General features: G+C 64.8%; 102 protein-coding genes, 1 tRNA gene and 3 pseudogenes (2 of these 106 cut by a window edge). 57 read left to right on the top strand and 49 right to left on the bottom strand.

Translation table 11 applies throughout. The annotated features are described in order from the left end of the window. Positions 1 to 940: the 5' portion of a glutamine-hydrolyzing GMP synthase gene (gene guaA, locus CFP68_RS01570; protein WP_099823741.1), read on the bottom strand. 635 nt of this gene lie to the left of the window's left edge; 940 of the gene's 1575 nt are visible here — the first part of the coding sequence; it begins with the start codon at positions 938 to 940; its stop codon lies beyond the left edge, outside the window. 190 nt (positions 941 to 1130) lie between these two features. On the opposite strand from guaA, the gene CFP68_RS01565 reads away from it, so the two are divergent. Further along, positions 1131 to 2675, top strand: a complete 1545-nt coding sequence (locus CFP68_RS01565) for a trimethylamine methyltransferase family protein (protein WP_099823739.1) — start codon at positions 1131 to 1133, stop codon at positions 2673 to 2675. A 128-nt stretch (positions 2676 to 2803) separates the two neighbouring features. Here CFP68_RS01565 and mepK read toward each other — a convergent pair whose 3' ends face one another. Beyond that, positions 2804 to 3373 (bottom strand): peptidoglycan L,D-endopeptidase MepK, encoded by a 570-nt coding sequence (mepK, locus tag CFP68_RS01560; protein WP_099823737.1) that lies wholly within the window; start codon positions 3371 to 3373, stop codon positions 2804 to 2806. Between the two features lie 390 nt (positions 3374 to 3763). Here mepK and CFP68_RS01555 point away from each other — a divergent pair, with 390 nt between their 5' ends. The 4 genes from CFP68_RS01555 to CFP68_RS01540 are packed head-to-tail and all read left to right on the top strand — an operon-like array spanning position 3764 to position 7956. After that, the gene (locus CFP68_RS01555; RefSeq protein WP_241523906.1) at positions 3764 to 5317 is read left to right on the top strand and encodes a L,D-transpeptidase family protein; all 1554 of its coding nucleotides are present in this window, start codon (positions 3764 to 3766) and stop codon (positions 5315 to 5317) included. Between the two features lie 32 nt (positions 5318 to 5349). Continuing rightward, positions 5350 to 6444, top strand: a complete 1095-nt coding sequence (lpxD, locus tag CFP68_RS01550; RefSeq protein ID WP_099823733.1) for a UDP-3-O-(3-hydroxymyristoyl)glucosamine N-acyltransferase — start codon at positions 5350 to 5352, stop codon at positions 6442 to 6444. Positions 6445 to 6478: 34 nt separating this feature from the next. Continuing rightward, positions 6479 to 6745, top strand: a complete 267-nt coding sequence (locus CFP68_RS01545; RefSeq protein WP_099823731.1) for an acyl carrier protein — start codon at positions 6479 to 6481, stop codon at positions 6743 to 6745. Beyond that, positions 6745 to 7956, top strand: a complete 1212-nt coding sequence (locus CFP68_RS01540; RefSeq protein WP_099823729.1) for a beta-ketoacyl-[acyl-carrier-protein] synthase family protein — start codon at positions 6745 to 6747, stop codon at positions 7954 to 7956. Before CFP68_RS01545 ends, CFP68_RS01540 begins: the two co-directional genes overlap by 1 nt. Positions 7957 to 8005: 49 nt before the next feature. Here CFP68_RS01540 and CFP68_RS01535 read toward each other — a convergent pair whose 3' ends face one another. Further along, positions 8006 to 8671 (bottom strand): invasion associated locus B family protein, encoded by a 666-nt coding sequence (locus tag CFP68_RS01535; protein ID WP_099823728.1) that lies wholly within the window; start codon positions 8669 to 8671, stop codon positions 8006 to 8008. A 402-nt stretch (positions 8672 to 9073) separates the two neighbouring features. On the opposite strand from CFP68_RS01535, the gene CFP68_RS01530 reads away from it, so the two are divergent. Both CFP68_RS01530 and CFP68_RS01525 read left to right on the top strand, forming a co-directional pair. Further along, entirely contained in the window at positions 9074 to 10588 is a 1515-nt protein-coding gene (locus tag CFP68_RS01530) for a helicase HerA-like domain-containing protein (RefSeq protein ID WP_099823726.1), read from the top strand. Positions 10589 to 10684: 96 nt separating this feature from the next. Continuing rightward, the gene (locus CFP68_RS01525; RefSeq protein WP_158234111.1) at positions 10685 to 11467 is read left to right on the top strand and encodes an NAD(P)-binding domain-containing protein; all 783 of its coding nucleotides are present in this window, start codon (positions 10685 to 10687) and stop codon (positions 11465 to 11467) included. Between the two features lie 195 nt (positions 11468 to 11662). Here the strand turns inward: CFP68_RS01525 and CFP68_RS01520 are convergent. Continuing rightward, positions 11663 to 12417: pseudogene (locus CFP68_RS01520) on the bottom strand (IS5 family transposase). A 641-nt stretch (positions 12418 to 13058) separates the two neighbouring features. Continuing rightward, positions 13059 to 14330, bottom strand: a pseudogene (locus tag CFP68_RS01510) (IS110 family RNA-guided transposase). Positions 14331 to 14451: 121 nt separating this feature from the next. Between CFP68_RS01510 and CFP68_RS01505 the strand changes: the two are divergent. After that, positions 14452 to 14742, top strand: a pseudogene (locus CFP68_RS01505) (integrase core domain-containing protein); the annotation flags it as partial. 149 nt (positions 14743 to 14891) lie between these two features. On the opposite strand, the gene CFP68_RS18040 reads toward CFP68_RS01505, so the two are convergent. Next, positions 14892 to 14975, bottom strand: a tRNA-Tyr gene (locus CFP68_RS18040). Between the two features lie 134 nt (positions 14976 to 15109). Between CFP68_RS18040 and rlmB the strand changes: the two genes are divergently transcribed. Together rlmB and CFP68_RS01495 are read left to right on the top strand one after the other, a co-directional pair. Next, positions 15110 to 15889, top strand: coding sequence for a 23S rRNA (guanosine(2251)-2'-O)-methyltransferase RlmB (gene rlmB / locus CFP68_RS01500; RefSeq protein ID WP_099824183.1), 780 nt, complete (start codon positions 15110 to 15112; stop codon positions 15887 to 15889). A 175-nt stretch (positions 15890 to 16064) separates the two neighbouring features. Further along, positions 16065 to 16532, top strand: coding sequence for a CoA-binding protein (locus CFP68_RS01495; protein WP_099823722.1), 468 nt, complete (start codon positions 16065 to 16067; stop codon positions 16530 to 16532). 27 nt (positions 16533 to 16559) lie between these two features. Here CFP68_RS01495 and CFP68_RS01490 read toward each other — a convergent pair whose 3' ends face one another. After that, positions 16560 to 17027, bottom strand: coding sequence for a host attachment family protein (locus CFP68_RS01490; RefSeq protein WP_099823720.1), 468 nt, complete (start codon positions 17025 to 17027; stop codon positions 16560 to 16562). Next, on the bottom strand, positions 17024 to 17260 hold the full coding sequence (locus CFP68_RS01485) for a hypothetical protein (protein WP_099823718.1): 237 nt from the start codon (positions 17258 to 17260) through the stop codon (positions 17024 to 17026). The genes CFP68_RS01490 and CFP68_RS01485 overlap by 4 nt, the downstream gene beginning before the upstream one ends. Before the next feature lie 110 nt (positions 17261 to 17370). On the opposite strand from CFP68_RS01485, the gene CFP68_RS01480 reads away from it, so the two are divergent. After that, on the top strand, positions 17371 to 18246 hold the full coding sequence (locus CFP68_RS01480) for a cation diffusion facilitator family transporter (protein ID WP_099823715.1): 876 nt from the start codon (positions 17371 to 17373) through the stop codon (positions 18244 to 18246). Between the two features lie 6 nt (positions 18247 to 18252). On the opposite strand, the gene CFP68_RS01475 is transcribed toward CFP68_RS01480, so the two are convergent. The 5 genes from CFP68_RS01475 to miaA all read right to left on the bottom strand — a co-directional run bounded on the left by CFP68_RS01475 (position 18253) and on the right by miaA (position 24166). After that, a complete protein-coding gene (locus CFP68_RS01475) occupies positions 18253 to 18810 on the bottom strand; it encodes a CvpA family protein (RefSeq protein WP_099823713.1) in 558 nt (185 codons plus the stop codon). Positions 18811 to 18956: 146 nt separating this feature from the next. Next, positions 18957 to 20318, bottom strand: a complete 1362-nt coding sequence (radA, locus tag CFP68_RS01470) for a DNA repair protein RadA (protein WP_099823711.1) — start codon at positions 20316 to 20318, stop codon at positions 18957 to 18959. A gap of 162 nt (positions 20319 to 20480) precedes the next feature. Beyond that, a complete protein-coding gene (locus CFP68_RS01465) occupies positions 20481 to 22139 on the bottom strand; it encodes an ABC transporter substrate-binding protein (protein ID WP_099824180.1) in 1659 nt (552 codons plus the stop codon). 152 nt (positions 22140 to 22291) lie between these two features. Next, a complete protein-coding gene (locus CFP68_RS01460) occupies positions 22292 to 23125 on the bottom strand; it encodes a helix-turn-helix transcriptional regulator (protein WP_099823709.1) in 834 nt (277 codons plus the stop codon). A 144-nt stretch (positions 23126 to 23269) separates the two neighbouring features. Continuing rightward, positions 23270 to 24166 carry a tRNA (adenosine(37)-N6)-dimethylallyltransferase MiaA gene (gene miaA / locus CFP68_RS01455; RefSeq protein WP_241523904.1) on the bottom strand — a complete coding sequence of 299 codons (897 nt, stop codon included), beginning with the start codon at positions 24164 to 24166 and terminating at the stop codon, positions 23270 to 23272. Positions 24167 to 24268: 102 nt separating this feature from the next. Here miaA and pyrH point away from each other — a divergent pair, with 102 nt between their 5' ends. The 13 genes from pyrH to CFP68_RS01395 all read left to right on the top strand — a co-directional run bounded on the left by pyrH (position 24269) and on the right by CFP68_RS01395 (position 36535). Continuing rightward, a complete protein-coding gene (pyrH, locus tag CFP68_RS01450) occupies positions 24269 to 25009 on the top strand; it encodes a UMP kinase (protein WP_099823707.1) in 741 nt (246 codons plus the stop codon). Between the two features lie 88 nt (positions 25010 to 25097). Next, positions 25098 to 25664 carry a ribosome recycling factor gene (gene frr / locus CFP68_RS01445; RefSeq protein WP_099823705.1) on the top strand — a complete coding sequence of 189 codons (567 nt, stop codon included), beginning with the start codon at positions 25098 to 25100 and terminating at the stop codon, positions 25662 to 25664. Positions 25665 to 25724: 60 nt separating this feature from the next. Next, on the top strand, positions 25725 to 26456 hold the full coding sequence (gene uppS, locus CFP68_RS01440) for a polyprenyl diphosphate synthase (protein ID WP_099823703.1): 732 nt from the start codon (positions 25725 to 25727) through the stop codon (positions 26454 to 26456). Further along, positions 26453 to 27244: a phosphatidate cytidylyltransferase gene (locus tag CFP68_RS01435; protein WP_099823701.1), complete on the top strand. Its 792-nt coding sequence runs from the start codon at positions 26453 to 26455 to the stop codon at positions 27242 to 27244. Before uppS ends, CFP68_RS01435 begins: the two co-directional genes overlap by 4 nt. Next, entirely contained in the window at positions 27241 to 28413 is a 1173-nt protein-coding gene (gene dxr, locus CFP68_RS01430) for a 1-deoxy-D-xylulose-5-phosphate reductoisomerase (protein WP_241523903.1), read from the top strand. Before CFP68_RS01435 ends, dxr begins: the two co-directional genes overlap by 4 nt. A 54-nt stretch (positions 28414 to 28467) precedes the next feature. Further along, complete coding sequence (gene rseP / locus CFP68_RS01425; protein WP_099823699.1) at positions 28468 to 29814, top strand: RIP metalloprotease RseP; 1347 nt, start codon at positions 28468 to 28470, stop codon at positions 29812 to 29814. 85 nt (positions 29815 to 29899) lie between these two features. After that, positions 29900 to 30025 carry a hypothetical protein gene (locus CFP68_RS18565; RefSeq protein WP_277621450.1) on the top strand — a complete coding sequence of 42 codons (126 nt, stop codon included), beginning with the start codon at positions 29900 to 29902 and terminating at the stop codon, positions 30023 to 30025. 132 nt (positions 30026 to 30157) lie between these two features. After that, positions 30158 to 32503 carry an outer membrane protein assembly factor BamA gene (gene bamA / locus CFP68_RS01420; RefSeq protein ID WP_099823697.1) on the top strand — a complete coding sequence of 782 codons (2346 nt, stop codon included), beginning with the start codon at positions 30158 to 30160 and terminating at the stop codon, positions 32501 to 32503. Position 32504: 1 nt separating this feature from the next. Further along, positions 32505 to 33107 carry an OmpH/Skp family outer membrane protein gene (locus CFP68_RS01415; RefSeq protein WP_099823695.1) on the top strand — a complete coding sequence of 201 codons (603 nt, stop codon included), beginning with the start codon at positions 32505 to 32507 and terminating at the stop codon, positions 33105 to 33107. 65 nt (positions 33108 to 33172) lie between these two features. Next, complete coding sequence (gene fabZ, locus CFP68_RS01410; RefSeq protein WP_099823693.1) at positions 33173 to 33643, top strand: 3-hydroxyacyl-ACP dehydratase FabZ; 471 nt, start codon at positions 33173 to 33175, stop codon at positions 33641 to 33643. Further along, on the top strand, positions 33643 to 34440 hold the full coding sequence (gene lpxA, locus CFP68_RS01405; protein WP_099823691.1) for an acyl-ACP--UDP-N-acetylglucosamine O-acyltransferase: 798 nt from the start codon (positions 33643 to 33645) through the stop codon (positions 34438 to 34440). Before fabZ ends, lpxA begins: the two co-directional genes overlap by 1 nt. After that, the gene (locus CFP68_RS01400; RefSeq protein WP_099823689.1) at positions 34437 to 35372 is read left to right on the top strand and encodes an LpxI family protein; all 936 of its coding nucleotides are present in this window, start codon (positions 34437 to 34439) and stop codon (positions 35370 to 35372) included. The genes lpxA and CFP68_RS01400 overlap by 4 nt, the downstream gene beginning before the upstream one ends. After that, positions 35369 to 36535, top strand: coding sequence for a lipid-A-disaccharide synthase (locus CFP68_RS01395; RefSeq protein WP_241523925.1), 1167 nt, complete (start codon positions 35369 to 35371; stop codon positions 36533 to 36535). Before CFP68_RS01400 ends, CFP68_RS01395 begins: the two co-directional genes overlap by 4 nt. Before the next feature lie 101 nt (positions 36536 to 36636). On the opposite strand, the gene mnmA is transcribed toward CFP68_RS01395, so the two are convergent. Beyond that, positions 36637 to 37779, bottom strand: a complete 1143-nt coding sequence (mnmA, locus tag CFP68_RS01390; RefSeq protein ID WP_099824174.1) for a tRNA 2-thiouridine(34) synthase MnmA — start codon at positions 37777 to 37779, stop codon at positions 36637 to 36639. Positions 37780 to 37914: 135 nt separating this feature from the next. Between mnmA and sciP the strand changes: the two genes are divergently transcribed. The 6 genes from sciP (at position 37915) to CFP68_RS01355 (ending at position 46977) form a co-directional block, all read left to right on the top strand. Further along, positions 37915 to 38193, top strand: a complete 279-nt coding sequence (gene sciP, locus CFP68_RS01385) for a CtrA inhibitor SciP (RefSeq protein WP_099823685.1) — start codon at positions 37915 to 37917, stop codon at positions 38191 to 38193. A gap of 89 nt (positions 38194 to 38282) precedes the next feature. Continuing rightward, a complete protein-coding gene (gene ctrA, locus CFP68_RS01380) occupies positions 38283 to 38996 on the top strand; it encodes a response regulator transcription factor CtrA (RefSeq protein ID WP_099823683.1) in 714 nt (237 codons plus the stop codon). A gap of 245 nt (positions 38997 to 39241) precedes the next feature. Further along, on the top strand, positions 39242 to 41356 hold the full coding sequence (gene ligA, locus CFP68_RS01375; RefSeq protein ID WP_099823681.1) for an NAD-dependent DNA ligase LigA: 2115 nt from the start codon (positions 39242 to 39244) through the stop codon (positions 41354 to 41356). Beyond that, complete coding sequence (recG, locus tag CFP68_RS01370; RefSeq protein WP_099823679.1) at positions 41353 to 43443, top strand: ATP-dependent DNA helicase RecG; 2091 nt, start codon at positions 41353 to 41355, stop codon at positions 43441 to 43443. The genes ligA and recG overlap by 4 nt, the downstream gene beginning before the upstream one ends. 720 nt (positions 43444 to 44163) lie before the next feature. After that, positions 44164 to 44586 carry a hypothetical protein gene (locus tag CFP68_RS01360; RefSeq protein WP_099823676.1) on the top strand — a complete coding sequence of 141 codons (423 nt, stop codon included), beginning with the start codon at positions 44164 to 44166 and terminating at the stop codon, positions 44584 to 44586. Positions 44587 to 44664: 78 nt separating this feature from the next. Continuing rightward, on the top strand, positions 44665 to 46977 hold the full coding sequence (locus tag CFP68_RS01355; RefSeq protein WP_099823674.1) for a VWA domain-containing protein: 2313 nt from the start codon (positions 44665 to 44667) through the stop codon (positions 46975 to 46977). 135 nt (positions 46978 to 47112) lie between these two features. On the opposite strand, the gene CFP68_RS01350 is transcribed toward CFP68_RS01355, so the two are convergent. After that, positions 47113 to 47562 carry an iron-sulfur cluster assembly scaffold protein gene (locus CFP68_RS01350; protein WP_099823672.1) on the bottom strand — a complete coding sequence of 150 codons (450 nt, stop codon included), beginning with the start codon at positions 47560 to 47562 and terminating at the stop codon, positions 47113 to 47115. A 71-nt stretch (positions 47563 to 47633) separates the two neighbouring features. Here CFP68_RS01350 and hisI point away from each other — a divergent pair, with 71 nt between their 5' ends. Beyond that, positions 47634 to 47993, top strand: coding sequence for a phosphoribosyl-AMP cyclohydrolase (gene hisI, locus CFP68_RS01345; RefSeq protein WP_099823669.1), 360 nt, complete (start codon positions 47634 to 47636; stop codon positions 47991 to 47993). Positions 47994 to 48021: 28 nt separating this feature from the next. Here hisI and gluQRS read toward each other — a convergent pair whose 3' ends face one another. The 5 genes from gluQRS to speD all read right to left on the bottom strand — a co-directional run bounded on the left by gluQRS (position 48022) and on the right by speD (position 54830). Continuing rightward, the gene (gene gluQRS / locus CFP68_RS01340; protein ID WP_099823667.1) at positions 48022 to 48960 is read right to left on the bottom strand and encodes a tRNA glutamyl-Q(34) synthetase GluQRS; all 939 of its coding nucleotides are present in this window, start codon (positions 48958 to 48960) and stop codon (positions 48022 to 48024) included. Beyond that, complete coding sequence (trmFO, locus tag CFP68_RS01335; protein WP_099823665.1) at positions 48927 to 50282, bottom strand: methylenetetrahydrofolate--tRNA-(uracil(54)-C(5))-methyltransferase (FADH(2)-oxidizing) TrmFO; 1356 nt, start codon at positions 50280 to 50282, stop codon at positions 48927 to 48929. The genes gluQRS and trmFO overlap by 34 nt, the downstream gene beginning before the upstream one ends. Before the next feature lie 102 nt (positions 50283 to 50384). After that, positions 50385 to 53132: a DNA gyrase subunit A gene (gene gyrA, locus CFP68_RS01330; protein WP_099823662.1), complete on the bottom strand. Its 2748-nt coding sequence runs from the start codon at positions 53130 to 53132 to the stop codon at positions 50385 to 50387. A 168-nt stretch (positions 53133 to 53300) separates the two neighbouring features. After that, on the bottom strand, positions 53301 to 54155 hold the full coding sequence (gene speE, locus CFP68_RS01325) for a polyamine aminopropyltransferase (protein ID WP_099823659.1): 855 nt from the start codon (positions 54153 to 54155) through the stop codon (positions 53301 to 53303). Positions 54156 to 54317: 162 nt separating this feature from the next. After that, positions 54318 to 54830, bottom strand: a complete 513-nt coding sequence (speD, locus tag CFP68_RS01320) for an adenosylmethionine decarboxylase (protein WP_099823657.1) — start codon at positions 54828 to 54830, stop codon at positions 54318 to 54320. Positions 54831 to 55184: 354 nt separating this feature from the next. Here speD and rplM point away from each other — a divergent pair, with 354 nt between their 5' ends. The 4 genes from rplM to CFP68_RS01300 all read left to right on the top strand — a co-directional run bounded on the left by rplM (position 55185) and on the right by CFP68_RS01300 (position 59042). Further along, the gene (gene rplM / locus CFP68_RS01315; RefSeq protein WP_099823655.1) at positions 55185 to 55646 is read left to right on the top strand and encodes a 50S ribosomal protein L13; all 462 of its coding nucleotides are present in this window, start codon (positions 55185 to 55187) and stop codon (positions 55644 to 55646) included. Positions 55647 to 55648: 2 nt separating this feature from the next. Further along, positions 55649 to 56155 (top strand): 30S ribosomal protein S9, encoded by a 507-nt coding sequence (gene rpsI / locus CFP68_RS01310; RefSeq protein ID WP_099823653.1) that lies wholly within the window; start codon positions 55649 to 55651, stop codon positions 56153 to 56155. A gap of 77 nt (positions 56156 to 56232) precedes the next feature. After that, complete coding sequence (locus tag CFP68_RS01305) at positions 56233 to 58158, top strand: acyltransferase family protein (protein ID WP_099823651.1); 1926 nt, start codon at positions 56233 to 56235, stop codon at positions 58156 to 58158. Continuing rightward, complete coding sequence (locus CFP68_RS01300; protein WP_099823649.1) at positions 58155 to 59042, top strand: DMT family transporter; 888 nt, start codon at positions 58155 to 58157, stop codon at positions 59040 to 59042. Before CFP68_RS01305 ends, CFP68_RS01300 begins: the two co-directional genes overlap by 4 nt. A 93-nt stretch (positions 59043 to 59135) precedes the next feature. Here the strand turns inward: CFP68_RS01300 and CFP68_RS01295 are convergent, their stop codons facing one another. The 14 genes from CFP68_RS01295 to CFP68_RS01230 all read right to left on the bottom strand — a co-directional run bounded on the left by CFP68_RS01295 (position 59136) and on the right by CFP68_RS01230 (position 71762). After that, positions 59136 to 59876 carry a heparan-alpha-glucosaminide N-acetyltransferase gene (locus tag CFP68_RS01295; protein ID WP_099823646.1) on the bottom strand — a complete coding sequence of 247 codons (741 nt, stop codon included), beginning with the start codon at positions 59874 to 59876 and terminating at the stop codon, positions 59136 to 59138. Positions 59877 to 59878: 2 nt separating this feature from the next. Further along, positions 59879 to 60973, bottom strand: a complete 1095-nt coding sequence (locus CFP68_RS01290) for an ABC transporter ATP-binding protein (RefSeq protein ID WP_241523902.1) — start codon at positions 60971 to 60973, stop codon at positions 59879 to 59881. Beyond that, entirely contained in the window at positions 60970 to 61776 is an 807-nt protein-coding gene (locus CFP68_RS01285; protein ID WP_099824170.1) for an ABC transporter permease, read from the bottom strand. The genes CFP68_RS01290 and CFP68_RS01285 overlap by 4 nt, the downstream gene beginning before the upstream one ends. Further along, positions 61773 to 62648: an ABC transporter permease gene (locus tag CFP68_RS01280; protein WP_099823644.1), complete on the bottom strand. Its 876-nt coding sequence runs from the start codon at positions 62646 to 62648 to the stop codon at positions 61773 to 61775. The genes CFP68_RS01285 and CFP68_RS01280 overlap by 4 nt, the downstream gene beginning before the upstream one ends. A gap of 117 nt (positions 62649 to 62765) precedes the next feature. Next, complete coding sequence (locus CFP68_RS01275; protein ID WP_099823642.1) at positions 62766 to 63383, bottom strand: TetR/AcrR family transcriptional regulator; 618 nt, start codon at positions 63381 to 63383, stop codon at positions 62766 to 62768. Continuing rightward, a complete protein-coding gene (gene ppk2 / locus CFP68_RS01270; protein ID WP_099823639.1) occupies positions 63380 to 64255 on the bottom strand; it encodes a polyphosphate kinase 2 in 876 nt (291 codons plus the stop codon). The genes CFP68_RS01275 and ppk2 overlap by 4 nt, the downstream gene beginning before the upstream one ends. A 47-nt stretch (positions 64256 to 64302) precedes the next feature. Then, entirely contained in the window at positions 64303 to 65271 is a 969-nt protein-coding gene (locus tag CFP68_RS01265; RefSeq protein ID WP_099823637.1) for an alpha/beta fold hydrolase, read from the bottom strand. Beyond that, entirely contained in the window at positions 65261 to 66178 is a 918-nt protein-coding gene (gene metA, locus CFP68_RS01260; protein WP_099823635.1) for a homoserine O-acetyltransferase MetA, read from the bottom strand. The genes CFP68_RS01265 and metA overlap by 11 nt, the downstream gene beginning before the upstream one ends. Before the next feature lie 77 nt (positions 66179 to 66255). Continuing rightward, positions 66256 to 67125 carry an ATPase gene (locus tag CFP68_RS01255; RefSeq protein ID WP_099823633.1) on the bottom strand — a complete coding sequence of 290 codons (870 nt, stop codon included), beginning with the start codon at positions 67123 to 67125 and terminating at the stop codon, positions 66256 to 66258. 52 nt (positions 67126 to 67177) lie between these two features. Next, positions 67178 to 68095, bottom strand: coding sequence for a DMT family transporter (locus CFP68_RS01250; protein ID WP_099823630.1), 918 nt, complete (start codon positions 68093 to 68095; stop codon positions 67178 to 67180). Between the two features lie 125 nt (positions 68096 to 68220). Then, complete coding sequence (locus CFP68_RS01245) at positions 68221 to 69357, bottom strand: hypothetical protein (protein WP_099823628.1); 1137 nt, start codon at positions 69355 to 69357, stop codon at positions 68221 to 68223. 111 nt (positions 69358 to 69468) lie between these two features. Next, entirely contained in the window at positions 69469 to 70311 is an 843-nt protein-coding gene (locus CFP68_RS01240; RefSeq protein WP_241523924.1) for a DMT family transporter, read from the bottom strand. Between the two features lie 412 nt (positions 70312 to 70723). Further along, complete coding sequence (locus tag CFP68_RS01235; protein WP_099823624.1) at positions 70724 to 71056, bottom strand: carboxymuconolactone decarboxylase family protein; 333 nt, start codon at positions 71054 to 71056, stop codon at positions 70724 to 70726. Between the two features lie 10 nt (positions 71057 to 71066). Then, complete coding sequence (locus CFP68_RS01230) at positions 71067 to 71762, bottom strand: helix-turn-helix domain-containing protein (RefSeq protein WP_099823622.1); 696 nt, start codon at positions 71760 to 71762, stop codon at positions 71067 to 71069. 259 nt (positions 71763 to 72021) lie between these two features. Here CFP68_RS01230 and CFP68_RS18560 point away from each other — a divergent pair, with 259 nt between their 5' ends. The 10 genes from CFP68_RS18560 to CFP68_RS01180 are packed head-to-tail and all read left to right on the top strand — an operon-like array spanning position 72022 to position 85308. Beyond that, a complete protein-coding gene (locus tag CFP68_RS18560; protein ID WP_099823620.1) occupies positions 72022 to 74754 on the top strand; it encodes a nitrate/nitrite transporter in 2733 nt (910 codons plus the stop codon). 13 nt (positions 74755 to 74767) lie between these two features. After that, positions 74768 to 78508: a nitrate reductase subunit alpha gene (locus CFP68_RS01220; protein ID WP_099824169.1), complete on the top strand. Its 3741-nt coding sequence runs from the start codon at positions 74768 to 74770 to the stop codon at positions 78506 to 78508. Beyond that, positions 78505 to 80028: a nitrate reductase subunit beta gene (gene narH, locus CFP68_RS01215; RefSeq protein ID WP_099823618.1), complete on the top strand. Its 1524-nt coding sequence runs from the start codon at positions 78505 to 78507 to the stop codon at positions 80026 to 80028. The genes CFP68_RS01220 and narH overlap by 4 nt, the downstream gene beginning before the upstream one ends. A gap of 1 nt (position 80029) precedes the next feature. Next, positions 80030 to 80734, top strand: coding sequence for a nitrate reductase molybdenum cofactor assembly chaperone (narJ, locus tag CFP68_RS01210; RefSeq protein WP_099823615.1), 705 nt, complete (start codon positions 80030 to 80032; stop codon positions 80732 to 80734). Positions 80735 to 80746: 12 nt separating this feature from the next. Beyond that, a complete protein-coding gene (gene narI / locus CFP68_RS01205; protein ID WP_099823613.1) occupies positions 80747 to 81499 on the top strand; it encodes a respiratory nitrate reductase subunit gamma in 753 nt (250 codons plus the stop codon). A 5-nt stretch (positions 81500 to 81504) separates the two neighbouring features. Beyond that, the gene (locus CFP68_RS01200; protein WP_099823611.1) at positions 81505 to 82302 is read left to right on the top strand and encodes a peptidylprolyl isomerase; all 798 of its coding nucleotides are present in this window, start codon (positions 81505 to 81507) and stop codon (positions 82300 to 82302) included. A 16-nt stretch (positions 82303 to 82318) separates the two neighbouring features. Further along, entirely contained in the window at positions 82319 to 82879 is a 561-nt protein-coding gene (locus tag CFP68_RS01195) for a hemerythrin domain-containing protein (protein WP_099823609.1), read from the top strand. Positions 82880 to 82881: 2 nt separating this feature from the next. After that, positions 82882 to 83499, top strand: a complete 618-nt coding sequence (locus CFP68_RS01190; RefSeq protein WP_099823606.1) for a carbonic anhydrase — start codon at positions 82882 to 82884, stop codon at positions 83497 to 83499. After that, on the top strand, positions 83496 to 84773 hold the full coding sequence (locus tag CFP68_RS01185; protein WP_099823604.1) for a molybdopterin molybdotransferase MoeA: 1278 nt from the start codon (positions 83496 to 83498) through the stop codon (positions 84771 to 84773). The genes CFP68_RS01190 and CFP68_RS01185 overlap by 4 nt, the downstream gene beginning before the upstream one ends. 16 nt (positions 84774 to 84789) lie before the next feature. Then, positions 84790 to 85308 carry a DUF2478 domain-containing protein gene (locus CFP68_RS01180; protein WP_099823602.1) on the top strand — a complete coding sequence of 173 codons (519 nt, stop codon included), beginning with the start codon at positions 84790 to 84792 and terminating at the stop codon, positions 85306 to 85308. A 46-nt stretch (positions 85309 to 85354) separates the two neighbouring features. On the opposite strand, the gene CFP68_RS01175 is transcribed toward CFP68_RS01180, so the two are convergent. The 6 genes from CFP68_RS01175 to CFP68_RS01150 form a co-directional block, all read right to left on the bottom strand. Further along, a complete protein-coding gene (locus CFP68_RS01175) occupies positions 85355 to 85984 on the bottom strand; it encodes a TetR/AcrR family transcriptional regulator (RefSeq protein ID WP_099823601.1) in 630 nt (209 codons plus the stop codon). 33 nt (positions 85985 to 86017) lie between these two features. Beyond that, on the bottom strand, positions 86018 to 89140 hold the full coding sequence (locus tag CFP68_RS01170; RefSeq protein WP_099823598.1) for an efflux RND transporter permease subunit: 3123 nt from the start codon (positions 89138 to 89140) through the stop codon (positions 86018 to 86020). Next, the gene (locus tag CFP68_RS01165) at positions 89137 to 90441 is read right to left on the bottom strand and encodes an efflux RND transporter periplasmic adaptor subunit (RefSeq protein ID WP_099823596.1); all 1305 of its coding nucleotides are present in this window, start codon (positions 90439 to 90441) and stop codon (positions 89137 to 89139) included. Before CFP68_RS01165 ends, CFP68_RS01170 begins: the two co-directional genes overlap by 4 nt. A gap of 308 nt (positions 90442 to 90749) precedes the next feature. After that, a complete protein-coding gene (lipA, locus tag CFP68_RS01160; protein WP_099823594.1) occupies positions 90750 to 91709 on the bottom strand; it encodes a lipoyl synthase in 960 nt (319 codons plus the stop codon). 109 nt (positions 91710 to 91818) lie between these two features. Continuing rightward, entirely contained in the window at positions 91819 to 92658 is an 840-nt protein-coding gene (locus tag CFP68_RS01155) for an inositol monophosphatase family protein (protein ID WP_099823591.1), read from the bottom strand. A 64-nt stretch (positions 92659 to 92722) separates the two neighbouring features. Further along, the gene (locus CFP68_RS01150; RefSeq protein ID WP_099823589.1) at positions 92723 to 93748 is read right to left on the bottom strand and encodes a DUF6456 domain-containing protein; all 1026 of its coding nucleotides are present in this window, start codon (positions 93746 to 93748) and stop codon (positions 92723 to 92725) included. 267 nt (positions 93749 to 94015) lie between these two features. Between CFP68_RS01150 and CFP68_RS01145 the strand changes: the two genes are divergently transcribed. Next, the gene (locus CFP68_RS01145) at positions 94016 to 94354 is read left to right on the top strand and encodes a DUF6477 family protein (RefSeq protein ID WP_099823587.1); all 339 of its coding nucleotides are present in this window, start codon (positions 94016 to 94018) and stop codon (positions 94352 to 94354) included. 35 nt (positions 94355 to 94389) lie between these two features. Here the strand turns inward: CFP68_RS01145 and CFP68_RS01140 are convergent, their stop codons facing one another. The 3 genes from CFP68_RS01140 to hpt all read right to left on the bottom strand — a co-directional run bounded on the left by CFP68_RS01140 (position 94390) and on the right by hpt (position 96080). Next, a complete protein-coding gene (locus CFP68_RS01140) occupies positions 94390 to 95283 on the bottom strand; it encodes a cytochrome c (protein WP_099823585.1) in 894 nt (297 codons plus the stop codon). Between the two features lie 69 nt (positions 95284 to 95352). Continuing rightward, a complete protein-coding gene (locus CFP68_RS01135) occupies positions 95353 to 95535 on the bottom strand; it encodes a hypothetical protein (protein ID WP_099823583.1) in 183 nt (60 codons plus the stop codon). Next, on the bottom strand, positions 95532 to 96080 hold the full coding sequence (hpt, locus tag CFP68_RS01130; protein WP_099823581.1) for a hypoxanthine phosphoribosyltransferase: 549 nt from the start codon (positions 96078 to 96080) through the stop codon (positions 95532 to 95534). The genes CFP68_RS01135 and hpt overlap by 4 nt, the downstream gene beginning before the upstream one ends. A gap of 66 nt (positions 96081 to 96146) precedes the next feature. Between hpt and CFP68_RS01125 the strand changes: the two genes are divergently transcribed. Further along, a complete protein-coding gene (locus tag CFP68_RS01125; RefSeq protein ID WP_099823579.1) occupies positions 96147 to 96593 on the top strand; it encodes a type II toxin-antitoxin system RatA family toxin in 447 nt (148 codons plus the stop codon). Positions 96594 to 96618: 25 nt separating this feature from the next. Here the strand turns inward: CFP68_RS01125 and CFP68_RS01120 are convergent, their stop codons facing one another. From CFP68_RS01120 to CFP68_RS01110, 3 genes are read right to left on the bottom strand one after another with little or no spacing between them, the layout of a single operon-like run. Continuing rightward, positions 96619 to 97089, bottom strand: a complete 471-nt coding sequence (locus CFP68_RS01120; protein ID WP_277621449.1) for a CinA family protein — start codon at positions 97087 to 97089, stop codon at positions 96619 to 96621. Then, positions 97086 to 97580 carry a phosphatidylglycerophosphatase A family protein gene (locus tag CFP68_RS01115; protein ID WP_099823577.1) on the bottom strand — a complete coding sequence of 165 codons (495 nt, stop codon included), beginning with the start codon at positions 97578 to 97580 and terminating at the stop codon, positions 97086 to 97088. The genes CFP68_RS01120 and CFP68_RS01115 overlap by 4 nt, the downstream gene beginning before the upstream one ends. Beyond that, a complete protein-coding gene (locus tag CFP68_RS01110; protein WP_099824165.1) occupies positions 97577 to 98752 on the bottom strand; it encodes a bifunctional 2-C-methyl-D-erythritol 4-phosphate cytidylyltransferase/2-C-methyl-D-erythritol 2,4-cyclodiphosphate synthase in 1176 nt (391 codons plus the stop codon). Before CFP68_RS01110 ends, CFP68_RS01115 begins: the two co-directional genes overlap by 4 nt. Positions 98753 to 98963: 211 nt before the next feature. Here CFP68_RS01110 and dusB point away from each other — a divergent pair, with 211 nt between their 5' ends. The 6 genes from dusB (at position 98964) to CFP68_RS01080 (ending at position 107060) form a co-directional block, all read left to right on the top strand. Then, on the top strand, positions 98964 to 99935 hold the full coding sequence (dusB, locus tag CFP68_RS01105) for a tRNA dihydrouridine synthase DusB (protein WP_277621448.1): 972 nt from the start codon (positions 98964 to 98966) through the stop codon (positions 99933 to 99935). Next, a complete protein-coding gene (locus CFP68_RS01100) occupies positions 99932 to 101014 on the top strand; it encodes a two-component system sensor histidine kinase NtrB (protein WP_099823575.1) in 1083 nt (360 codons plus the stop codon). The genes dusB and CFP68_RS01100 overlap by 4 nt, the downstream gene beginning before the upstream one ends. Positions 101015 to 101036: 22 nt before the next feature. Continuing rightward, positions 101037 to 102404: a response regulator gene (locus CFP68_RS01095; RefSeq protein WP_099823573.1), complete on the top strand. Its 1368-nt coding sequence runs from the start codon at positions 101037 to 101039 to the stop codon at positions 102402 to 102404. Between the two features lie 100 nt (positions 102405 to 102504). Continuing rightward, positions 102505 to 104766 (top strand): sensor histidine kinase NtrY-like, encoded by a 2262-nt coding sequence (locus tag CFP68_RS01090; protein ID WP_099823570.1) that lies wholly within the window; start codon positions 102505 to 102507, stop codon positions 104764 to 104766. Between the two features lie 19 nt (positions 104767 to 104785). Further along, complete coding sequence (gene ntrX, locus CFP68_RS01085; protein ID WP_099823568.1) at positions 104786 to 106189, top strand: nitrogen assimilation response regulator NtrX; 1404 nt, start codon at positions 104786 to 104788, stop codon at positions 106187 to 106189. A 4-nt stretch (positions 106190 to 106193) separates the two neighbouring features. After that, positions 106194 to 107060 carry an alpha/beta fold hydrolase gene (locus tag CFP68_RS01080; protein ID WP_099823566.1) on the top strand — a complete coding sequence of 289 codons (867 nt, stop codon included), beginning with the start codon at positions 106194 to 106196 and terminating at the stop codon, positions 107058 to 107060. Here CFP68_RS01080 and CFP68_RS01075 read toward each other — a convergent pair. Further along, positions 107030 to 107533 carry a hypothetical protein gene (locus CFP68_RS01075; protein WP_099823564.1) on the bottom strand — a complete coding sequence of 168 codons (504 nt, stop codon included), beginning with the start codon at positions 107531 to 107533 and terminating at the stop codon, positions 107030 to 107032. The genes CFP68_RS01080 and CFP68_RS01075 overlap by 31 nt on opposite strands. Positions 107534 to 107638: 105 nt before the next feature. Here CFP68_RS01075 and trkA point away from each other — a divergent pair, with 105 nt between their 5' ends. From trkA to hflX, 4 genes are all read left to right on the top strand, one after another. After that, the gene (trkA, locus tag CFP68_RS01070) at positions 107639 to 109015 is read left to right on the top strand and encodes a Trk system potassium transporter TrkA (protein WP_099823562.1); all 1377 of its coding nucleotides are present in this window, start codon (positions 107639 to 107641) and stop codon (positions 109013 to 109015) included. A gap of 13 nt (positions 109016 to 109028) precedes the next feature. Then, positions 109029 to 110534, top strand: a complete 1506-nt coding sequence (locus CFP68_RS01065; RefSeq protein ID WP_099823560.1) for a potassium transporter TrkG — start codon at positions 109029 to 109031, stop codon at positions 110532 to 110534. 135 nt (positions 110535 to 110669) lie between these two features. Next, positions 110670 to 110903, top strand: a complete 234-nt coding sequence (gene hfq, locus CFP68_RS01060; RefSeq protein ID WP_099823557.1) for an RNA chaperone Hfq — start codon at positions 110670 to 110672, stop codon at positions 110901 to 110903. Between the two features lie 2 nt (positions 110904 to 110905). Continuing rightward, the gene (gene hflX / locus CFP68_RS01055) at positions 110906 to 112192 is read left to right on the top strand and encodes a GTPase HflX (protein WP_241523901.1); all 1287 of its coding nucleotides are present in this window, start codon (positions 110906 to 110908) and stop codon (positions 112190 to 112192) included. Between the two features lie 131 nt (positions 112193 to 112323). Here hflX and trpE read toward each other — a convergent pair whose 3' ends face one another. Beyond that, positions 112324 to 113835, bottom strand: coding sequence for an anthranilate synthase component I (gene trpE, locus CFP68_RS01050; protein WP_099823555.1), 1512 nt, complete (start codon positions 113833 to 113835; stop codon positions 112324 to 112326). 17 nt (positions 113836 to 113852) lie between these two features. Further along, positions 113853 to 115343, bottom strand: partial view of a peptidylprolyl isomerase gene (locus tag CFP68_RS01045; protein ID WP_099824156.1) — the 3' portion only. The gene runs 360 nt beyond the window's last position; the window shows 1491 of its 1851 coding nt (coding positions 361–1851); the start codon falls outside the window, past its right edge — the gene reads right to left on this strand; it ends in the stop codon at positions 113853 to 113855.

Genomic DNA, 115343 nt, shown 5'->3' with positions numbered 1-115343 from the left:
ACAGGCCGCCGATGATCTTGCGTTTGGTTTCGGGGTCGGACACGCCGTCGAGCTTGCCCAGAAACAGTTCGGATTCGTCGGCGTGGATCAGGGGCAGGTTGTAATGTTCGCGGAACATCGACACGACCTGTTCGCTTTCCCCCTGCCGCATCAGCCCGTGATCGACATAGACGCAGGTCAGCTGATCACCGATCGCCTCGTGGATCAGGACCGCCGCGACCGATGAATCGACACCGCCCGACAGCGCACAGATCACGCGGGCATCGCCGACCTGTTCGCGGATCTTCGCCACGGCCTGTTCGCGGTAGGCGTCCATCGTCCAGTCACCGGTGAAACCCGCGATCCGGATGAAGTTTTCGAACAGGGTGCGCCCGTTCGGGGTGTGATGCACCTCGGGGTGGAACTGGACCGCGTAAAAGCGCCGTTCGGTGTCCGCGATGACCGCGAAGGGCGCATTCGGCGATGTGCCGGCCACTTCAAAGCCGGGGGCGATGCGGGCGACGTGATCGCCGTGCGACATCCAGACCTGTTCGCGGGTTTCCAGGAACCAGCCGGTCAACAGATCCGTGGCGGTATCAGTTTTCGTGACCCAGGCGCGGCCGAATTCGGCGGTGCCATCGCCGCGCAGGACCTCGCCGCCCAGCATCTGCATCATCACCTGCTGGCCATAGCATATCCCCAGAACCGGAACGCCGAGGCTGAAGACCTCGGCCGGGGGGCGGGGCGACGCATCGTCGATGACCGATGCCGGACCGCCCGAAAGGATCACCGCCTTGGGGGCGAAGTCCGTCAGGAAATCGGTGGTCACGTTCTGGAACGGATGGATTTCGCAATAGACGTTCAGCTCGCGCAGGCGGCGGGCGATCAGTTGCGTGACCTGGCTGCCGAAGTCGACGATCAGCAGGCGGTCATGGTCGGTTTTCACGTCGATCTCTGTCATGCAGGGGGGATAGGGCAGGGCGCGCGCCTGCGCAAGACGGTGTTGCGATGCCAGCGGCGGATTCGAGTATTTGGATCAGTAAGAAGCCCGGAGGGCGCCGGGTGTCGTTTCCGGCCTTGAGGCGACGCAAACCGGCGCGGGCGTGTCGGCCGGGGCGGATAGGAGGGATCAAACAGCAGGGAGTTGCGACATGGGTGAGACCGAAGCGCCAAGGCGCGCACGCGGTGGCGGTGGCGCGGCACGACGGGCCGAACGCACGGCCGTCCGGATCGAGGCCGCACGCTTCATCGAGCGCAATATTCCCGACCTCGAGATCCTGAACGCCGAGGCCATCGAGATCATCGAGCGCAATGCCGAGACCGTCCTTGCCGAGATCGGCGTGAATTTCCCCGAGAATCCCGGCGCGCTGCAACGCTGGCGCGAGGCCGGCGCCGATGTGCAGGGCGAGCGGGTGCGGATCCCGCGCGGTCTGGCACGCAAGTTGTGCGCCACGGCGCCGTCGTCGTTCACCCAGCACGCGCGCAATCCCGACCGCAACGTCGAGATCGGCGGGCGCAACCTGGTGCTGGCGCCGGTCTATGGCCCACCGTTCGTGCGCGATGCGGCGGGGGGGCGGCGCTATGCCACCATCGCCGATTTCCAGAACTTCGTGCGCCTGGCGTATATGTCGAAGTGGGTGCATCATTCGGGCGGCACGGTGTGCGAGCCGACCGATGTGGCGGTGAACAAGCGTCATCTGGACATGCTGCTGGCGCATATGACGCTGTCGGACAAACCCTATATGGGATCGGTCACGGAACCCGTGCGCGCACAGGATTCGGTGGATATGTCAAAGCTGCTGTTCGGCGCCGATTTCGTGGACCGCAACACCGTGATGACATCGCTGATCAACATCAATTCGCCGCTGACCTTCGATGCGACGATGATGGGCGCGCTGGAAATCTATGCGGCGAACAACCAAGCCTCGATCATTTCTCCGTTCATCGTCGGCGGTGCCATGGCGCCGGTGTCGGTTGCCGGGACGCTGACCCAGGTGCTGGCCGAGATCCTGGCCGGGGTCGCCTATTCGCAACTGGTGCGCAAGGGCGCGCCCGTCGTGGCCGGCGCGTTCGTCACGTCGATCGACATGAACAGCGGTGCGCCGACCTTCGGCACACCGGAAGCGGCGCAGATCACCTATGGCACCGGCCAGCTGGTGCGCCGTCTTGGTCTGCCGTATCGCAGTGCCGGATCGTTCTGCGGGTCGAAGTTGCCCGATGCGCAGGCGGCATACGAATCGGCCAACAGCCTGAACATGGGATTGCTGGCGGGGGTCAACTTCATGCTGCACGCCTGTGGTTGGCTGGAAGGCGGGCTGGTGGCATCGTTCGAGAAATTCGTGATGGATGCCGATCAGCTGGGCGCGGTGCACGGGCTGGCGCGCGGGGTCGACATCGACGCCAACGGCCAGGCCATGGACGCCATCGCCGAGGTGGGCCCGGGGGGGCATTACCTGGGCTGTGCGCACACCCAGAACAACTTCAAGTCGGCGTTCTGGCGCTCGGACCTGTTCGATTACAAGCCGTTTGAAACCTGGGAGGAGGAGGGCGCGCGCGACACCCAGGCGCTGGCATCGATGCGGGTCGAGAAGTTGCTGCGCGATTATCGGCAGCCGGCCCTCGATCCGGCGATTCACGAGGCTTTGAGTGATTTCGTGCGCCAGAAGAAAGACGCCGAAGCCGACGCCTTCGGCTAGTCTGTCTTTTTCGCACCCGAAGCGGAACAAAGGGCGCGGGACGGCGTTTGTGGGATGTCCTGACGAAAAAGGGGGCGCAAGGCCCCCTCATCTCATCCCCGAAGTGCGTTTGGACAGGCTGACTTGATTCAGCGGCCCCAGGTGCGGACCGTGCCGCAATCCATGTGCACGAAATCCGAGCGGGAATAGCGCCCGACGCCACCGGCGCTGCATGCTGCGGCGGCCTTGGCCATCTGGTTGACCGAGCGTGAGTTCAGACGCAAATCGGCGGCTTGCCCGCGCAAATGAAGCGAGTTCTTCGCAACACCGCTTGAACGGCTGCGCAACATCGCGTTCGTTTCCGGCGACCGGTACCCCGACAGCAACATATAGGGTTCTTCCACGTCCATCAGGTTGTGGGCTGCGGCCATGATGTCGACGGTGCGCGCATCGATCCCGATCGTCTTGTTGTTGCGCCAGTCGCGCATGAAGACGTTGATTTCGTTCAGCGCGTCCTTGATGTAGTTGCCTTCGATCCAATAGATCATGTCGATGCTTTCGCCCGTCCGGCCCGAATACATCCGGATTCGGCGCACATCGCCGGCGCCGCGCAGGAAGCCAAAAGCGTTCGAGTAGGTGGGCGTGGCGGCAACGGCCGTGGCTGCGAAGGCGCCAAGAAGCCCGCGCCGTGTAAGGCCCGTGATACGTGCTTTTTCCATGAAAATCCGTGTCCCAACTTTACCTGTTTGCCACTTTGCGCGGCTTGTTCACCTCATCCCCAGGCGATGGGGCGTGTATGACATGAAGCCGTCTTCCGACCAAGGGTGAACCCGCGTGCTGTGACCCTTATGCGTCAGATCGGCAAATTTTTGCTTAACGAACCGGGGGCCGGGTGGTAGAGCCCCCAGAAGCTTGAATTAAAACGGCAACGTCGTGTCGCAAACGTGACTGGACACGCTGAACCACCCTGCCAGAGTGAGATCACGCTGCGGTGATCCGCTGTGCCATGCCGAATGACACTGGAGTTCCGACCCTTGATGCTGCTGCCTTCCCACCCCGATTCCCCGACCTCCGCCACCGCTCTCAGGGCCGTTCTGGGGGGTGCCTTGATGTCTTTGACGGCGGTCTTCGCGACGGGGGCCGTCGCCCAGGTCACCGCCTACAAGCAGGCCATCGCCGAAGGGGCGGCCGCCGACGCGGCGCTGTCGACCTTTTACCGCGAGAACGGATACCAGCCGATCTGGACCGGCGGCGATGACGACGATCGCGCCCGGCGCGCGGCGTTCCTTCAGGTTGTCGAGACGGTGGCCGCCCACGGACTCCCGGCCGAGCGTTACAGTGCGGCCAAGATCCGTGCATTGCTGGGCGAGGCGCAGAGCAGCCGCGACCGGGGCCGCGTCGAGGTCGAGATGTCGCGCATGTTCCTGACCTATGCCAAGGACATCGAGACGGGGATCCTGGTGCCGAAGAAGGTCGATCCCGATATCGTGCGCGAGGTGCCGACGCGCGATCCGCTGACCACCCTGCGCGAGTTCGAGCGCAGCCTGCCGTTGGCCTATCTGCGTGGGCTGAAGCCCAAGTCGCGGGAATACACGCGCCTGGTGCGCGAAAAGATGAAGCTGGACGCGGTTCTGGAACGCGGCGGATGGGGGCCGCGCATCGACGCCGGGCGCATCGAACCCGGAGAGAGCGGCGCGCGGGTGGTGGCGTTGCGCGACCGGCTGACCGCCGAAGGATACCTGCGCCGCAGCGCGACGCAGGTTTATGACGCCGAGATGAAACAGGCCGTCGCGCAGTTCCAGGCGGACAACGGGCTTGCGACCGACGGCGTCGCCGGCGAGACGACGATCCAGGCGCTGAATGTCGCGCCCGAGGTGCGGATCGGTCAGATCCTGGTGTCGCTGGAGCGCGAACGCTGGATGAACATCGACCGTGGCAAGCGGCACATCTGGGTCAACCTGACGGATTTTCACGCCAAGATCATCGACGACGACGAAATCACGTTCGAGACCCGCTCGGTCATCGGCAAGAACACCAACGGGCGTCGCACACCGGAATTTTCCGACGAGATGACCCATATGGTCATCAATCCCAGCTGGTACGTGCCGCGCTCGATCGTCGTGAACGAATACCTGCCGGTGCTGCGCAGCAATCCCTATGCGCTGGGTTACATGGAAATCACCGACAGCCGCGGCCGGGTGGTCAACCGGGGTCGCGGCTTCAGCCAGTATTCGGCCCGCAGCTTTCCGTTTTCCATGCGCCAACCCCCCAGCGAGCGGAACGCGCTGGGTCTGGTCAAGTTCATGTTCCCGAACAAATACAACATCTATCTGCACGACACGCCGGCCAAGAACCTGTTTTCGCGTGACAGCCGGGCGTTTTCGCACGGGTGCATCCGGCTGAACGATCCGTTCGACTTTGCCTATGCGCTTCTGGCGCCGCAGTCCGACAATCCCGAGGACGAGTTTCATCGCCACCTGCGCTCGGGCCGCGAATCGCGGGTGAACCTCGAGACGCCGGTGCCGGTGCACCTGGTCTATCGCACGGCCTATACCAAGCCGGGCGGCGGAATGGAGTATCGCCGTGACGTCTATGGCCGCGACGCCGAGATTCTGAGCGCGTTGCGCAGCGCCGGGGTGGCCACTCCGGGGTTCGGCAGCTAATCGTCTTTCGCAACGCAACGCGGGAGACGATCGTGGCTTTTACCATTGCAGATGTGGCCCGGGCGATGAACGCCCAGGTCTTCGGTGACGCGGATCTGGTCATCACCGGCGCGGCGGAACCCGCCATGGCGGGGCCTCACGACCTGGCGCTGGCGATGCAGCCGAAATATGCCGAGGGCCTGAAACACGGTCGCGCCCGGGCCGCCGTCCTGTGGGAAGGGGCCGACTGGCGCGGCTTCGGCCTGGCGGCGGCGCTGGTGGTGCCGCGTCCGCGTTATGCCATGGCTTATCTGACGGCGCTTCTGGATCCGGGCCCGCAGATCGCGCCCGGCATCCACCCTTCGGCCCTGGTCGATCCGGCGGCCGAGATCGGGCCCGAGGCCGCCATCGGCCCCTTCGTGGTCATCGGCGCGGGCGCGCGGATCGGTGCCCGCGCCCGCATCGCGCCCCATTGCGACATCGCGCACGACGTGCGGATCGGGGACGACGCTCTGATCCTGTCGGGCGTGCGGATCGGCGCGCGGGTCACCATCGGCGACCGCGTGATCGTTCAGCCGGGCGCGGTGATCGGCGCCGACGGTCTGTCGTTCGTGACGCCCGAAACCTCGGGGGTCGAACGGGCGCGCAGCGCCATGGGCGACCAGGGCGATCTGAAAAAGCAGAGCTGGACACGGATCCATTCGTTGGGATCGGTGGCCATCGGCGATGACGTGGAAATCGGCGCCAACGCCTGTATCGACCGCGGCACGATCCGCGACACGGTGGTGGGCGACGGCTGCAAGATCGACAACCTGGTGCATCTGGCGCACAATGTCGTCGTCGGCCGCGATTGCCTGATGGCGGCGCAGACGGGCGTGGCGGGATCGACGGTGATCGGCGATCGATGCATCTTCGGCGGACAGGTCGGCGTCGCCGACAACATCACCATCGGCGACGACGTGATCCTGACCGGCAGCACCAAGGCCGTCTCGAACGTTCCGGCGGGCCGGGTGATGATGGGGTATCCCGCCGTCCGCATGGATCAGCACGTCGATATGTACAAGGCGCTGCGCCGGTTGCCGCGACTGTTGGCCCGGATTGCGGGAACGGCCGAGAAACCGGTTCCAAAAGACGGCCCGAGCGACTAGATCAGCGCCGAGCGAACCCGAGCGGGAAATCACCATGTCCGATACCGTCGAAGACACCGTCGTGCGCATCATCGCCGATCAGGCCATGCTGGAGCCGTCCGACATCCGCATGGAGCAGACCCTGGACGATCTGGGGATCGACAGCCTGGGCCTGGTCGAATCGATCTTCGCCATCGAGGAGACCTTCGATATCCAGGTGCCGTTCAATGCCAACGATCCGGCCGCCAGCGATTTCGACATCTCGTCCGTCGCCTCGATCGTCGCGGCGGTCCGGCAGTTGATCGCGGATCAGAAGGTCTGATGAAACGGGTCGTCATCACCGGCGCCGGCACGATCAACGCCCTGGGGCATTCGGTGCCGGCCACGCTCGAGGCGATGCGCGAAGGGCGGTGCGGGATCGGCCCGCTGGCGTTTCGCGATGTCGACCGCCTGTCGATCCGCATCGGCGGCCAGGTGCGCGATTATGATCCCGAAGCCGAGTTCAACCGCCAGCAGATTTCGCTCTACGACCGTTTCACGCAGTTCACCCTGTTGGCCGCGCGCGAAGCGATCGCGCAATCTGGCCTGTGCTTCCAGGACCAACTGGCGGCGCGGTCGGGGGTGATCCTGGGCACCGCGGGGGGCGGTGTGCAGACCTGGGATGAAAACTATCGGGCGGTCTATGAAGAGGGCAAGAACCGGGTTCATCCCTTCGTCGTGCCCAAGCTGATGAACAACGCGGCCTGTTCGCACGTGTCGATGGCCTATAACCTGCAAGGGCCCAGCTTTACCGTGGCGACGGCCTGTTCCTCGTCGAACCATGCCATGGGCCAGGCGTTCAACATGATCCGCTGCGGCATGGCGGATGTCATGGTGACGGGCGGATCGGAATCCATGCTGTGCTTTGGCGGCGTCAAGGCGTGGGAGGGGTTGCGCGTGATGTCCAAGGATGCGTGTCGTCCGTTTTCGCTGGGCCGCAACGGCATGGTGCAAGGCGAGGGCGCGGGTATCTTCGTGTTCGAGGACTACGACCACGCCCGCGCGCGCGGCGCCGAGATCCTGGCCGAAGTGGCGGGCTTCGCCATGACATCCGACGCGGCGGATATCGTCATGCCCAGCCAGCAGGGCGCGGCCCGGGCCATCGCCGGGGCGATCCGGGACGCGCGGGTCGATCCATCAGATGTGGGCTATATCAACGCCCACGGCACCGGAACGGCGGCCAACGACAAGACCGAATGTGCCGCCGTGGCCGAGGTGTTCGGCCCCCACGCCGACACCGTGATGATGTCGTCGACCAAATCAATGCACGGCCATCTGATCGGCGGCACGGGTGCGGTCGAATTGCTGGCCTGTATCATGGCGCTGCGCGACGGGGTGATCGCCCCGACCATCGGCTATCTCGAGGCCGATCCCGAATGTGCGCTGGACGTCGTGCCGAACGTCGCGCGCGAGGCGCATGTCGATGTGGTGCTGTCGAACGCGTTCGCCTTTGGCGGGCTGAACGCGGTGCTGGCGCTGAAACGGGTTCACTGAAAGCGCCGCGGTTGCCGCGTCCCACGGTGCAGGACGCGGCAGGTCGGGATCAGTTTTCCGAGACGGACTCATAGGCGGCGGTGAACCCGGCAAGCGAGATCACCAGTTCGACCTTCTGATCGGGTGCGCGCACCGGAACCAGGCTGAGCGTTGCCTTGGCGCCGGCCTTGAACGTCGCGATCTCGCCCGCGGTGAATCCGACCTGCGAGATACAGCCGATCTGGGTGCAGAAGGTATAAGGATAGGTTTTCGTCGCCCCCCCGTCCACGGCCAGGGTCAGCGGCACGGTCAGCAGCGTTTCCAGCGGCGTGATCAGGCTTGCACCAGCGGCCGCTTTCTGGCCGGCGGGCAGGGTGAAGATGCTGACTTCGGCCGTCGGGTTGCCATCGCTGTCTTCCAACAGCTGATACATCTCGCAACGGTCCTTGCCTTCCTGCGCCCGCACACAGCGCACCTGCCAATCGTTGAACTCTTCCTTGATATAGCTCGAGCCGACCCCTTCGGTGACATCGGTGCCCATGTTCAGGTTGTCCGGGACATCGGCGGTGTCCGTTTCGCCCTCCGCGGTGGTGGCCGGCTCGTCGGACGTTGCGGTGTCGGGGGTGGTCGTGTCAGGGGTGGTGGTGTCGGAGGTCGCGGGGTCGGTCTGTGCCGCGGCCATTCCGCCAGCGGCGATCAGGGCAACAATACTCAGGGTTTTCAATAGATCGGGCATGATGGCTCCAGTCTCGGCTCGGGTTCTGGTGCGCGGTCTAGCACGGCGCACAGATCATGTCAGGTGGGATTCGCATGGCTGGGAAGGGGGCGCGTCGTGCCGCGATGGCGGACAGAAAAAAGAGGCCTGCGATTGCAGACCCCTTTTGTCGAATTCTCCCTGCCGGACCGGCCGACTTCTTATTGCGGGAAAGCTATGAAATCATGTGTGAGCCGTCAACATAAATAATTTTGAAATTATTCTGGGGTGCCGGCACACGAAAAAGACCGCACCCGAAGGTGCGGCCAGTTCAACAGGGAGGATGCGGGCAGACCGCGAACGACACGCGTGCTGCCGACACATCCACTCTGGCACAGCCGGGTTAATTTTGTATCCTCGCCGCAGTTGATCGGGGGACCATGGGTGGACGACAGGATTTTCATCGGCGGCGGTGGCGCGGGTTACGGCGAACCCCAGGCGCTTTTGCTGAAACAGGCGAACCGGCACGGTTTGATCGCGGGGGCCACCGGCACCGGCAAGACGGTGACATTGCAGATCCTGGCCGAGGGGTTCTCGGCCGCCGGGGTGCCGGTGTTCCTGTCGGACGTGAAGGGCGATCTGTCAGGCCTTGCGCGCGCCGGTTCGCCCGATTTCAAACTGCACGGGGCATTCAGCGACCGCGCCGCAACCATCGGGCTTGACGATTACGCGTATCGCGCGTTTCCGGTGACGTTCTGGGATCTGTTCGCCACGACCGGCCATCCGGTGCGCACGACCGTCGCCGAGATGGGGCCGCTGCTGATTTCGCGGCTGCTGGATCTCAGCGAGGCGCAGGAAGGCGTGGTGAACATCTGCTTCCGGGTGGCGGACGAGCAGAACATGGCCCTGCTCGATCTGAAGGATCTACAGGCATTGCTGGTCTGGGCGGGGCAGAACGCCCACGATCTGTCGCTGCGCTATGGCAATGTCGCGCCTGCGTCCATCGGCGCGATCCAGCGCCGTCTGCTGGTGCTGGAAAACCAGGGCGGCGCCGATCTGTTCGGTGAACCGGCGCTGGCGTTGTCCGACCTGATGCTGCGCGACGACGCGGGGCAGGGGCGGATCAACATCCTGGATGCCGGCCGCCTGATGCAGTCGCCGCGCCTTTATGCGACGTTCCTGTTGTGGCTGCTGAGCGAACTGTTCGAGGAATTGCCCGAGGTGGGCGACCCCGACAAGCCCCGGCTGGTATTCTTCTTCGACGAGGCGCACCTGTTGTTCGACGACGCGCCCAAGGCCCTTGTCGACAAGGTGGAACAGGTGGCGCGATTGATCCGGTCAAAGGGGGTCGGCGTCTATTTCGTCACCCAGAACCCCGCGGATGTGCCCGACGACGTGCTGGGCCAGTTGGGCAACCGGGTGCAGCACGCCCTGCGCGCCTTTACCGCCCGCGACCAGTCCGACCTGCGCAAGGCGGCGCAGACCTATCGCGACAACCCGGATTTCTCGACCGAAGACGCGATCCGCGAGGTCGGCACCGGCGAGGCGGTGACCTCGATGCTCGATCGCAAGGGCGCGCCCGGTGTCGTGCAACGCACGTTGATCCGCCCGCCATCGTCGCAACTGGGCCCGATCGACGCGACGCAGCGGGCCGAAATCATGGCGGTCTCGCCCGTTGCGGGGAAATACGATGTCGCCCTGGACCGGGAAAGCGCGTTCGAGATCCTGAAGGCCCGCGCCGCCAAGGCGGCACAGGACGAAGCCGCGCACCCCCCCGAGCGCGAGTTCACGAACGCCCGCCGATACGACCCCGCAGGCGGCACCAATGACAGGTCCGCCCGTCGCACCGAACCGGGCTTCGGCGAGGCGATGACCCGCATGGTGGTCAAGGAGCTGTCGGGCACCACCGGCCGGCGGATCGTGCGGGGCATCTTCGGCACCCTGTTCAAGGGCCGCTAGGGCGCGACCCCTTTTCACGTCGGCGGCTTCCCTGGTTTCAACCCGCGCGCCGGTGGTCCATACAGGCGACGACATGCTGTTGAAGTGGAGGACGACGTGAAGATTGGATTTGTCGGGACCGGCGACATTGCCGAGGCGATCATCAAGGGCCTGATGCGCGCGGATTTCCCCGTCGACAAGATCGCGGTATCGGCCCGCAGCCGTGCGATATCGTCCGAACTGGCGGAAACCTATGAAAAGGTAACGGTTTACGAGGACAACCAGGACGTTGTGGATGCCGGCAGCGACCTTGTGTTCCTGGCGGTGCTGCCGCACCAGGCCGAAGAGGTGCTGCGCCCGCTTCGGTTCCACGACGGCCAGGAAGTGGCCAGCGTGATCGGCACCCTTCCCGTCGAGACGATCGCGGATCTGACGGGTGCGACCGGATCGATCACGCGGGCCGTGCCGCTTCCGCCCGTGGCTGACCTGCGCGCCGTCACGGTGCTGTCGGGCCCGTCCGAGCGTCTCGAGGCCATGTTCGAGAAGCTGGGCGGCGTGATCGTGACGCAGAGCTTCGACGAGCTGAACGCGCTTACCATACCGACAACGCTGATGGGCACCTTCTTCGGGCTTCAGGAAATCGTTGTCGACTGGATGGGACAGAAAGGTGTCGGTGAAGCGGACGCGCGCAAGTTCGTCTCGAACCTGTTCCTGTCCCTGGCCCGGACCGGGGTGGAAAGTGGTCAGACCTTTCCCGAACTGCGCAAGGCCCACAGCACTCCTGGCGGGCTGAACGCGCAGATTTTCGATGTCTTTGTCGAAAATGGCGGCGACAAGGCGTTGACCAAGGCCATGGACAGCGTCATGGGCCGGATCCTCGCGGCCAGCGACAAGGCCTGAGACGCGCTTGCCACCGTGGCGGGTGGCCTTGCCTCCGCCACGGACCATCGTTTGCAATGCACCGGTGCGCTGTCATCGCACAGGACGGCTTTGCAAGGTGTTGATGTAACGAAAAATGGTGGGCGACCCAATAATGCCCACCGTAAGCCATTGAAGACGATCTGTTTTCGAGTGCGGGCTAGCTAGGATCAGGACTCATGGCCGATAGGTCACGGTTGCCGGAAGGGCGATTGCTGAGACGAAGACCCTGGGACAACGGTCGTATCGGGTTGCAACGCGCCGCCAATCCTTGAGCCTGCCGAACATGATCTCGATCCGGTTGCGCCGCTAGTATTGGCGCTTGCCGTACCTTGGGGCCTTCTTCCGCTGCTTTCGATCAAGGATGCAGGCTTGTATTGCCTTGTCTTGCAACGCTTCTCTGAACCAGTCGGCATCATGGCCCCGGTCGCCGAGCAGCCAGTCGACATCTGGCAGGCTGCGCAACAAAGCCCGTGCGCCAATGTAATCGCCGACCTGTCCAGCGGTCACGAACAGGTTGAGTGGGCGGCCTTTGCTGTCGCAGATGGCATGCAGCGTGTTCATGCCGCCTTTGGTGCGTCCGATCAGGCGTCCCCGCCCTCCCTTTTCGCTGCCATGCTGGTCGCTGTTCGGTGGGCCTTGAGATGGGTGGCGTCGATCATGACGGTCTTCTGTTCGCCGTGCTCGGCAGCCAAACCCGCCATCATCCCGGCAAAGACGCCCTTATCACGCCACCGCGTCCAGCGATTGTAGAGCGTCTTGTGCGGGTCATAGGCTGCCGGCGCGTCACGCCAGCGCAACCCATTGCGATCGATGAAGATAATCCCGCTCAGCACACGCCGATCATCGACGCGCGGCTTGCCGTGGGATTTCGGGAAGAAGGGTTCAAGACGCGCCATCTGCGCATCTGTCAGCCGGAAAAGATCAGACACATTCACCGCTCGATTTTCGAACCGCGAATCATGCCCATACGCAATATCAATGGGTCCTGACCCTAGGCCTGAAGCCGGGAATACCAATTCCATTCGGCGCTTTTGATGCACATCGGGACGCAATCGGCAGCGGCGCGCGGATCGGGGACGTAGTCAACGTCATAGGCACTTCAACCTGCATCGTCGCCATCGGCGGCCCCGAGACGAAGCCGGTTCCCGGCATCTGCGGGGCAGTGCCCGGCAGTGCGGTTCCGGAAACTGTCGGGGTCGAGGCGGGACAATCGGCCACGGGCGACATCTTTGAAGCGATCGCCAGACGTGCCGGCACCGACGTCAGCAGCCTGAGCCGGTCGCTTACTGGTCACGCGTCGGGATCCACCGGCCCCATGTGTCTCGTCAGCGACAACGTCCTATGTCGGGAAAATCTGGCTGCTTGGGTCAGCAGATCATGGGGCATCACGTGCTCGGGATGCGCTGACACGGCTGCCCAGACGGGCTCTGCCGTCAAGAAATGATCCCTTCCAGAGCAAACACAGGGTACGCGCGCTGGCGGCCGTCACCGTCCTCGATGCGCGATCCCAAATCCGAAGCGGAAGGCCCGAACATTATCTGCGAGGTCAGCAATCTGTCCCCACGGCTCATCACAGAGAGGTCCTTCCGTCTGGGCTCACCCCTTCGAACAAGGGGCGACAGGGTTCGTCGTGATTGACCACGGCGTGTACGGTGCGCGCAATCTTGGCCGCGATCGCAGTGCAGGCCTTGCGGCGCAGATGGCCGTTGTGCCCATCCTTTGAGATGTCGCGTTCGAACTTGTCCCGGAAGCTGTTGGTCCGCTTGAGAACGGCGGTTTGGCCGGCCATCCGGAGCGTGCGCCGCAATCGGGCATTGCCAGACTTCGAGATGCGGCTCTGACCGCGGAACATGCCGGACTGGACTGTGGCAAGATGCATGCCGCAGAACTTCAGGAACTGGCGATGATGCCGGAACCGACGCAGGTCACCGGCCCCGGCCAGGATGGTCATGGCGTTGATCGGGCCGATGCCGGAAATGGTCGTCAACAGCGGATAGTCGGGCAGATCCGACAGCAACTCGACGGCCCGCGCCTCAATCACATCGCGCTGTCGGATCAGGCTGCGACCTTCGGCCAGTGCCCGGCGGAGCATGCCGATAGCATCGGGGTCGGAATGCACTGGCAGTCCGACTGACCTGACCGCAGTGGCGTAAATATCTGAAAGCAGACATTCTTTGGAGATCTTGCGGCCAACGACCTCCCAGGCATCAGCTATGAAGGCCTCCTGGCTCATGGCCGTGATCGTATGTGGCGATGAATACTTCCCGAGGAACGCCAGAAACCAATCGGTCCGCGAGCTTCGGTGAAATCGCTCGGCCTCGGGAAAGTACAGCGGCAGGTAATGCGTCAGGATGCGGTGCCACAACCCGGTCTTCGAGCGCGAAACGATCTCGTGGGTCGTGGAGAGCTCCTGGATGTCCGCGGTCCCGGTCACGAGCGGATCATGGAAGAACTGCACAGCCCGGATCTCCAGCATGTGCAGGATGACCTGAGCGTCCTTCGGATCGTTCTTGTCCCGGCTGTTGTGCAGCACCTCGCGCGTTCGGGCCAAGCCAACGGGAGAGACGAGCTTCAGATCGAAACCGGCCTGGCCGAGATGATGAGCCAAGGCACGGTGATAATTGCCGGTCGCCTCAAACCCGATCCGTACTGGCAGTTCATAACTGGCGAGAGCGGTGGCCAGGCGCCGAAAATCTTCCAGCGTGTTCGTAATCGTCATGCGGCGACGGCGCTTCTTGCCGGGAATGCCAACAAGCACTTCGTGCCGGTGTTTTTAAATGTCGATGGCGCCCAGCACGGTCGAAGCGGTAGAATGGGTGGCGGTCAGGGCCGGTCTCCTCAGCAGTGTGGTTGTGCAAGACCACTGTTGAGACCTGAGACCCGGTTATGGCCACCCGCTGCGCAATTTGGAGGCTGCGCGCGTGGCCATAACCTCTCGGCAGCCATTCTTCCCGACGTGCTATGGCACCGAGCTGACCAGTAACGCGATCCTGCGGTGGTGTTCCGCGCACCGGATCGAATGGCACGACATCGCGCCGGGCAAGCCGGTGCAGAACGCCTTCGTCGAAAGCCTCGACGGCAGCTTCAGAGACGAGCTCTTGAACGAAACTCTGTTCCCATCATTGGCCCATGCGCAGATCGTGATTGCCGAACGGAAGGACGACTACAACCGAAACAGACCCCATTCATCCCGCGGCAATCTCACGCCGTATGTACTTGCAATGAAATCGAGACTGGAAACCAAGGCCGCATGAGGCCAGAAATCAACCGACGGATTCTCCCAAAGGTCGGAGGGAAGTCGGGTCTCGGGTCAGCCGGGATAGGACACGATTGCATGGTCAGCGTCGCATCTTTGTGGCGCACCTGAACAAAGCGGTCCGTAGCTTACTGATCTGAAAGTAAATGGTGGGCGACCCAGGAATCGAACCTGGCGTGCGTCTCCGCGAGGGAGTTACAGTCCCCTGCCACACCTTGCGGCCTGTCGCCCACACGAGCCGGTGTCCCGCCTCGTCACGGAGGGCAATATCCGGCCCGTTTTTTGACGTCAACCCGGAAATGCCATGGCTGGCGTCGATCGGGTTTTCGCGCTACGAAACGCGGCGGACAGTTTGGGGACAAATGATGAAAAAGCCGAAATGGGTGGTCGAGAAAGAGCGCGACAAGCGCGCGGCGGCTGCCGAGACGGTGTGGCTGTTCGGGTTGCACGCGGTGCGCGATGCCCTGAGCAACCCGGATCGCGAGCGGTTGCGCCTGGTGGTGACGCGAAACGCTGCCGACAAGCTGGCCGATGCCATCGCGCAGTCGGGCATGACACCGGAGATTTCCGATCCGCGAAAGTTCGCCGCCCCGCTGGATCCGGGATCGGTGCATCAGGGTGCCGCACTTGAAGTGAAGCCGTTGCACTGGGGGTCGGTCGAACAGCGCTGCCTGGCGCCCGAAGACGGGCGCGCCATCGCGGTGCTGCTGGACCGGGTCAGCGATCCGCACAACGTGGGCGCCGTGTTGCGCAGCGCCGAGGTGTTCGGCGCCGTCGCCGTCATCGCGCCGGCCCGTCATTCCGCCCCCGAAACCGGCGCGCTGGCCAAGACGGCATCGGGCGCGCTTGAGCGGCAGCCCTATCTGCGGGTCACCAACCTGTCGGACGCGATGGAGCGTCTGCGCGCCATGGGTTACGTCCTGATCGGCCTGGATGGCACGGGTACGACGACCCTGGACGACGCGGTGGCCGACGCCGGCAGCCGAGCCATCGCGCTGGTGCTGGGGGCCGAGGGGCCCGGAATGCGCGAAAAGACCAAGGCGACCTGCGATGTCGTGGCGCGCATTCCCGCGGCGGGCGGATTCGGATCGCTGAACGTGTCGAACGCGGCCGCGGTGTCGCTTTATGCCTGCGCGCGGCGCTGACGGGTCTTCACGTCACGATCACGAAACGGCGATCCGATCTTTTTTGCGCCACCGTGGCCCCCATATCACACTCAGGACGCGGGGCCGGAACCCCCGCATCAAGTCCTTCACTGTCCCTCGTTCCGAACTTCGCCCGGTCCATTGTGCCGGGCGTTTTTTTGTCCGAAGGTGCGGCATGACATATTCCGATGATCTTCTGCGCCGCATTCTCAGAAACACCCGTCGCATCGCCTGTGTGGGCGTTTCGATGAACCCCGTGCGCCCCAGCTATTACGTCGCGCGCTATCTGTCGCTGAAGGGGTTCCATGTCGTGCCGGTCAATCCGGTGCACGCGGGTGAACGACTGTTCGGCCAGACGGTCGTGCCGGACCTGGCCAGCGTGGAAGGGGCGGTCGATATGGTCGACATCTTCCGGCGTCCCGAATTCGTTCCCGATATCGTGGATCAGGCGTTGGAGCATTTGCCCGGGCTTTCGGTGATCTGGATGCAGATCGGCGTGCAACATGCCGAAGCCGCCGCCAAGGCCGAGGCGCGCGGTGTGACCGTGATCCAGAACCGCTGTCCGAAAATCGAATATCAGCGGCTGTTCGGCGAACTGCGCATGGGTGGGTTCAACACCGGCGTGATCTCGTCGCGGCTCTGATCACCGCGACGAGGGGTGGCGGCGGTGTCAGCCGCTCATTTCGGACGTCACGATCTTTTCGATGTCGTCGATGGAATGGTTCGTCAGTGTCTTCGGGATCTCGAAAATCAGCCGATCACGCACTTCCTTGTGCATCTTGTCGCGCAATTCGCCCAGGACACCCGGACTGGCCGCGATGACCAATGCGTCGAATTTGCCCTTGTGAGCATCTTCATACAGCATTTCGGCCAGATCGTCGGCGAATCTGTCCTTGGCCAACTCGTGCCAGTCGGTGTCCTGAAACGCCGACCGCGGGCCTGACGCCTGGTTGCCGGGGCGGCCTTCCTGCATCCGCCCGGGTCGGTTGGCGGATTGTTCGTAATCCGAAGGGTTGTCCTGTTCTTCCTTGCGGCGCACCTGAAGGTTCGGATCTTCGCCGTCGGTGATGTTTTCCAGCACCAGGGCCTTTTCACCGTCGGCAATCAAAACCCAGGCTTTGTGGGGCAGGGTGGTCATGTGTCGTCCTCTCCTGTACCGTGATGACCGCCAAGATCGCCTTGGCCCTTCTCATCGCTTTTTCGCACGCGCGTCGTGCCTTCGCCCTGCTTGGCGCGCTGTTCCTCGGCGCGGGTGCCCACCTTGCGCTCCAGATCGCCCTGGGCGCGGCCTTGTTGTGACGGGGTCGGGGTTTTGTCGATGAACGCGTCGGTTTCACGGGTTCCGTCGCTGGATCTCTTGCGCTCGGCCATCGTATCCTCCTGAGTGTGTGCAGTATCGCAATGCCGACCCGGGGGCCGTGGTTCCCTCGGGTCTGAACCCCGGCCGGCGCTGTGGCGTTGCCGAACGAAGGAGCTGACCCATGCACGATCACGGCGACGACCACGCACACGGCCACAGTCACGTCCCGTCGAACGAGGGCAAGCTGGCGTTCGCGGCCATCCTGACGGGCGGGTTCATGGTGGCCGAGGTGGTCGGCGGTGTCGTGTCGGGATCGCTGGCGCTGATCGCGGATGCGGGCCACATGCTGACCGATTTCGCCTCGCTGACGCTGGCGTGGCTGGCGATGCGGCTGGCGCGCCGTCCGGCGTCGTGGACGTTTACCTATGGGTTCGACCGGTTCTCGGTTCTGGCGGCGCTGGTCAACGGCCTGTCGCTGTTCGCCATCGCCGTGTGGATCGTGATCGAGGCGCTGCGCCGCCTGATGGACCCGCCCGAGGTTATGGGGGGTGTCATGCTCTGGGTGGCGCTGGCCGGGCTGGTCGTCAACATCGTGGCCTTCGTGATCCTGACCCGCGGCGAGGGCGAGAACCTGAACGTGCGTGCCGCCGCGTTGCATGTGGCGGGCGATCTTCTGGGATCGGTCGCGGCGCTGGTTGCGGCGGTGGTGATCATCTTCACGGGCTTCACGCTGATCGATCCGATCCTGTCGGTTCTGGTGGTGCTGATCATCCTGCGCTCGGCCTGGGCCGTGGTGAAGGAAAGCGGCCACATCCTGCTGGAAGGCGCGCCGCGCGGGTTCGACCGCGCCGCCGTGGTGCAGGCGCTGTGCGACGACATCAAGGGCGTCGCGACTGTCGATCACGTTCACGCCTGGTCGGTGACCGAGGAACGCCCGATGCTGACGATGGATGTCGCCACCCATCCCGGGTTCGACCCCATCGCCGTCAAGGCCGAGGTCAAGCAGATGCTGAAAGACCGCTTCGGCATCGGCCACGCCACCGTGGACGTGGCCTGAGCCCGGTCACTGGGCGCCGCAGCTGCCCACAAGCTGTTCGTAGCGGGCGACGATCCAGCCCGGCGCGTCGGTCGGGATACGCTCGTCGATGCTGGCCTGCGAGCGGGCAAAGATTGCCGCGGTGCGGCTGTTGTCGACCACCGGGAAGCTGTCGGTCGTCGCCACGCGGTCATAGACCACCAGCGCCACCGCCACCAACAGCACGCCCCGCGCGACCCCGAACAGGAAGCCCAGCGCCTGATCGATGCCACCGATGGCCGAGCGTTGCACCGCCCCCGCGAACAGCGGCGTGAAGATCGACGCCAGCACCAGCGCCACGGCAAAGACCGCGGCGAAGGACGCGATGATCGCCAATTCGCAACTGTCGCCCAGGAAATCGCCCAGCACGGGGATCTCGCGCACCAGCGGCTCGGCCTGAGGCGCAAAAATGAACGCCAGCACCGCCGCCGCGATCCAGCCGACGATGGCCATCGCCTCGCGCACCAACCCGCGCGAATAGGCCAGGATCGCCGATATGACGATCACCGCCGCTACGATGCCGTCGATGACGGTAAAACCTTCCATGCCTCAGCCTTTCGCTCGCGCGCCAGCCGCGCGGATTGTCGTCGCGCGCCAGTCGCGCGCAGTGTCGTCGCGCGCCAGTCGCGCGGATTGTCTTCCCGCGCCAGTCGCGCGGTTTTGCGGAACGCGCAGGGCGCGCGCCGCGGTTGTCATCCCGCGCCGAACAGATCGCCGACCAGCTCGGTCAGATCCTTGTATTTCCGCACGGACAGGCCCGCGTCCCCCGACAGCTTGCTGCGCGCGGGTGCGATGGCTGCGGAGAAACCAAGTTTTTGCGCTTCTTTCAACCTGTTTTCCGTTTGTGACACGGGACGTAACGCGCCCGACAGGCTGATTTCCCCAAATACCACGGTTTGCGGCGGCACTGAAATGTCCTCGCGGGCGCTGAGCAGGGCCAGCGCGACCGCCAGGTCGGCCGCGGGCTCGCTGATCCGCAAGCCCCCGGCGACGTTCAGATAGACGTCGAGCCCGGCAAAGGGAATGGCACAGCGCGCCTCGAGAACCGCCAGGATCATCGCCAGCCGCCCACCGTCCCAACCGACGGTCGACCGGCGCGCCTGGGAATGGGGCGAGGGGGCGACCAGCGCCTGAAATTCGCACAGGACCGGGCGTGTGCCCTCGATGCCGGCGAAGACCACCGATCCCGGCGCCGGATCCTCGCGATCCGACAGGAACAGGGCCGACGGGTTGGCCACCTCGGCCAGGCCGCCGCCGGTCATTTCGAACACGCCGATTTCCTCGGCGGGGCCAAAGCGATTCTTGACCGCCCGCAGGATGCGGAACTGATGACCGCGCTCGCCTTCGAAATAAAGCACGGTATCGACCATGTGCTCGACCACGCGGGGACCGGCGATGGTGCCTTCCTTGGTGACGTGGCCGACCAGGATCACGGCGACACCGTGGCGCTTGGCGAAACTGGTCAGCTCATGGGCGGCGGCGCGCACCTGCGACACCGAACCGGGGGCAGATCCCACCTGATCGCTCCACATCGTCTGGATCGAATCGATGATCGCCAGCGCGGGTTTTTCCGCCTCCAGCATGGTCAGGATGTCACGCAGGTTGGTTTCGGCGGCCAGCTTGACCGGCGCATCGGTCAGGCCCAGACGCTGGGCGCGCATCCGCACCTGTGCGCTGGCTTCTTCGCCGCTGACATAGATCGCCTTCAGGCCCGCACGGGCGAAACTGGCGGCAGCCTGCAGCAACAGCGTGGATTTGCCGATGCCCGGATCGCCGCCCACCAGCACGGCCGAAGCCGGCACCAGCCCGCCGCCCAGCACCCGGTCGAGTTCGGCCATGCCCGAGGCGGTGCGCGGTGGCGGTGCCTCGTCGGTGGAGAGGTCCGACAGCTGGATCCGGGCGCCGCGTTTCGCGCCCAGTCCGGTTGCCGGCCCGGTCGAGATCGGCACGTCTTCGGTGATGGTGTTCCATTCGCCGCAGGCATCGCAGCGGCCCGACCACTTGGTGTGCAGCGCGCCACAGGCGGAACAGACGAAGGCAGGGGGTTTGGCCATGGCGTCTTTTGCATCGCCCAGCCGGCGGCGGCAAGCCCCGAGGCAACACCGTGGGCGCGGACCCGCGAAAGTCGGGTGCCGGATGAACGCGCGCGTTGCGACAACACGCGGGCCACGCGACGGGCGCCGGGCTATCGGTGTCGTCAGGCCCCGAAGGCCCGCTCAGGCCAGGGCGAACTTGTAGAAGTGGAATTCATGGGCCGGATGTATGTCGGCGCCGATCACCGTGCCGTCGTGGTGGTTATAAAGCGACCGCCAATAGGGCTGAATCACCACGCCTTCGTCGCGCAACATCGTCTCGATCCGTTCCATCACCACGCGCCGGCTGTCGGCGTCGGCGATTGAATTGGCGCGTGCCATCAAGGCGTCGAATTCGGGGTTGGCAAAGCCGGTTTCGTTCCACGCCTGCCCCGAGGTATAGGCGATGGTCAGGGCCTGCACTTCCAGCGGCCGGTGGCTCCATTGGGTCGCGCTGAACGGATACCTGGTCCAGTCGTTCCAGAAGACCGCCCCGGGCAGGACCGAGCGTTTGACGTTGAGGCCGGCGTCGCGCAGTTGCGCCGCGACGGCATCGCCGGTGTTGCGCTGCCAGTCGTCATCGACGGTGATCAGGTCATGTTCGAAATCCGCCATTCCCGCGTCGGCCATCATCTGCTTGGCCGCCGCGGGATCGTTCGGGGCCGGGCCGATGTCGGCATAGGCGGGATGGATCGGGCAGACATGGTGGTTTGCGGCCACTTCGCCGCGGTCGGCGTATCCCAGTTCAAGACAGACGGCGTTATCGACGGCCAGCGCCAGCGCGCGCCGCACTTCGACGTTTTCGTAGGGTCTGATGCCGTCGATCTCGGCCAGTTGGTTGGGACGTATCACGATGGTCGCGGCCGTTACGGTTTCGGTCCGGGTCCAGCCGAGGGCGTCCAACACCTCGATGAAATCGCCGACGGTTTCATACAGCAGGTTGACCTCACCGGCCTTGGCGGCGGTGACCCAGCTTGACGGGTCGGTGCCGTAGTCCAGCATCTCGATCCGGTCCAGATAGGGGCCACCGTAAATCTCGGTGCCCCACCAAGGCTGTTCGGCGCGTTCGATCACGCACGCCTGGCCCACCTCCAGCGATACGGGCCGGAACGGGCCGGTGCCGATGATATCGGCGAATTCGCCCTCGGGCGTGAACGACTTGTGCGTCACCGCCGCCGGATAGTCCGAGAAGTTGGCGATCACTGCGATGTCCGGACTGGACAGGGTCAGTCGGACGGTGAAATCGTCGATCTTCTCGATCGCGCCCTCGCGCAGGGTGTTCGTGGCCTCATCGCGCAACCCGGCCAGGCGCGAGGCCATCGAATTCGCCGCCAGCGTGTTGTCGGCCCAAAGCCCGATGACGCGCACCACGTCATCGGCGTCGAAGGGATCGCCGTTGTGCCAGGTGATGCCGCGCCGCACGTGAAGGGTGTATTGCGTGGCGTCGTCGTTCACCTCCCAACGGTCCAGCAGCATGCCCCGGAACGTGCCGTCGGCGTTGTATTCCACCAGGTATTCCAGGAATCCGCGGGTGGCGTTGCTCAGTTCGCTCCAGTCATAAAGCCGCGGGTCGGTCAGGGCCTTGACGTTCATCTGGATCCGCAAGGTGCCGCCCTGTCGCGGCACCGTCTGCGCCTGCGTCGGGGCCGCCAGGCCAAGCAGGCCATAGGCGGCGGTGGCGCTGACCCCAAGGGCGGTGGCGCGGGTCAGAAACTCGCGACGGTCCAGCTTTCCCTCGGCGACCTCGCGCGCATAAAGGGTGGCGGCGGGATGGATGGCGTTCGCCGTGGCGTGATCTTGCATCGTTTGGTCCCTCGCAAATGGCGTGCGATCGGCACGGCCCGGTTGGCCGCGCCTGCCGGTCAGCCCATTCGCCATGATTGGCGCGGCAATATCAACGCCCGGAATGCGCGGGAGCCGAAAGCTCACGCGATCGGGATCGGCGGTCGGCCGGTTCAGTGGGCGCGTCGGAAGGCCGATGGTGTCTGGCCGGTCTGATGATGGAACGCGCGGGTGAAATAGGCGGCCGAGCGAAAGCCCAAGGTCTGTGCCACGTCCTTGATCGGCATCTCGGTGTCGCGCAGCATCCTGCGCGCTTCGTAATGCAGCCGGTCCTGCAACAGCGCCGACGCCGGTCGCCCCGACGCCGCCTTGCACGAGCGTGAGAGGTGTGTGGCGGTGACGCCCAGCGCGGCGGCATAATCGGCCACGCCACGCCCCTTGCGGAAGTCGCGTTCAAGCAGGGCGGTATAGGCGGCCGACAACCGCTCGGCCGCGCGTCGGTCGGTTTGCTCGCCCGACAGCATGGCCGGATCGGCGTGACGTTCCAGCCAGACGCTCAGCAATCCGGCATGGTGGTGCAAGGCCCGATCCATGGTGTCGGCCCCCATGTCCAGTTCGCGCTGGATGTTCTCGATCTGAAACGACATCTCGGCCTGCTGCTGGGCGTCGCGCAGCCGCAGGTGAAGCGGATCGGCCGGCATGTCGGCGCCGCATGCGCGCGGAAAGAACAGCGCCGATCCGGCAACCTGGCCCATCACGTCGAACCCGTGCATGGTATCCGCCGGCAACAGGATCGCGTTGTGCGCCCCGTAACCCCGCGTCACTCCCGACACGGTGATGCGGCCCTGGCCACGGATGAACCAGTAAAGCACCGGCGCCCCATAGCTGCGCATCGCTTCCGTGTGCCAGCGCCCGCCCTGGGTCAGGCGTTGCAAAGGAACGATGCGAAAGGACGCGGGAGGGCGGACATCGCCGTGGGTTGGGGCGGTGGGTGGCAAATCGGTCATGGCAGATCAGACCTTCGGGCAGGGACGGATGCGGCTGGCAGGCCACCGCCAGAGGGTCGGGGGATTCACCTTTTAGGTCAATTGGAATCTTCGGGATGGTCGGATTCGTGCCCAATGACAGCGCAGGCGCCCCCGCTGTCGGCGTCAGTGCGACAATGCCAGCCGGGTCCAGCCGGCCATCCGCTTGCGAAACCAGGTCCGCTGACGTTTGGCATATTGGCGGGTGGCGACGATCACGCGGTCGCGGGCCGCGTCCAGCGTGATCTCGCCGTTCAGATGGGCGATCAGCTCGGGCGCGCCGATCGCCTTCGCGGACGGATGACGCGGCGACCAGGTGGCCAGATTGGCCCGTGCCTCGTCCAGAACGCCGCCGGCCAGCATGGCATCGAATCGCGCCTCGATCCGCGCCAACAGCGCATCGCGCCCGGGATCCACCAGAACGCACAGCGCGTCCGAGCGGGGCAGCAGGGGCGGTGGCGTGTCGTCCTGCCATGCGGCGAGGCCGCGACCGGTGGTTGTCTGCACCTCCCAGGCGCGCTGGACCCGGGCCGGGTTCAGCCGGTCGATGCGCCCGGCGGTCTGGGCGTCGAGCGCGGACAGCATCGCGCCGATGCCGTGGTCGCGCAATAAGGCATCGCCCCGAGCACGCACCACGGCCGGGGTCGGCGGAATCTCGGCCAGCCCCTCGGTCAGGGCCGAGAAATACAGGCCGGTGCCGCCGACCACGATGGGGCGCGCGTTCGACAGCAAGGGCGCGACATCGCGCAGCCAGTGACCGACCGAATAGGGTGCATCGCCCGCGACATGGCCATACAGCCGGTGGGGCGCGCGCGCCGCGTCCCCGGGCGTGGGGCGGGCCGTCAGGATGCGCCAGTTGGCAAACACCTGAAGCGCGTCGGCATTGATGATCGTGCCGCCTGCCGATTCCGCGATCCGCAGCGCCAGCGCCGACTTTCCCGAAGCCGTGGGGCCGGTGATCAGAACGGGGGTGTCGTGCCCGGCGGCGGCAAGGATCCGCGCGGTGTCCATCGTCTCGGCCATTGCCGATGTTCCCCTGCGTTTGGCGCATTGAATTCCCGCAGGTTTTGCGACACTTTGCGCGCCAGCACAATCACACTCAGACATCAGGAACGGACCCCTCACATGACCGAGCCACGCCCGACTGCGACCGGCACCACCTATCGGCGGGTGCTTCTGAAGATTTCCGGCGAGGCGCTGATGGGCGATACCAAGTTCGGGCTGCATCCGCCCACGGTCCAGCGGATCGCCCACGAGGTGCAGACCGTGCACGAGATGGGGGTCGAGATCTGCATGGTGATCGGCGGCGGCAACATCTTTCGCGGGCTTCAGGGGTCGGCCCAGGGCATGGAGCGCACCACCGCCGATTACATGGGAATGCTGGCCACGGTGATGAACGCGCTGGCCATGCAGAGCGCGCTCGAGGAGTTGGGCGTGCATACGCGGGTGATTTCGGCCATCCCGATGGACCAGGTGTGCGAACCCTACATCCGGCGGCGCGCCGTGCGCCACCTGGAGAAGAAGCGCGTCTGCATCTTTGCCGCCGGCACGGGCAACCCGTATTTCACCACCGACACCGCCGCCACCCTGCGCGCCAGCGAGATGACGTGCGAAGCCATCTTCATGGGCAAGAAGGGTGTCGACGGGGTGTATGACAGCGATCCGCTGACCAATCCCGATGCCAAGCGGTTCGACCGGATCACCTATGACGACGTTCTGATGAAGAACCTCAAGGTCATGGATGCCTCGGCCATCGCGCTGGCCCGCGACAACAAGCTGCCCATCGTCGTGTTCTCGCTGGACGAACCGGGCGGCTTTCGCGGCATCCTGGCCGGGCAGGGCACCTATACGGTGGTGCACGGCTAACCCGCGCCCGAGCCTATACAACGGCCGGCATCTGACGTTATAACCCGGTGAACGGTCTGGAAAGACCGGCGAGTACATGAGGAACGACATGGCAGACGACGATTTTGAACTCGACATCGACGATATTCAGCGCCGCATGGATGGCGCGATGGAGGCGTTGCGCCATGAATTCGCATCGCTGCGCACCGGGCGCGCGTCCAGCTCGATGGTCGAGCCGATCATGGTCGATGCCTATGGCCAGCCGACCCCGATCAACCAGGTCGGCACGATCAACGTGCCCGAACCGCGCATGGTCACCGTCACCGTCTGGGACAAGGCGCTGATGGGCAAGGTCGAAAAGGCGATCCGCGAAAGCGGTCTGGGCATCAATCCCGTGATCGACGGCATGACCATCCGCCTGCCGATCCCGGAACTGAACGAGGAACGCCGCGTTCAACTGACCAAGGTGGCAAGCCAGCGCACCGAAGATGCCCGCGTCGCCATCCGCAACGTGCGGCGCGACAGCATGGACCAGCTGAAGAAATTCAAGGCCGCCGGCATGTCCGAGGACGATCACAAGGTCTGGACCGCCGAGGTGCAGAACATGACCGATGCCGCCATCGCCCGCATCGACGCCGCGCTGAGCAGCAAACAGGAAGAAATCATGCAGGTCTGAGCCCTGCGCGCGATCCGGCGATCGGTCGGGGCGCGCCGTCGCCAGGACAGGAGAGGCAACGTGAGCACCGACAAGACTGAAACGCCGACGCAGGGCCCACGCCACGTCGCCGTCATCATGGACGGCAACGGCCGATGGGCCCAATCGCGCGGCCAGCCCCGCCTGTTCGGCCACCATGCCGGGGTCAAGCGGGTCAAGGAAATCGTCCGCGCCTGCCCGGATTACGGCGTGAAATACATGACCGTTTTCGCCTTCTCGACGGAGAACTGGCGCCGCACCCAGGCCGAGGTTTCCGGCCTGATGAAGCTGTTTCGCCGCTATATCCAGTCGGAGGCCCGCGATCTTCTGGCCGAACGGGTGCGCGTGCGGTTCATCGGTGACCGGGTCAAGCTGGACCCGAAACTGTGCCGCGTGATGGACGAAATCGAACTGCTGACCAGCCGGAACGACCGCGTTCACCTGACGGTCGCGCTGAACTATGGCGGGCGCGACGAGGTGGCCCGCGCCACCAAGCGGCTGGCAAAAGAGGTCGCGGCCGGTCGGCTGGACCCCGAAACCGTGGACGAGACGACGCTGGCGCGGTTCCTCGACACCTGTTTCCTGCCCGATCCCGATCTGGTGATCCGCACCAGCGGCGAGGCGCGGATCTCCAACTTCCTGCTGTGGCAGTCGGCCTATGCGGAATACGATTTCGTGGATACGCTGTGGCCGGATTTCACGGTCGCCGAGTTTGCCAAGGTCCTGGGCGCGTTTTCGGCCCGTGACCGCCGGTTCGGTGCCGTCCCGGCATGAGTGTACCGGGAAGCGGGCGTTGGGACGATCTTGTGGTGCGCGTGGCATCGGGGGCCGGTGTCGCGGTCGTCGGGCTCATCTGTGCATGGCTGGGCGGTCTGTTCTTCCTGGCGCTGATCGTCGGCGTGGTCGCCGTCATCGTCTGGGAGCTGACCCGGATGCTGGACCCCAAGGCGCCCGCGCTGGTCATCGCCGGATTTGCCGGGGTTGCCATCCTTGCGGCCGAGCTTCTGCCGCCCGGTTTCGCATTGCCGCTGCTTCTGGCGCCGGCGTTTCTGGGGTTCGGTCAGTTGTCGCACCGCCGGGCGACCTTTGCCATCTTCACCACGATGATCCTGTTGGCCGGGTTCGGGTTGTTGATCCAGCGCAGCGACTTCGGCTTCACGTGGTTGTTGTGGCTGGTGCTGGTCGTGGCGACCACCGACATCGCCGGGTATTTCGCGGGCCGCTTCATCGGCGGGCCGAAATTCTGGCCCCGCGTCAGCCCCAAGAAAACCTGGTCGGGCACCGCTGCGGGATGGATCGGCGCCGGGATCGTCGGCGCCCTGTTCGCGGTGATCGCTGACGCCGGCTGGCAGTTGATCGGCATCTCGGTCGCGATCTCCATGGCCAGCCAGTTGGGCGATATCGCGGAATCCGCCGTCAAGCGCCGCGTCGGCGTCAAGGACAGCAGCAGCCTGTTGCCGGGCCACGGCGGTTTGTTCGACCGGTTCGACGGCATGCTGGGGGCGGCGGTTTTCCTGTTGCTGGTCGAACAGCTTGTCGATTTCCCACCGGGCGCGATGTGACCGTGACGCCGCGCCGGATTTCGGTGTTCGGCGCGACCGGGTCCATCGGTTGCAATACCCTGGATCTGATTGCGCGCGCGCCCGACGAATATCGCGTCGTCGCCCTGACCGGCGGGCGCAACACCGCCTTGCTGGCCGAACAGGCGCGCCGCCACCGGGCGGAAATCGCCGTCACCGCCCACGCCGATTGCCTGGCGGACCTGCGCGACCGGCTGGCCGGAACGGGCATCGAGACCGCGGCGGGCGCGCCGGCGATCCGCGAGGCTGCCATGCGCCCGGCGGATTGGGTGATGTCGGCCATCGTCGGCGCGGCCGGCCTGCCGCCGGGGATCGCGGCACTGGAGCAGGGGGCGACCCTGGCCCTTGCCAACAAGGAAAGCCTGGTTACGGCCGGGCCGCTGATGCTGGCCACGGCCCGGGCCTATGGCGCCCGGATCCTGCCGGTCGACAGCGAACATTCGGCGGTCTTCCAGGCTCTTGGCGGCGAGGATATCGCCACGGTGGAACGGGTGATCATCACCGCATCGGGCGGCGCGTTCCGCGACTGGCCACTGGACCGGCTGGCCGGCGCCACCCCCGAACAGGCCGCGTCGCATCCGAACTGGGACATGGGGCAACGGATCACCATCGATTCCGCCAGCATGTTCAACAAGGCGCTGGAACTGATCGAAACCAAGGAGTTTTTCGGCATATCGCCCGACCGGATCGAGGCGCTGGTCCATCCCGAATCGATGATTCACGCCATGGTCGGCTTCAACGACGGCGGGTTGATGGCCCATGTGGGACCGGCCGACATGCGCCACGCCATCGGGTATGCGTTGCACTGGCCGGACCGGCGCGCGCTGCCGGTCGAGCGGCTGGATTTCGCCGCGATCGGGCAATTCACCTTCCGTCCGCCCGACGACGCTCGCTATCCGGCGCTGCGCCTCGCGCGATACGTCATGGCCGCCGGCGGGCACGCGGGGGCGGTGTTCAACGGCGCCAAGGAACGCGCGCTGGATGCCTTCATCGCGCGCCGCATCGGTTTCACCGACATGGCACGCGTGGTCGAGGCGGCGATGACGAAACTGTCAGCGGACAGCCTGATGAACGCCGCGATTTCCCTTGATACCGTCGCCCATGCAGACCATCTGGCACGGGTGGCGGTGGACGAGGCAATCGGCGCATAGCCCCGGCGCGCGGCATCGGGGCACAAACAGAACAAGAACAGGCAGCGGCATTTCATGGATTTCATCGGACTGATCCCGTCCTTCGGCAATTTCTTCTATTCCGTCGTCGCGTTCATCGTGGCGCTGTCGGTGATCGTCGCGGTCCATGAATACGGCCATTACATCGTGGGCCGCTGGTCGGGGATTCACGCCGATGTCTTCTCGCTGGGATTCGGGCCGGTGATCTATTCGCGGATCGACAAGCGTGGCACCCGCTGGCAGGTCGCGGCGTTGCCCTTTGGCGGTTATGTCAAGTTTGCCGGTGACGCGGATGCCGCCAGTGTCGAGGCGGCGGATGTCTCGACACTCAGCGCGGCCGAGAAACGCCGCACCATGACAGGCGCGCCGCTCTGGGCGCGGGCCGCCACGGTGGCGGCGGGGCCGGGGTTCAACTTCGTCTTCTCGATCCTGATCTTCACCGCCGTGATGTTGGGGCGTGGCGTCGCCACCGACCCGTTGACGGCCGAGACGGTGATGCCGCTGCCCTATGCGGTGCAACAGGTCGAGGCGGGCGATACCCTGCTGGCGATCGACGGTCGCCCGACGCCGCCGCTGGCCCAGCTCGATTCCTATATCGCCGATCTGCCGTTGCAGCCGGAAATGGAATATACCGTGTCGCGCGACGGGGCCGAACGGGTCGTGCGCGGCCCGCATCCCTATCCGCCGCTGGTGAACGGCGTGACGCTGCAATCGGCCGCGATGGACGCGGGATTGCAGACCGGCGACGTGATCCTGTCGGTGGACGGCGATCCGATCTTCGCCTTCGATCAGCTTCCCGCCCGGGTGGCCGCGGCCGAAGGCGGCACGCTGTCGATGGAAATCTGGCGCATGGAGGACGGCACCGGCACCACGCGCACGGTCGAGATGTCGCCGCGCCGGGTCGATCTGCCCCGGGCCGAAGGTGGTTTCGAAACCCGTTGGCTGATCGGAATCTCGGGCGGCCTGTTCTTTACGCCCCAGACCGAGACGCCCGGCCTGTTCGACGCGGTCGGATCGGCGGCGGGACAGACATGGTATATCGCGAAGTCCAGTGTGTCGGGCCTGTATCACATGGCCGTCGGCGCGATCAGCAGCTGCGGCTTGCAAGGCCCCATCGGCATCGCCCAGACCAGCGGCGCGGCGGCGTCCCAGGGCGGGCTGACCTTCATCTGGTTCATCGCCGTGCTGTCCACGGCGGTCGGCCTGCTGAACCTGTTCCCGATCCCGGTTCTGGACGGCGGACACCTTGTCTTTTATGCCTACGAGGCGATTGCCGGAAAGCCGCCCAGCGAAGGCGCGCTGCGGATCTTCATGATCATCGGTCTTTCGCTTCTGGGAACGCTGATGCTGTTCGCGCTGACGAACGATCTGTTCTGCCCCTGATATATCTGCGCCCTGCCGTAATTGGGCCTTATTTGTTGATTATTCCTTTCCGCGATCCAATCGCACTCGGACGGAGGGGAGCATCATGCGTTATATCGAGAACGGGGCCAAAGGTCTGTCTCTTCTGATCGACCTGAACAGCGATCGCCTGATCTATCTCGGCGCCCTTGCGGCCGCGCTGATGATGGGTGCCTACATCGGGTCGTTCTGACGCCGGGATTGTCCACAGCATATTGGGCCGGATTGGTCGGATTTATACCGTTTTCCGGTGTCGTGCGTTTTGACAAGCCCCCGCAATCCGGCTAACCAACTGACAACAGGTTGCTGGATTGGAACGGGGCAGATGGGCAAATTGGGCAAAGGCGTTTTGCGTCACGGACGGTCCGCGCTGTTGGGGGGATCGGTTTCATTCGTTGTTCTGGTGGCGGCGGGGGCTGTCGGACCGTTGGCGGTCAGCCCGGCCGGTGCCCAGACCTACAGCTTTTCCAATGTCACCATCGAAGGCAACCAGCGGATCGAACCGCGCACGATCCTGTCCTATGCCGGGCTCGGGCAGGGTGGGGCGGTCAGCGCCGGTGAACTGAACGACGCCTATCAGCGGCTGGCCGGATCGGGCCTGTTCGAAACCGTCGAACTGGTCCCGCAGGGCGGCACGCTGGTCATCAAGGTCCGCGAATGGCCGACCGTCAGCCGCATCAACATCGAAGGCAACCGGCGCCTGAAGGACGATGAACTGATGGCCGCCGTCCAATCGCAGGCGCGCCGCGTCTACAACCCCACCCAGGCCGAGGCCGACGCCGCCGCCATCGTCGAGATCTACGAGGCTCGGGGGCGTCTGGCCGCGACGGTGACGCCCAAGATCATTCGCCGGTCGGACAACCGCGTCGATCTGGTGTTCGAGATTGCCGAAGGCAAGGTGGTCGAAACCGAACGCGTGTCGTTCGTCGGCAACCGCGCCTATTCCGACCGTCGCCTGCGGCGTGTTCTCGCGTCCAAGCAGACGGGTTTCCTGCGCGCCATCGTTCAGTCGGACAACTTCGTCGCCGAGCGGCTGGATCTGGACAAGCAGCTTCTGCGCGACTTCTATACCTCGCGCGGCTATGCCGACTTCCGCATTCAGAACGTCAGCAGCGAATTCTCGCGCGAGCGCAACGCGTTCTTTGTGACGTTCAACGTGCAGGAAGGCCAGCGGTTCAAGTTCGGCGAAGTCTCGGCCACGTCCGAGATCGAAGGGATCGATGCCAACGATTTCCTGGCCGTTGCCAAGGTGAAACCGGGGCAAACCTATTCGCCGGTCGCCCTGGAAAACGACATCACCCGGATGGAGCGTCTGGCCCTGAAACGCGGGCTGAACTTCGTGCGGGTCGATCCGCAGGTCAGCCGCGACGCGCGAAACCAGATCCTGAACATCGATTACGTGCTGTCGCGTGGTCCGCGGATCTTCGTCGAACGGATCGACATCGAGGGCAACCAGACCACGCTGGACCGGGTGATCCGCCGACAGTTCAAGATCGTCGAGGGCGACCCGTTCAACCCGCGCGAGATCCGCCAGAGCGCCGAGCGTATCCGCGCGCTGGGATATTTTGCAGACGCCGGGGTCGAATCGCGCCAAGGGTCGGCCGAGGACCAGGTCATCATCGACGTCGACGTCGACGAACAGCCCACGGGCAGCCTGACGTTCGGCGCAAGCTATAGCCAGGACAGCGGACCGGGCGCGACGATCGGTTTTTCCGAACGCAACTTCCTTGGTCGGGGCCAGACGTTGAACCTGGACGTGGCCACGGGCACGGATTCGGCCAGCTCGCAGATCGAGTTCATCGAGCCGGCGTTCCTGGGCCGTGATCTTCAGTTCCGCTTCCGCGCGTTCTATTCGCAGACGGAACAGGACAATTCCTATTACGACACCCGCATCGCCGGGTTCGAGACCGGCTTCAGGTTCCCGGTCTCGGAAAACGGTCAGCTGGGCGTGAATTATCGCCTGTCCGAGGACAAGATCTTCAACGTCTCAACCGACAGCTCGCCGATCCTTCAGGCCGAAGCCGGAGCACTTTATACCAGTTCACTGGGATATTCATACAGCTTCGACACCCGTCGCACCGGGCTGAACCCGAACGCCGGGATCCTGTTGCGCTTTGGTCAGGACTTTGCAGGGATCGGCGGTGACACGCAGTATGTCCGCACGACCGCCCTTGCCACGGCCCAGACCACGGTGATGAACGAAGAGGTGACGCTGAGCGCCACCATCGAAGGCGGTGCAGTGCACAGCCTGGGCAGCAACAACGGGTCGCGCCTGACCGACCGGTTCTTCCTTGGCACGAACCAGTTGCGCGGTTTCGCGGTCAAGGGGGTCGGGCCCCGTGACATCAACGCCAAGAACCAAGACGCCCTGGGCGGCAACATGTTCGCCGTTGCAAGGCTCGAGGCCGAGTTCCCGCTGGGGATCCCCGAGGAATACGGGATCAGCGGCGGTGTGTTCTTCGATGCCGGCACGGTTTGGGGTCTGGACGACACCATCGGCGCCGGCGGCGTCGCGGTCGACGACAGCGCGCATCTGCGGTCATCCATCGGGGTTTCGGTGTTCTGGGACACGCCCATCGGCCCGCTGCGCTTCAACTTCGCCAAGGCGCTGGTCAAGGAAGACTATGACGACGAGCAGAACTTCAACCTGACGATCTCGACCCGGTTCTGACATGATCCGGCTGTTGGTTCTGGCGGTTGTTGTCGGGTTGGGCCTGACCGCGGCCCAGGCCCAGCAGCGGCCGGCCGCGCCCGACACCGCGATGCCATTGTTGATCGTCGATCAGGAGGAGCTTTTCCTGCGCTCGGCTTTTGGCAAGCGGATCCGCGCCGACATTGCCGGGCGGTTCGAGGCGCTGGCCGCCGAAAACCGCCGCATCGAAGCCGAACTGGTGGCCGAGGAACAGGCCCTGACGGTGCGGCGTGCCACCATGGACAACGATGAATTCGCGCCGCTTGCCAATGAATTCGACGCCCGCGTCCGGGCGACGCGCGAGGCGCAGGATGCGAAGTCGGCGGCGATCGAACAGGCCAGCGATGATGCGCAACAGGCATTCTTTGCGCGGGTCGCCCGGATCCTGGGCCAGATCATGCGCGACCGCGGCGCCGTCGCCATCGTCGACGGCCGCGCGGTTCTGTTGTCGGTGGATGCGATGGACATCACGCAAGAGGCTATTGCGCGGATCGATGCCGAGATCGGCGACGGGCAGGGCGAGGAAAACGTGATCCCCGCGCTTCCCCCCGCGGACACCGGGCCGGCATCGCAATCCCCCTGAGGGCGCGCCTTGCTTGCGGTGTCCTGTCGCGCTTGCTACGCAGGATCAACACGCAAGGATGAGACATGAGCGATACCAATCCGAACTCCGACAAGACCACCGCCGACCTGGACCTGATCCAGCGGATCATTCCGCACCGTTACCCGTTCCTTCTGGTGGATCGGGTGCGCGACATCTCGGGATCCGAAAGCGCCGTCGGCATCAAGAATGTCACCTTCAACGAACCGCACTTCCAGGGGCATTTTCCTGCCGCCCCGATCATGCCCGGCGTCCTGATCGTCGAGGCGATGGCGCAAACCGCGGCGGTGATGGTGGGTGTCGCGCTCGAGCTTGAGGGCAAGGGCGCGCTGGTCTATTTCATGTCGGTCGAGAAGGCCAAGTTCCGCCGCAAGGTCGTGCCGGGCGATGTTCTCGAAATGCATGTCACGACCCTGCGTGGTGGCGGCAAGGTCTGGAAATTCAACGGCCGCGCGACGGTTGACGGCCAGTTGGCCTGCGAGGCGGAATTCACCGCCATGATCGACGTTCCGAAGTAATGGCCATCGAACCTTCCGCCCGCATCCATCCCTCGGCCGTGATCGAAGACGGCGCCGTGATCGGCGCGCGGGCTGACATCGGGCCGTTTTGCGTTGTCGGCCCGGATGTGACGCTGGGGGCCGATGTGCGGCTGCGCGCCCATGCTATGGTCACCGGGCGCACGACGATCGGTGATGGGTGCGACGTGTTCTCGTTCGCCTGCATCGGTGAAATCCCTCAGGATCTGAAGTTCGGCGGCGAACAGACCGACCTCGTGATCGGCGCGCGGTGCCGGATCCGCGAACACGTCACGATCAATACCGGCACCGAACAGGGCGGCGGTGTCACGCGGATCGGTGACGATTGCCTGATCATGGCCGGGGCCCACGTGGCCCACGATTGCCGGGTCGGCGACCGCGTGATCATGGTGAACAATTCGGCGCTGGCCGGGCACTGCGTTCTGGGCGACGACGTGATCGTCGGCGGCCTGTCTGGCATCCATCAATGGGTGCGGATCGGCGAGGGCGCGATCATCGGCGCCGTCACCATGGTGACCCATGACGTGATCCCCCACGCCCTGGTGCAGGCGCCGCGCGGCGAGCTGGACGGCCTGAACCTTGTCGGGTTGAAGCGCAAGGGCGTCAGCCGCGCCGACATCACCGCCTTGCGCGCCGCGTTCCAGATGCTGAAACAGGGCGAAGGCGCGTTTCAGGATCGCGCCCGGCGGTTGGGCGATGACACCGAAAGCGCCTATGTCAGGCAGATCGTGGATTTCGTGCTCGCCGACAGCGATCGCGGTTTCCTGACCCCGTCATGACCCTGGCTTTGATCGCGGGGGAAGGCGATCTTCCCGGCCTGTTGCTGGCGGAACTCGAAACGCGCGCGATGCCGGTGATCTTGGCCGCACTGGACGATGTGCGGGTCGAGAACAGCCGCGGGCGCGATATCCTGCGGTTCCGGCTGGAGACACTGGGCAGCTTTCTGAAGACCCTGCGCGAACGTGATGTGACACAGGTGTGTTTTGCCGGCGCAATCCGCCGGCCCCCGGTCGATCCGGGCGCCATCGACGCGGCCACCATGCCGGTGGTGCCGCGCATGATGACGGCGCTGGCGCAGGGCGACGATGCTGCCTTCAACGTGGTGGTCGATATCTTCGAGGACGCAGAATTCGAGGTTGTCGGAGCGGTCGATCTTCTGCCGGGGGTGTTGCCGCCGGCTGGCATGTTGGGTCGCCATGCGGCCGATGACGGCGCGCGCGTGGACGCCGCGCGGGGCGCCGCGGTTGTTGCCGCGCTGGGTCAGGCGGATATCGGGCAGGCCTGTGTCGTCTCGGCGGGCCAGGTGCTGGCGGTCGAGACGACGCCGGGCACGGAATGGATGTTGGGCACGATCCGGGCCGCCCGCGATGGCCTGCCGGATATCGCCTGGGGCGCGCAGGCCGGCGACACCATGTCCGTCGGATCCAGTGTCGGCCGCGCCGTCGGTTTCCTGGCGGCGCGGGGGGCGGCGGGGCCGCTCTATGTGGAAAGCCTGCCGCCCGGCGGGCTGTTGTTCAAGGCGCCGAAACCCGGTCAGGAACGCCGCATCGACCTTCCGGCCATCGGCCCCGACACCATCGCGCAATGCGTCAGCGCCGGGTTGCGCGGTGTGGTTGTCGAGGCAGGCGGAGTCATGGTGCTGAACGCCGATCAGGTGCGCGAACAGGCCGACGCCGAGGGAGTCTTCGTTTGGATCAGACCGGCAGACTGAACGCCTTCGTCATTGCCGGCGAACCCTCGGGCGATCGCCTGGCCGCGGCGTTGATGGGCGGGCTGCGACGGCTGCATCCCGCGGTGGATTTCGAAGGTGTCGGCGGCCCGTTGATGCAGGCGGAAGGCTTGGAAAGCCTGTTCCCCATGGAGGAACTGTCGGTCATGGGGCTGGCCGAGGTTCTGCCGAAATACCGGCACCTGCGCCGCCGGATGATCCAGACAGCCGACGCCGTTCTGGCCGCACGCCCCGATGTTCTGATCACGGTCGATTCGCCTGATTTCTGCCTGCGCGTCGCGCAACGGGTGCGGGCGCGCTCGGACATCCGGATCGTGCATTATGTCGCACCATCGGTCTGGGCCTGGCGGCCCGGGCGTGCGTCGGCGATGGCCCGGCATGTCGATCAGGTGCTGGCCCTGTTGCCGTTCGAGCCGCCCTATATGGAAGCGGCCGGCATGCGGTGCGATTTCGTCGGCCATCCGGTGGTCGCCGAACCCGCCATCGAGGGCGCGGCAATCCGCGGCCTGCGCGACACGCTGGGCCTTGGGGATGCGCCGGTCGTGCTGATCCTGCCGGGATCGCGCAAGGGCGAGGTGACGCGGCTGTTGCCGATCTTCGGCGCCGCCGTCGCGCGGGTCGTCGCGGCGCGGCCCGACACCCGGGTTCTGGTGCCGGCCGCGGCCCCGGTGGCCGATCTGGTCGCGGCGGGCGTCGCGGGTTGGCCGGGGAACCCCGTGGTGCTGGACCCCCGTGGCCCGTCGCCGGCTGAGGGGACGATGCGCAAGCGGCAGGCCTTTGCCGCTGCCGACGTAGCCTTGGCGGCATCGGGCACCGTATCGCTGGAGCTGGCGGCGGCCGGAACGCCGATGGTCATCGCCTATGACATGAACCGCCTCACCTGGGCGATCCTGCGCCGGATGGTGCGGGTCGATACGGTCACGCTGGTCAACCTGGTAAGCGACAGCCGCGCGGTGCCCGAATTCCTCGGGCCGGCATGTCTGCCCGGGCCGATCAGCGATGCCCTGCTGGACCTGCTGGCCGATCCGTCGCGCCAATGCGATGCCCTGTCGGCCACGATGGAGCGTTTGGGACGGGGCGGCGAAGACCCCGGCCTGCGCGCCGCCCGCGCGGTTCTGGACGGATTGCAAGCCGGGCCCGGCTGACGGGGCTGGCGGGAAAATAGAACGTGGTTCGGCGCGGCGACCCAAGGCGCCTCCGGCGGGAGTATTTCGGTCAGTAAGAAGGTGCGGGGCGTTCTGGTGTCTCAGCCGCGCCAGATCCAGCCGCCGCCCAGAACGCGCGGACTTTCGGGATCATAGAAAACACAGGCCTGTCCGGGCGAGACACCTTCTTCCGCGGTCATCAGTTCGACCGTCGCCTCGGTATCCGAAATCGGGTGGATCACCGCAGCGTGCGGCGGCCGGGTGGAGCGGACGCGGACGTTGACGTCCCATGATTTCCGACTGCTCAGGGGGGCGTCGCCCAGCCAGTTGATCTCGCGCAGGGGAACCCGACGGGTGGCCAGCATGGATTTCGGGCCGACGATGACTTCACGCCGGTCGACATCCAGCCGGACAACGTAAAGCGGATCCGCCAGCCCGCCGATGCCGAGGCCGCGGCGCTGTCCCACGGTATAGTGGATGACGCCGCGATGCGCCCCCAGATCGCGCCCCTCGGTATCGACGATGCGGCCCGGATCGGCGGCACCCGGGCGCAACTTTTCGATCACCGCCGCGTAGTTTCCGTTGGGCACGAAGCAGATATCCTGGCTGTCGGGCTTGTCGGCGACGGACAGGCCATATTTCGCGGCCAGGGCGCGGGTTTCGGCCTTGCTGGCCAGGTGGCCCAGCGGAAACCGCAGATATTCCAACTGCTCGGCCGTCGTGGAAAACAGGAAGTAGGATTGATCGCGATTCGCATCGGCCGCACTGTGCAGCTCGGGGCCGTTGTCGCCCATCCGGCGCTGGATGTAGTGCCCCGTCGCCATGCAATCGGCATCGAGATCGCGTGCCGTCTGCAGCAGATCCTTGAACTTGACTCGTTCGTTGCAGCGGATGCAGGGCACGGGTGTGGCCCCCGCCAGATAGCTGTCGGCAAATTCGTCGATCACCGCTTCGCGGAAGGTGTTTTCGTAATCGAGGACATAGTGGGGAAAACCCATGTCCTCGGCCACGCGGCGGGCGTCGTGAATGTCGCGCCCGGCGCAGCAGGCGCCTTTCTTGGCCAGCGCCGCACCGTGATCGTAAAGTTGCAGCGTCACACCAACGACATCGTAGCCTTCTTCCGCCAACATCGCGGCCACGACCGAGCTGTCCACGCCGCCGGACATCGCGACGACAACGCGCGTATCGGCAGGGGACTTGGCAAAGCCCAGTGAATTCAACGGTGTGCGGGTGTCGAGCGCCATCTGGTTTTCCTTCGGCCGGGGCCATCCCGGCTGGGCGGAATATAAGAAAATTGCCAGCATTATCAAGGCGCCGTTTCACCGCTGGTTAAGTGTGCGGGGCTAGCTTTTGTCGCGTGGGGACAAAAGGGGTGAAAGATGTATCTGAAGAAACTGGAAGGGCCGCGGGCCGTCAGATTGCCGGGCGGAAAGACGATGACACGGGCGGATCTGCCCGATCCGGACACGAAACGCTGGGTCGCCAGCCGCAAGGCGGCGGTGGTGAAGGCGGTGAACGGGGGGCTGATCAGCGATAAGGAGGCGATGGAAACCTATCAGTTGACCGAAGAAGAACTGGCGGCGTGGTCCCGGGCCGTCGATCGGCATGGCGAGGCCGCGTTGAAGACCACGCGGCTTCAAAAATATAGACAACTTTAACGTGTAAATGGTAGATGCTGGTAATGGTAACCAGTGCTTAACCATTTCGCCCGATGTTGTGGGAGGAGTTTCAATAAGCGGAGAGTTCAATGCGCGTCCTGCTGGTCGAAGACGATCCAACCACGTCCCGCAGCATCGAGCTGATGCTGACCCATGCCAACCTGAACGTGTATTGCACGGACATGGGCGAGGAGGGTGTGGATCTGGCAAAGCTCTATGATTACGATCTGATATTGCTGGATCTGAACCTGCCCGACATGCATGGGCACGAAGTCTTGCGGCAGGTGCGGCTGGCCCGGATCGACACGCCGATCCTGATCCTGTCGGGGGCAGACGACACCGAAAACAAGATCAAGGGATTCGGGTTCGGCGCGGATGACTATCTTACCAAGCCGTTCCATCGTGAAGAACTGGTGGCGCGGATCCATGCCATCATCCGCCGCTCCAAGGGCCATGCCCAGTCCGTCATCCGGACCGGCAAGTTTTCGGTCAACCTTGACGCGAAAACCGTCGATGTGGACGGCAAGACCGTGCATTTGACGGGCAAGGAATACCAGATGCTCGAGTTGCTGTCGTTGCGCAAGGGGACAACCTTGACCAAGGAGATGTTCCTGAACCACCTTTACGGCGGCATGGATGAACCCGAACTGAAGATCATTGACGTGTTCATCTGCAAGCTGCGCAAGAAGCTCAGCCAGGCGACGGACGGCGACAATCACATCGAAACGGTCTGGGGGCGTGGATATGTTCTGCGTGACCCCGACCGAAACGAGGATCAACCGCGCATTGCCGCAAGCGCCTGAAACGAGGGGGACGGGCGACGCGGCCGGTTGCTGAAAGGCAGGCGCTGGCGCACACGCGGTCGTGCCGGTCGTTGCGCCGCTCGGCATCCATGTATCGCGTCAGGCACAGGTCGGTGCGATAAAACAGGCGCAACGCACTGGACCGGCGCACGATGCGCTCCTATCACATTGCTGCCGGGTTGCGGATATCCCGGCGCGGGCCACCTGCGGGTGCGGTTCGGGCGGGTGTGATGCGGAGGAAGACGATGGCGGAAAAGGACGTGGCGAACCTGACGGCGCAGGAGGCCGAGGCCGAGCTTGCCCGACTTTCAGCGATCATTGCCGAAGCCAACACCGCCTATCACACCGAAGACGCGCCCGATCTGAGCGATGCCGACTATGATGCGCTGAAACGTCGAAACGCGGCCATCGAGCGGCGGTTCCCGGATCTGAAACGCGACGACAGCCCATCGGAGCAGGTCGGTGCATCGGTGGCCGAAGGGTTTCAGAAAGTCGCCCACAGCCAGCGTATGATGTCGCTTGGCAATGCGTTTTCCGAGGACGATGTGACGGAATTCGCCCGCTCGGTGCGCAAGTTTCTGGGTCTCGAAGAAACGTCGGCCCTGGCGTTCACGGCGGAACCCAAGATCGACGGCTTATCGCTTGCACTTCGTTATGAGGGCGGCGTCCTTGTCCAGGCGGCCACCAGGGGCGATGGCGCGGTCGGCGAGAACGTGACGGCCAATGCGCGCACCATTGACGATATTCCCGACCGGATCAGCGGCGCGCCGGATATCCTCGAGGTGCGCGGCGAGGTTTATATGTCGCACGAGGATTTCGCGGCGCTGAACCTGCGCCAGGCAGAGCTTGGCGCCAAGACATTTGCCAACCCGCGCAATGCCGCGGCGGGATCCCTGCGTCAGCTTGACAGCGCGATCACCCGCGGCCGGCCATTGCGCTTTTTCGCCTATGGGTGGGGCACGCTGTCCAGCCCGCTGGCCGACACCCAGTTCGACGCGTTGAAACGGCTGCACGACCTTGGTTTCTCGACCAACCCGCTGACGGCGTTGTGTCAGGACATCGACGCGATGCTGGAACATTATCAGCACATCGAACAACGCCGCGCGACCTTGGGCTACGATATCGACGGCGTGGTTTACAAGGTCGACGATCTGGATCTGCAACGCAGGCTGGGCTATCGATCGACCACGCCGCGGTGGGCCATCGCCCACAAGTTTCCGGCCGAACTGGCGTGGACCCGTCTGGAAAACATCGAAATCCAGGTCGGACGCACGGGGGCCCTGTCGCCGGTGGCACGGCTGAAGCCGGTCACGGTGGGCGGGGTCGTCGTGTCGAACGCAACGCTTCACAATGAGGATTACATCGCGGGCCGCGACGCCAACGGCGCCGAGATTCGGGGCGGCAAGGACATCCGGATCGGCGATTGGGTGCAGATCTATCGCGCGGGCGATGTCATTCCGAAGGTCGCCGACGTCGATCTGGAAGAACGTCCGGCCAGCGCGAAACCCTATGACTTTCCGACGGCCTGTCCGGAATGCGGCTCGGACGCCCCGCGCGAGGCGGGCGATGCGGTGCGGCGGTGCAGCGGCGGGTTGATTTGCCCGGCACAGGCGGTTGAGAAATTGAAACATTTCGTATCGCGCGCCGCCTTCGATATCGAAGGGCTGGGTGCGAAACAGGTCGAACAATTTTACCGCGATGGCTGGATCGCGCAGCCGGCCGATATCTTCACGCTGCGTGAGCGGTACGGAACAGGGCTGCAGCAGCTGAAGAACCGCGAGGGCTGGGGCGAAAAGAGCGCGAACAACCTGTTCGACGCCATCGAGGAGAAGCGCGAGATTCCCATGGCGCGTCTGATTTTCGCGCTGGGAATCCGGCATGTCGGCGAAAGCGGCGCGAACCTTCTGGCGGGCCATTACGGAACCTGGGCTGACTTCCGCGACGCGATGGCACAGGCCGAGCCGAAGAACGACGCCTGGCAACATCTGGTGGGCATCGACGGTGTCGGTGACGTGATGGCGCATTCCTTGGCCACGGCATTTCGGCCGGGCGCCGAACGTGACGCGATCGACCGGCTTGTCGCGCATCTGGACGTGCAGCCGGCCGTGCGGCGTGGCACGATCGACAGCCCGGTGGCGGGCAAAACCGTCGTCTTTACCGGCACGCTGGAACGGATGACCCGGGCCGAGGCCAAGGCACGGGCGGAGTCGCTGGGCGCCAAGGTCGCCGGCAGCGTCTCGGCGAAAACCGATATCCTCGTGGCCGGCCCCGGCGCCGGCAGCAAGGCTGCGAAAGCGGCCGAACTGGGCATCGAAACCCTGGACGAAGACGGCTGGCTGGCCCTGATCGACACCGCATGAGCACCCGGCCCGAGGTTCTGTTTCCGCTTTTTGCCACGCTCACATCGCTGGACGGTGTCGGTCCGAAAACGGCAGCGGCCCTTGAACACGCCGGCATCGCGACGCCCCGTGACCTGTTGTTCACCTTGCCCAATTCCGGCATTGACCGGACGCGATACGACACGGTGCAGGGGTTGGAGACCGCGGCCATGGTCACGGTCGAAGTCGAGGTGCTTCGTCACATGCCGGCGCCGACCCGTGGGCGGCCCTACCGGATCGAGGTTCGCGATGCGGCGGTCGTGTTCCAGCTGATCTTCTTCCATGCGCGCGGTGACTATCTTGAACGGCAAATGCCCGTGGGGGCGCGTCGCGTCGTTTCGGGCAAGCTCGAACATTTTGATTCGATGGCGCAAATCGTTCATCCAGACCATATTCTGCCCCTCGAGGACGCCGCCGCGATCCCGGGGTTCGAGCCGGTCTATCCGCTGACCGCCGGGCTGACGCAGCGCACCATGCACAAGGCTGCGGCCTCGGTTCTGTCGCTGGCGCCTGAGCTGGCGGAATGGATCGATCCCGGTCTCGTCTCGCGCGAGGGTTGGCCGGATTGGCGCAGCGCGCTGACCCAGGCCCATGCGCCGACATCCCAGGGCGATCTTGCGGCGACAACGCCGGCGCGCCAGCGCCTGGCGTATGATGAACTGCTGGCGCATCAGCTGACATTGGCCCTGGCCCGGGTCGATCGAAGGAAAAAACGTGGGCGGATAACGCGGGGAGACGGACGATACAAATCCCGGGTTCTGAAATCGCTGCCTTATCAGCCAACGGCTGCGCAGGTGCGCGCGATTGACGAAATCGCCGCCGACATGGCGTCGGACACCCGCATGAACCGCTTGCTGCAAGGCGACGTTGGATCCGGCAAGACCTTGGTGGCGCTGATGGCGTTGCTGGTCGCGGTCGAGGCGGGCGGGCAGGGCGTGATGATGGCGCCGACCGAAATCCTGGCCCGTCAGCACGTGGAAGGGCTGCAACCACTGGCCGAGGCGGCGGGCGTCGTTCTGGAGTTGCTGACCGGGCGCGACAAGGGGGCCGAGCGGGCGGCCAAGCTTGCGGCGCTTGCGGCGGGGCAGATCGGGATCCTGGTCGGCACCCATGCGGTGTTTCAGAAGGACGTGGCGTTTCACGACCTGCGACTTGCCGTGGTGGACGAACAGCATCGTTTCGGCGTGCGCCAGCGGCTTGAACTGGGCGCGAAGGGCACGCGCGCCGATGTCCTGGTGATGACCGCCACGCCGATTCCACGCTCGCTGGCCCTGACGCAATATGGCGATATGGATGTTTCGATCCTGGACGAGAAGCCGCCGGGCCGCACGCCGGTCAAGACGGCGTTGGTCAACATCGGCCGCGTTGACGAGGTCGTCGATTCCCTGCGCACGGCGGTGGCTTCGGGGCGCCAGGCCTATTGGGTCTGTCCGCTGGTGGAAGAAAGCGAGACGGTCGATCTGACGTCGGCGGAACAGCGGTTCAAGACCTTGCGCAGCGCATTGGGCGACGGCGTCGTCGGTCTGGTCCACGGCCAGATGCCGCCGGCGGAAAAGGATGCCGCCATGGCCCGCTTTGTCGCGGGCGAAACCGGAGTTCTGGTGGCGACCACGGTGATCGAAGTCGGCGTGAACGTGCCCAACGCATCCATCATGGTGGTCGAGCGGGCCGAAAGCTTCGGATTGGCGCAGTTGCATCAGTTGCGCGGGCGGGTCGGCCGGGGCAGCGCGGCATCAACCTGTGTTCTGCTGTATCGCGCGCCCCTGAACGAAACCGGGCGCCGCCGCCTTGAGATCATGCGTCAGACCGAAGACGGCTTTCGCATCGCCGAGGAAGATCTGGCGATCCGGGGCGCGGGCGATCTGATCGGCCATGCACAATCGGGGCTGCCGCGGTTCCGCATTGCCGACCTGGAACGTCAGGCCGCCCTGATGGAGGTCGCACAGCGCGATGCACGGGCGCTGTTGACCCAGGATCCGGGGCTGACAGGTGCCCGGGGTCAGGCCGCGCGCCATCTTCTGTGGCTGATGGAACAGGACAAGGCGATCCGTTTGCTTTCAGTGGGTTAGCCGAAAAGACCTGTTTTGTTCACGAATGTTCTCATAAAGTTCTTTACACAGAGGGGTTAATCTGGAACAAACAAGGAACGAGATGCAGACAGGGGAGGTCGCGGAGATGTTGGAACAGATTGGAAAGGTGATCCGCCGCTCTGATACGCTGGTTCAGGATCTTGCCGGCGTCCTTGCCTTGACCCTGCTTCTTGTTGTCGGGCTTTACCTGCCCGGATTTGTCTAGGTTTACGTCACTGCCCAATGTTCGCGGCATCCGTCGCGCGTCCCTTGTCCCCGAGGAACCACGCGTCGCTCTGTCCCCTTGCCGGGTTGCCTGCCCGGTTTGACGGATGCACTGTCGAACATCACTCTTGCGCCGCCATCCCCACGGGATGCGCGGCGTTTTTTTTCTTTCGCCCACGGGTTCGCCATGATCGCCGATCATCAGTCGCATTCCGTACCGCGCAATTTTGCGCGGAATTCGGCGGCCGCGGCCGGTCAACGGGCCCGGGCATCCGCGGCGAATCTGGCGGGATGAAAGCGCGGAGATCATCGGCGCGGGTTCGGCCATATGCGGCCGCGTGCCGATCACTGCGACAAACTGTCACAATCCCCTTGTTGCGCCGTGGCGCGGTGATCGGCCAGAAAAACAAGGCTGCGCGAACCAGCATTGCGCGACGCGGCCGTGTCCCCTCCGGGTGCTGGTCCGTGAAAGGTATTGCGAGAATGAATCTTTGAATGCAAAATCACGAATGGGTGACCGGTGGCTTTAGCCGGGTCTTGGGCCGGGTCGTGTTTCAAGGGTCCGTGACCAAGATATCCGGTGCCTGGTACGGCGTGCAGAATATGAACCTTGGGGGTATTGATATGGCTTTGAATTTTCCATTCGTCTTGTTCGATGGCGACGGTTTTGAGTGGGACATCTACGGCGGAGGACGGATAAACGACGGGACGAACGACGCGTTCGATCGCGGCGCGTCCATTCCGTCGATCTTTTCCTTCCCCGACAGCTTCACCGAGGACAACGGCCGCGAGGTCGTCCTGACCGGCGCCACCAGCGGTGATTTCTCGATCGAGCGCAAAATCTACGTGCCTACGACCGGCGGGTTTGCGCGGTATCTCGAAATCGTCACCAACAACGGCCCGGCCCGTGACACCTAGTCGCTGACGATTGACACCGACCTTGGGTCGGACAGCAGCACGATTGCCGTCACCTCCAGCGGTGACGCCATATTCGACGTGCAGGACGAGTGGATCATCACCGACGACAACGGCGGCGGTGACCCGGTGGTCACCCATGTCGTTCAGTCGGGCAGGGCCAACGCGCTGTCTGCGGCATCCTTCAACTTTGACGATGTCAGCTATGGCTATGACTTCGATCTCGCGCCGGGTGAAACGCAGATCTTCATGCATTTCCTGACCCAGAACAACACCATGGCGGAAGCCGAAGCCGAAGCCGACATCCTGAAGAACCTCGGCGATGGCGCGACCGACGGCATGAGCCCGGATGAACTGCGCCTGGTCGTCAACTTCGACACCGGGTTCGTGGATGATCCCGTGTATGGGGTGGAGCTGAACGGCACGGCCCGCCGCGATATCCTGGATGGCGGCGATTATGCCGACACGATCACCGGGTTCGGCGGCGACGACCTGATTTCCGGGAATGGCGGCGACGACCTGATCTTCGGGCGCAACGGCGCTGATGTCCTGATGGGCGACGACGGTGCCGACCTGCTGGTCGGGGCCCAGGGGCATGATCTTCTGCTTGGTGGAAACGGCGACGATATCCTGTCGGGTGACAACAACACCTCGCTGGTCACGACGACCAACACGCGCGTCGCCCAGTCGACCGGCCAGGAGTTCTCGGTCAGCCTGACCGTGCCAGATGCCGCCAACGGCACGACATTGCCCCTGCAGGGCTATGTGTCGCGCACGCCGGTGACGTCGGAGATCCTGAACATCGCGCTGGTCATCGACACCTCGGGATCGACCAGCGGAACTTTCCAGGGCACCCGCCAGGTCGCCGATCAGAACGGCGATGGTGTTGCGAACACAATTCTGGATGCTGAAATCGCAGGCCTGGTCCAGTTGATCAACGCCATCAACCGCAAGCTTGGAAGCGACGCCAACATCTCGCTCACGCGCTTTGACAGTTCGGGACAGGAAATCTTCCGGGGCATCGCCAACGCGGACAACAACGGAAACGGCACGCCCGACGTCATCGACGCGCTGCGTGGGCTCAGGGCCAACGGCGGCACCAGCTTCGAGAGCGGCCTGAACCCGGTGATCGATTTCTTCGAGGATCAGGATCAGGGCCAGAACGTTCTCTATTTCATGTCCGACGGTGAAAACGGCGGCGGCAGCACCAGCTTTGCGGACGAGGTGACCACGCTTCTCGACACAAACGGCATCAACGCGACGATCCGCTCGTTCGGCGTCGGCGCCGATGCCTCGGAAGAGCAGTTGGACCTTCTGGATGACGGGATCGACAACAACTCGACCACCATCATCCTCGACCCGTCCACGTTGGGCGGGGAACTGGTCGACTCGGGCATCACCCGCGCCGACATCGAACGCGTTCTCATTCTGGTCAACGGGCAAGTGGCCCGTAACATCCCGGCCGCCGACCTGATCCAGACGCCCCTGGGCTTTCGGTTCGAATTCGGGGGCACGCTGAACGGGCTGAACGCGACGGAAGACGATCGTATCACGGTGCGTGCGATTGCCACGGATCCGGGGCGCACGATCGTGAACACCTTCCAGATCGTCGAACACGAGGCCAATGCCGTCGGCTATGACACGCTGATCGGCGGTGACGGCAATGACGTGATGGACGGCGGTGCCTGGGCCGATGTTCTGTTCGGTGGCAACGGCGATGACCGGATGGATGGCGGCAACGGCCTGGACCGCCTGTTCGGTGGCAACGGCACCGACATCATGTCGGGCGGCGGCGGAAACGACACGCTCAAAGGCGGTGCCGGCGCCGACCAGATGTTCGGCAACCGGGGTTCGGACCTGTATTTTGTCGATAACGAAGGCGATGTCGTGCGCGAATTCCGCAACGAGGGCCGCGATACCGTGCGCAGTTCCGTCGATTTCCAGCTGGGCGCCAATATCGAGAACCTGTCCCTGATCGGTGTCGACCGGATCGACGGCACCGGCAACGCGCTGGCCAACATCATGGTCGGCAATGCCGTCAGCAACACCCTCAGGGGGTTCAACGGTCAGGACAAGCTTCTGGGCCGCGGTGGCTCTGATATCCTCGACGGTGGACGCGGTGACGATACCCTGACCGGCGGCGGCGGAGCGGATCAGTTCGTGTTCCGCTCGGGTGATGGAAACGACGTGGTGCGTGACTTCCGCGGCGCGAACCGGGAAGGCGACGTGATTGACCTGCGTGGGGTCAATGCAATTGCCAACTTCAACGACCTGCTGAACAACCATCTGACCCAGGTGGGCAGCGACGTGGTGATCGACCAGATGAACGGCAACACGATCACGCTGGAAAACGTCAACCGTATCTCGCTGGTCGAGGATGACTTCATCTTCTGAAGACCCGACCTGACACGACACGGCAATAGCCGGGGCCTTTGGCTCCGGCTATTTTCTTGGGCGGGGATCGATCTTCAAGGCCAGCAGCCCATGCCGCAGCCAAGTGCGGCGGAAGACGCTATCATATGCGACGGGTCAGGCGCAGGCGGATTTCTCGACCTCGGCGAATGCCTCGGCCGTGGCGTCGAGCGCCAGCATGATCGAAGCGTGACGATTGCGGTAATCCTTGGCGGGCTGCAGGACTTCCAGACCGTCAAAGGGCGCGTCCGGGACCGGGCCACCGGCGGTCAGCATCGCCTTCAACTGGCTGCGGGCGTGTTCGATTTCAGCGCGGCTGCGGCCGATGACGTTCGCGCCCACGACCGACGCGGCGGCCTGTCCCAGCGCGCAGGCCTTGACGTCCTGGGCATAATCCGAGATGCGCCCGTTCTCGGTCACGATCTGAACCGTCACCGTCGAGCCGCACAGCGGCGAGCGTTTGCGCGCGCTGCCTTGGGGCGCCGCAAGGGGGGTCGTGTGCGGCATGTCCGCAGCCAGCGCCAGGATACGTCCCGAATACAGTTTGATCAGATCGCTCTCGGCCATGGCATCTGCTTTCCCTTGTCGCCCATGCCCCGTAGATAGAGCGGATCCCCCCTGTTGAAAAGGTTTGCCCGATGTCCTTTGACCCTGCCAGTCTTCGCTTCGATGCCGCCGGTCTTCTTCCTGTCGTCGCGCAGGAGGCGGAAACCGGCGAGGTTCTCATGCTGGCGTGGATGAACGCCGACGCCGTGGCGCGCACGCTGGCCTCGGGACGGGTCACCTATTGGTCACGCTCGCGCGGTGACTTCTGGGTCAAGGGCGAGACCAGCGGCCATGTGCAGCACCTTGTCGAACTGCGGCTAGATTGCGATCGCGACTGTCTTCTGGCGTTGGTGCGCCAGGAGGGGCCGGCCTGTCATACCAACCGGCGGTCCTGTTTCTATACTGCGATCCGTGAGGGTGAAGAGACCGAGATCATGGCGCCCATGGTGTAACGGCACAAGCGCGCGCGGGAGTTTTCGGTCAGGAAGAAGGGCGAAGACCGACCATGCGCCGGATATCGTCGGGCGTGGCGCCTTCGCTGCGGTACTTGGCCAGGGCGCGGGCGTCGTCGCGTTTAGCCAGACGCCGGCCGCTGTCGTCGCGGATCAGACCGTGATGGTAATAAACCGGGGTGGCGAGGCCAAGAAGGTGTTGCAGCAGGACATGGATGCGCGTGGCCTCGAACAGGTCTTCACCGCGCACGACATGGGTGATGCCCTGCGCCGCGTCGTCCAGAACGACCGAGAGGTGATAGGAGGTGCCGAAATCCTTGCGCGCAAGGACGATGTCGCCGATGTGGTCGCGATAGAAGGTGGGCGGCGTGACGACGCGCCCGTGATGGTGCGGACCGGTTTCCGTGAACGCCAAGCCGGGATCGTCAGCCGAGGGGGTGGCGATCTGTTCCTGGCATGCAATCAGGGCGGCCGTCATGTCGAGACGCAGATGGCAGTGCGTTGGCCTGACCGATGGGCGGGGGGCGGCGGGGTCGTCCGGCGCACAGGTGCCGGGATAGACCGGGCCGTCGGGCCCGATGATCGGTGCGCCATCTTCCTGCGGCGCCGACAGCGCATCGGCGATATCGCGGCGGGTGCAGGAGCAACCGAACAGCAGATGACGGCACCAGAGATCATCCAGCGCGCTGCCATAGGCGGCGTGGCGTTCGGATTGGCGCATCGGTTCCGCGTCCCACCGGATGCCGAGCCAGGTGAGATCGTCGATGATGCGCGCCTCCCACTCGGGCCGGCAGCGCGCCGGGTCGATATCTTCGATCCGCAGCAGGAAACGGCCGTCTTCGGCGCGCGCCATGTCATGCGCCAGCAAGGCGGAATAGGCATGGCCAAGGTGCAGCGGCCCGGTGGGCGACGGCGCGAACCGGGTGGTGAGGGTCACGCCGGAACGGCGGCCTGCGTCGCCAGCCATGCGGTCCAGTCGGCCTTGGCGCGGTCGGTATAGGCCTTGTAGCGGTCCTTGCGGCCGCGACGCCCGCCTTTCAGCCCATCGACCGGGGGAAAGAGGCCGAAATTGACGTTCATCGGCTGAAAGGTCTTTGCATCGGCGCCACCGGTGATGTGCGAGACGAGCGCGCCCATGGCGGTGGTCGGGGGCACCGGCGGCAGCGGCGTGTCGGTGAGTTCGCCGATGGCGAGACGTGCCGCCAGCAGGCCCATGGCCGCGGATTCGACATAACCCTCGACGCCGGTGATCTGGCCGGCGAAGCGGATGTTGGACCGGGATTTCAGGCGCATCTGGTCGTCCAGCAGGACCGGCGACTTCAGGAAGGTGTTGCGGTGAATCCCGCCGAGACGGGCGAACCGCGCGTCCTCAAGGCCCGGAATCATCCGCAAGACAGAGGTTTGCGCGCCGTACTTCATCTTGGTCTGGAAGCCGACGAGGTTGTAGAGCGTGCCAAGCTTGTTGTCCCGCCGCAGTTGCACCACGGCGTGGGGCTTCACATCCGGTTGATGCGGGTTGGTCAGGCCGACCGGCTTCATCGGGCCGTGACGCAGCGTCTCGCGACCGCGTTCGGCCATCACCTCGATCGGCAGGCAGCCGTCGAAATAGCCGGCGGTTTCACCCTCGTGAAATTCGGTCGTGTCGGCGGCCAGCAGCGCGTCGATGAAGGCGTTGTAGGTGGCCTTGTCCATGGGGCAGTTGAGATAGGCGGTACGCTCTTCCTCGGTCTCGCCCTTGTCATAGCGCGATTGCATCCAGGCCTTCGACAGGTCGATGGAATCGAAGTGGACGATGGGCGCGATGGCATCGAAGAAGGCCAGCGCCTCTTCGCCGGTTTCCGCACGGATCGCCGCGCCGAGCGCGCCCGAGGTCAGGGGGCCGGTCGCGATGATCCAGTGGCCGTCTGCCGGAAGCGACGTGATTTCAGAGGGTTCGACGGTGATGTTGGGATGGGACATCAACGCCTGGGTCACCGAGGCGGCGAAAGGATCGCGATCGACGGCCAAGGCGCCACCGGCCGGCAGGCGGTGTTTGTCGGCCATGGCCATGATCAGGCCGCCCGCGGCTCGCATTTCCCAATGCAAAAGCCCGACGGCGTTCTGTTCGCTGTCATCCGAGCGGAAGCTGTTGGAGCATACCATTTCGCCCAGATCGCCTGTGCGATGGGCGAAGGTGCCCACCTTGGGGCGCATCTCGTGGATGACCACGTTCAAACCGGCATTGGCGGCCTGCCAGGCGGCTTCGGACCCGGCCATGCCGCCGCCCACGATGTTCACTGTCTTGTTCATGGAACGGGATGTAGCGGGCATGGGCGCACTTTGAAAGGACGGGAGCCTCCGGCGGGAGTATTTCAGGCAAGAAAAAACCTGTCGCCCCGCCGGAGGTCGGTATCATTCGATCGGTGTTTCGGGGTCGTCTTCGCCTTGTTCGGCGATCCATGCGACGCTCACGACTTCCTCGTTCGGGCCGGTGTCGAACACCTTGACCCCGCCCGCGGCGCGCGAGCGGAACGAGATGCCCTGAACCGGAACGCGGATCGATTGCCCCTTGGACGTGGCGAGCATGATCTGATCGTGGATGTCGACGGGGAAGGAGGCGACAAGCGGTCCGCCCCGCATCCGTGAATCCATGGCCATGACACCCTGACCACCACGACCGCGCACGGGATAATCGTGGGATGACGACAGCTTGCCGGATCCCTGTGCCGTGATCGTCAGGATCAGATCCTCCGCGGCCGACATCTCGGCATAGCGATCCTGGGTGAAGTTCTGATCTTCATCCGCCTGGTCTTCGTCGTCGACCTCGACGTCGTCGGTCAGACCCGCCATGGCGCGACGCATCTTGAGATAGGTCGTGCGTTCCTCGGGGGTGGCGCTGAAGTGGCGGATCACGGCCATCGACACCACATGATCATCGCCCGACAGGCGGATGCCGCGCACGCCGACCGACGCGCGGCTGTTGAAGATCCGCACGTCGCTGGAGCGGAAGCGGATCGCGCGACCCGAATTGGTCACCAGCATCACGTCGTCGTCAGGTGAAGCGATCCGCGCGTTGATCAGCTTGGTGTCTTCGTGTTCTCCCTCGAACTTCATGGCGATCTTGCCGGCGCGGTTCACATTGGTGAAATCGCTGAGCTTGTTGCGCCGGACGGTGCCTGCGGAGGTGGCGAAGACGATCTGGAGCTCGTCCCAATCCGCTTCGTCCCGGTCCACGGGCATGATTGCCGCGATGGAAACGCCGGTGGGAATCGGCAGGATGTTGACAATCGCCTTGCCCTTGGAGGTGCGTCCGCCCATGGGCAGGCGCCAGGTCTTCAGCTTGTAGGCCATGCCGTCGGTGGTGAAGAACAAAAGCTGCGTGTGGGTGTTGGCCACGAACAGGGTGGTAACGACATCCTCGTCCTTGGTGGACATCCCCGACAGGCCCTTGCCGCCGCGTCGCTGGCTGCGGAACTCGTGAAGGGGCGTGCGCTTGATGTATCCCGACTGGGTGATGGTGACGACCATGTCTTCACGCTCGATCAGGTCTTCGTCTTCCATGTCGCCGGACCAGTCGACGATCTCGGTGCGGCGCGGCACGGCGAATTGTTCGCGCACCTCGCTCAGCTCGTCCGAGATGATCGCCATGATCCGCTCGCGCGAGCGCAGGATGTCGAGGTAATCCTTGATCTTGGCGGCCAGTTCCTCAAGCTCGTCGGTGACTTCCTTGACGCCCAGCTGGGTCAGGCGTTGCAGGCGCAGCTCCAGGATCGCGCGGGCCTGGATTTCGGAAAGGTTGTAGGTGCCGTCTTCGTTCACCGTATGGCTGGGGTCGTCGATCAGCCGGATGAAGGGGGCGATTTCGTGGGCGGGCCAGGCCCGCTCCATCAGCTTTGCGCGCGCCTCGGCCGGATCCAGCGAGGCGCGGATCGTCGCCACGACCTCATCGACGTTGGACACGGCGACGGCCAGGCCGCACAGGATATGGCTGCGCTCGCGCGCCTTGCGCAATTCGAATGCGGTGCGTCGCGCCACGACTTCTTCGCGGAAGCCGATGAAATACGACAGGAAATCGCGCAGGGTCAGCTGTTCGGGCCGCCCGCCGTTCAGCGCCAGCATGTTGCAGCCGAACGAGGTCTGCATTGCCGTGAAGCGGAACAACTGGTTCAGAACGACCTCGGGCGTGGCATCGCGCTTCAGTTCGATCACCACGCGCACGCCGATGCGGTCGGATTCGTCCTGGACCGCAGAGATGCCTTCCAGTTTCTTCTCGCGCACCAGATCGGCGATCTTCTCGATCATCGTGGCCTTGTTCACCTGATATGGGATTTCGTCCAGCACGATGGCATAGCGGTCCTTGCGGATCTCCTCGATCCGGGTCTTGGCGCGGATGATGACGCTGCCGCGCCCTTCAAGGTAGGCCTTGCGCGCGCCCGAGCGGCCCAGGATCACGCCGCCGGTGGGAAAATCGGGCGCCGGGACATAGTCGATCAGGTCTTCGGACGTCAGGTCGGGGTTCTCGATCAGGGCCAGCGTCGCGTCGATCACCTCGCCCAGGTTGTGGGGCGGGATGTTGGTGGCCATGCCGACGGCAATGCCGCCCGCGCCGTTGACCAGCATGTTGGGAAAGCGCGCCGGCAGGACCGAAGGCTCGCGGTCCTTGCCGTCGTAGTTGTCCTGGAAATCGACGGTGTCCTTTTCGATGTCGGCGAGCAGGCTTTGCGCCGGGCGATCCATGCGCACCTCGGTGTATCGCATGGCCGCGGCGGAATCGCCGTCCATGGACCCGAAGTTGCCTTGACCGTCCAGCAGCGGCAGCGACATGGAAAAGTCCTGGGCCATGCGCACCAGCGCCTCGTAGATCGCGGAATCGCCGTGGGGGTGGTATTTGCCCATGACGTCGCCCACCGGGCGGGCCGATTTGCGATAGCTCTTGTCGTGGGTATTGCCGGTTTCATGCATCGCATAGAGGATCCGGCGATGCACCGGCTTCAACCCGTCGCGCAGGTCGGGAATGGCACGGCTGACGATGACCGACATCGCGTAGTCGAGGAATGACGTGCGCATCTCGTCGGCGACGGAAATCGTCGGCCCGGTGGGCGACACCGGTGCCGGCACATTTTCACCATCGTTTTCAGGGGGTTCTGGCGTATCGCTCACGTCGCTCGATGCCTCTGGTCTGGGAACTATATTTTGTTGTCCGCACTATACCAGAGCCTGAATGTTGGGTGCAATCGCTGCCTGTCGTTTCGCGGCCCCGATCTGTGCCGGGTCCGCCAACGCATTGTTATGACGGGCAAGTTAAATACGCAAAGCCGGGATTCCAGCCTAGGGCATCAGGCGCGCCACATAGCCGGGCAGGGCGAAGGCGGCCTTGTGCACCTCGGGCGTGTAATACCCGGGGGTCAGCCCCGCGGTGCGGAACCGCGATTCAAGCTCGGCCAGCGGAACCTGCCGGGCATCGCCGTTCGTGCCCCAGCCAAAGGCCATGGGCCCGCCGGCATAGGTCGGCACGGTGGCCAGATAACAGGTCGCATCGGCGAACAGGGCCCGGAACGCGCGCATCGTGTTCGTCAACTCATCACCCTGCACGAAGGGCACACCGTTCTGCGTCACAAGGATCCCGCCCGGCGTCAGGGCGCGTTGGGCATGACCATAAAACGTGTCGGTGAACAGAACCTCGCCCGGCCCGACGGGATCGGTGGAATCGACGATGATGACGTCGAAACCGCCCGCCGTGTCGCGCATGAAGGCGGCGCCGTCGGCGATCACCAGCTTCAGGCGGGGATCGTCGAAGGCGCCGTCGGAAATCGCGGGCAGATACTGCTTGGAAAACTCCACGACGCCGGCATCGATCTCCACCATCGTGACATGTTCGACGGTGGCGTGGCGCAACACCTCGCGCGCCATGCCGCCATCGCCGCCACCGATGATCAGAACCCGCTTCGCCGTGCCATGGGCCAGGATCGGAACATGGGTCAGCATCTCGTGGTATATGTAATTGTCGCCCTCGGTCACCTGCACGACATCGTCCAGCGTCATGATCCGCCCGAACGTCGGGTTCTCGAACACCCGAAGCCGCTGATGCTCGGTCGCGCTGTCATACAGCACCCGCGTTTCCCGCAGGGCCTGGGCATGATCGGCGTGCAGCCGCTCAAGGGTCCAGCCGTCAAGCTTGGTCATGGGTGCTCCTTTCGGTCTGGTTGCGCGCCGTACTTTCACGGCGGGCGGTCGGTGCCGTTCAGTGCCGGTGGCCGAATATGGCGCGTAAGAAGCCGGAAACAACGCCCGGCTTCTTACTGATCCAAATACTCTCGCCGAAGGCATCCGCGGCTTGCGCAATGTTCAGGCGGCGGCGGCTTCGCACACCAGGCCATCGCCGCGCAAGAGCTCGCGCACCCGCACGTCATCGGTGGCGAAGGCCGCCTTCAGGACATCGACGGCGCGCCATGGATCGGCATCGCCGCACATGAAGACGTCGAAGGCACCATACCCGATCTCGGGCCAAGTGTGCACCGAGATGTGGCTTTCGGCCAGCACGGCCACACCGGAAACGCCCTGGGGCGAAAACTTGTGGGTGTGGATATGCAGCAGCGTCGCGCCGCACAGGTCGACCGAATCGCGGAACGCCTGTTGAATCCGCGCCTCGTCGTCCAGTCCGGTGCCGTTCACCACCTCGATGATCAGATGTGTGCCGGCAAAGACCTTGCCGCCGCGGCGAATGAAGTGATCGTCGCGATCTTCGTCGAAGATGTCGCGAGTCAGGTTTGCGTTCGCGGCATCGCTGCCGTGGTGATCTTCCGCTTGGGCGCCTGTCTCCAGACCAGTCCCCAGTTGGAAGAGGTGCGCGCCATCCATGGCTGACCCCTTTCTACCAGTAGATTGTATCCGTGGTTCCTTAGCGCCCCCCCGACCTGTCGGCCGGGGTTGGGATCGGTCCCGCTCGTAGGGTGCACCTAGGGGTCATTTCCGCCCCGTGCAAGTCGTTTTCGAAACATTTGCCCGCGTTCCGAGGGTGGGGTGTTGCCCGCGGGCCGCAGTTGGCCCGCCGCGGCGCCGTTTTCGTGGGGTATTCAAATACCGTATTTACAACGCTTTGAAAACGCGCGTTTTAATTGCGCAGATGCCGATTGACTGTGGCGCGCAGTCGGTTAGAACCACGCCATCCGGACGGCGCCCCTGCGGCGCTCTCTTACTTTACAGGACGCTCACATGAAAACCTTTACCGCGACCCCGGCGGATATCGACAAGAAATGGATCCTGATCGACGCCGAAGGTGTCGTTCTGGGCCGTCTTGCCTCGATCATCGCCATGCGCCTTCGGGGCAAGCACAAGCCGTCGTTCACGCCGCACATGGACATGGGCGACAACGTCATCGTCATCAACGCCGAGAAGGTTCAACTGACCGGCAACAAGCGGGCCAAGCCGAACTATTGGCACACCGGCTATCCGGGCGGGATCAAGTCGCGCACCACCGGCCAGATCCTGGAAGGCAAGCACCCCGAGCGGGTTGTCACCATGGCCGTCAAGCGGATGCTGCCCGGCGGCAAGCTGTCGCGCCAGCAGATGACCAACCTGCGCGTCTATGCCGGTGGTGATCATCCCCACGAGGCGCAGAACCCCGACGTTCTGGACGTGAAAGTCCTGAACAAGAAAAACACCCGGAGCGCATGAGCATGGCCGACGAAATTAAATCCCTCGACGAGTTGAACGCCGCCGTTTCCGGCGCCGATCTCGCCACGCCCGACTCCGCGCCGCTGCACGAACAGGTGCGCGACGAATTCGGCCGCTCCTATGCCACGGGCAAGCGCAAGGATGCGGTCGCCCGCGTCTGGATCAAGCCGGGATCGGGCAAGTTCCTGATCCGCAACAGCAAGGGTGTCTTCATTCCCTACGCCGAATATTTCGCGCGTCCGGTGTTGCAGATGATCCTGCGCCAGCCGTTCACGGTGGCCAACGTCGAAGGCCAATTCGACGTCTACGCAACCGTCAAGGGCGGTGGCCTGTCCGGTCAGGCCGGTGCGGTCAAGCACGGCATCAGCAAGGCGCTGCAACTCTATGATCCGTCCCTGCGCGGCGCGCTGAAGGCGGCCGGTTTCCTGACCCGCGACAGCCGTGTCGTGGAACGCAAGAAATACGGCAAGGCCAAGGCCCGCAAGAGCTTCCAGTTCTCCAAGCGCTGACGTTTGGCCGACAGCTTTGACACCATCGCGGCGGGCGTGTCCTTCGGGACGCGCCCGTTTTCATTGGGTGGGCCCGGATGAAATACAGACCCGAGATCGACGGACTGCGCGCTGTTGCCGTGGTGCCCGTCATCCTGTTTCACGCCGGCTTTGCCACCTTTTCGGGCGGGTTCGTCGGGGTCGACATCTTCTTTGTCATCAGCGGCTACCTGATCACCGGCATCATGCTGGACGACATGGCGCGCGGCGATTTCTCGATGGTGCGGTTTTACGAACGGCGGGCGCGGCGCATCCTGCCGCTGCTGTTTTTCGTCATGGCCGCCTGTGTTCCCTTCGCTCTGGTCTGGATGATCCCGTCGCAATTCAACGATTTCGCCAAAAGCGCGGGAACCGTCGCCCTGTTTCTGTCGAACTTCTACTTCCTCAGCCAGGTCGATTACTTCGCCCCGGCCGTGGACGTTCAGCCGCTGATCCACACGTGGAGCCTGGCCGTCGAAGAACAATATTACCTGCTGTTCCCGCTGGTCATGCTGCTGTGCCGACGGGCCAGCCCGCGGCGGATGCTGGCGGTGTTCGTGGCGCTGGCGATCGCCAGTCTTGCTCTCGCTGAATACGGCCTTCGGGTGGCGCCGGAACGTACCTTCTTCTTCACCGGTGCGCGGCTTTGGGAATTGATGGCCGGATCGATTTGCGCGGTCCTGTCGCGATCGCGGGGTTGGGGGCGCGATCACAACGGTGGGCATGATTGGCTGGCCGCGGCCGGTCTGGGAATGATCGCCGTTGCGGTTTTCGGATATGACGCAACGACGCCATTCCCGGGGCTGTTCGCCCTGATGCCGGTGATCGGAGCCGCCCTGATCATCCTGTTCGCGCGCCCCGGACAGGTCATCGGTCCCTGGCTCGCCGCGCGACCGGTGGTGGCGGTTGGACTGGTCAGCTATGGCGCCTATCTCTGGCATCAACCGTTGTTCGCCTTCGCACGCATCCAAAGCGTGGCGGAGCCGGGACCGGTGCTGATGCTGGCCCTGGGCGTGGTGGCGGTCGGCTTGGCCGCGCTGACCTGGCGATACGTCGAACAGCCTTTCCGGCGCGGCCCGCGCAAGGCGCTGGCACGCCGGCGCGATCTGTTCGGGGCAAGCCTGATCTGTGGCGCGGTGTTCGTGGCCTTCGGTCTTGGCGCCGACAACACCGCGGTCTTCAACGCCACCCGCAGCGACAAGCAACGCGAGATGCTTTCGTTTCTGGACTATCGCGACAGTGATACCTTCAATGCGGGCTATCGGTTTCCCACCTGTTTTCCAGGCGCCGACGGCACCGGATTTGCCGACTATCGACCCGACACCTGTTTGGCGCTGGATCCGTCACGCCCCAACGTCCTGTTGCTGGGTGATTCACATGCAGCGCACCTTTGGCGCGCGTTGTCACGCCACCTGCCGCAGGTCAACCTGCTTCAGGCGACGGCGTCGAATTGCCGACATATCGCCGCGGCGGACAAGGATCCCGCGTGTTCCGGCCTCGTGGACCTTTTGCTGACCGAGACGCTGCCGCGAGGCGGCATTGACGCCGTGATCCTGTCGGCCCGCTGGACGACGCAGGACGCCTCGGACATCGGCGCGACACTCGACGCGCTGGGTGAATTCGTGGACACCATCGTCGTGATCGGCCCGACGCCCGAGTATTCCCCGGCCGTGCCGGCGATCCTGGCGCGCATCTCCGACGCCGACGATTACGCCACCGCATTGCACGCGCGCCTGAAACCTGAACTGCGGGCCCGGAACGCGGCCCTTGCAGCGGCCGCCAAGGCAGGCGGTGTGCCCTATGTCGATCTTCTGGACGTGCTCTGCGATCCGACGGCCTGTCACGCACTTGGCGACGAGGGACAGCCGATTTCGTGGGATTATGGCCATTACACCCTGGACGGGGCGTCACGTGTCGTGTCGCTGATGCTGGAACGTGACGTGTTGACTGCCGATCTGTTGACCGGCCGAGACTCTTCGCGATGACGACGGGCGGAGATCCCACAGGCCCCCGGTGGCTGTCGAACGTCGCGCCGCTGGTGTTCCTCGCGCTTTGGTCGGGTGGCTATAGCGTCGCCAAGATCGGGTTGGAGCATGGCCCGCCGATGAGCATCCTCGCGCTGCGCTATGCGCTTGTGGTCGCGATCATGGCAGCGCTTTTCGGCGTCATGCGCCCGCCCTTGCCGAAGCGGGCGGCGGATTGGGGTCATCTGGCGCTGGTCGGGTTGCTGATCCAGACGGTGTATTTCGGTCTGACCTACCTTGCGCTGGAGGCCGGGGTCACCGCCGGGATGACGGCGTTGCTGATGTCGCTGCAGCCGATCCTGGTCGCGCTGATCGCGCCACGCTGGAGCGGCGAGTCGGTCGGGCGGCGGGTGTGGATCGGTCTGATCCTCGCGCTGGCCGGCGCCGTCCTCGTGATCGTCGCGCGGCTCGAGATCGGGGCGCCGCCGGTCGCGGGGTTCGCCCTGGCCGTTCTGGGCCTTGCCGGAATCACCGCGGCCACGCTGTGGGAAAAGCGGTTCGGCCTGTCCCATCATCCGGTGACGGCCAACCTGATCGGCTATGGCGCCGGGTTCATCGGGATCCTGCCGTTCTGGCTGATGCAGGACGCCGGTCCGATCAACTGGTCATGGGAATTCGCCGCGGTGATGGTGTATCTGGTCATCGGCAATTCGGTGATCGCGGTCGGCCTGCTGCTGGCGATGATCCGCGCGGGGCAGGTGGCGCGCGTGTCGGCCCTGATGTTCCTGGTTCCGCCGCTTGCCGGGCTGATCGCCTGGACGTTGTTGGGCGAAAGCATGCCGGCCCTGGCCTGGGCGGGGTTGGCGTTGGCCGGGGGCGGAGTCTGGCTGGTGACGCGGCCCTGATCCCGGGGACGCGGCACGGCGGGGCCGCTATCGGATGCCTCCGGCGGGAGTATTTGGGTCAGTAAGAAGGTCAGAGGACGGATTGCCGATTGCTCAGAGTGCCAGGCGGATCTGAACGGTCAGCCAGACCAGCGCGATCAGGACCGGCTGGTGGATCAGGTAGATGGCAAGGCTGTGGCGGCCGGGCCAGCCGAGGCGGCGGGCGGTGCGACCCACCGGACGCGGCGTCCAGAAGGCCGAGCGGCGCGTGGCCTGCACCAGGGCGATTCCCGCGAAGGTCGCGGCGGCCCAGGGAAAGAACGGTTCGTAATCCACGGTGGCACGGCCCGTGACGTGCAGTCCGGTCCAGAGCAGGGCGGGGTGATCGAACGCACCATGGCGCACCACCTGCGGCAGTGCGAAGGTTGCGGCCGCGATCGCCAACGTGGCCAGCCAGGGCAGGCGCAACAGCAGCAGACCGACCAGCGACGCCGCCGCGATCGAATGCAGGATGCCGAAGTAGACGAAGGCGTCGGGCATGGCGAACCAGGTCGCGACGGTGACAAGCGCGGCGGCGGCGGCGATCACCGCGATCCGTTTCAGCGCCTTGGCCACGTTCAGGTGCCGCCCATGGGCCAGCATCAGGCTGACACCGGCGAGGAACAGGAAGCTGGCCGCGACCACCACCGCAAGCCAGCGAAAGCCGCCCGACAGCGCGACTTCGGCGGGAATCAGGCCGAACAGCATCAGATCCCAGATCAGGTGATAGACCGCCATGCCAAGCAACGCGACCGTGCGCGCGATGTCGATCGCGGCGACGCGGGGCCGGCCCGGGTCGGACTCTGCGATGCGCAAGGTCAGGAGAATACCACGAGCGAGCGTTCGTCCCACGAGATGCGGGCGCGATCCCCCCGTTCGAGCACCCGGCGCCCGACGAGGTTCTTCATCGAGACGGTCACGGGCGTCTCGGTGTCGTCGAGCAGGACGTCATAATACGTCATGTCGCCGTAATAGGCCAGTTCGACCACCTTGCCGTTGGCGGTCTGCGCCGGGGTCGCGTCGCCTTCGAACAGGATCGACATCGTTTCGGGGCGAATGCCGATGTGGCCGTCACCCGATGGCATGCCCCCGGGGGCCTGGTCGGGCTTGACCGTGGCGCGGCCGAGCCCGGCAATGTCCAGCATGTCACCATTCACCCGGGCGGGCAGGAAGTTCATCGTGCCGATGAAGTTCGCCACCCTGCGGCTGAGCGGGCGACGATAGAGCGTTTGCGGATCGGCCAGTTGCGCGATCTCGCCCTCGAACATCACCGCGATGCGGTCGGACATGATCAGCGCTTCCTCCTGGTCGTGGGTGACGAGGATGAAGGTGATGCCGACATGGCGTTGCAGGCGGCGCAGTTCATTCTGCATCTGCTCGCGCAGCTTCTTGTCCAGCGCGGACAGCGGTTCGTCGAGCAGCAGAACCTTGGGTTTCAGGATCAGCGCCCGGGCCAGCGCCACCCGCTGGCGTTGCCCACCCGACAGGGCGTGGGCCGCGCGGGGGCCGAAGCCGTCGAGGCCGGCCATCTCGAGCGCTTCGTCGACCAGTGCACCCTTGGCGCGCTTGTCCAGATCGCGGCGGCGGCGCAGACCGAAGGCGACGTTCTCGGCGACGGTGAGATGCGGGAAGATCGCATAGCTTTGGAACACCATGTTCGTCGGGCGCTTGTTCGCGGGCACGCCGCGCATGTCCTGACCCGACAGCAGCAGGGTGCCTTGCGAGATATCCTCGAACCCGGCGATGGTGCGCAGAAGCGTGGTCTTGCCACAGCCCGACGGGCCGAGCAGCGAGAAGAACTCGCCCGAGCCGATGTCCAGGTCGACGCCGCGCAGGGCGTGATAGGTGCCGTAATACTTGTGCACACCGCGCAGCGAGACGATGGGCGGGGTCGCGGATGTCGCTTGGCTCACAGAAAGCCTCCGGTGTCTTTGCCGCCGGCCCGTGCGATGCCACGGCGGCGGAATATTTCGGCGATGGTCAGCAGGATCACCGACAGCGCCACCAGGATGGTGCCCAGCGCCATGACCACGGGGATCTTCTGGGGAAACCGCAACTGCCCCCAGAGATAGACGGGCAGGGTGGGTTCGGTGCCGGTGAGGAAGAACGCGATGATGAATTCGTCCAGGCTGATCGTGAACGAAATCAGCAGCGCCGACACGATGCCGGGCATCACCAGGGGCAGGGTGATCAGGCGGAACGTGCTCCACGCCGTTTCGCCGAGGTCGAAGGCGGCTTCCTCCAGGGACGGGTCGAGGTTGGCGAAGGCCGAATTCAGGATCGCGATGCAGAACGGCGTGCAGATCAGGGTGTGGCCCAGAACCACGGTCCAGCCGCCCAGCGGCAGGCCCAGCGCCAGGATCACCACCAGCAGGGAAACGGCGACGATGATTTCGGGCAGCACCAGCGGCAGCATGATGAACCCCAGGATCGGCGCCTTCAGCGGAAAGCGGTATTTCGCCCCGGCCCGCGCGGCGCAGATCCCCAGGATCGTGGACAGCAGGGCGGTGATGACGGCGATGATCACGCTGGTCTGCACGGATTGCACCAGGGCCGGCGTGTTCGGGATTTCCGCGAACCACTTGGTCGTGAAGCCCGACAGCGGAAAGGCGATGATCGTCGCGTCGTTGAAGGCAAAGATCGGCAACAGGACGATCGGTGCATAGAGAAACACCAGATACAGCCAGGCATAGATCCGCAATCCGCCGCCCTTCATGACCGCGCCCTCAGCCATTTGCGGTTCAGCCAGATGAACAGCAGGGCGATCACCGTCACCACGGTCATGGCGATCACCGCCAGCGTGGCACCCATGGGGGCGTTGTTCAGTTTCAGGAACTGGGTCTGGATCATGTTGGCAATCATCAATCCGTTGGGCCCGCCGACCAGCCGCGGCGTGACGTAATCGCCGATGGTGGGAATGAACACGATCAGGGTCGCGGCGACGATGCCGGGCACCGCCAGGGGCAGGGTGACGCGGATGAAGGTCATCACCCGGTTTTCCCCCAGGTCCTGTGCCGCCTCGATCAGGGACCGGTCGATCTTTTCCAGCGCGACGAAGATCGGCAGGATCGCGAAGGGTGCAAAGGCATGGGCCAGCGTGATCACCACCGCGTTGGCGTTGTAGAGGATGAAGGTCAGCGGTTCCTCGGTGAGTCCCAGCCCCTGCAAGGTGGTGTTCAGAACGCCGTTATAGCCAAGGATGACTTTCCACAGGAACACCCGGATCAGATAGGACGTCCAGAACGGGATGGTGATCAGGAAGATCCACAGGCTCTTGCGGTTCGGGGCAACGTGGAAGCTGACGAAATAGGCGATGGGAAAGGCCAGCACCACGGTGGCCAGCGTCACTGATCCCGCGATCAGGACCGAGCGCAGGATCAATTCACCATAGAGCGGTTCGGAAAACGCCTCGCGGTAATTCTTCAGCGTCGGGGTGAAGTCGATCGTCAGGAAATCCTGGGTCCAGAAGCTGAACGCGAAGATCGCCGCCAGCGGCACCGCCAGCAGCAGCAGCGCATAGAGCGCAGGCGGCGCGACCATCAGCAGGCCGCGCGAGGCTTCGGAACTGGCAAAACGAGTCATGGCCATGTCGGCGGGTCAGTCCCTTCAGGTGTCCGGACGATATTTCTTTGCTGCCGCGGAAACTGCAACAGGTAATTGGCATTGCCGTGTCCACGGTCGCGGATCTGCGGGGCGCGCGATGCCTCAGGCATCGGGTGCGATCAGCCCCAGTCCGCGCAGGTAGATCCCGATACCCGTTTCCAGCAGGTCTTCGGGTGGAAACGGCGACCGGGTGCCGGGGCTGCCGCGCGCGAACAATTCGACCACGCCATGGGACATGGCCCAGATATGGGCCGAGAACATCTGTGGCGGCGGGCGCCGTTCGGCGGGGATCTGGCGGGCCAGTGCGACCGCGGCCTTTTCCAGAACCCCCAGACCGCGCCGCGCCCGTTGCGCAAGTTCGGGGGTGCGATTGATCGAGATGCCGGATTCGAACATGGCGACGTAATGGCCCGGATGGCGGCGGGCGAAGGCCAGGTATGCCCGCCCGGTGGCCGCAAAGGCCGCCAGGGCCGATGGCTGCCCCTGGTCATAGGCGTATTCCATCAGGTCGGCGAAAATCTCGTATCCTTGGGCGGCAGCCTCGGCAATCAGGTCGTCGCGCCCCTCGAAGTGGCGATAGACGGCGGCCGGCGTCACGCCGGCGGTCTTGGCCGCCTCGGACAGGGTGAAGCCGGTCGGCCCCTTCTCCTCGATCAGGGACAGGGCCGCATCCACCAGCGCCTGTTTCAGGTTGCCGTGATGATAGCCGCGTTTCGTCATGCCGCGGCGGACAACATCGCGCGCGGGCCACAGATGCGGGTGTCGATCGCGCCGATGGCGTCGGTGTCCTTGCCGGCAAAATCGACCCGGTGCAACACCGCCTGCAACGCGGCAATGCGCGCGCGTCGCTTGTCGTTCGAGCGCACGACGGTCCAGGGGGCGGCGGTGGTATCGCTGCGGGCCAGGGTTTCTTCGATGGCGGCGCTGTAGGCGTCCCAACGCTTCAGCCCCTCGACGTCGATCCACGACAGTTTCCACTGTTTCAGCGGATCATGCTCGCGCTTCAGGAACCGGCGCAGCTGTTCGGCCTGTCCGACGTTCAGCCAGATCTTGATCAGGATGATGCCGTCGTTGACCAGCATCTCCTCGAACCGGGGCACCTGCGCGAAAAACCGTTCGCGTTGTTCGTCGGTGCAGAAGTCGAACACCTTTTCCACCACGCCGCGGTTGTACCACGACCGGTCGAACAGCACGATTTCACCCGTTGTCGGCAGGGTTTCGATATAGCGCTGGAAATACCATTCGCCCTGCTCACGCTCGGTCGGCTTCGACATGGCGACAGTCCGGCAGACGCGGGGGTTCAGGTTTTCGCGCAGCCGCTTGATCGTGCCGCCCTTGCCGGCGGCATCGCGGCCCTCGAACACCACGGCAATACGCTTGCCGGTGGCCTTCACATCCGCCTGCAGCCGCACCAGTTGCAGTTGCAGCGCGGCCAGCGCGTCGCGGTAGGCGTCGCCGTCCATCCGCCGGTCATAGGGATAGGTTGGCCCCAGCACATCGTTCTTTCGTGCGCCGTCGATGGCGTCGCGAACGTGTTGCGGCGCTTCGTTGCGATAGAACGCGCTGATGGCGCCGTCAAAGGGCAGGGTCATGGGCAGGCTCCGCTCGTGATTTTGCCCAGCCTAGGGGGCGGTGCGGCTCAGCGCAATCCGGCCCGCGCCGCCGCCCGGTCGATGGCGTCGGTCACGATGGTCGGAACGACATGATGCGGCATGTGCCCGACGTCCTTGACGCGGACCAGATTGGCATCCGGCACCTGCGTCACCAGCACTTCGGAGTGGATTTCGGCGGGCACCACGTCGTCGGCCAGGCCGTGAACGATTTCCAGCGGAAGACGCAGATCGGGATATCGCGCCGACATCTCGACCACATGGGGGCGCAGGGAATTGACCTGCCGGGCGTTGGCGCGGAACGTCTCGCGGCGCAGGGTCAGGGGGCCACCGATGTATTCCAGGTATCCCTCGGGCACCGGGTTGGGTTGGAAGATGCCTTTCAGTGCGGTTTCCACCTGGGTTTCTGATGCGAAGGCCGTGATCAGCGGCACCACCGTCGCGCCCCCCAGGGCCGATCCGGTGACGCCGTAAAGCAGGCCCAGGCTGCCCGGCCAGGGTTCGGTCGCGCCCGCCACGATCACGACGGCGGCAGGGTCGTGATCCAGCGCCCAGGCCATGGCAACCGCGCCGCCATAGGAATGGCCCAGCACGACGGGACGCCGCACGCCCAGCTGATCGGCGGCGGCCTTCAGGAACGCCGCCTGTTGCTGCGGTGTTTCGGCGGCGGTGTTGCGCGCGCCGCTGAAGGCATCGGAAATCCGGTCGGTATAGCCAAGACCGGGTCGGTCGAAGGCGATGACACGATAGCGGTCCTTGACCCGGTCGATGAAATCGAAGCTGAAATCGCGGGTCGATCCCGATGCGCCGTGGATCAGGATCAGGTCCGGGCCGCGCCCCGCCTCGACATAATGCACGCGCTGGCCGTTGACGGTCACGAACTTACCAAGCGGGGGAAATTCCGCCTCGGCCGCGCGTTCGGCCCTGTCGGCGCGGCTGTCGACATAGGCGCCGCACCCGCCAAGAGCGGCGAGCGCGACAAGAAGGCTAGCGGCCAATCCGGGTAAGGTCATAGGGCGTTGTCTGGTATATCTGGTTGATCCAGTTGCCATATAGAAGGTGCGCGTGACTTCTCCAGCGATTTTGCGGCGCCTTGGTCGGATCGTCACCCGGATAATAGTTGCACGGCACGTTGATCGCCGTGCCTGCGGCCACATCGCGGTCGTATTCCTGCTTCAACGTATCGCTGTCGTATTCGAAGTGGTTGAAGATATAGAGCGCGCGATGCTTCGGATCCTCGACCAGGCAGGGACCGACCTCGGCGCTGCCCAGCAGGGTCGTCAGGCCGGGGGCGGCATCGATTTCGGATTGCCGCATCTCGGTCCAGCGCGACACCGGCACGACGCAATCGTCCGAGAACCCGTTCAGATAGGGCGACGCCGGCGCAAGGTTGTCGTGCCGGAAACAGCCGAACGCCTTGGCCGGCAGGATGTGCTTTTTAACCCCGTGGAAGTGGTTGATCATCGCCATTCCGCCCCAACAGACGCCCAAGGTCGAATGCACGTGGCTCTGGGTCCAGTCCATGACCTCGCGCAGCTCGTCCCAATAGGTGACATCGTGGAAATCCAGATGTTCGATGGGGGCGCCGGTGATGATCAGCCCGTCGAAATATTCGTCGCGCACCTCGGAAAACGGGCGATAGAAGTTCTCCATATGCTCGGCGGCGGTGTTGCGGGTCTGGTGTTCGCTCATCCGGATCAGGTGCAGGTCGATCTGAAGCGGGGTCGACCCGATCAGGCGGGCGAACTGGTTTTCGGTCTGGATCTTCTTGGGCATCAGGTTCAGCAGCGCGATCCTGAGCGGTCGGATGTCCTGACGGGCCGCGTCGGATTCGTCCATCACCATCACGCCTTCGTTCTTCAGCACGTTGAAGGCGGGCAGGTCGGAGGGCAGTTTGATAGGCATGGGGCGATCCTCGGTGTGGGCCTTGACGTCGGAGTGCCGATGTAGGGCGGAACCGCGACAGTTACCAGTCCGGCCGATCAGCCCCCGGCGCGCCGCGCGATGGCGGCGGCGATCATCGCGTCGAAATCGGCCGGGGTGCGCACGTCGCGCACCTGGTCGGCGGTGACGCTGACGCCCCAGTTGCGGGCCATGGTGGCATAGCGCGGCTGGCGGTGGGCCAGGGCGCGCGCATAGGTCCAGCGCACGAAGGCATCGGGATCGACGCGATCTTCGGCCACGTCATGGGTGCGCAGGTATTCGGCCCACTCCTCGGCCAGAACCTCGGGGCGATAATACATCGGCTTGGGCGCGCGATCGAACCGGCGCACCAGGGCGGCGGTGTGGGCCTCGCTGCCCTCGATCCACACCGGCAGGACGGCGTCGGACAGAACGCTCATCACCGGGTCATCGGGGTCATCGGGGTTCACAACCTCGCAGATCGACCCGCCGGTGTCGCAGACGAAATGCGCGTAGCCATAGAGATTACCGGCGCGGTCGATGAAATGCACGGTGTCCAGCAGCGCGGCGATTTCCGCCGTGCGGTGCTGATCCTGCCGGCGCATGTATTCGTCAAAGGGCAGACCGCCCTTTGCCGGATCGCCCGGCTTGCCCAGATAGGTGGACAGCGGTGCGAGGTTGTCGAAGGTGATGTTGGAAGCGACATAGATCGAGTCGGTCAACAGCAGCTCGCGCAGCAACGGCACCTTCATCGCCTCGCGCTTGAAGTTGTCGGCGATGTGTTCGCCCATGTACCGCGTGCCGATCCGGTAATCGACGGAATAGTGGAACCAGTCGCCCGATCCGCGCAGGATGTTGGCGAGGTAGGTCTTGCCCAGCCCGGACATGCCGAACAGCATCACCCGCTTGGCGGGCGCGTCGAGATAGGCCGCTTCGGTATCGTAGATCATCGGCCCCTCCGCCAGTTTGCGGCCTCGTGTTAGCGTCGGTTGGCGCGATTGCCTAGGGGGATTGCGGGCGCAGCGCGCGGTGGCGGGGTTTTCGATTCAGGATCACCAGCCCGCTGGCCAGAAGCGCAAATCCGACATAGGCCGAGGGGCGCAGCGTCTCACCCAGGAAGACCGCGCCCAGCACGATGGCGATCGGGGCGACCATCAGCGTGCACAGCATCAGGTTGCCCGCCCCCGCCATGGCCTGCACCCGGAAATAGACGACATAGGCCAGTGCGGTGGCGACCACCGAATAATACGCTACGGCCAGCAGGGTGGCCGGCGCCAGGCGCAGGGTCATCGGCCCGTCGATCACGAAGGCCGCGGGCACCATCACCAGGGCAGACGCGCCCAGCATGCCGGCGGCAGCCACCAGCGGGTGCAGCCCGCCGAAGTTGCGCCGCCCCCAGGCGCTGGCTAGGGCATAGCTGAAGGTGCCGCCCAGCACGGCCAGTTGCGCAAGCGATCGGATGTCGAACTGCGCCAGCGCGTCCAGACCGATGGCCGTCGCCACCCCGGCAAACCCCAGCGTGACACCGATGGCGCGGCGCGCGGTCAGCCGTTCGTCGGCAAAGACCGCCGCCGCCACCACCACGCCGAACACGGCGGTCGAGGCGTTCAGGATCGACGTCAGGCCGGTCGAGATGTGCAACTGTCCCCATGCCATCAGGCCGAAGGGGATCACGTTGTTCAGCAACCCCATCACCAGGAAGGCGCCCCAGATCCGCGGATCGCGCGGCAGCGGCAGGCGGCGCACCAGGACGACGCCCCACAGGATCACGGCCGCCCAAAGGACGCGGTGCGCCACGACACTGACCACCGACAGTTCGTTCAGCGCGACCCGGATCGACAGGAACGAGCCGCCCCAGATCATCGCCAGGATCAGCAGTTCGCCCCAGGCGCGCCGGGATAGGGATTTTTGTTCAACCATGGCGCCCTGTTAGCAGGGGCCGGGGCCAAGGGCGATCCGGATTTTGCGGTTTCATCCCGCGCCGCCCCGGACATGAAAACGGCCCCGGCAGGATCTGCGGGGCCGCTTGGCGCAGTGTGGCGCGCTCAGAACTTATAGGCGACCTTGAAACCGTAGGCGACGGCGTGGTTGTCGCGGAACGACGAAAACTGCGTGCCCGCCGGGAACGGCAGCGGCGCTTCGGTGGTGGTGTCGCCCAGATCGATATAGCGCGCGCCGGCCGTGATCTCGAACGCGTCCTGTTCGTAGGTTACGGCGAAGCCGATGGATTTCTGCCCGTCGGTCGGCCCGAGGTTGCCCGAGAATCCGCCCATGCTGTCTTCATAGCTGGCAAAGACCGCGCCCGACCAGTTTGGCGTGAAGCGACGTCCGATGCCCAGCGTCCAGGTCACGGTGTCGTCGTTGTATTTCACCAACGGCCGCCCGGTCGTCGCGACATAGCCGACCGGGGCAAGGTTGAATTCCGTCCAGTCGACATAACGGACCGAGCCGAACAACAAAGTGTCCTTGGCGACGCCACTCTGGAATTCGAGGTTCACGGATTGCGGAATCTCGACGTCCATCGGGATCGACACCGCGCCGTTTTCCTTGATCGGGAAGGTATGCTTGATGGCCGAGTTGTAGGTCAGCGCGACGCGCAGCGCGATTTCGGGCTTTTCATAGGCCGCCCCGACGACATAGCCGTAATCCGTCTCTTTCGGCACGTTCAGGGTGTAGCCCTGGAACAGCTTGACGTCGCCGCCGGTGCGCAGGGCGCGCAATCCGCCGAAGACCGAGAAGTTGTGGTTGAAACGATACTTGGCCAACGCGGTGACGGCGGTGCTGTCCAGCGATGCGGTCGATCCGCCGAAGGCAAACGCCGATCCGCCATAGAGATAGCCGGTGTCGGGGCGATAGAAGATGTCGGCGCCGATGGGCTGGTCGATGATCAGGGCCAGGTCGACCATGTCGTTGACCGCATATTTCATCCCGAAGCTGAGGTTGGTGTAGTCTTCGGTCATGCCGCCCGAATTGGCACCGGGCACAGAACCGGGCAACACTGCGCTGGCGTTCACCGATTGCGTGCCGCTCACGTGGGGCGAGACGTTGGAGAAGTTCAGCTCGACGTAATTTCCCGTCTCGTAGAGGATCATCGCCGATTGCGTCGTGCGTTCGACGCCGGCCGCGAATGCGCCGCCAGCACAAAGTGAAATTGCGGATGAGGCGAGGACTGCGAGCTTCATGATGTTCCTCCCGAGAACGTGAGCGTCCCCCAGCCATAGATTTCGCAACCATGCCCGGTCAATTTTGACCCCGCGTCACCCGCGATATCCTGACGCGCCGTCACTTTCGCGTCACACCTTGCGGTTGCGCGCCTCGCTCCAGATATTGAAGTAATTGGCGCCGAAAATCACCACCGCACCGACCAGAACCCAGATGTCCAGCGGTTCGCCATACAACGCCATGCCGACCGCCGCGATGACGGGCAGGCGCAGGAAATCGAAGGGCATGACGACGGTGGCGGGCGCAATGCTCAGCGCTTTGGTCAGGCAGAAATGCGCCACCAGGCCGGACAGCCCCACCAGAAGAACCCAATGCATCACGCGCAGCGGGGGCAGGGTGACCTGTCCGTCGTAACCGGCGCAGATCATCCCGAAAACCGCCTGCATCACCGTCAGCCAGAACAGGATGCAGGTGATCGACTGATCGCGTGTCAGCATCTTAGTGAAGATGGCCGATCCGGCAAAGCCGATCGACGCCAGAGCCGCCGCCGCGATGCCGGGATCGAAGTGGTCGATCGCCGGACGCGCGACGATCAGGATGCCGACGAACCCCAGAAGCGCACAGCCGAAGCGGGTTTTCGTCAGACGCTCGCTCAGGAAGAACGGCGCGGCCAGCGCGACCCACAGCGGGGATGAAAACTCCAACGCGAACACCTGCGCCAGCGGCAGCAGCGTGATGGCGAACAGCCACAGGTTCTGGCCGGTGAAATGGCTGAGGTTGCGAATCAGATGCAACCCCAGGCGGTCGCGCTTGATCTGGTTCAGGGTGCCGGAAAACAGCGCCACGCCGATCACGACAAGCACGCCGACGAACGACCGGTATGTCATGATCTCGAACGTATCCAGATCGGCCGACAACCCGCGGGCCGCGACGGCCATGGTCGAGAACGACGCGATCGAACCGGCGACCCACATCGCGGCTTTCAACGGTTGCGGTTCGTCGACGCCCTGTGCCGGTGCTGCGGTCGCGCGGATCGTGGCCGCACTGGGGGTGTTCTGGGCGCCCATGTCGGAGTCTCCCGTCCTACCGGGAAGGCCCGGCGTTAGATGATGTCTGGATCGCACGTCATGGCGACGCCGGCATGGACCGGCCCCGCGCGTTCGATGTCCCGCCGTTCGTGACGGTAAGGGTCACGGGGCGGCGGCTTCTCCATTTCAGTTCACGGCCGGTGACAGCGTCGCCCAGCGCAGCTTCGATCGGGGTCGAAGGCCGGATGAGTAAGACCGTCGATCCCCTGTCAGTTAACTATCCCCAAGCGGCGGGGTTCATCAAGCCCGTGAAACCGGGACGGGCGCTGTGCCGGGCACCGCGCCCCGCAGGCCCCGGTCACGTGCTGCGGTCGGCCGGCGCTTGGGTTTCATCCTCGATCCAGGTTTTCGCGGCCACGGCCCGCGGCAGGCCGAGGGGGCCGATGGCCAGCAGCGCCACCTGCGTCAGCGCGCCGGCCTCGATGCCTTCGGACCGAGCGCGCCGGCTGTGCGAATGCACGGCCCCTTCGGATCCGGCACCGATGGCAAGGGCAAGCTTGATCAGCCGCTTCTCGCGATCGTTCAGCGGCCCTGCGTCGGCGCAGGCCTTGCCAAGGCTGGAATAGGCGTCCCAGACGTCGGGGTGCTGGTTGGCAAGATCACCGGCGGCGCCGGGCATCGATTTGGTCATGGTGCGATCCTCATGTTGAATAATCGTCGATAAGCGGGTTCGGCTTGGCGTATCGGGCCAGCCCTTGGGGGTCGGTGATGGTGATATGGCTTCCTTCGACCTTGACACCATGGGGTTCCAGCGCGCGGAACGCCCGGCTGAGGTTTTCGGGCGTCATCCCCAGGAACGACGCCAGGCGCTTCTTTTCCGTCGTCAGATCGAAATCGGGCGCGCCGCGGGTCCGGCTTTGACGCAACAGGTAATTGGCGAGACGTTCCAGGGACGTGCGCAGCTTCAGATCCTTCGTGTTCTTCACGACGGTGCGATAGCTGTTGGCCAGTTCGGCCGCGATCGCGGTGGCAAAGGCCGTATCGGCCGCGAACATTCGCCGGACATCCTGCGAGGGGATCAGCGCAATGCGGCTTTTCTCGAGCGTGCGCGCCGACATCAGATAGGGCAGGTCGGAGATGCTGGCGGCCAGGATGAAGGTCGACACCGGCCTGACGGTGGCCATGCTGGTCTCGCGGCGGTTCCACTGCGAAAACAGGTCGACCGCGCCGGACAGCACGACGTGCAGGAAATCGGCCGGTTCGTTTTCATGGATCAGATCGATGCGCGGCGGGAAGTTCTGGACATAGGTGCCGCGCATGAGGGCCTTGAAATTGACGTCGCCCATGGTCGCAAACAACGCCAGACCGCGAACTTCCTCACCTTGCGAGTCACTCATGCCTGCGTCTGCCTGTCGTTTGCCCCGGCGTCGAGCGTAGCATCTGAAATTGATAATAATCAAGCATCGATTTAATGCCTGCGCCCTGCCGGCTTGACCTCGAAGCCTGCCGTGGATGATGCAATTTCCACGTGCATTTATTTAACGGCTCAATTTCGACAGCTTGATCCAGATCAACCACCTTCGCGCTGAAAACCGGCACCTGATGACGGCAACCCCGGAAGGGGAATCCGTTTGCACAAACGCAGGAGCGCGAACCATGGCCAGCACCGGAACCGTCCGGACATCAGACCAGAACAGGGCCCTCGGGCTCAGCACCATTGCATTTACGGCATGTTTCGCGGTCTGGACCATTTTTTCGATCATCGGTGTCGGCATCAAGGCCGAACTGAACCTGAGCGAGGCACAATTCGGCCTGCTGGTCGCGACGCCGATTCTGACCGGTTCGGTCACGCGGCTGTTCCTCGGCGTCTGGACCGAGAAATACGGCGGACGCATCGTGTTCTCGGCACAGATGCTGTTGACGGCGCTGGCGGTCTGGGCGCTGACCTTCGCCTCGACCTATATCATGTATCTGATCGCCGCGCTTGGCATCGGCCTTGCGGGCGGTTCGTTCATCATCGGTGTGGCCTATGTCTCGCGCTGGTTCGATGCGGGGCACCAGGGCACGGCCCTGGGGATTTTCGGCGCCGGCAACGTCGGGGCCGCGGTCACCAAGTTCCTCGCGCCCTTCGTCATGGTGGCCTATGGCTGGCATGGCGTGGCCCATGTCTGGGCGTTCGCGCTGGCGGTGATGGCCGTCGTCTTCTACGTTTTCGCCAAGGACGATCCGGCCCTGGTCGCACGCCGTGAAAGCGGCGCGAAGGGGCCCAGCCTGGGCGAACAGTTCGCGCCGCTGGCCAATCTCCAGGTCTGGCGTTTCTCGCTCTATTATTTCTTCGTGTTCGGCGCCTTCGTGGCGCTGGCACTGTGGATGCCGCACTATCTGATCGACGTTTACGGCCTGGACGTGCGGCTGGCCGGTATCGCTGCGGCGTCGTTCTCGCTGTCGGCGTCTGTGTTCCGGGCCTATGGCGGTGCGTTGTCCGACCGGGTCGGTGCGCGGACGGTGATGTACTGGTGCTTCGGCTTCAGCCTGATCCTGCTTCTGATGCTGTCCTATCCGCCCACCGACTATGTCATCCAGGGCAAGGACGGCCCGATCGCCTTTTCGACGCAACTGAGCGTTTGGCCCTTCATCCTGGTCCTGTTCGTGCTGGGCTTCTTCATGAGCCTCGGCAAGGCGGCCGTGTTCAAGCATATCCCGGTCTATTACCCCAACCACGTGGGTGCGGTCGGTGGTCTTGTCGGCATGATCGGCGGTCTTGGCGGTTTCATCCTGCCGATCGTCTTTGGCGCGCTGCTTGATCTGACCGGCATCTATACCAGCTGTTTCGCCTTGCTGTTCGGCATCGTGGCGGTGTCGCTGGCGTGGATGCACATGTCGGTGCGCACGATGGAGCGCGCGCAACAGGGCGACGCGCTGGATCAACTGCCCGAACTGCCCGAAATGCAGCCGATCCACGTTCCGGGGCGCACCGTCGCACCGCGCAACCTGGTCGAATGGAAGCCCGAGGATCCGACGTTCTGGGCCGAAAAGGGCAAGTCCGTCGCCCGCCGCAACCTGTGGATCTCGATCCCCGCGCTGCTGCTGGCGTTCTCGGTCTGGATGGTCTGGTCGATGGTGGTGGCACGCCTGCCGGCCATCGGGTTCGACTTTGCCGAGGATCAGCTGTTCTGGCTGGCCGCCTTGCCGGGCCTGTCGGGCGCGACCCTTCGCATCTTCTATAGCTTCATGGTGCCGATATTCGGCGGGCGGTTGTGGACGACCCTGTCGACCGCGTCGCTGCTTCTGCCGGCGATCGGCATCGGGTATGCGGTGCAGAACCCCGATACCCCGTATCTGATCTTCCTGACGCTGGCGCTTCTGTGCGGTCTGGGTGGCGGCAACTTCGCATCGTCCATGGCCAACATCGCGTTCTTCTTTCCGAAGGCGGAAAAGGGCAATGCCCTGGCGTTGAACGCGGGCCTTGGCAACCTCGGCGTGTCGGTGATGCAGTTCTTCGTGCCGATCGTCATCACCATGGGCGTCTTCGGTGCCATGGGCGGTGAGCCGGTCACGCTGGACAATGGCGCGCAGCTCTGGATGCAGAACGCCGGGTTCGTCTGGGTTCCGTTCATCATCGCGGCGACCATCGCGGCTTGGGTCGGCATGAACGACATCGCCGATGCCAAGGCCAGCTTCCGGGATCAGGCGATCATCTTCAGCCGCTTCCACAACTGGATCATGTGCATCCTCTATACCGGCACCTTCGGCAGCTTCATCGGCTATTCCGCGGGCTTCCCGCTGCTGACCAAGCTGATGTTCCCCGAAGTGAACGCGCTGCAATACGTGTTCCTCGGGCCGCTCGTCGGCGCGCTCAGCCGGGCCGGGACGGGGTGGGTCAGTGACCGCTTCGGCGGCGGACGGGTCACTTTCTGGACCTTCATTGGCATGATCATCGCGGTCTTCGGCGTCATTACCTTCCTGCCTTCGGGCGGAACCGGTGGCAGCTTCCTGGGCTTCTTTGCCTGCTTCATGGCGCTGTTCTTCCTGACCGGGGTCGGCAACGCGTCGACCTTCCAGATGATCCCCGCGATCATGGGACGGGAAGTGCCGCGCCTGATGCCGGAACTGGACGCCGCCGCCAGCCGCAGGCAGGGCGAGCGTGAAAGCGCCGCGATCATCGCCTTCACCTCGGCCATCGCCGCCTATGGCGCCTTCTTCATCCCGAAGGCCTATGGCAGCTCGATCGCGATGACCGGCTCACCTGTGGGCGCGCTTTGGGGCTTTCTCATCTTCTATGCGATCTGCCTCGTGCTGACCTGGGTCTACTACACCCGGCCGGGCGGACTTCTGCATGACATCGAACGTGGTCGCGGCGCAGCCGTCGCTGCCCAACCCGCGGATTAAGAAAGGAAACGACATGAGCCATTTGCTGGACAGACTGAACTTCCTCCAGTCCAATGAACTGGAGACGTTCTCGGACGGGCACGGTCAGGTAACGCGCGAGAACCGCGATTGGGAAGATACCTATCGCAACCGCTGGCGCCACGACAAGATCGTGCGCTCGACCCACGGCGTGAACTGCACCGGATCCTGCAGCTGGAAGATCTATGTGAAATCCGGGATCGTCACCTGGGAGACACAGCAGACCGACTATCCGCGCACCCGCCCCGATCTGCCCAACCACGAGCCGCGCGGTTGCGCCCGTGGCGCCAGCTACAGCTGGTATCTCTATTCCGCGAACCGGGTGAAGAACCCGCTGGTGCGCGGCCGGCTGATGAAGGTATGGCGCGAGCTGCGTCAAACCATGGATCCGATCGCCGCCTGGACCAAGCTTCAGTCCGATCCGATCCTGCGCGCCTCCTATGTCGAAACCCGGGGCAAGGGCGGCTTCGTGCGCGCCACCTGGGACGAGGCGACCGAGATCACGGCCGCCGCCAACGCCTATACCGCCAAGACCTATGGTCCCGACCGGGTCTTCGGCTTCTCGCCGATCCCGGCCATGTCGATGGTCAGCTATGCCGCCGGTTCGCGGTATCTGAGCCTGATGGGCGGCGTGTGCATGTCGTTCTACGACTGGTATTGCGACCTGCCGCCGGCCTCGCCCATGACCTGGGGCGAACAGACCGACGTGCCGGAAAGCGCCGACTGGTACAACGCCGGCTATCTTCTGCTGTGGGGGTCGAACGTGCCCCAGACGCGGACGCCCGATGCGCATTTCTATACCGAAGCGCGCTACAAGGGGACCAAGTCGGCCGTCGTCAGCCCGGACTATTCCGAAGCGGCGAAGTTCGGCGACGTCTGGCTGAATGCCCGCCAAGGCACCGATGCGGCGCTGGCGATGGCCTTCGGCCACGTCATCCTGCGCGAGTTCCACCTGGACAAGCAGACCCCGTATTTCGAGGATTACACGCGCAAGTATTCCGACTTCCCGATGCTGGTGAAGCTGGACGAACAGAACGGCCGCCTTGTGCCGGGACGTTTCCTGCGCGCCGACGATCTGGACGGCAAGCTGGGCGAAACCAACAACCCCGAATGGAAGACCGTCGCGTTCGACGAGATCACCAACGCGTTGGTGTCGCCCAACGGGTCGGTCGGATACCGTTGGGGCGAGGACGGGGAATGGAACCTCGAGGAAAAGGCGAATGACGCCGAGACGCGCCTGAAGCTGAGCCTGGTTCTGGACGAAGACCGTGACGATGTGGTCGGCGTCGATTTCCCGTATTTCGGTGGCCAGACGTTCGGTCAGTTCCAGACCGATGCCAAGCATCCCGACGTCCTGACCCGCAACGTGCCCGTCAAGCGGATCACCACGCCCGAGGGCGAGATCGCGGTGGCGACGGTGTTCGATTTGTTCTGTGCCAACTATGGTCTCGACCGGGGTCTGGGCGGCGAATGGGTCACGGCCGATTTCGCCGACGACATGCCCGGCACGCCGGCATGGGCCGAGAAGATCACCGGCGTGAAGGCCGACAAGATCATCCATGTCGCCCGCGAATTCGCCGGCAACGCGGAAAAGACCAACGGCAAGTCGATGGTCATCATGGGGGCCGGTATCAACCACTGGTACCACATGGACATGAACTATCGCGGGATCATCAACATGTTGGTGATGTGCGGTTGCGTCGGACAATCCGGCGGCGGCTGGGCGCACTATGTCGGCCAGGAAAAGCTGCGGCCGCAGACCGGCTGGGTGCCCTTGGCCTTCGGCCTGGACTGGTGCCGTCCGCCGCGTCACATGAACGCGACCTCGGCGTGGTATGCCCACACCGACCAATGGCGTTACGAGACGCTGAAGGCCGACGAGATCCTGTCGCCCACGGCGCCCGCCGGCGACTGGGACGCCAGCATGATCGACTACAACATCCGGGCCGAGCGCATGGGCTGGCTGCCGTCGGCGCCCCAGTTCAAGACCAACCCGCTTGAGGTGGCGAAGGCGGCGAAGGCGGCGGACAAGGATATCCCGGCCTATGTGGTCGAGAACCTGAAGTCCGGCGATCTGGAAATGTCGTGCGAGGATCCGGACAACCCGGCCAACTGGCCGCGCAACCTGTTCGTGTGGCGCTCGAACCTGCTGGGGTCCAGCGGCAAGGGGCACGAATACTTCCTCAAGCATCTGCTGGGTGCCGACAACGGCGTCATGGGCCAGGATCTGGCCGAGGAAGGCGGACAATTGCCCAAGGAGGCCAAGTGGCACAAGGATGCGCCGCGCGGCAAGCTGGACCTGCTGGTGACCATCGACTTCCGCATGTCCACCACCTGTGTCTATTCCGACATCGTTCTGCCGACCGCCAGTTGGTATGAAAAGGACGACATGAACACGTCGGACATGCACCCGTTCATCCACCCGCTGCAGGCGGCTGTCGATCCGGCCTATGAAAGCAAGTCGGACTGGGAAATCTTCAAGGCGATCGCCAAGAAGCTGCAGGAAGTCACCCCGGGATACCTGGGCAAGGAGACCGACATCGTCGCGCTGCCGATCCTGCACGACACGCCGGCCGAGATCGCACAGGATCAGGTCAAGGACTGGAAGAAGGGCGAGTGCGAGCTGATCCCCGGCAAGACCGCTCCGGCCTTCGTGGTGGTCGAGCGTGACTATGGCGCGATCTACGACCAGTACACCGCGCTTGGTCCGCTTCTGGACAAGCTGGGCAATGGCGGCAAGGGCATCAACTGGGACACCCAGGAAGAGATCGACAACCTGTCGGCGCTGAACGGCGTGCAACTTGACGGCTCGGCCGCCGGACGGCCAAAGATAGACACGGCCATCGATGCCTGCGAAGTCATCCTGATGCTGGCGCCCGAGACGAACGGCAACGTCGCCGTGAAGGCGTGGGAAGCACTGGGCAAGGCCACCGGGCGTGAACACGCCCACCTGGCCGAGGGCGAGCATGGCAACAAGATCCGGTTCCGCGACATCGCCGCGCAACCGCGCAAGATCATCTCGTCCCCCACGTGGTCGGGCATCGAAAGCGAGAAGGTCAGCTATAACGCGGGCTATACCAACGTTCACGAGCTGATCCCGTGGCGCACCCTGACGGGCCGCCAACAGCTGTATCAGGATCACCTGTGGATGCGGGCGTTCGGCGAAGGGTTCATGTCCTACCGGCCCCCGGTGGATCTGAAGACGATCACCAAGGCCGTGCAGGACGAAGGCGATACCCTGGTTCTGAACTTCATCACGCCGCACCAGAAATGGGGCATCCACTCGACCTATACCGACAACCTGCTGATGTTGACGATGAACCGCGGCGGACCGGTGGTCTGGATTTCCGAGGTTGACGCCAAATCCGCCGGTATCGTCGATAACGACTGGATCGAGGTGTATAACATCAACGGTGCCCTCACGGCGCGGGCGGTGGTGTCACAGCGGATCAAGGAAGGGTCGACCTTCATGTATCACGCCCAGGAAAAGATCGTGAACACACCCGGATCGGAAAAGACCGGCAACCGCGGCGGCATCCACAACTCGGTCACGCGGACGGTCCTGAAACCGACCCACATGATCGGCGGCTATGCCCAGCAATCCTATGGTTTCAACTATTACGGAACCGTGGGGGCGAACCGGGACGAATTCGTCGTCGTCCGCAAGATGAAGAAAATCGATTGGCTCGATTCCGAAAAGGCATGGAAGCCGACCGCTCAGGAGGCAGCAGAATGAAAGTACGCGCACAAATCGGCATGGTGCTGAACCTCGATAAATGTATCGGGTGCCACACCTGTTCCATCACCTGCAAGAACGTGTGGACCAGCCGCGAAGGTGTTGAATACGCATGGTTCAACAACGTCGAAAGCAAGCCGGGCCTGGGGTATCCCACGGACTGGGAGAACCAGGCACGCTGGAACGGCGGCTGGGAACGCACCAAGGCGGGCAAGCTGCACCCGAAACAGGGGTCGAAGTGGCGGATCCTGGCGAACATCTTCGCCAACCCGTCGCTGCCCGAGATCGACGATTACTATGAACCCTTCGATTTCGATTACGACCACCTGAAATCCGCGCCGGAAATGGAGGCGTTCCCGACGGCGCGCCCCCGCTCGAAGATCACCGGCGAGCGGATGCAGAAGATCGAGAAGGGCCCGAACTGGGAAGAGATCCTGGGCGGCGAATTCTCGAAGCGGTCCGCGGACTACAACTTTGAAGGGATCGAAAAGCAGATCTACGGGGAATACGAGAATACATTCATGATGTATCTGCCCCGGCTGTGCGAACACTGCCTGAACCCGACCTGCGTGTCGTCGTGCCCGTCGGGCGCGATCTACAAGCGCGAGGAAGACGGTATCGTGCTGATCGACCAGGAGAAGTGCCGCGGCTGGCGGATGTGCGTCAGCGGCTGCCCCTACAAGAAGATCTATTACAACTGGTCTTCCGGCAAGTCCGAGAAATGCACGCTCTGCTATCCGCGCATCGAATCGGGCAACCCGACCGTGTGTTCGGAAACCTGTGTCGGGCGGATCCGGTATCTGGGCGTCATGCTGTATGATGCCGACAAGATCGCCGAAGCCGCCAGCGTCGAGAACACCCAGGATCTCTATGATGCACAGCTTGGCGTTTTCCTCGACCCCCGCGACCCCGAGGTGATCGCGGCGGCCCGCGCCGACGGCATCCCCGAGGACTGGATCAAGGGCGCACAGGAAAGCCCGATCTGGAAGATGGCGATGGACTGGAAGGTGGCGTTCCCGCTGCACCCGGAATACCGCACGCTTCCGATGGTGTGGTACATCCCGCCGCTGTCGCCGATCCAGAACGCGGCCGAAGCGGGCGCGATCGGCATGAACGGCGACATGCCGGACGTGAAGAACCTGCGCATCCCGGTGAAGTATCTCGCCAACATGCTGACCGCGGGCGACGAGGCACCCGTTGTCACGGCGCTGGAGCGGATGCTGGCGATGCGCTCGTACATGCGCTCCAAGACCGTGGACGGCGTAATCGACGAAGGCATCGCAGAACGGGTCGGCCTGACCGGGCGCATGATCGAGGACATGTACAAGATCATGGCGCTGGCCGATTACGAGGACCGTTTCGTGATCCCGACGACCCACCGCGAGCAGGTCGAGGATGCCTATGACCTGAAGGGCGGCTGCGGCTTCACCGACAGCAACGGCTGTTCGACCGGCGTCTCGAAGGGGTCGCTGTTCGGCGGATCGAAAAGACCACTCAAGATGCCGACGGAGGCGCACTGATATGGACCGCACACTGAAAGCGTTTTCCCTGATCCTCAGCTATCCGACGCGCGAACTGCAGCAGGCGATGCCCGAAATCGGCGCAGTCCTGGCTTCGGACACGCGGCTGACAGCCGCCGCCCGACGGGCCTTGCGCCCGCTGGTCGACGACCTGACCCAGCGCGACATCTATGAGCTTCAGGAAGCCTTTGTCATGCTGTTCGACCGGTCCCGCACCCTGTCGCTGAACCTGTTCGAACACGTGCACGGCGAAAGCCGTGACCGGGGCGGCGCGATGGTTTCGCTGGTCGAGACCTATCGCGAGAGCGGCTTTGATCCGGCAACCTCGGAACTGCCCGATCACCTGCCGGTGCTTCTGGAATTCCTGGCGACGCGCCCGTTTGCCGAAGCGCGCGACACCCTGGCCGATGCCGGCCACATCTTCGAGGCGCTGAACACCCGGCTAGCCCGGCGTGAAAGCCATTACGGCGCGGTGTTCGCAGGTCTTCTGCAACTGGCCGGCGGCGTTCAGAACACCGAAGCGGTCGCCGAGATGCTGGCACAGCCCGACGACGACCCCACCGATCTGGAAGCTCTGGACGAGGTCTGGGAGGAAAGCGAGGTGCTGTTCGGCCCCGACCCCAACGCCGGATGCCCGCAGGTGCGCGAGATGCTCTCGCTCATGGACACGCCCGTGAACCCCGCGCCGCGCCAGGCGGCGGAATAGGAAGGAACCGACATGTTATTTTCCAACTTCAGCATCGACTTCTTCATCTTCGGGGTCATGCCGTATATCGCGCTGACCGTTCTGGTGGTGGGCAGCATCGCGCGCTATGAACGCGATCCTTTCACCTGGAAATCCTCGTCCAGCCAGCTTTTGCGTCGCAAACAGCTGGTCTGGGGGTCGATCCTGTTTCACGTCGGCATCATCATCGTGTTCGGCGGTCACCTGATCGGTCTGTTCACGCCGATCTGGGTGCTGGACACGCTGGGTATTCCCTATGCCATGAAACAATGGCTGGCCGTCATCCTGGGTGGCGTTGCGGGCATCGCGGCGCTGATCGGTGCGACCATGCTGATCCATCGCCGCGTCACTGATCCGCGGATCTGGCGCCACACCAGCGTCGCCGACATCGGTATCCTTGTGATGATCTGGGTTCAGCTGTTCGTCGGTCTGGGCACGATCTTCCTGACGCTTCAGCACATGGACGGCGCCGAGATGGTTCGTTTCATGACCTGGAGCCAGAGTGTCGTCACGCTTGAGCTCAACGCATGGGCCGAGGTGATCGATGTGCACTGGATGTACAAGTTCCACATCTTCCTGGGCCTGCTGATCACCATGCTGTTCCCGTTCACCCGGCTGGTGCACATGGTTTCGGGTTTCGCGGCGCCGTTCCGGTATCTGCTGCGCCCCGGCTATCAGCTGGTCCGCTCGCGCCGGCAGAAACCCCTGCCCAAGCGCGGCACGTCCAAAGTAACCCCTGCGGAGTAAGCACGATGAACGCAGCCATGTTCCCCGACCTTGTCGTCAACGGCGAGCTGGTTCCGCACGCAGTGGTCGCCGCGGAAACCCAGAACCAGGAAGCCCCCAAGGGCAAGCCCGGTATCGCATGGCGCAAGGCCGCCAATGCCGTGGCGATCCGCACGCTTCTGTTGCAGGAGGCCCGGTCGCGCGACCTGGTCGCCGAGCAACAGGAAGTCGGCCCCGGCCGCTTTGAAACCGAAGAGGAGGCCCTGATCCGGGGCCTTCTCGAACAGGCGGTGGATGTTTCACCGCCCGCTGACGCCGACGTGCGGGCCGAATGGGAAAAAGACCCCGAACGGTTTCGCGCACCCCCCCTGTGGGAGGCGTCGCACATCCTGTGTGCCTGTGATCCGCGCGATGCGGCGGGACGCGAACAGGCGTTGAAGCGTGCGACGGCTGTGGCCGAATTGCTGGCCCGGAACCCCGAACGCTTTGCCGCCATCGCGGCACAGGAAAGCGAATGCGGCTCGAAGACGTCGGGCGGCGCGCTGGGTCAGCTTGGACCGGGTGACACGGTTCCCGAGTTCGAGGCGGTCCTTCGCAGCCTATCGGAAGGTGAAACCACGGCCGAGCCCGCGCTGACGCGCCATGGCTATCACATCATCCGGCTGGATGCGCTTGCACCAGGACAGGTGCTTCCGTTCGCCTCGGTGCGCGACAAGATCGCCGAGGCCATGGAAAAGGCCGCCTGGGCAAGGCAGGCGCGGCATTTTGTCGATGAACTGGTGAAGGGCGCGGAAATCCAGGGAGCCGACTTCAGCGTGTCCTGAGCGTTGGGAGAGGTCGATGACGCACAAACGCGGCGGGCGCGCGAACCCGGATCGGGGCGGATCGGACAACACCGGCCCGATCGACAACCCGCTGGATTTTCTCGCCCGCGATCATCAGCGTGAACGCGAAGTCTGCGCGGTGATCGACCGGCTGGTCGCAGCCGACCGCGTCCCCGCCGCCGAGCGGCAGATGGTCATCGCCTTTCTGACCAACCGGCTGCCGCACCATCTTGCGGATGAGGAGAACGACCTTTTCCCGATGTTGCGCAACCGCTGCGGCCCCGACGAGGAGATCGGAAACGTCATCGACAAGCTGGAGGCGGATCACCTGCACACCGTGACCGATGCCGCGCGCATCGCCGCGTTCATCGCGAAACAGGGGCAGGGGGATGGCACGTTCCCGGCGCCCGCGCGCACGGCGATGGCCGAATTCGCGACGGATGCGCGGTGTCATCTCATTCTTGAAAACGCTATCATTCTGCCCATTGCCCGGGCCTGCCTGACGGCGGGTGACCTGAACACGATGCGGCGAAACATGCACGAACGGCGTGAACGCGATCGCCGGCAGGAGAATTGAACATGCTAGGCGACCTTCTGAACCGCAACGTGAAATGGTCCGAACAGAAGCACGCGGACGAGCCGGGGTATTTCGCCCGGCTGGCCACCCGGCAATCGCCCGAATTCTTCTGGATCGGCTGTTCGGACAGCCGGGTGCCGGCCAACGTCGTCGCCGGCCTGGATCCGGGCGAGGTGTTCGTGCATCGCAACATCGCCAACGTGATCCACTCGTCCGACATGAACATGCTGTCGGCACTGGAATTCGCCGTCGAGGCGCTGAATATCCGCGAGATCATCATCTGCGGCCACTATGGCTGCGGCGGTGTCCAGGCTGCCACCGAGGATTTGCAGCGCGGGCTGACCGATCACTGGCTGGAACCGATCCGACGACTGGCGCGTGCCTATGCCGTCGATCTGGCACAGACCGAAAACGCCGAAGCGCGCCGCGACCGCCTGGCCGAACTGAACGTGGTCGAAGGTGTCCGCCGGGTTGCCGAGACGCCAATCATTCAACGGGCGTGGAGGAACAACTACGACCTGCGCATCCACGGCCTGGTTTACGGATTGAAGAACGGTCTGCTGCGTGATCTCGATTGCACGGTGGGGCCGGGACATTTTCAGAAGGAGAGTGACCAATGACGCTTCTCACCAGGATCGACGAACTGGGCTGTGGCTGTGGCGCCAGCGATCAGCCCGGCGCGCTGACCACGATCGACGACGCCATCGAGCGGATCAAGGACACCGCCGAAGCGGTCCGCGAAACCCAGGACGTGCCCCTTGCGGCGGCACGCGGTCGCGTGCTGGCCGAACCCGTGCTTGCGCACGCTCCGACGCCACCTTTCGACAATGCGGCAATGGACGGCTATGCGATCAACTCGGCCAGCCTGACCGGCGCCGGCCCCTGGCATCTGCCGGTCACGGCCAGGGTCGCGGCCGGACAGAACACCGCCGAACCGCTGAGCCCGGGATCGGCGGCACGGATCTTCACCGGCGCGCCGATGCCCGACGGCGCCGATGTCGTGCTGGCGCAGGAATCCGTCCAGCGGGGCGAGGCCGAGATCATCGTCACGCACAGGGCCGCATCTGTCACCCATGTCAGGCCGGCGGGCGAGGACATGAAGGCAGGCGACGTGGTGGTGCCCGCCGGCCGGCGGATCACGGCGCGCGATATCGCCGCCTGCGCGGCGGCCGGATGCGCCACGGTGCGTGTGCGCCGCCCTGTGCGCGTGGCGCTGGTCGTCACGGGCGACGAGATCGCGCCGCCGGGGCAGCCGCGCCGCGGGGCGGGCATCTGGGACGTGAACACGCCGATGCTGCGCGCCGCCCTCGACAGTGCCGACCTGGACCTGACCCATGTCGAAACGGCCAGGGACGATCGTGCCGCTCTGCAACGCCAGCTGGGCGATCTGGCGGGGCAGGTGGATCTTGTCATCACGACCGGCGGCATATCGGTGGGCGAGGAAGACCACGTCAAGCCGGCCCTGACCGGGCTTGGCGTCGAGATCGCCTTCAGCGGCGTCGCGATGAAACCGGGAAAGCCGGTGTCCTATGGGCGTCTGGGGCGGGCCTGCTGGCTGGGCCTGCCGGGCAATCCGTTGTCGGCCTTCGTGACCTGGCAGGTGTTCGGGACCGTCCTGTGCCGCCGGCTTACGGGCGATGCATCGTCGCGCGCGCCGCGCCGGAATGTCGTGCTGTCGGGTCCGTTGCAGCACAAGTTCGGACGATGCGAACTGCGGTTGGCGAAAATCCTCGGCTGCGACGGCATGGGGCGCGAGATCGTCGAGGTGGATGAAGCGACCCATTCGGGCCGGGTTGCCGGCCTTCCCACCGCGGATGGCGTCATCCTGATCCCGCGCGAGGCGGAAATGCTGGCGGAAGGGGCGTTGGTCGAATTCCTGCCCTTCGACGCGTGACAGAAGGCACAGAACCATGAAAATCGCCTATACGATGGCACCCGCGCGCGGGGATACCGATCGGCTGTTGTTCGCCGTGGCCGAGGATCTTGCAGCATCGGGATACCGCACCTGCGGCACGGTGCAGATCAACACCGATCGGGGTGAGCAACCCTGTGACATGGATGTCCGCGTGCTTCCCGATGGTCCGGTGCTGCGGATTTCCCAAAGCCTGGGACGGGGCGCCAGGGGATGCCGGCTGGACCCGGCATCGCTGGAGACGGCGGTGGGCCTGGTCGAAGCCGGGTTGAACCACGGCGCGGACATCGTGATCGTCAACAAGTTCGGCAAGCACGAAGCCGAAGGTCGGGGATTTCGCACCATCATCGCGGCCGCGATCGCGCGCGACATTCCTGTGCTGGTGGGGGTCAACGCATTGAACCTCGACGCATTTCTGGCGTTCGTGGGGGCCGAGGCGACCCGGTTGGAACCTTCGAAGGACACCTTGGCCCGCTGGCTTGACACGGCGATGGCCACAACCGGCGAAGCCGCCTGAAACGACAGGCCCGTTACCGGGCGGATGCGGCGACCGCGCTTGGCGATCAGGTCTGCGCGCCCTGGCCGGGGTTTGAGATGATGCCGCGCCGGTAAATGGCGAAGACACGGGGGGCGTCCTGCACGACCAGAGCCATGTCGTTGGCGATCAGCGATTGCATGACGAGACCCTGGATCGTCCCGATGAACAGCGTCGCGGCCGCTTCGCTGTCCAGATCGGCGCGAAGTTCGCCGCGGTCCTTGCCCGCGTCGATCAGATCGTTCACCCGCGCCGTGTATCGCTCCAGCATCGCACGCGCCAGGCGCTTGGCCGGTGTCGTCCTGGCGCCCTGCAATTCGCCGAACATCATGCGCGGCGCACCGGGATGGTCGAACACGAAACCGACGTGCGCCAAAAATATCGCCTCGAGCGTCCCGAGCGGCGAATCGAGGCCATCGGCAGCCTTCTCGAGCCGGGCCATCAGCCGCGCCGCCACCCATTCCATGACCGCCAGCCAGATCGCTTCCTTGTTGGGGAAATGGCGAAACAGCGCGCCCTGCGTCAGGTTCATGTGCTTGGCGATGGCCGCCGTGGTGATCGAATCGGGGTTGGTTCGCCCTGCAAGGTCGATCACCGCTTCGACGGTCACATGGCGCCGCTCTTCGGCGCTGAGGTTTTTTGTCCGACCGCTGTTCATCCACAAACCCCGGTCGCGCGGCGCATTTCGGCCTTATCCATGTTGCCCATCCGGTGCATCCGCCGCGGCCCCCTTGAGTCGCGTCAGACCCAGATCCCCGAGGATCGCATAGAACGCCGGCAGGACGATCAACACCAGGATCGTCGAGGAAAACAGCCCGAACACCACCGAAATCACAAGCGGTTTCAGGGTTTGCGCTTGGGTGCTGCGCTCCAGCAGAAGCGGGATCAGCCCCATCATCGTGGTCGAAACCGACATCAGGATCGGGCGGAACCGCTCACGGCTGGCGCGACCGGCGGCGATTGCCAGATCCACCCCCGCAAGCGCGTGGCGCTTGATGACCTGAACCAGCAGGATCGCGTTGTTGACCACGATTCCCGCCAGCGAGGCGGCACCGATCAGCGATGGCATCGAGATGTTATACCCCATGACCAGATGGCCCAGGATCACGCCGATGAACGCCAGCGGAATCGACAGCATCACGATCACCGGTTCGACGTAACTGCGGAACTGGAACGACAGGATGACATAGATCCCGATCAACCCGATCAGGAACCCCCGCAGGATCGACGCGACGGTTTCGGCCGAATTGGCGGTCTGCCCGCCGATCTGATAGCTCAGCCCCGGCACGCTGGCCGCCAGCCGGGGCAGGAACGTCGTGTTCAATTCGGCAACGATCGCGTCGGCGTTGCCGATCCGGGTGTCGACGTCGGCCTGCACCGTCACCGTGCGCTTTCCGTTCACATGGGCGATTCGCGACCAGCCGCGCGCCTCGTCGAGGCGTGCAACGGTGGACAGCGGCACGTTCTTGCCATCGGGCAGGGCGATGGTGAAATCCTGCAGGTCGTCGCGCGAATCACGATCGCCGGCGGCTTGCTCCAACTGGATTTCGTGGCTGATGTCGCCGTTCTGGACCGTGGTGATCACCCGCCCCAGAAAGGCCGCGCCCAGCTGATCGGCCACATGGCGCGCCGTCAGGCCCAGTGATGTCGCCCCTTCGGCCAGGTGCACCCGCAGTTCGGGTTTGCCGGGGCGCAGGTCGTGTGTGGCATTGAACACGCCGGCATAATTTTCCGTCTCGGCCTGAAGCGTTTTGGCGGCCCGGGCCAGGATATCCAGATCGGGGCCGGACAGGCGGATCTCGATCGCGATGCCTTGCGGCCCCAGGCCAGGCTCGGTCAGCAGGATCGCCAGGGCGCCCGGCACCGACCCGATGGCATCGCGCCACATGGTCGTGATTTCATCCAGGGTGACGGTGCGACTCTCGGCGCTCAGCAGGTCGGCCGAGATCGTCGCGACATGGGGCCCGGATTCGCCCGCCGTCGCATTCTGGTTGAACCGCAATTGCACGGTTTTCACCAGTGGCCCACCATCCGGTTGATCGGGGGTCAGGGCCGTGTCGATCTGGGTCAGCGCCGCGACCACCTGATCCGCGACAGCACTGGTGCGGGCCAGGGGTGTGCCGTGGGGCATCAGGATGCGCGCCTCAAGGACATCGCCGTCAATCGCCGGGATCGCCTCGCGTTTGACATAGCCGCCGCCCATCAATCCCACCGTGACGATCAGCAGGGCGATGGTCAGGCCGGTCACCAGGTAACGGCGCCGGATCGCCATATCGGCCATGGCACCGATCCGCTTTTCGCGAAAGCTCTCGAACCGGCGGTCGAACCCGGCCCGAAACCGCGACGGCGGCTTGTCGGCGCCCGTCAGCGCGTGTTTCAGGTGATGCGGCAGCACCCAGAACGCCTCGACGATGCTGGCGGCAAGGGCCGCGATCAGAACCAGCGGAACGACTTCGAGAACGGCGCCAAGTTCACCGGCCAGAAACGCCAGCGGGCCGAACACCGCGATGGTCGTGGCGAACGACGACAGGACGCCCGGCATCACGGCCAGCGTGCCCTGCACCGCGGCCTCGATCGGCGATTTGCCCAGGGCGGCTGTTTCGGCAATCGAATCGGTGATGACGATCGAATCGTCCATCACGATGCCGATGGCCATCAGCAGCGCGACAAGCGTCATCATGTTCAGTGACAGACCCTGCAACGCCATGGCCGCGAAGGCGCCCAGAAACGCCACGGGCAGGCCGACCGCCGCCCAGATCGCGAAACCGGGGCGGAAGAACAGGCTCATGACCGCGATCACCAGGACCAGGCCGATGGCACCGTTCTGCACCAGCATCACAAGGCGGTCTCGCACGATGCTGGTCATGTCCGACACGATTTCCAGCCGCACCGCGTCGGGCAGGGTGGCGCGTTCGTCTGAAACCAGATCCTCGACCTGGTCGAACACCTGTAGCGCGTCGGCGTCCAGCGCCTTGTCGACGCGAAGGAAAACGGCCCGCTGCCCGTCAAGGAACGCGCGCTCCTCCTCGGGGGTATAGGTTTCGGTGATCGTCGCGATCTGCCCCAGCGACAGTTCGGCGCCGTTCGGATGCGACAGGATGACCAGTTCGGCCAGACCTGCCGCGTCGCGTCGTTCGTCGGTGAACCGCAGGCTGATCTCGCGATCCCCGGTTTCAAGACTGCCCAGCGGTCGATCGATGCTTTGGGCGGCGATCTGTCCGGCCAGTTCGGAAACCGTGAGTCCGTGCTGTTCCATAACCGCCCGCGGCACCGTGATGCGGAATTGCCGGGTGCCGAAACCCGACGTCGACACCTTGGCCACGCCGGGCAGGGCCGAAAGCCGGTCCTGCAACGCCGCGCCATACCGTTCCAGGTGCGCCGGCGGCAGATCGCCGGCGATGGCCACCGACGTGACGGCATCGGTGCGATGCAGTTCACGCACGATGGCGGGATCGGCCTCGGCGGGGAAATCATCGACGGCGGTGACTTCGGTGCGCAGGTCGTTGATGAAACGGGCGTTGTCGCCTGCCGGATCCATCGTCGCCACGGCGCGGGCCACGCTGTTTTGCGCGGTGCATTCGAGTTCGCCCAGGAATTCGACGCTTTCCACCGCGTCCCAGATGCGCCGACAGATCGCGTCTTCGACCTCTTCCGCCGTAGCGCCGCGATATTTCACGCTGATTTCCGCCTCGACGGGGCGAAAATCGGGAAATGTCTCGCGTTTGAGGGTCGGAGCCGCGAAGACACCTGCGGCAAGGATCAGCACAAGCACCAGATTGGCCGCGGTCGGGTGTGCGGCGAACCAGCGGATCATTCCGCGACCTCCGCCACGGTCACGATCGTGCCGGGGATCGCGGGCATCAGATCGTCCAGGATCACCTCATCGCCCGGTGCGATCCCGCTGGCGATGATGGCCTGGCCGTTCTGGCGCCACGATACCGCGACCTCGCGCAGGGCCAGGCGCCCATCGGCATCGCGCAGATAGACCAGGTCGCCGCCGTGCACGGCGCTTTCGGGGATGGTGATGCTGGTGGTTGCGGCGGGCGCCTCGAACATCACCTCGACATACATGTTCGGCACCAGCGGCAGGCGCAGGGGCGGATTGGCCCCGGCATAGGGGTTGTCCACCGTCACGACGGCAGGAACCGCCCGCGCCTGGGGGTCCAGTGCGCTTTCGACACGGGCGACGCGCCCCTCCCACGTCTGGGCCGGGTCCGAGACAAGCCGCACCGTGGCCGAGATCTGGTCGAACCTTGCGGGCAGGGCCGCGGGGATCACCGCGGCGTCACTGCCATCCCCGCCAAGCAGGCGGCGAAACGCGCTGAGCGGAACCTGCGCCGTGATCTCGGCCTGTCCGGTATCGTCGGCCGTCACCAAGGGCTGACCGGCACCGACGAACTGGTGGCGTTCCACATGCACCGTGCCGACGCGCAGATCGAACGGAACGACGATGTCGGTCTTTTCAAGATCGCGACGCGCGCGGGACAGAAGCGCCTCGGTGCGCAACATCTGTGCATCCAGGCGCTTGCGTCGGCTGGGAATCAGCCCGAGGGCGTTCTGCAATTCGGTCACGACACGGCGCACCTGCAACGTGGCGCGTTCCTGGCCGTCGACCGCCGATTGCGACGCGACACCGCGCGACACCAGATCGCGCACCCGTGTCAGTTCGGTTTCGCTGAGGTCCAGTCGGGATTGTTCCAGCGCCAGCAATCGTTCGGTATTGGCTTCGTCGATCTCAAGCTGGCTGATGTCGGCCTGCAACGCGGCCAGATCGGCTTCGGCCTGGGCCACTGCCAGCTCATAGGTGGTGGCGTCGATTTTCAGCGCCACCGTCCCCGCGACCAGCACGTTGCCGGTGTCGAGATCGGGATGCCGCCAGACGATGGTGCCCGCGACTTCCGAGATCGCCTCCCAACTGCGGGCAGCGCGCACGTTGCCATAACCGCGCACCACGGTCGGCAACGCCGCCTTCTGCGCCGTGATGGTTCGCGCCACGACGCTGCGTTCCTGGACATCCGTCCGCGCCGGCGGCTCGGCCGTGGACATCAGCCAGGCGGCGACGCCGATTCCGATGGCGATGGGCGGGAGCAGACGAAAACCGCGGTGGAGTTTCAAAACGTGGCACCTCGCCTCTGGACGGGACGACGGCGATCCCGAAGAAACCTCCAGGGGCCGAAACCTGCCGCGATCGCGATCAACGCCCGACGGCGGGCTGATGCGCCCCAAAAGATAGTGATCGATTACTATCAGTCCTGCGCGATGGCGGCAACGCCATTCCACCGCGGCGCGATTTGCCGCAGCCTCAACCGGCTGAGCCGTTTTTCATATTGTGAGGGAAGGGAAGGGAAGCCAGGCCAGCCGCGGCACGGCCGGTTGTGGCCGAGGGCGCCGGCGCGCCCCCGGATCGTACAGGGCCGGTGAATTCAGCTGTGGCCGAGCCGTTCCAGGCGCGCGGCGCGCAGCCGCTCGAAATCGTCGCCCGCGTGATACGAGGACCGCGTCAGCGGCGTGGCCGAAACCATCAGGAAGCCCTTGCCATAGGCCGCCTTTTCATACGACGCGAATTCCTCGGGCGTCACGAAGCGGTCGACGCGGTGGTGTTTCGGGGTCGGTTGCAGGTATTGGCCGATGGTCAGGAAATCGATGTCGGCGGCGCGCATGTCGTCCATGACCTGTTTCACCGCCTGCGCGTCCTCGCCAAGGCCGACCATGATGCCGGATTTGGTGAACATCGCGGGATCCAGTTCCTTGACCCGTTGCAGCAGGCGCAGCGAATGGAAATAGCGCGCGCCGGGCCGCACCTCGGGATAGAGGCCCGGCACCGTTTCCAGGTTGTGGTTGAACACGTCGGGCCGCGCCTCGACGACCTTTTCAAGGGCCTCGGGGGCGCAACGGATGAAATCGGGTGTCAGGATCTCGATCGTCGTGCCGGGGGCCTGGCGGCGCACGGCGCGGATCGTCTGGGCGAAATGTTCGGCGCCGCCGTCTTCCACATCGTCGCGGTCGACCGATGTGATGACGACATGCTTCAGGCCCAGTTTCTTGACCGCGTCGGCCACGCGGCCGGGTTCGAACACGTCCAGCGCCTCGGGCGGCTTGCCGGTGGCGACGTTGCAGAAGGTGCAGGCGCGGGTGCAGACCTCGCCCATGATCATCATCGTCGCGTGACCCTGCGACCAGCATTCGCCGACGTTGGGACAGCCCGCTTCTTCGCAGACCGTGGTCAGCTTGTGCTCGCGCATGATGTTGCGGGTCTTGTGATAGCCTTCGCCGCTGGGCGCGCGGGCGCGGATCCACTTGGGCTTCTTGGGCTGAACGTTGTCGGGGCGGCGCGCCTTTTCGGGATGGCGCTGGTCGGGAATCTTGATGTCGCGGGGGCTCATATGGGGGCGGCTCCTGTGCGGGACGTGGTGTGGTTATAGGCGGCGCGCGCGGCAATGTCCAAGGGGCGCAAGGTCGCGGCAATCCGGCCATGCAGCACGCGCATGACCATCATTGCAGGAACCCGCCGAAGGTCGCGCGCAGCAGATCGACGGTGTCGGCGGTGTTGGCCGACAGCAGGGTTCCGGTGCGCCGGGTCGCATCGTAACGGCTGCCGTCCATCATCGCGGTATGCCCGCCCGCCTCGCGCACGCACAGATCGCCGGCGGAGTGATCCCAGGCGTGGATGCCGCCGTTCACCAGGAAATCGACCCGACCCTGGGCAAGCAGCCGGTATTCATGGCACGAACAGCGAAACGTGGTGGTGCGTCGAAAGCCCAGCATCGCGGTGGCGGCGGCAGGGCGGGCCTGTTCGGGAAACATGAACACCGGCACCAGGCCGGTCATGTCCGCCATATCGGCGGGGGGTGATACCGAAAGACGCCGGGGCGGGACGCCGTCGCGGCAGAACCATGCACCACCGCCGGGCCGTGCCATGATCCAGTCGTCCATCACCGGATCGTACAGCAGCCCGAAGATGCACCGCCCCCGCACCGTCACCGCGAGGATGACCCCGAAGACGGCGATCCCGCTGGCAAAGTTCCAGGTGCCGTCCACCGGGTCGAGGATCACCACCAGATCGCCGCCGATCCGGTCCAGAACGGCGGCGTCTGCGCTGACCGCTTCCTCGCCGACAATCCGGGCTGCGGGCAGGATCGCCCGCACCCCGGCGCTCAGCGCGATTTCGGCGGCGGTATCCGCCTCGGTGACCAGATCGTCGGGGGTCGTCTTGCGCGCGATGTCGCCATGGCCGAGGTTGCGGAATCGCGGCATGATCTCGGTGCGTGCGACATCCCGAACCAGCGCGATCAGCGCGTCTTCCGTCTTGCGCGGCAGGTTGTCGTCGGCCATGGTCTTCGCACTCCTGTCTGTCCGCGCAGACCCTAGCGGGCGCGCGAACGACCGGCAATGCGGCTCAGCCGATCATCGGGCCGAGTTTGCCTTCGACCTCATCGAAATAGCGGCGCAGGCGTTGCAGCGCGATCCGCAACACGATCTTGCCCGAGCGTGCGGCCCATCCCATGCGCCGCTCGACGGTTTCCATGCCCTCAAGCTGACAGCAGCACCGCAGCACCACATCGGCCAGTCCCGGTCCCAGATCGAACAGCGCCCGCGCCACCCGGATGCGGGCCATGTCGGCGCCCGGCGACATCAGCGTGCGACCATCCGGCACAGGCAGCATTTCACCGACGGTCGGTGCGATCCCGGCGCTTTGTGCCAGTTCGAAATCCTCGCGCAGACGTTCCGCCGCGCTGACCAGCGTCTCCGACAGGAACGGCGCGCCGTCCGGCCCCTTGCGGCGCGACAGCGCCAGCACCGGGCTTTCGGGCAATCCGTAGCGCACCCGCCCGGTACCGCGCGACGGGCCCGACGTTGCGCCCGAGCGGGCAGGGTTGCCGGCGTCCAGCATCCGTGTCAGCGCCGCGCGTCCCTTGGCGGTGATCACATAGCGCGTGATCTTGCCGTCGCGCTGGACGACGATCCAGCCCTTCAGCGCCATCGCCTCGGCGTCGGGGCGATGGACGATGGCGGTGCGCACCGTCTGTCCGTCGGCCGCCTCGCGCACGACGACGGCGTTTTCCATGCCATCGGCAATGGCCAGGCAGGCACCGGGTTCGGCCAGGCGGCGCAGGACGCGCTTTGCCTCACGCTCGAACGCGCCGGGGTTCGGGCCGCCGATGCCCTCGGTCGCCGTCGATAAAGGTGCCGCGTCCGGTTCGGTGTCGCGGCCGCCCATCGCCTTGGTTTCAATCCCGCCTGCGCCAAGCCGGCGCAGCGCCAGATCCACCAACGGATCGTCACGCCGCTGTTCGACCCGTCGCACACGACGCAGCACCGTCGAGGCATGGCAGCCTTCCGCGCGGGCCAGCGCACGGATCGACGTGCCCTGTTCGGTGTGCGCCAGATAGACGCGCGCCGCCGATGGTACCCAGTCAGGCATCGCCGCATCCGTGGTTTTAGTCAGCATCAATACGTCCCCTATACAGATGCCGGACGTGCGGCTTTGTTAACCTTATTTCGTCCGGCAGAAACAATCCTTGGTTGTAAGAGTTAGATCTTCGTTAACGAAGTATCTGAAAATCAACAATCCTATCAATTCGTAAACAAATTTGAGAATGACCGAACGCTGTTCCGCCAAAAGCGCAACGCACGCCAGGGTTGTGTGAGTATCGTTTCTGCAAACTCACACAGCCAAGGAAGCGACCCGATGAACCTGCGCCCTGTTTCGATCCTGAGTGCCCGTCCGGCCAACCGCACAGCGCTGGGCGACTTGCGTCGTCCCCGTCTGTTGATCCGTGCGGCCCGCCATGCGTTGACCGAGTATGACCGGCAACGGGGGCTGGCGCGGATCTTCGACGACAGCCGCGAACAGGCGACGTGTGACCTTCTCGGATCGTTGATCGTGCGCGAGGCCGAAATGGACAGAAGCCGGCTTGCCGGCGAAGCGGGCTACAGCGTGTCGCGCCACATCGAGGTTCTGGTCGCGCTCATGGCCGAGGCGCGCCAACAGGCGGCCGAGGACCAGGGCGCGCCGATGCACCCGTGACACGCGGCCGCGAAACGGTGTTGCGGCCAGCGGGTTTACTGCCCGCCCGGCAGGACCTTCAGATAATCGGCGATGGCCAGGCGGTCCGCGTCGGGCAGTTGCGAGATCTTGTCGACCACCGCGACCATTTCACCGCCGACGGTGTCGTAATCGGGGGTGAAACCGCTGGTCAGGTATTCCACGATTTCATCGCGCGACCACGTCAGGTGTGCCGGGGTGATGCCGGGGATTCGCCCCTCGCCGGCCGGGTTCGGCGCCCCGCCCAGCCAGTCGGCCGTATCCGGCCCGCCCAGCAGGTTGCGCGGCGTGTGGCAGGCGCCGCAATGGCCCAGCGCCTCGACCAGGTAGCGTCCCCGTGTCTCGCTTTCGTCGAGCGTGCCCTCGACGACCCAATCCTCCGACACGAACAGCAACTTCCAGCCGCCCAGCAGGCGGCGGATGTTGAACGGAAACCCGACGTCGTGGGGCCGTGACGGCGTCGCATCCTCGGGCAGGGTGCGCAGATAGGCGACTAGGTTCAGGATGTCGCCCGTGTCGGCCTTGATATAGCTGTCATAGGGGAACGCCGGGTAATAATGCGCGCCCTCGGGTGAAATGCCGCGCTGGATCGCATTGACCAGCTGGATGTCCGACCAGCTGCCGACGCCCGCCGTAAGGCTTGGCGTGATGTTGGGCGCATGGAAGGTGCCGAACGCCGACGTGAACGCCTGGCCCCCCGACAGGACCGGCCCGCCCTCGGGTGTCTCGGCGCCCGGTGCCACATGGCACGAGGCACAGCCAGCAGCCGCGAAGACCTGCGCGCCCGCCTCGGCGTCGCCTGAAAGACCGTTCAGCGCCGCGGCGTCCATCGGGTCGGGCCGGGTCACCAGCCAGAAGACAGCGGAACCGGCAACGAGAAGAAAGATCAGCCAGCGCAGGAATGGGGGCATGAGAACGTCCTTTGCAGTGTTGTTACCGCATCATAGCGGGAACCGCCGCCGATGTGTCGAAAATCGCCCCTAGGGCATCGGGATGCGGCGCCCCTGGGGCTGACGGCTGAGGGCATCGGGCCAGCCGATGAAATGCTCGATCGCGACGATGACCAGGCAGATCGCGATCACCCCCAGCACCAGCTTGACCCGCCCGGGCGAGGGCGGATTGCGCGCCCAGCGTGACGCGCGCAGAAGCCAGTGCAGGTTCACCTGCTCTCGTCCGCGAACCGGACCTTGCCGATATAGGGCAGGTTGCGGTTGCGCTGGGCATAGTCGATGCCATAGCCGACGACGAATTCGTCGGGGATTTCAAAGCCGGTCCAGGTGGCGCGGATATCGACTTCGCGGCGCGTCGGCTTGTCCAGCAGGGCGATGGTTTCCAGGCGCCGCGGCTCGCGGTTGGCCAGCATCCGGGTGACGTGATGCAGCGTGAAGCCGGTGTCGACGATATCCTCGACCACCAGAACGTCACGCCCGCCGATTTCGCCGCGCAGATCCTTCAGGATCCGCACCTCGCGGCTGCTTTCAGTCGAATCGCCATAGCTGGAGGCTTCCAGGAAATCGACCTCGACGTTCATGTGCAGCTCGCGCACGAGGTCGGCGATGAACACGAAGGACCCGCGCAGCAGCCCGACCACCACCAGTTTTTCGGTGTCGCCGAAATGCGCTTCGATCTCGCGGGCCAGGCTTTCGATCCGGGCGGCAATGGATTTGGCCGAGATCATCTGGTCTATGGCATACGCCGGTTGCGCCATGACGCCCCCTTGATTTTACTCGCTCCATGACCGACATCGGCCCGGACGCACAAACACAGATATGATATGCCGACACATCACGAAACCCGAAAGCTGCCTTACACCGCGCAACAGATGTATGATCTGGTGGCAGACGTCGGGAGATATCCGGAATTTCTGCCGTGGTGTTCGGCCGCCCGGGTGCGCGAGACGCATCCGATCGACGGCGGCACGGTGATGGAGGCCGATCTGGTCATCTCGTTCAAGGTGTTCCGCGAAAGATTCGCCAGCCGCGTCACCCTCTGGCCCGACGACATGAAGATCGACACCGAATATCTGGACGGCCCCTTCAAGCACATGATTTCCAAATGGGCGTTCCGAGATCTGGACGGCAAGGGGTGCGAGGTCGAGTTCTTCGTCGATTTCGAATTCCGCAACCGGATCCTGCAAAAGGCCGCTGGCGTCTTCTTCAACGAGGCGATGCAGCGGATCGTGCGCGCGTTCGAGCGCCGCGCGACCCAGCTGTACGGCTGAGGGTTCGCACCGCAAGTTCGCGTCGTCAGAGATGTTCCAGCAGCAGGTGCAACGCCTGCCGCACGCTGCGACGCCGAACGTTGGTGCGCCCCAGCGGTCCGAAATCGCAGGTCTGCGTCACCGTGTCGCGTCCGCTGCGCGCCACACCGAAACAGACACGCCCTTCGGGCTTGGCGTCCGATCCGCCCGGCCCGGCGATTCCCGTGATCGAAACCGCCAGTTGCGCGGCGGACCGGGCCAGCGCGCCATCGGCCATTTCACGCGCCACCGCCTCGCTGACCGCGCCGTGGGTGGCCAATGTGGCCTGCGACACGCCCAGCATGTCGGTCTTTGCGGCGTTCGTATAGGTCACGAACCCCCGATCGAAGATGTCCGACGATCCGGGCACATCGGTGATCGCCCCCGCAACCAGCCCGCCGGTGCAGCTTTCGGCAGTGGCGATCATCACGCCGGCGGCGCGGGCACGGGCAAGAAGGGTTTCGGCCGGATCGCTCACACCATCAGCCCGTGGGCAATCGCGGCGGCCGCCACCACGACGACGGCGGCAAGAAGACCGGCGATCACATCGTCCAGCATCACGCCCAGCGCATCATCACGCCGGTCGGCCCAGCCGACGGGGCCGGGTTTCCAGATATCGAACAGCCGGAACATCAGGAAGGCGACGACCCATCCGGGCCAGAGCCGTTCGGGCGCGGCCCCCATCATCGTCGCTCCGAACGCCACCGGCAGCAGGGCGACCCACTGGCCCGTCACCTCGTCGACGACGATTTCCGAGGGGTCGTGGTTTGCCTTGCCCGCCGTTTCGGCCCGGGTGGCCCACAACCCCGCCGCAAAGACCACGCACAGCAGGGCGATGAACAGGTAAACCCCGCCCAGGGTCAGGATCGCCCAGGCCAGCGGCAACGCCGCCAGCGACCCCCAGGTGCCCGAGGCCGGGCGCAGGTGGCCGATGCCGCCGACGGTGGCGATCATGTGCGATGCTCTCATGCCGAATCTCCGCTGCCGATCAGGGTAACATTGGCCAGCGCCGCGATCCCTTCGCCGCGCCCGGTAAAGCCCAGCCGTTCCGAGGTTGTCGCCTTGACGCTGACCCGGTCGGGGGCAAGGTCCATCAGCCGCGCCATTTCGGCAATCATCGCATCGGCATGGGGGCCGATCTTGGGGTGTTCGCAGATCAGCGTGCAATCGACGTTGCCGACCCGATACCCCCGCGCACTGGCCAGATCGACGGCATGGCGCAGGAAGATTTCGGACGCCGCGCCCTTCCATTGCGGATCGGACGGCGGGAAATGGCGGCCGATGTCACCGGCCGCCAGCGCGCCATAGATCGCATCGGTCACCGCATGCATTCCCACATCGGCGTCGGAATGGCCCAGCAATCCGTGGCTGTGCGGGATGGCGACACCGCACAGCATCACGTGATCCCCGGCGCAGAAGGCATGCACGTCAAAGCCGTTTCCGGTGCGGATATCCATATCGTTCTCCAACAGGCGGGCAGCGCGGGCAAAATCGCCGGGCGTGGTGATCTTCAGGTTGTCTTCATCGCCCTCAACGATCGCAACTTCAAGCCCCGCGGCGCGCGCCACCTCGACATCGTCGGCGGCGCCCCCGGGGTGGGCGCGGTGCGCCGCGGCAATGGCGGCATAGTGAAACCCCTGCGGCGTCTGGGCACGAAACAATCCGCTGCGATCCTGGGTGCCCACCACCCGACCATCGGCGCCGCGCCACAACGCGTCGCTCAGCATCACGGCAGGCGCGGCGCCGGGGTGCGTGTCGAGCGCGCCGATCACCCGTGCGATCAGCGCCGCCGATACCAGCGGGCGCGCCACGTCATGGATCAGCACGCGGTCGATCCCGCAGCCCTCCAGCGCGTCCAGCCCGGCGCGCACGCTGGCGTCGCGGGTTGCGCCGCCGCTGACACAGCGCGCGCCGAACGGGGCCGCAACGGAATCGCCCAGCACCCGGTCGTCGGGGTGCACCACGAGAACCCGATGTGTGATCGCCGGGATGTCCGCGAATGCGGCAAGGGTGCGCGTCGCGATCAGCTGCCCGGCCAGCGAACGCCACTGTTTCGGCACCCCGCCGCCCGCACGGCTGCCTCGTCCGGCGGCCACCACGACCACACCGATGGCGGGCGCCGACCCTGTTTTCTGGTTCATGGCCATTCCCCTCGATCACCCCGGTCACGACTTTGCCCAAGGCGTAAGGTGTGACAAAGACTTGCACCACATCGAATTGACGCTGATTTTTTAGGCAGTCGCGGTTTGATGCGGCAAATGATGGTGGCGATGGCGGCGATCGCGTTGCTTTCGCCGTGAGATCGCTTAACTCGTGAAGCGATCCTTCGAACCCACAGGCAGATCCCATCCCGTGACGCATCTCGCGCTTGATCCTCCGGTGCTTCTGGCGCCCATGGCCGGCATCACCGACCTGCCGTTCCGCCGGCTGGTGGCGCGATTCGGAGCCGGCCTCGTGGTGTCGGAAATGGTCGCGAGCCAGGAGATGGTCCAGGCCCACCGGGGCATGCGTGCCAAGGCCGAGCTGGGCTTCGGCGATGCGCGCACGGCGGTGCAGCTGGCCGGCCGCGAGGCGCATTGGATGGCCGAGGCCGCGCGCATGGTCGAAGCGAACGGCGCGGCGATCATCGACATCAACATGGGCTGCCCGGCGAAACGGGTGGTGAACGGATACTCGGGCTCGGCCCTGTTGAAGGATCTGGATCACGCCATGGGTTTGATCGAGGCGGTGGTCGGCGCCGTGTCGGTGCCCGTGACGCTGAAGACGCGGCTGGGCTGGGACGATGCGCTGATGAACGCGCCCGATCTGGCGCGCCGGGCGGAAGCCGCGGGAATCGCGATGATCACGATCCACGGGCGCACGCGGTGCCAGTTCTACAAGGGCCGGGCGGATTGGGCCGCGATCCGCGCGGTGGTCGATGCGGTGTCGATTCCGGTGATCGCTAATGGCGACATCTGCACTGCCGCCGACGCCGGTGCCGCACTGGCCGCCAGCGGCGCGCATGGTGTGATGGTTGGCCGTGGCGCACAGGGACGGCCCTGGCGGCTGGCCCGGATTGCCGCGTCGCTGGCGGGCGACCGGGTGCCCGACGCGCCGTCGGGCGCCGCGCTGGCCGATCTGGTGGCCGAACATCACGATGGGGTGCTGTCGTTCTATGGCGCCGAACTGGGCGCGCGGGTCGTGCGCAAGCATCTGGGCTGGTACATGGACGCCGCCGGCACCGGCGCCGATCTGCGCCGCCGGGTGCTGACCGCGCCGACGCGCGAGGTGCGCGCGCTGATTCCAGACGCCATGGCGGGGCAGGGCCGGGCGGATGCCGCATGACGGCCGCGCTCGACACGCTCTGGGCGTCGCTTCCCATGCCGGCGCTGCTGCTGGATCCTGCCGACACCATCGCCGAGATCAACCCCGCGGCCGAGCTGTTCCTGAACGCCTCGGCCCGGTCCCTGCGCGGCGCGCCCGTGTTCGACCGGCTGGCCATCGACGCGCCGCTGGAGCAGGCGTTCAGCCGCGTGCGTCGCGACCATGGCGCCCTGTTCATCAACACGGTCGATATCGGCACCGGCCATGCGCCGCCGGTCCAGTGCAACCTGCAACTGGCGCCGATGGTAGGGATGCCGGGGTTCGTGTTGCTGACGATGGAGCCGCGCCAGATCGCCGACCGGCTGGGTCAGGCGCACAAGGTCAAATCGTCGGCCCGCTCTGCCATCGGCATGGCGGAAATGCTGGCGCACGAGATCAAGAACCCGCTGGCCGGGATCACCGGCGCCGCCCAACTGCTGTCGATGGGACTGTCGGGGGGCGATCTGGAGTTGACCGACCTGATCGTGATGGAAAGCCGGCGGATCGTGGCGCTTTTGGATCAGGTCGAACAGTTCGGCAACCTGCGCCCGCCGATCCGGCGCGCCATCAACGTGCACGACCTGCTGGATCGCTGCCGCAAGACCGCCATGGTGGGGTTCGCGGGCCACATGCGGATCATCGAGGATTACGACCCCTCGCTGCCGCCCACCCACGTGGACGCCGACCAGATGATGCAGGTGTTCCTGAACCTGATCCGCAATGCCACCGACGCCGCCGGCGCCGGGGGCGGCCGGATCACCCTGCGCACCTTTTACGATGTATCGCTGCGCCTGCGTCGCGCCGACGGAACCGGCGGAGCGTTGCCGCTTCAGGTCGAGGTGATCGACGACGGACCCGGCCTGCCGCCCGAGATCGCCGCCGATATTTTCGAACCCTTCGTCTCGGGCCGGGTCAATGGCACGGGATTGGGCCTGGCACTGGTCAGCAAGATCGTGTCGGACCATGATGGCTGGCTGAACGTGGCCTCGGCGCCGGGGCGCACGGTGTTCCGGATCTCGCTGCCGATCGCGCCGAAGGCGGCGATCGCCGACATGGGCTGAGCTGAACAAGGATCGAAGCACGATGGATGGAACAATACTTGTCGCCGACGACGACCGGACGATCCGCACGGTCCTGACCCAGGCGTTGACGCGGGCGGGCTGCAAGGTGCATGCGACATCGTCCATGGTGACGCTGATGCGCTGGATCGAGGAGGGCAAGGGCGATCTGGTGATCTGTGATGTCATCATGCCCGACGGCAACGGGATCGAGGCGCTGCCGAACATTGCCATCCAGCGCCCCGGCCTGCCGGTGATCGTGATTTCGGCCCAGAATACCATCATGACCGCAATCCAGGCCGCCGAGGCCGATGCCTATGATTACCTGCCCAAGCCCTTCGATCTGCCCGACCTGATGAAGCGGACGGCGCGCGCGCTCGAGATGAAGCGCCGCGCGCCAACGACGAAAGCCGATCAGGCGAGAGAGCCGGCCGACGACCTACCGCTGGTCGGGCGGACCCCGGCCATGCAGGCGCTGTATCGTCTGATCGCACGAGTGATCAACGCCGATCTGACGGTGTTGATTACGGGCGAATCGGGCACCGGAAAATCGCTGATCGCGCGCGCGATCCACGACTTTTCCGACCGTCGGGCGCAGCCGTTCGTCGTTGCGGGCGCCGCCGATCTGGCATCGGCCGAAAGCGCCGGGCAATTCATCAGCCGTGCTAAGGCCGGTTCGATCCTGTTCGACGAGGTGGGCGATCTGAACGATGACGCACAGGCGCTGATCGTCCGTGTGCTGGATCGGCTGGGCGAGGATGCACCGCGAATCATGGCCACGTCCCAGGGCGATCTGGCCCATCGCATGGAAAACGGCGGCTTCCGGCCCGACCTGTTCTATCGGCTGGGGGGCGTCACGCTCAGCGTTCCGTCGCTGCGTGACCGGATCGATGATATCCCCTTGCTGAGCGAGCATTTCCTGGCGCGCGCGGATCGCGATGGCGCGGGCGTGCGGGTGTTTTCCGACGACGCCATGGATCTGATGCGCGGCTACAGCTGGCCGGGGAACGTCCGCCAGCTTGAAAACACCGTGCGGCGGATCATCGTGACCGGTGTCGAGGAAACGATCGGGCGTGCCGAGGTCGAGACCGTGCTGGGCAACCAGCCGGCGATGGAGCCGATGGCGAACGGGCGGGGGCACGACAAGCTGTCGGATTCGGTCGCGCGACACCTGAACCGGTATTTCGACCTGCACGGTGGCCTGCTGCCGCCCCCCGGCCTGTATCAGCGGATCCTGCGCGAGGTCGAGGCGCCGATGATCGAAATCGCCCTGGATGCGACCGGTGGAAACCAGGCGAAATGCGCCGATCTTCTGGGCATCAACCGGAACACCCTCAGGAAGAAAATCACCGAACTCGATATTCGCGTGACACGGCGCCGCAAGTTGATGTAAAACCGCAACATAAATGTGGCCATTCGGTGTCAGCCGAAGTGAGACCACCAAATAGAGCGGTTCGTCGCGCAAAGCGACACATCAACTAGGGGGTTTACCCGTGACAGGGCGTGTCCGCACGGTCACTTGGGAGAAATTGGCGCGTTTGCGCCGGCTCCGACGTGTGCGCAATCTTGCGACCTTCGGGTTGGTGGTCCTCGGGCCGGTGCTGGCGCTGTCTACATTTCTGGTGCTCGGCCCGCTGGATCGCGGCGATTCAGCGCTGACGCTGCGGCTCGTCCTTCTGGCCGACCTTGTCTATGTCCTGGTGGTGGCGGCGCTGGTGCTGGGGGCGCTGGCGCGGATGATCGCGGCGCGGCGGGCGCAATCGGCCGGCTCGCGGCTGCACCTGCGGCTGACGGGAGTGTTCGCCCTGATCGCGCTGATCCCGACGGTGACCGTGGCGATCTTCGCCGGCCTCACCGTCAATGTCGGGCTCGAGGGGTGGTTTTCCGACCGGGTGCGCAACGTGGTCGGTGCATCGCTGGCCGCCGCCGAAGCCTATGAGGAAGAACAGCGACGGGATCTGCGCACCGACACCGAGGCGCTGGCGGCATTCCTGACATCGGCGCGCAGCAATTCGTTTCAGATTTCCGACGGCGAGATGCGACAGCTGCTCGGCCAGGGCCAAAGCCGCATCCAGCGTGGCCTCAGCGAAGCCTTCGTGATCGACAGCAACGGCGAAATCCGCGCGCGCGGCGAACGCTCGTACCTGTTCGACTATGAAAAGCCCGATCCCGAGGCCATCGCTCAGGCCGACACCGGCGAAACGGTCGTCATCGAGGCCTGGGCGGTGAACGAATTCCGCGCGCTGAAACGTCTCGACGGGCTGGGCAACCGGTTTCTCTATGTCAGCCGGGACGTGGACGGTGAAATCCTATCGCTGCTGGACGACACCCAGCAAACCGTGCGTCTTTACAATCAGTTGGAGAATGAACGCGGTCGCATCCTGTTCGAATTCGGGCTGGTTTACCTGGGGTTTGCGGTGATCCTCATCCTCGCGGCGATCTGGCTGGGGCTGTGGTTTGCCGAGCGGCTGTCGGGTCCGGTGGGCCGGCTGGCGGGCGCGGCACAGCGCGTCGGCGCCGGCGATCTGGACGTGCGCGTGCGCGAGGAACAGGGCGACGACGAAATCGCCATGCTGGGCCGTATCTTCAACCAGATGACCAAGCAGTTGAAAGGCCAGCGCGAATCGCTGTTGGCGACGAACGATCAGATCGAACGGCGACGCCGATTGTTCGATTCCGTCCTGTCATCGGTGACAGCGGGCCTTGTCGGGCTGGATGAAAAGGGGCGCGTGACCTTCGTGAACCGGTCGGCCGAACGGCTGTTGCAGCTGCAAGAAGGCGAGGAACAGGCCGTGGCTCTGTCGGTGGTCGTGCCCGAGTTTGGCGCGCTGTTCGAAAAGCTGCGCCAGAACCCCCGTGTCGACGTGATGCAGGAGGAGATCAAGGTCGCCCGCGCCGGCAAGCTCGAGTCGCTGTTGGTCCGGGTGTCGACGCGGCGCGCCGAAACTGGCCGCCTGGAAGGATATGTCGTCGCGTTCGATGACGTGACCGATCTGGTCGCGGCCCAACGCATGGCCGCCTGGGGCGACGTTGCCCGCCGCATCGCCCACGAGATCAAGAACCCGCTGACCCCGATCCAGCTTTCGGCAGAACGTATAAAACGCAAGTTTGCCAAGCGTCTGGACGATGAAGATGCCAAGTCACTTGAGCAATATACGGATGTGATCGTGCGCCAGACCGGTGACCTGCGCCGGATCGTCGATGAGTTCTCGAAGTTCGCGCGCATGCCCGAACCCGACCGGCGCACCCACGACATCGCCAAGCTGTTGCGCGACGTCGTGACCTTGCAGGATGCGGGCCAGAACGGTCTGACCCTGCACGCCGAGATCCCCGATCAACCCGTGTGGGCCGACTTCGACGCCACCATGTTGAACCAGGCGTTCACGAACCTGATCAAGAACGCGGGTGAAGCGATTGAAACATATTCGGAAAACGGCGTTCCCGACGGGTATTCGCCGCAGATCAGGGTGTCGATGACCACCGATGCCCATGATGTCGTGATCTCGATCTCGGACAACGGCAGCGGCTTGCCGGAAGATCGCGCGCGCCTGTTCGAACCTTACGTGACGACGCGCTCGGAAGGCACGGGCCTCGGCCTGCCGATCGTCAAGAAAATCATCGAGGAGCATGGCGGCATCTTCACGCTGGGCGACGCCGAACCGTTCGGCGACACCGCTCACGCGGGGGCACGGGCCGACATTCGACTGCCACGGCTGAGCGACGCCGACGCCGTGGATCAAGGGGAAGTTGCATAATGACGAGGAGTTTCAGCTGATGGGCGATATTCTTATTATCGATGACGAGCGGGACATCCGCGAACTCATTTCCGACATCCTGAAGGACGAGGGGTATACGACGCGCCTGGCGGCCACCTCGGACGAATGTCTGGCGCAGATCGCGGCCGAGGTGCCATCGCTGATGATCCTGGATATCTGGCTGAAGGACAGCCAGATGGACGGGATCGACATCCTGAAGGCGACCAAGCGCGATCATCCGGGGGTTCCCATCATCATCATTTCGGGCCACGGCAACGTCGAGATCGCCGTCGCGGCGATCAAGCAGGGCGCCTATGACTTCATCGAGAAACCCTTCAACATCGACCAGTTGACCGTTGTGATCGGTCGCGCGATGGAAGCCTCGCGCCTGCGCCGCGAAAACACCGAACTGAAACGCCGCGACGGCACGGTGGCCGAGATGATCGGATCAAGTTCCGCGTTCAAGGCATTGAAATCGAACCTCGACAAGGTCACGAAATCCAACGGTCGGGTGATGCTCAGCGGCCCGGCGGGCAGCGGCAAGGAAGTCGCCGCGCGCTATATCCACGCCAATTCCAACCGTGCCGGCGCGCCCTTCGTCACCGTCAGTTCCGCCAGCATCGAGCCCGAGCGGATGGAGGATGTTCTGTTCGGGCGCGAAAGCCCCGAGCGCGGGATCGAACCCGGCCTTCTGGAACAGGCCGACGGCGGGGTGCTGTTTTTCGACGAAGTGGCCGACATGCCGCTGGGCACCCAATCCAAGATCCTGCGCGTGCTGGTCGATCAATCGTTCACCCGGGTTGGCGGCGCGGAAAAGATCAAGGTCGATCTGCGCGTGATCTCGTCGACCACCCGCGACCTTGCCACCGAGATCGAGTTGGGCCGCTTCCGCCAGGAGCTGTTTCATCGGCTGGCCGTGGTGCCCATCGCCGTGCCCGCGCTGGACGAGCGGCGCGAGGATATTCCCGAGCTGGCCGAACATTTCATCGCCGGGTTCAACAAGGCGCAGGGCCTGCCGTTGCGTGCGCTCAGCGATGAAGCGGTGGCGCTGTTGCAGACCATGCTGTGGCCCGGCAACGTGCGCCAGTTGAAGAACGTGATGGAGCGCGTGCTGATCCTGGGGGGGGAAAAGGGCGATATCGCGGCCAGCGAACTTCCCGGCAACGAAACCCCGCAGGATACCGAAGGGCGGGTCGTGCTGTCGGGTTCATTGGCGACGCTGCCGCTGCGCGAGGCGCGCGAGTTGTTCGAACGCGAATACCTGCTGACTCAGATCAACCGGTTCGGCGGGAACATCTCGCGCACGGCGTCGTTTGTGGGAATGGAACGCTCGGCCCTGCATCGCAAACTGAAGTCGCTGAACGTCGTGACATCCAACAAGCAGGGCAACCGCATCGCCCATATCGAGGACGCAGAAAGCTGATCCCATGACGTTGACCGACCGACGCATCACCATCGAAGGGCGCACCGTGGCCTACGGCGATGCCGGATCCGGCGGGCCGGTGCCGTTGGTGTTGTTGCACGGCGCGGGGTTCGACCGGGCCGATCCGACGTGGCGCGCGACGTTCGAGGCGTTCAAGACCACGCGCCGGGTCGTGGCCCCCGACCTGCCGGGACATGGCGACAGCGAAGGCTTTGGCGTGCCCCATGACATCGCGCGTCTCGGCCAGTGGCTGATCGCCTTCATGGATGCGTTGGGAATCGAACGTGCCGATCTGGCCGGCGAATCCATGGGTGGTGGGATTGCGTTGTGGATGGCGCTGGAACATCCCGCGCGCGTGCGTCGCCTGACGCTGGCGGGATCCTACGGCATGATGGACCGGATGCCGTTTCACCGGCTGGCCGACCCTGTGCGCAGGTCGGGCGCGCTGGCGTTGGCCTACAAGGCCGCTGAAAATCCGGTCGTGGCGCGCGCCGCGCTGGGGTTCAGCCATGGCGGCCGCGTCCCCGTGCACAAGGACGACGTGAACGAGTTGCGGCGCGAGGCCCGCGATCTGTCCGAGCGGCGCACCTTCGACGATTTTCTCGTCGGCGAACTGGACGGCACCGGTGTGCGCAGCGATTTCACCGCCCGCCTTGGTGAATTGCAAATGCCGGTCATGCTGGTTCACGGCCTGTCGGATCGGGTCATCTCGGCCGACTACGCCCGCCATGCCGCGACCCTGATCCCGGATGTGCGGTTGCACCTGATGGAAACCGGCCATTGGCCCATGCGCGAGCAACCCGAGACGTTCATCGCGTTGCTGCATGAGTTTCTGGGCGATCAACCCGACGTCGTGACGGCGAACAGATAGCCATCGGCGCCGCGCACGGCGCAGGTGTTCGGCCCCAGCGGCGGCAGCGTCTTGGGCGCACGCGCCAGAACCGTGTCGCGGGCGGATTGCGGGCACATCGGGATTTCGACCGCGCGATAGCCGCGGGCCGCCATGCACTGTGTTATGACGCGGTTGCGCAATCCGGCGTTGGCGTCATAGGAATAGGTCTCGCCGCCCAGAACATCGCCACCGACGATGCGGCATGCCGTGCCCGCGCTGTTGCAGATCCGGCGCACGGGCGTCACCGTGACCGGCGTGCTGCGGATCTGGGTGTTTGCCGGCACGCGGTTGACGCCCTGAACCTGGCACTCGGTCAGGTCGGCATTCAGTTGCGCCACCGCGGCCCCGTCCTTGTAGAACCCGCGATAGGGCACACAGGCCGACAGGACCGTTGCCGCCAGAATCAGGCAGGCCGCACCACGCATGGGCCGCATTGCGCCAAGGTTTGCCATTGCGTCTGCTTCTCCCTATTGCCATGAAGAACGGGCGATTGGCGGAAGCGTTTCACCGATTGCGCGCCTTGTCCAGCAGGGTTCGCGGCACCAGCGGAGAGCGGCATGAAAATCATCATCTGTGGGGCGGGCCAGGTGGGATGGCAAATCGCCAAACATCTGTCGGGCGAACGCAACGACGTCACCGTGGTCGACAACAACGCCGACCTCGTGCGTCGCGCGACCGACACGCTGGACGTGCAGGGCATCGCCGGCCATGCGTCCTATCCCGACGTGCTGGACCGGGCCGGGGCGCGTGACGCCGACATGGTGATCGCCGCGACGTTTTCGGACGAGGTGAACATGGTCACCTGCCAAGTGGCCCATTCGGTATTTTCCGTGCCGCGAAAGATCGCCCGCCTGCGCGCGCAATCCTATCTGACGGCGATCTATTCCGACCTTTACCGGCGGGACCACATGCCCATCGACGTGGTCATTTCACCCGAGAAGGAAGTGGCCGAGGCCGCGTTGCGCCGTCTTGCCGCGCCCGTCGCCTTCGACACCCAGAGTTTTCTGGGCGGCCAGGCCCAGCTTCTGGGGATTTCGCTGGGCGAGGATTGCCCGGTCCTGAACACGCCGCTGCGCCAGTTGACCGACCTGTTCTCGACCCTGCGCGCCCTGGTGATCGGCGTGCGGCGCAGCGATCGGCTGTTTGCGCCGGGTGCCGCGGACCAGCTTTTCGTCGATGACCAGATCTATGTCATGGTCCACCGCGAGGACGTGAAGCGCGCGCTCGAGATCTTTGGCAAGGAGGTCACGCGCCAGCACCGCGTCGTGATCATCGGCGGCGGCAACGTCGGCCTGTCCGTGGCGCGGCATCTGGAAAAACGCACCGAACGGGTGCGCGTCAAGGTGATCGAGCGCAACCGCCAGATCGCGGAACGCGCCGCCGATACGCTGGAGCGCACCATCGTGCTGCACGGCGACGGGTTGAACATGGAACTGCTGAACGAGGCCAGCATCAGCCGGGCCGACGCGGTCCTGGCGGTCACCGACGACGACAAGACCAACGTCCTGGCCGCCGTGCGGGCCAAGGCGGCGGGGTGCAAGATGGCGATCTGCCTGGTCAACGACCCGACGCTGCATTCGCTGATGGGGCCGCTGGACATCGACGCCTTCATCAACCCACGCTCGACCACGGTCAGTTCGATCCTGCGCCATGTTCGCCAAGGGCGGGTGCGCGGCGTCTATTCGATCGGTGACGCCGAGGCCGAGGTGATCGAGGCGCAGGTGCTGTCGACCTCGCCCATTTCGGGCCAGTTGGTGCGCGACATCGACTTCCCCGAAGGGGCGCTGGTCGGGGCGGTGCAGAAGGGTGACAAGGTCATCACGCCCACCGGATCGACCCGGATCGAGGAGGGCGACGTGATCGTGCTGTTCGCCATGGCCAAGGACGTCCCCGAGGTCGAGCGGCTTTTCCAGGTCGGCATCGACTTTTTCTGAAAAGGGGGCGGCCATGGAACGCCTGCTTGTCAATCTTCCACTGGTCGTCGTTCTCACCGGTATCTGCGTGATCGCGATGCTGGTGCCGACGGTCCATGCCATGGTGATCGGCGACAACCACGTGGCGCGGGCGTTCTTCTATTCCTTCCTGCTGTTCAGCGTCATCGTGGCGCTGGTCGGGGTCGCGACAACGGGTCTGAAGGTGCGCCGTCGCGCGCGCGGTTACCTGATCACGCTGGTGGCCGGCTTCACGCTTGTGCCGGCGGTTCTTGCGGTTCCGTTCTACGAGGCGTTGGGCACCACGACCTTCCCGCGGGCATGGTTCGAGATGGTATCGTCGATGACGACCACCGGCGCGACGCTGTATGACGCCGAGCGGCTGTCGGACACGCTGCATCTGTGGCGCGCGATGGTGGGCTGGATGGGCGGTTTCCTGGTCTGGGTCAGCGCGGTTGCGATCATCGCCCCCCTGAACCTGGGCGGCTTCGAGGTGCTGTCGGGCGAACAGATCGGCGAAGGCACAAGCCCTTCGGCGACCCAGATCACCCGCGTAGCCGACGGATCGGAACGCCTGGTGCGCTTTACCGCGCGGCTGGGGCCCATCTATGGCGGGCTGACCCTGGCGTTGTGGATCGGATTGCAGATGTCGGGCGAAACGTCGCTGGCCGCGATCTGCCGCGCCATGTCGACCATGGCCACCAGCGGCATCACCACCGGTCAGGGCGGTCAGGGGGGAATCGTCGGCGAAATGCTGATCTTCGTGTTCCTGATCTTCGCCGTCTCGCGGCTGACATTCTCGCGCGAGGGGCAGGGGCCGCGCCGGCTGTTGAACGATCCGGAAATCCAGATGGGTGCGTTTCTGGTGACCGCGCTGCCGCTGTTCCTGTTCCTGCGTCACTGGATCGGCGCGCTGGAAGTCGATGACGAGATGAGCCTGACCGCCTCGCTCCATGCCCTGTGGGGCGCCATGTTCACCACCCTGTCGTTCCTGACCACGACCGGCTTTGAAAGCCGCGCCTGGGAAGATGCGCAGGCCTGGTCGGGTTTGCAGACGCCGGGCCTCGTGTTGATGGGGCTTGCCCTGTTCGGCGGCGGCGTCGCGACCACCGCCGGGGGCGTCAAGCTGTTGCGCATCTATGCGCTCTACAAACACGGTGTGCGCGAGCTGGAAAAGCTGGTTCACCCGGCTTCGGTCGGCGGTGCGGGGACCACGGCGCGGCGGATGCGACGCAAGGGCGCCTATGTCGCCTGGGTGTTCTTCATGCTGTTCGCGGTCTCCATCGCCATCGGCATGCTGGCCTTTTCGCTGGCCGGCCAGCGGTTCGAGACGGCGATCGTGCTGACCATATCGGCCATAACCACCACCGGCCCGCTGCTGACCCTTGCCGTGGCCGAACCGTTCGAGCTTTCGGTGGCCAGCGGCGCGGTGCGCGCGATCTATTCGGTGTTCATGGTGCTCGGACGGCTCGAGGCGTTGGCCCTGATCGCGCTGCTGAACCCGGATTTCTGGCGCCGCTAGGCCACGGGGGGCGAAGCCATTTTGCAACGCCTTCGATTTCACCCTTTTATCTCGCCCCCAGCCGTTTCATAGTTGCCCGATATGCGAATGTCCGGACAGGGGTTCCGGACCAAGAATAAAGGTTTGGACCGAACGATGGCTGGCGACAGACAGAACTTGCAAGATGCGTTTTTGAATCATGTGCGTAAGACCAAGGTTCCGGTCACGATTTTCCTGATCAACGGTGTGAAGCTGCAGGGCGTCATCACCTGGTTCGACAACTTCTGCGTGTTGCTGCGCCGCGACGGCCAATCGCAACTTGTCTACAAGCATGCGATTTCCACCATCATGCCCTCGACCCCGATCAGCCTTTACGACGGCGAAGAATAATCATGGAGGAAACGGCCGTTCAGACGATGCGCGCCTGGGTGTTGCATCCCGATCTGAAATCGGACCGTGAGCGGCGCGAAGCCGGCGTTGCGCTGGACGAGGCGGTGTCGCTGGCCGCGGCGCTGCCGGATCTCGAGGTCGTCGGCAGCGATGTCGTCAGGCTCCCGAAACTTTTGCCCGGCATGTTGTTCGGCAAGGGGAAGATCGAGGAACTGAAGCAGAAGTTCGAGGCGGAAGAGGTTGGCCTGGTGCTGATCGACGGACCGGTGACACCGGTGCAGCAGCGCAATCTTGAAAAGGCGTGGAACGTCAAGCTGCTGGATCGCACCGGGCTGATCCTCGAGATCTTCTCGGACCGTGCGCGCACCCGCGAGGGCGTCTTGCAAGTCGAAATGGCCGCGCTGTCCTATCAGCGCACCCGCCTCGTGCGCGCTTGGACGCACCTTGAACGTCAGAGGGGCGGATTGGGGTTTGTCGGCGGTCCCGGCGAAACCCAGATCGAAGCCGACCGACGGGCCATCGACGACCAGATCGTGCGCCTGAAGAAACAACTGGCCAAGGTGGTGAAGACGCGCAAGCTGCACCGCGCCTCCCGCGACAAGGTGCCGTTCCCGATCGTCGCCCTGGTCGGTTACACCAATGCGGGGAAATCCACCCTGTTCAACCGCATGACCGGGGCAGAGGTCGTGGCCGAGGACATGTTGTTCGCCACGCTGGATCCGACGATGCGCGCGCTTGATCTGCCGACGATCACGGGCGGGGGCAAGCGGGTGATCCTGTCTGACACCGTGGGCTTCATATCATCGCTGCCGACCCAACTTGTCGCGGCGTTCCGCGCAACGCTTGAGGAAGTTCTGGCGGCGGACTTGATCCTGCACGTCCGCGACATCGCCCATGCGAACACCGAAGAACAGGCCGAAGACGTGCGCGGCATCCTCAAGGATCTGGGAATCGACCCCGAGGTTCCGATGTTCGAACTCTGGAACAAGATCGACGCGCTGCCGGCCGCGGATCGCGAAGCCCTGCAAACCCAGGCGGCACGGCGCGACGATGTGCTGGCCATCTCGGCACTGACCGGCGAAGGATTGGATGCCCTCCATGAGGCCATCGCCACCGCACTGGACGACGAACGCGCGCGCCGCACGCTGACCCTGGGGTTCGACGAGGGACGGAAACGCGCCTGGTTGCACGGTGAAAACGTGGTCGAGGCGGAACGTCAGACCGACGCAGGCTTTGAAATCGACGTCCACTGGACCCCGCGCCAGGAACAGGCCTTCCGCCTTCTCTGAACCGCCGCGCGAATCCGAAAGTCAGGATGCCTCCGGCGGGAGTATTTCGATCGGTAAGAAGCCACGGACATCATTTCTTACTGACGGAAATACTCCCGCCGGAGGCTCCCTTGCTGACCACGGGTCAGGCGTCAGCGGTTCGCCCGTCCGGTGAAACGTCCGGCATCTTCTGCCGCACGGCGAAGGGCCCGGGCCTTGTGGACCGTTTCCTGGTATTCCGCTTCCGGATCGCTGTCGAACACGACGCCGCCGCCGGATTGGATGTAGAGCGTTTCATCCTTCAGCACGGCGGTGCGCAGCGCGATGCACATGTCCATGTCGCCGTTGGCCGCGAAGTATCCGACACCGCCACCGTAGATGCCGCGCTTTTCCGGCTCGAGTTCGTCGATGATCTCCATCGCCCGCACCTTGGGGGCGCCCGAGACGGTGCCGGCGGGCAGGCCGGCCAGCAGCGCCGAAAGCGCGTCGTGTTCGTCGGACAATTCGCCCACCACGTTCGACACGATATGCATGACGTGGCTGTAGCGTTCGATGATGAATTCCTCGGTCGGGCGCACGGTGCCGATCTTTGACACGCGTCCCACGTCGTTGCGCCCCAGGTCGAGCAGCATCAGGTGTTCCGCCAGTTCCTTGGGATCGCCGATCAGGTCGGCTTCGTTGGCGCGGTCCTCTTCGGGGGTGGCGCCGCGGGGCCGGGTGCCGGCGATCGGCCGCACGGTGACCTCTCCGCCGAAGACACGCACCAGGATTTCGGGGCTGGCGCCGATCACCTGAAAGCCGCCGAAGTTGAAATAGAACATGAACGGCGAGGGGTTGGTGCGGCGCAGCGAGCGGTAGAGCGCGAAGGGGGGCAGCGTGAAGGGGGCCGCCCAACGCTGGCTTGGCACCACCTGGAATATGTCGCCCTGCACGATGTATTCCTTGGCCTTCGTGACGGCGGCAAGGTATTCGGCGTGGCCGAAGTTCGATGTCATCTCGACCGGGGCGGTGACATCGCCCAGATCGCGGCTGTCCTCGGCGGGCGGACGATCAAGATCGCGCAGCGCATCCATCACCCGTTCGGCGGCCTGGGCATAGGCGGCGCGCGCGGACAGGCCGCTTTCGGCCCAGGCGGGCGCGACGATCGTCACCTCGCCCTTGACGCCGTCCAGCACGGCCACGATGGACGGGCGCAGCATCATCGCATCGGGCAGGCCCAGCGGATCGGGGTTCACGTTGGGCAGATGTTCGACAAGCCGGATCATGTCATATCCGATGTATCCGAACAGTCCGGCGGCCGAGGCCGGCAGGTCGTCGGGCAGGTCGATCCGGCTTTCGGCGATCAGCGCGCGCAGGGTGTCCAGTGGCGTGCCGTCCAGAGGCTCGAACCCATCGGGATTGAACCGGGCCTGGCGGTTCAGGCGGCTTTCGGTGCCGCGACATTCCCAGATGACGTCGGGTTTCAGCCCGACCATGGAATACCGGCCCCGCACTTCGCCGCCGGTGACCGATTCCAGGATGAAGCTGTCGGACCGGCCGCCCGACAGTTTCAGCATCAGGGACACGGGCGTATCCAGGTCGGCGGCAAGACGGGCATAGACGACCTGGTTGTGACCGGCCTCGTACCCCCGCTGAAACGCTTCGAAATCGGGCAGGAATTGCATCGGTCTAGCCTTTGGACTCAGGGAAAGTTCGCGTGCACGGCGTTTATCGCCGCTTGGTCAAGCTGGATGCCTGCCTGGGTTTCGACGGCGCGGGTGAACGCCTCGGCCATGTCGCGGGCCAGGCTTTGTGCGGTCTGCGTCGCAAAGGCCTGGCGGATCTTCACCGCCTCGTCGGTGTCGGGATCGGGGGCGTCGATGGCATCGACGCGTAACAGGACCGCGCCGGTTTCATCGGTCAGCACGCGTGTTTCGCCCGGCTCCATCGCGAAGGCGGTGGTCACCATGTCGACGGGGGCGCCATCGATGAAGGCGTCGCGCAGGATCCCTTCGGCCGTGACGGGGGTGGCGGGGGCGGTGTCCATCGGTTGTCCGCCATCCACGTCGATCTTCAACGCTTCGGCCTGGGCGGTCAGCGCCCTGGCGGTTTCCGACCGTTCCCAGGCTTCGATCACCGCAACCTGGACATCGGCGAAGTCCTGAAGCTCGGGGGCGATGATTTCATCAAGGCGCAGCGCGAAGATGCCGCCATCAGTCAGCTGCGCGATCTCGGGAAAATCGCCGATCTCGGCCGAACGGGCCGCCTCGCGGAACTCGGTATATCCGGCGATGGGATCGTCGCTGGTGTCGCTCAGGATGATCTCGCCCAGCTCCAGCGGCGTCTCGCCGGCCACTTCCTCGAGAGTGGCGCCGCCGGCCAGAAGATCGTCAACCGGTTCGATCTGGTCCGAGACAAGCCGGCGCGCCGCACCGTCGGCGAATTCGTCCAGCAGGCCCTCGCGCGCTTCCTCGAAGGTGGTTTCCTGCGCCGTCAGGATCGCGTTGACGCGGAACAGGGCAGGGCCCAGATCGGTGGGCGCGGGGCCCGCGACACCGGGATCCTGCAGCGCGAAGACCGCATCGGCGGCCTGGCCCAGCTGGGCACGGGAAAGGTCGCCCAGATCGACATCATCGAGATCCAGTCCACGCTCGGCGATCAGATCGTCAAAGGTGATCTCGCCGCTCTCGATCCGCGCCTTGGCGGCGGCGGCGTCTTCTTCGGTTGCGAACACCAGCCGTTCGACCAGGCGGCGTTCGGGCTGCACGAATTCGTCGATCCGCGCCTCGTAAAGGGCGCGCAGGGCCTCTTCGTCAACCTCGACCTCGCCGGTCAGCATCTGTGGCGTGACCCAGGCATAGGTCAGGCGCCGGCGTTCGGGCAGGGAGAATTCATCGGGGTTGGCCGCGTAATAGGCGCGCAGGGCGGCTTCGTCGGGTTCGGGCAGCGGTGTTGCCAGGTCGTTGCGGCCAAGGCGCACATAGGTGATGTCGCGCGTTTCGCGGGCATAGCCGAACAGCGTGTCGGTGAACGTGGCGGGCGTTTCGACACCGGCCACCAGCGCGCCCTGCAGGACGGTGCGCGCGGTTTCGTCGCGAATGCCCTGCTCGAACTCCTCGACGTTCTGGCCGTTCTGGCGCAGCGCATAGGTATAGGCTTCGCGGTCGAAGCCGCCATCGAGGCTCTGGAAAGC

Origin of the sequence: Oceaniglobus indicus (assembly GCF_002751875.1) — a bacterium.
In the GTDB taxonomy this organism is placed as follows: domain Bacteria; phylum Pseudomonadota; class Alphaproteobacteria; order Rhodobacterales; family Rhodobacteraceae; genus Oceaniglobus; species Oceaniglobus indicus.
The sequence above is the reverse complement of the archived record's forward strand: the minus strand, read 5'-3'. Positions and strand labels throughout refer to the sequence as shown.

What these genes read in the sequence shown, in the direction of transcription:
- hflX (WP_241523901.1), top strand. Translation starts at nt 110,906, where the DNA reads ATGGAGGAAACGGCCGTTCAGACGATGCGCGCCTGGGTGTTGCATCCC.
- trmFO (WP_099823665.1), bottom strand. Translation starts at nt 50,282, where the DNA reads ATGAACAAGACAGTGAACATCGTGGGCGGCGGCATGGCCGGGTCCGAA.
- CFP68_RS01565 (WP_099823739.1), top strand. Translation starts at nt 1,131, where the DNA reads ATGGGTGAGACCGAAGCGCCAAGGCGCGCACGCGGTGGCGGTGGCGCG.
- CFP68_RS01475 (WP_099823713.1), bottom strand. Translation starts at nt 18,810, where the DNA reads ATGGAAGGTTTTACCGTCATCGACGGCATCGTAGCGGCGGTGATCGTC.
- CFP68_RS01360 (WP_099823676.1), top strand. Translation starts at nt 44,164, where the DNA reads ATGCAAAATCACGAATGGGTGACCGGTGGCTTTAGCCGGGTCTTGGGC.
- pyrH (WP_099823707.1), top strand. Translation starts at nt 24,269, where the DNA reads ATGACCGAGCCACGCCCGACTGCGACCGGCACCACCTATCGGCGGGTG.
- CFP68_RS01175 (WP_099823601.1), bottom strand. Translation starts at nt 85,984, where the DNA reads ATGAACAGCGGTCGGACAAAAAACCTCAGCGCCGAAGAGCGGCGCCAT.
- CFP68_RS01540 (WP_099823729.1), top strand. Translation starts at nt 6,745, where the DNA reads ATGAAACGGGTCGTCATCACCGGCGCCGGCACGATCAACGCCCTGGGG.
- CFP68_RS01285 (WP_099824170.1), bottom strand. Translation starts at nt 61,776, where the DNA reads ATGAAGGGCGGCGGATTGCGGATCTATGCCTGGCTGTATCTGGTGTTT.
- fabZ (WP_099823693.1), top strand. Translation starts at nt 33,173, where the DNA reads ATGAGCGATACCAATCCGAACTCCGACAAGACCACCGCCGACCTGGAC.
- CFP68_RS01185 (WP_099823604.1), top strand. Translation starts at nt 83,496, where the DNA reads ATGACGCTTCTCACCAGGATCGACGAACTGGGCTGTGGCTGTGGCGCC.
- CFP68_RS01465 (WP_099824180.1), bottom strand. Translation starts at nt 22,139, where the DNA reads ATGCAAGATCACGCCACGGCGAACGCCATCCATCCCGCCGCCACCCTT.
- sciP (WP_099823685.1), top strand. Translation starts at nt 37,915, where the DNA reads ATGTATCTGAAGAAACTGGAAGGGCCGCGGGCCGTCAGATTGCCGGGC.
- CFP68_RS01195 (WP_099823609.1), top strand. Translation starts at nt 82,319, where the DNA reads ATGACGCACAAACGCGGCGGGCGCGCGAACCCGGATCGGGGCGGATCG.
- CFP68_RS01490 (WP_099823720.1), bottom strand. Translation starts at nt 17,027, where the DNA reads ATGACCACCCTGCCCCACAAAGCCTGGGTTTTGATTGCCGACGGTGAA.
- narJ (WP_099823615.1), top strand. Translation starts at nt 80,030, where the DNA reads ATGGACCGCACACTGAAAGCGTTTTCCCTGATCCTCAGCTATCCGACG.
- CFP68_RS01180 (WP_099823602.1), top strand. Translation starts at nt 84,790, where the DNA reads ATGAAAATCGCCTATACGATGGCACCCGCGCGCGGGGATACCGATCGG.
- CFP68_RS01230 (WP_099823622.1), bottom strand. Translation starts at nt 71,762, where the DNA reads ATGAGTGACTCGCAAGGTGAGGAAGTTCGCGGTCTGGCGTTGTTTGCG.
- CFP68_RS01415 (WP_099823695.1), top strand. Translation starts at nt 32,505, where the DNA reads ATGATCCGGCTGTTGGTTCTGGCGGTTGTTGTCGGGTTGGGCCTGACC.
- CFP68_RS01170 (WP_099823598.1), bottom strand. Translation starts at nt 89,140, where the DNA reads ATGATCCGCTGGTTCGCCGCACACCCGACCGCGGCCAATCTGGTGCTT.
- CFP68_RS01535 (WP_099823728.1), bottom strand. Translation starts at nt 8,671, where the DNA reads ATGCCCGATCTATTGAAAACCCTGAGTATTGTTGCCCTGATCGCCGCT.
- CFP68_RS01110 (WP_099824165.1), bottom strand. Translation starts at nt 98,752, where the DNA reads ATGAACCAGAAAACAGGGTCGGCGCCCGCCATCGGTGTGGTCGTGGTG.
- CFP68_RS01145 (WP_099823587.1), top strand. Translation starts at nt 94,016, where the DNA reads ATGAACCTGCGCCCTGTTTCGATCCTGAGTGCCCGTCCGGCCAACCGC.
- CFP68_RS01125 (WP_099823579.1), top strand. Translation starts at nt 96,147, where the DNA reads ATGCCGACACATCACGAAACCCGAAAGCTGCCTTACACCGCGCAACAG.
- ctrA (WP_099823683.1), top strand. Translation starts at nt 38,283, where the DNA reads ATGCGCGTCCTGCTGGTCGAAGACGATCCAACCACGTCCCGCAGCATC.
- CFP68_RS01065 (WP_099823560.1), top strand. Translation starts at nt 109,029, where the DNA reads ATGGAACGCCTGCTTGTCAATCTTCCACTGGTCGTCGTTCTCACCGGT.
- speE (WP_099823659.1), bottom strand. Translation starts at nt 54,155, where the DNA reads ATGACCAAGCTTGACGGCTGGACCCTTGAGCGGCTGCACGCCGATCAT.
- CFP68_RS01350 (WP_099823672.1), bottom strand. Translation starts at nt 47,562, where the DNA reads ATGGCCGAGAGCGATCTGATCAAACTGTATTCGGGACGTATCCTGGCG.
- trpE (WP_099823555.1), bottom strand. Translation starts at nt 113,835, where the DNA reads ATGCAATTCCTGCCCGATTTCGAAGCGTTTCAGCGGGGGTACGAGGCC.
- ligA (WP_099823681.1), top strand. Translation starts at nt 39,242, where the DNA reads ATGGCGGAAAAGGACGTGGCGAACCTGACGGCGCAGGAGGCCGAGGCC.
- radA (WP_099823711.1), bottom strand. Translation starts at nt 20,318, where the DNA reads ATGGCCAAACCCCCTGCCTTCGTCTGTTCCGCCTGTGGCGCGCTGCAC.
- CFP68_RS01545 (WP_099823731.1), top strand. Translation starts at nt 6,479, where the DNA reads ATGTCCGATACCGTCGAAGACACCGTCGTGCGCATCATCGCCGATCAG.
- hisI (WP_099823669.1), top strand. Translation starts at nt 47,634, where the DNA reads ATGTCCTTTGACCCTGCCAGTCTTCGCTTCGATGCCGCCGGTCTTCTT.
- CFP68_RS01435 (WP_099823701.1), top strand. Translation starts at nt 26,453, where the DNA reads ATGAGTGTACCGGGAAGCGGGCGTTGGGACGATCTTGTGGTGCGCGTG.
- CFP68_RS01250 (WP_099823630.1), bottom strand. Translation starts at nt 68,095, where the DNA reads ATGGTTGAACAAAAATCCCTATCCCGGCGCGCCTGGGGCGAACTGCTG.
- speD (WP_099823657.1), bottom strand. Translation starts at nt 54,830, where the DNA reads ATGGATGGCGCGCACCTCTTCCAACTGGGGACTGGTCTGGAGACAGGC.
- CFP68_RS01485 (WP_099823718.1), bottom strand. Translation starts at nt 17,260, where the DNA reads ATGGCCGAGCGCAAGAGATCCAGCGACGGAACCCGTGAAACCGACGCG.
- CFP68_RS01200 (WP_099823611.1), top strand. Translation starts at nt 81,505, where the DNA reads ATGAACGCAGCCATGTTCCCCGACCTTGTCGTCAACGGCGAGCTGGTT.
- CFP68_RS01280 (WP_099823644.1), bottom strand. Translation starts at nt 62,648, where the DNA reads ATGGCCATGACTCGTTTTGCCAGTTCCGAAGCCTCGCGCGGCCTGCTG.
- rseP (WP_099823699.1), top strand. Translation starts at nt 28,468, where the DNA reads ATGGATTTCATCGGACTGATCCCGTCCTTCGGCAATTTCTTCTATTCC.
- lipA (WP_099823594.1), bottom strand. Translation starts at nt 91,709, where the DNA reads ATGAGCCCCCGCGACATCAAGATTCCCGACCAGCGCCATCCCGAAAAG.
- narI (WP_099823613.1), top strand. Translation starts at nt 80,747, where the DNA reads ATGTTATTTTCCAACTTCAGCATCGACTTCTTCATCTTCGGGGTCATG.
- hpt (WP_099823581.1), bottom strand. Translation starts at nt 96,080, where the DNA reads ATGGCGCAACCGGCGTATGCCATAGACCAGATGATCTCGGCCAAATCC.
- CFP68_RS01235 (WP_099823624.1), bottom strand. Translation starts at nt 71,056, where the DNA reads ATGACCAAATCGATGCCCGGCGCCGCCGGTGATCTTGCCAACCAGCAC.
- recG (WP_099823679.1), top strand. Translation starts at nt 41,353, where the DNA reads ATGAGCACCCGGCCCGAGGTTCTGTTTCCGCTTTTTGCCACGCTCACA.
- CFP68_RS01190 (WP_099823606.1), top strand. Translation starts at nt 82,882, where the DNA reads ATGCTAGGCGACCTTCTGAACCGCAACGTGAAATGGTCCGAACAGAAG.
- CFP68_RS01480 (WP_099823715.1), top strand. Translation starts at nt 17,371, where the DNA reads ATGCACGATCACGGCGACGACCACGCACACGGCCACAGTCACGTCCCG.
- CFP68_RS01140 (WP_099823585.1), bottom strand. Translation starts at nt 95,283, where the DNA reads ATGCCCCCATTCCTGCGCTGGCTGATCTTTCTTCTCGTTGCCGGTTCC.
- gluQRS (WP_099823667.1), bottom strand. Translation starts at nt 48,960, where the DNA reads ATGGCTGGCGACGCAGGCCGCCGTTCCGGCGTGACCCTCACCACCCGG.
- CFP68_RS01255 (WP_099823633.1), bottom strand. Translation starts at nt 67,125, where the DNA reads ATGATCTACGATACCGAAGCGGCCTATCTCGACGCGCCCGCCAAGCGG.
- trkA (WP_099823562.1), top strand. Translation starts at nt 107,639, where the DNA reads ATGAAAATCATCATCTGTGGGGCGGGCCAGGTGGGATGGCAAATCGCC.
- CFP68_RS18560 (WP_099823620.1), top strand. Translation starts at nt 72,022, where the DNA reads ATGGCCAGCACCGGAACCGTCCGGACATCAGACCAGAACAGGGCCCTC.
- CFP68_RS01095 (WP_099823573.1), top strand. Translation starts at nt 101,037, where the DNA reads ATGGATGGAACAATACTTGTCGCCGACGACGACCGGACGATCCGCACG.
- CFP68_RS01240 (WP_241523924.1), bottom strand. Translation starts at nt 70,311, where the DNA reads ATGTGGGTCGCCGGTTCGATCGCGTCGTTCTCGACCATGGCCGTCGCG.
- CFP68_RS01155 (WP_099823591.1), bottom strand. Translation starts at nt 92,658, where the DNA reads ATGGCCGACGACAACCTGCCGCGCAAGACGGAAGACGCGCTGATCGCG.
- CFP68_RS01555 (WP_241523906.1), top strand. Translation starts at nt 3,764, where the DNA reads ATGTCTTTGACGGCGGTCTTCGCGACGGGGGCCGTCGCCCAGGTCACC.
- narH (WP_099823618.1), top strand. Translation starts at nt 78,505, where the DNA reads ATGAAAGTACGCGCACAAATCGGCATGGTGCTGAACCTCGATAAATGT.
- ntrX (WP_099823568.1), top strand. Translation starts at nt 104,786, where the DNA reads ATGGGCGATATTCTTATTATCGATGACGAGCGGGACATCCGCGAACTC.
- metA (WP_099823635.1), bottom strand. Translation starts at nt 66,178, where the DNA reads ATGCCTATCAAACTGCCCTCCGACCTGCCCGCCTTCAACGTGCTGAAG.
- CFP68_RS01305 (WP_099823651.1), top strand. Translation starts at nt 56,233, where the DNA reads ATGAAATACAGACCCGAGATCGACGGACTGCGCGCTGTTGCCGTGGTG.
- CFP68_RS01080 (WP_099823566.1), top strand. Translation starts at nt 106,194, where the DNA reads ATGACGTTGACCGACCGACGCATCACCATCGAAGGGCGCACCGTGGCC.
- CFP68_RS01495 (WP_099823722.1), top strand. Translation starts at nt 16,065, where the DNA reads ATGACATATTCCGATGATCTTCTGCGCCGCATTCTCAGAAACACCCGT.
- CFP68_RS01400 (WP_099823689.1), top strand. Translation starts at nt 34,437, where the DNA reads ATGACCCTGGCTTTGATCGCGGGGGAAGGCGATCTTCCCGGCCTGTTG.
- lpxA (WP_099823691.1), top strand. Translation starts at nt 33,643, where the DNA reads ATGGCCATCGAACCTTCCGCCCGCATCCATCCCTCGGCCGTGATCGAA.
- CFP68_RS01115 (WP_099823577.1), bottom strand. Translation starts at nt 97,580, where the DNA reads ATGAGAGCATCGCACATGATCGCCACCGTCGGCGGCATCGGCCACCTG.
- CFP68_RS01100 (WP_099823575.1), top strand. Translation starts at nt 99,932, where the DNA reads ATGACGGCCGCGCTCGACACGCTCTGGGCGTCGCTTCCCATGCCGGCG.
- mnmA (WP_099824174.1), bottom strand. Translation starts at nt 37,779, where the DNA reads ATGGCGCTCGACACCCGCACACCGTTGAATTCACTGGGCTTTGCCAAG.
- CFP68_RS01075 (WP_099823564.1), bottom strand. Translation starts at nt 107,533, where the DNA reads ATGGCAAACCTTGGCGCAATGCGGCCCATGCGTGGTGCGGCCTGCCTG.
- CFP68_RS01460 (WP_099823709.1), bottom strand. Translation starts at nt 23,125, where the DNA reads ATGACCGATTTGCCACCCACCGCCCCAACCCACGGCGATGTCCGCCCT.
- CFP68_RS01245 (WP_099823628.1), bottom strand. Translation starts at nt 69,357, where the DNA reads ATGAAGCTCGCAGTCCTCGCCTCATCCGCAATTTCACTTTGTGCTGGC.
- mepK (WP_099823737.1), bottom strand. Translation starts at nt 3,373, where the DNA reads ATGGAAAAAGCACGTATCACGGGCCTTACACGGCGCGGGCTTCTTGGC.
- ppk2 (WP_099823639.1), bottom strand. Translation starts at nt 64,255, where the DNA reads ATGACCCTGCCCTTTGACGGCGCCATCAGCGCGTTCTATCGCAACGAA.
- frr (WP_099823705.1), top strand. Translation starts at nt 25,098, where the DNA reads ATGGCAGACGACGATTTTGAACTCGACATCGACGATATTCAGCGCCGC.
- rpsI (WP_099823653.1), top strand. Translation starts at nt 55,649, where the DNA reads ATGGCCGACGAAATTAAATCCCTCGACGAGTTGAACGCCGCCGTTTCC.
- CFP68_RS01300 (WP_099823649.1), top strand. Translation starts at nt 58,155, where the DNA reads ATGACGACGGGCGGAGATCCCACAGGCCCCCGGTGGCTGTCGAACGTC.
- CFP68_RS18565 (WP_277621450.1), top strand. Translation starts at nt 29,900, where the DNA reads ATGCGTTATATCGAGAACGGGGCCAAAGGTCTGTCTCTTCTGATCGAC.
- miaA (WP_241523904.1), bottom strand. Translation starts at nt 24,166, where the DNA reads ATGGCCGAGACGATGGACACCGCGCGGATCCTTGCCGCCGCCGGGCAC.
- bamA (WP_099823697.1), top strand. Translation starts at nt 30,158, where the DNA reads ATGGGCAAATTGGGCAAAGGCGTTTTGCGTCACGGACGGTCCGCGCTG.
- hfq (WP_099823557.1), top strand. Translation starts at nt 110,670, where the DNA reads ATGGCTGGCGACAGACAGAACTTGCAAGATGCGTTTTTGAATCATGTG.
- rlmB (WP_099824183.1), top strand. Translation starts at nt 15,110, where the DNA reads ATGAAAAAGCCGAAATGGGTGGTCGAGAAAGAGCGCGACAAGCGCGCG.
- rplM (WP_099823655.1), top strand. Translation starts at nt 55,185, where the DNA reads ATGAAAACCTTTACCGCGACCCCGGCGGATATCGACAAGAAATGGATC.
- CFP68_RS01220 (WP_099824169.1), top strand. Translation starts at nt 74,768, where the DNA reads ATGAGCCATTTGCTGGACAGACTGAACTTCCTCCAGTCCAATGAACTG.
- CFP68_RS01275 (WP_099823642.1), bottom strand. Translation starts at nt 63,383, where the DNA reads ATGACGAAACGCGGCTATCATCACGGCAACCTGAAACAGGCGCTGGTG.
- CFP68_RS01150 (WP_099823589.1), bottom strand. Translation starts at nt 93,748, where the DNA reads ATGCCTGACTGGGTACCATCGGCGGCGCGCGTCTATCTGGCGCACACC.